Origin of the sequence: Lysinibacillus sp. NPDC093692, assembly GCF_050280125.1 — a bacterium.
GTDB lineage: Bacteria > Bacillota > Bacilli > Bacillales_A > Planococcaceae > Lysinibacillus.
This window is the reverse complement of sequence record NZ_JBNNUW010000020.1, coordinates 1-95,449: the sequence shown is the minus strand read 5'-3', so window position 1 is coordinate 95,449 and position 95,449 is coordinate 1. Positions and strand designations below refer to the sequence as shown.

The 95,449-nt window shown below is 36.8% G+C and carries 89 protein-coding genes, 16 tRNA genes, 1 other RNA gene, 1 pseudogene and 3 riboswitches; of the genes and pseudogenes, 34 read left to right on the top strand and 73 right to left on the bottom strand.

Annotated elements, in window-relative coordinates:
* Positions 1-485: 485 nt before the first annotated feature.
* The 3 genes from ACQKN4_RS19190 to ACQKN4_RS19180 all read right to left on the bottom strand — a co-directional run bounded on the left by ACQKN4_RS19190 (position 486) and on the right by ACQKN4_RS19180 (position 2,500).
* Complete coding sequence (locus ACQKN4_RS19190; protein WP_240518348.1) at positions 486-764, bottom strand: hypothetical protein; 279 nt, start codon at positions 762-764, stop codon at positions 486-488.
* 227 nt (positions 765-991) lie between these two features.
* Positions 992-1,543: a superoxide dismutase family protein gene (locus ACQKN4_RS19185; protein WP_427484541.1), complete on the bottom strand. Its 552-nt coding sequence runs from the start codon at positions 1,541-1,543 to the stop codon at positions 992-994.
* 150 nt (positions 1,544-1,693) lie between these two features.
* On the bottom strand, positions 1,694-2,500 hold the full coding sequence (locus tag ACQKN4_RS19180) for a 3D domain-containing protein (RefSeq protein WP_427484540.1): 807 nt from the start codon (positions 2,498-2,500) through the stop codon (positions 1,694-1,696).
* Between the two features lie 475 nt (positions 2,501-2,975).
* On the opposite strand from ACQKN4_RS19180, the gene ACQKN4_RS19175 reads away from it, so the two are divergent.
* The 6 genes from ACQKN4_RS19175 (at position 2,976) to ACQKN4_RS19150 (ending at position 12,137) form a co-directional block, all read left to right on the top strand.
* Positions 2,976-4,103: a response regulator gene (locus ACQKN4_RS19175; protein ID WP_427484539.1), complete on the top strand. Its 1,128-nt coding sequence runs from the start codon at positions 2,976-2,978 to the stop codon at positions 4,101-4,103.
* Between the two features lie 374 nt (positions 4,104-4,477).
* Positions 4,478-7,519 carry an ATP-binding protein gene (locus tag ACQKN4_RS19170; protein WP_427484538.1) on the top strand — a complete coding sequence of 1,014 codons (3,042 nt, stop codon included), beginning with the start codon at positions 4,478-4,480 and terminating at the stop codon, positions 7,517-7,519.
* 241 nt (positions 7,520-7,760) lie between these two features.
* A complete protein-coding gene (locus ACQKN4_RS19165; protein WP_427484537.1) occupies positions 7,761-8,450 on the top strand; it encodes a response regulator in 690 nt (229 codons plus the stop codon).
* On the top strand, positions 8,447-9,427 hold the full coding sequence (locus ACQKN4_RS19160; RefSeq protein WP_427484536.1) for a sensor histidine kinase: 981 nt from the start codon (positions 8,447-8,449) through the stop codon (positions 9,425-9,427). Before ACQKN4_RS19165 ends, ACQKN4_RS19160 begins: the two co-directional genes overlap by 4 nt.
* A 114-nt stretch (positions 9,428-9,541) precedes the next feature.
* Positions 9,542-10,303, top strand: coding sequence for an ABC transporter ATP-binding protein (locus ACQKN4_RS19155; protein ID WP_079563058.1), 762 nt, complete (start codon positions 9,542-9,544; stop codon positions 10,301-10,303).
* Positions 10,293-12,137 carry an FtsX-like permease family protein gene (locus ACQKN4_RS19150; RefSeq protein WP_427484535.1) on the top strand — a complete coding sequence of 615 codons (1,845 nt, stop codon included), beginning with the start codon at positions 10,293-10,295 and terminating at the stop codon, positions 12,135-12,137. The genes ACQKN4_RS19155 and ACQKN4_RS19150 overlap by 11 nt, the downstream gene beginning before the upstream one ends.
* 435 nt (positions 12,138-12,572) lie before the next feature.
* Here the strand turns inward: ACQKN4_RS19150 and ACQKN4_RS19145 are convergent, their stop codons facing one another.
* Positions 12,573-13,013, bottom strand: a complete 441-nt coding sequence (locus ACQKN4_RS19145) for a hypothetical protein (protein WP_079563055.1) — start codon at positions 13,011-13,013, stop codon at positions 12,573-12,575.
* A 246-nt stretch (positions 13,014-13,259) separates the two neighbouring features.
* On the opposite strand from ACQKN4_RS19145, the gene ACQKN4_RS19140 reads away from it, so the two are divergent.
* Positions 13,260-13,898 (top strand): YfbR-like 5'-deoxynucleotidase, encoded by a 639-nt coding sequence (locus ACQKN4_RS19140; protein ID WP_427484534.1) that lies wholly within the window; start codon positions 13,260-13,262, stop codon positions 13,896-13,898.
* Positions 13,899-14,001: 103 nt separating this feature from the next.
* Positions 14,002-14,514: a zf-HC2 domain-containing protein gene (locus tag ACQKN4_RS19135; protein ID WP_079563053.1), complete on the top strand. Its 513-nt coding sequence runs from the start codon at positions 14,002-14,004 to the stop codon at positions 14,512-14,514.
* Between the two features lie 53 nt (positions 14,515-14,567).
* On the opposite strand, the gene ACQKN4_RS19130 is transcribed toward ACQKN4_RS19135, so the two are convergent.
* The 3 genes from ACQKN4_RS19130 to ACQKN4_RS19120 all read right to left on the bottom strand — a co-directional run bounded on the left by ACQKN4_RS19130 (position 14,568) and on the right by ACQKN4_RS19120 (position 16,660).
* Positions 14,568-15,566, bottom strand: a complete 999-nt coding sequence (locus ACQKN4_RS19130) for an anti sigma factor C-terminal domain-containing protein (protein ID WP_427484533.1) — start codon at positions 15,564-15,566, stop codon at positions 14,568-14,570.
* Complete coding sequence (locus ACQKN4_RS19125; protein ID WP_427484532.1) at positions 15,559-16,116, bottom strand: sigma-70 family RNA polymerase sigma factor; 558 nt, start codon at positions 16,114-16,116, stop codon at positions 15,559-15,561. Before ACQKN4_RS19125 ends, ACQKN4_RS19130 begins: the two co-directional genes overlap by 8 nt.
* 205 nt (positions 16,117-16,321) lie before the next feature.
* Positions 16,322-16,660, bottom strand: coding sequence for a zinc ribbon domain-containing protein YjdM (locus ACQKN4_RS19120; protein ID WP_079563050.1), 339 nt, complete (start codon positions 16,658-16,660; stop codon positions 16,322-16,324).
* Positions 16,661-16,907: 247 nt separating this feature from the next.
* Between ACQKN4_RS19120 and ssrS the strand changes: the two genes are divergently transcribed.
* From ssrS to ACQKN4_RS19105, 3 genes are all read left to right on the top strand, one after another.
* A non-coding RNA gene (gene ssrS, locus ACQKN4_RS19115) (6S RNA) lies at positions 16,908-17,100 on the top strand.
* Between the two features lie 200 nt (positions 17,101-17,300).
* Positions 17,301-17,837: a hypothetical protein gene (locus ACQKN4_RS19110; RefSeq protein ID WP_427484531.1), complete on the top strand. Its 537-nt coding sequence runs from the start codon at positions 17,301-17,303 to the stop codon at positions 17,835-17,837.
* 383 nt (positions 17,838-18,220) lie between these two features.
* Complete coding sequence (locus ACQKN4_RS19105) at positions 18,221-18,460, top strand: DUF3923 family protein (RefSeq protein ID WP_079563048.1); 240 nt, start codon at positions 18,221-18,223, stop codon at positions 18,458-18,460.
* Positions 18,461-18,660: 200 nt separating this feature from the next.
* On the opposite strand, the gene ACQKN4_RS19100 is transcribed toward ACQKN4_RS19105, so the two are convergent.
* Positions 18,661-19,842 (bottom strand): NupC/NupG family nucleoside CNT transporter, encoded by a 1,182-nt coding sequence (locus ACQKN4_RS19100; protein WP_079563047.1) that lies wholly within the window; start codon positions 19,840-19,842, stop codon positions 18,661-18,663.
* Between the two features lie 381 nt (positions 19,843-20,223).
* Positions 20,224-20,784 (bottom strand): hypothetical protein, encoded by a 561-nt coding sequence (locus ACQKN4_RS19095; RefSeq protein WP_427484530.1) that lies wholly within the window; start codon positions 20,782-20,784, stop codon positions 20,224-20,226.
* Between the two features lie 156 nt (positions 20,785-20,940).
* Here ACQKN4_RS19095 and ACQKN4_RS19090 point away from each other — a divergent pair, with 156 nt between their 5' ends.
* Complete coding sequence (locus ACQKN4_RS19090; protein WP_427484529.1) at positions 20,941-21,396, top strand: hypothetical protein; 456 nt, start codon at positions 20,941-20,943, stop codon at positions 21,394-21,396.
* Positions 21,397-21,603: 207 nt separating this feature from the next.
* On the opposite strand, the gene ACQKN4_RS19085 is transcribed toward ACQKN4_RS19090, so the two are convergent.
* The 5 genes from ACQKN4_RS19085 to ACQKN4_RS19065 form a co-directional block, all read right to left on the bottom strand.
* Positions 21,604-22,017 (bottom strand): VOC family protein, encoded by a 414-nt coding sequence (locus tag ACQKN4_RS19085; protein ID WP_427484528.1) that lies wholly within the window; start codon positions 22,015-22,017, stop codon positions 21,604-21,606.
* A 141-nt stretch (positions 22,018-22,158) separates the two neighbouring features.
* The gene (locus tag ACQKN4_RS19080) at positions 22,159-22,785 is read right to left on the bottom strand and encodes a kinase (RefSeq protein ID WP_427484527.1); all 627 of its coding nucleotides are present in this window, start codon (positions 22,783-22,785) and stop codon (positions 22,159-22,161) included.
* A 58-nt stretch (positions 22,786-22,843) separates the two neighbouring features.
* The gene (locus ACQKN4_RS19075) at positions 22,844-23,485 is read right to left on the bottom strand and encodes a 3-oxoacid CoA-transferase subunit B (protein WP_079563042.1); all 642 of its coding nucleotides are present in this window, start codon (positions 23,483-23,485) and stop codon (positions 22,844-22,846) included.
* Complete coding sequence (locus ACQKN4_RS19070) at positions 23,486-24,193, bottom strand: CoA transferase subunit A (protein ID WP_427484526.1); 708 nt, start codon at positions 24,191-24,193, stop codon at positions 23,486-23,488.
* A 107-nt stretch (positions 24,194-24,300) separates the two neighbouring features.
* Complete coding sequence (locus ACQKN4_RS19065; protein ID WP_079563040.1) at positions 24,301-25,179, bottom strand: LysR family transcriptional regulator; 879 nt, start codon at positions 25,177-25,179, stop codon at positions 24,301-24,303.
* A gap of 300 nt (positions 25,180-25,479) precedes the next feature.
* Here ACQKN4_RS19065 and ACQKN4_RS19060 point away from each other — a divergent pair, with 300 nt between their 5' ends.
* Entirely contained in the window at positions 25,480-26,793 is a 1,314-nt protein-coding gene (locus ACQKN4_RS19060) for a short-chain fatty acid transporter (RefSeq protein WP_427484525.1), read from the top strand.
* Positions 26,794-26,904: 111 nt separating this feature from the next.
* On the opposite strand, the gene ACQKN4_RS19055 is transcribed toward ACQKN4_RS19060, so the two are convergent.
* Entirely contained in the window at positions 26,905-27,516 is a 612-nt protein-coding gene (locus tag ACQKN4_RS19055) for a LysE family translocator (RefSeq protein WP_170939027.1), read from the bottom strand.
* A 206-nt stretch (positions 27,517-27,722) separates the two neighbouring features.
* On the opposite strand from ACQKN4_RS19055, the gene ACQKN4_RS19050 reads away from it, so the two are divergent.
* Both ACQKN4_RS19050 and ACQKN4_RS19045 read left to right on the top strand, forming a co-directional pair.
* Positions 27,723-28,148 (top strand): SRPBCC family protein, encoded by a 426-nt coding sequence (locus tag ACQKN4_RS19050; protein WP_427484524.1) that lies wholly within the window; start codon positions 27,723-27,725, stop codon positions 28,146-28,148.
* Positions 28,145-28,465 carry an ArsR/SmtB family transcription factor gene (locus ACQKN4_RS19045; protein WP_079563036.1) on the top strand — a complete coding sequence of 107 codons (321 nt, stop codon included), beginning with the start codon at positions 28,145-28,147 and terminating at the stop codon, positions 28,463-28,465. The genes ACQKN4_RS19050 and ACQKN4_RS19045 overlap by 4 nt, the downstream gene beginning before the upstream one ends.
* A gap of 40 nt (positions 28,466-28,505) precedes the next feature.
* Here ACQKN4_RS19045 and ACQKN4_RS19040 read toward each other — a convergent pair whose 3' ends face one another.
* Positions 28,506-29,285, bottom strand: coding sequence for a YqhG family protein (locus ACQKN4_RS19040; protein WP_427484523.1), 780 nt, complete (start codon positions 29,283-29,285; stop codon positions 28,506-28,508).
* Positions 29,286-29,302: 17 nt separating this feature from the next.
* Positions 29,303-30,817 (bottom strand): DEAD/DEAH box helicase, encoded by a 1,515-nt coding sequence (locus tag ACQKN4_RS19035; protein WP_427484522.1) that lies wholly within the window; start codon positions 30,815-30,817, stop codon positions 29,303-29,305.
* A gap of 619 nt (positions 30,818-31,436) precedes the next feature.
* Here ACQKN4_RS19035 and ACQKN4_RS19030 point away from each other — a divergent pair.
* The 5 genes from ACQKN4_RS19030 (at position 31,437) to ACQKN4_RS19010 (ending at position 35,722) form a co-directional block, all read left to right on the top strand.
* Positions 31,437-32,261: a methyl-accepting chemotaxis protein gene (locus ACQKN4_RS19030; protein WP_079563033.1), complete on the top strand. Its 825-nt coding sequence runs from the start codon at positions 31,437-31,439 to the stop codon at positions 32,259-32,261.
* A gap of 211 nt (positions 32,262-32,472) precedes the next feature.
* The gene (locus ACQKN4_RS19025) at positions 32,473-33,045 is read left to right on the top strand and encodes a dienelactone hydrolase family protein (protein ID WP_079563032.1); all 573 of its coding nucleotides are present in this window, start codon (positions 32,473-32,475) and stop codon (positions 33,043-33,045) included.
* Positions 33,046-33,064: 19 nt separating this feature from the next.
* Positions 33,065-34,021 carry a LytTR family transcriptional regulator DNA-binding domain-containing protein gene (locus ACQKN4_RS19020; protein ID WP_079563031.1) on the top strand — a complete coding sequence of 319 codons (957 nt, stop codon included), beginning with the start codon at positions 33,065-33,067 and terminating at the stop codon, positions 34,019-34,021.
* Between the two features lie 148 nt (positions 34,022-34,169).
* Positions 34,170-35,018, top strand: coding sequence for an ABC transporter ATP-binding protein (locus ACQKN4_RS19015; protein ID WP_427484521.1), 849 nt, complete (start codon positions 34,170-34,172; stop codon positions 35,016-35,018).
* On the top strand, positions 35,015-35,722 hold the full coding sequence (locus ACQKN4_RS19010; protein ID WP_079563029.1) for an ABC transporter permease: 708 nt from the start codon (positions 35,015-35,017) through the stop codon (positions 35,720-35,722). The genes ACQKN4_RS19015 and ACQKN4_RS19010 overlap by 4 nt, the downstream gene beginning before the upstream one ends.
* A gap of 36 nt (positions 35,723-35,758) precedes the next feature.
* On the opposite strand, the gene ACQKN4_RS19005 is transcribed toward ACQKN4_RS19010, so the two are convergent.
* On the bottom strand, positions 35,759-36,349 hold the full coding sequence (locus tag ACQKN4_RS19005; RefSeq protein WP_079563028.1) for a GNAT family N-acetyltransferase: 591 nt from the start codon (positions 36,347-36,349) through the stop codon (positions 35,759-35,761).
* Between the two features lie 93 nt (positions 36,350-36,442).
* Between ACQKN4_RS19005 and ACQKN4_RS19000 the strand changes: the two genes are divergently transcribed.
* On the top strand, positions 36,443-37,819 hold the full coding sequence (locus ACQKN4_RS19000; protein WP_079563027.1) for a PLP-dependent aminotransferase family protein: 1,377 nt from the start codon (positions 36,443-36,445) through the stop codon (positions 37,817-37,819).
* 49 nt (positions 37,820-37,868) lie between these two features.
* A complete protein-coding gene (locus ACQKN4_RS18995) occupies positions 37,869-38,678 on the top strand; it encodes an EcsC family protein (protein ID WP_427484520.1) in 810 nt (269 codons plus the stop codon).
* An 80-nt stretch (positions 38,679-38,758) separates the two neighbouring features.
* On the opposite strand, the gene ACQKN4_RS18990 is transcribed toward ACQKN4_RS18995, so the two are convergent.
* Positions 38,759-39,727: a quinone oxidoreductase family protein gene (locus tag ACQKN4_RS18990; protein ID WP_427484519.1), complete on the bottom strand. Its 969-nt coding sequence runs from the start codon at positions 39,725-39,727 to the stop codon at positions 38,759-38,761.
* A 145-nt stretch (positions 39,728-39,872) separates the two neighbouring features.
* Between ACQKN4_RS18990 and ACQKN4_RS18985 the strand changes: the two genes are divergently transcribed.
* Both ACQKN4_RS18985 and ACQKN4_RS18980 read left to right on the top strand, forming a co-directional pair.
* Entirely contained in the window at positions 39,873-40,409 is a 537-nt protein-coding gene (locus tag ACQKN4_RS18985; RefSeq protein WP_427484518.1) for a hypothetical protein, read from the top strand.
* Positions 40,410-40,860: 451 nt separating this feature from the next.
* Positions 40,861-41,134, top strand: a pseudogene (locus tag ACQKN4_RS18980) (MFS transporter); the annotation flags it as partial.
* Positions 41,135-41,280: 146 nt separating this feature from the next.
* On the opposite strand, the gene ACQKN4_RS18975 reads toward ACQKN4_RS18980, so the two are convergent.
* The 3 genes from ACQKN4_RS18975 to ACQKN4_RS18965 form a co-directional block, all read right to left on the bottom strand.
* Positions 41,281-42,465 (bottom strand): NAD(P)/FAD-dependent oxidoreductase, encoded by a 1,185-nt coding sequence (locus ACQKN4_RS18975; RefSeq protein ID WP_079563023.1) that lies wholly within the window; start codon positions 42,463-42,465, stop codon positions 41,281-41,283.
* 50 nt (positions 42,466-42,515) lie between these two features.
* Complete coding sequence (locus tag ACQKN4_RS18970) at positions 42,516-42,944, bottom strand: DUF1641 domain-containing protein (RefSeq protein ID WP_079563022.1); 429 nt, start codon at positions 42,942-42,944, stop codon at positions 42,516-42,518.
* Between the two features lie 461 nt (positions 42,945-43,405).
* Complete coding sequence (locus ACQKN4_RS18965; RefSeq protein ID WP_079563021.1) at positions 43,406-44,023, bottom strand: TetR/AcrR family transcriptional regulator; 618 nt, start codon at positions 44,021-44,023, stop codon at positions 43,406-43,408.
* Between the two features lie 124 nt (positions 44,024-44,147).
* Here ACQKN4_RS18965 and ACQKN4_RS18960 point away from each other — a divergent pair, with 124 nt between their 5' ends.
* Entirely contained in the window at positions 44,148-46,334 is a 2,187-nt protein-coding gene (locus tag ACQKN4_RS18960) for an MMPL family transporter (protein WP_427484517.1), read from the top strand.
* A gap of 200 nt (positions 46,335-46,534) precedes the next feature.
* Here ACQKN4_RS18960 and ACQKN4_RS18955 read toward each other — a convergent pair whose 3' ends face one another.
* Positions 46,535-48,049: a DHA2 family efflux MFS transporter permease subunit gene (locus ACQKN4_RS18955; protein ID WP_079563019.1), complete on the bottom strand. Its 1,515-nt coding sequence runs from the start codon at positions 48,047-48,049 to the stop codon at positions 46,535-46,537.
* Positions 48,050-48,206: 157 nt separating this feature from the next.
* Between ACQKN4_RS18955 and ACQKN4_RS18950 the strand changes: the two genes are divergently transcribed.
* A complete protein-coding gene (locus ACQKN4_RS18950; RefSeq protein WP_079563018.1) occupies positions 48,207-49,112 on the top strand; it encodes a TetR/AcrR family transcriptional regulator in 906 nt (301 codons plus the stop codon).
* A 206-nt stretch (positions 49,113-49,318) separates the two neighbouring features.
* Here ACQKN4_RS18950 and cydS read toward each other — a convergent pair whose 3' ends face one another.
* From cydS to ACQKN4_RS18890, 12 genes are all read right to left on the bottom strand, one after another.
* Complete coding sequence (gene cydS / locus ACQKN4_RS18945) at positions 49,319-49,417, bottom strand: cytochrome bd oxidase small subunit CydS (protein WP_386829881.1); 99 nt, start codon at positions 49,415-49,417, stop codon at positions 49,319-49,321.
* Positions 49,418-49,428: 11 nt separating this feature from the next.
* Positions 49,429-50,457 carry a cytochrome d ubiquinol oxidase subunit II gene (locus ACQKN4_RS18940; protein ID WP_079563017.1) on the bottom strand — a complete coding sequence of 343 codons (1,029 nt, stop codon included), beginning with the start codon at positions 50,455-50,457 and terminating at the stop codon, positions 49,429-49,431.
* Positions 50,454-51,797, bottom strand: coding sequence for a cytochrome ubiquinol oxidase subunit I (locus ACQKN4_RS18935; RefSeq protein WP_079563016.1), 1,344 nt, complete (start codon positions 51,795-51,797; stop codon positions 50,454-50,456). Before ACQKN4_RS18935 ends, ACQKN4_RS18940 begins: the two co-directional genes overlap by 4 nt.
* Before the next feature lie 129 nt (positions 51,798-51,926).
* Positions 51,927-52,703, bottom strand: a complete 777-nt coding sequence (locus ACQKN4_RS18930; protein WP_079563015.1) for a sulfite exporter TauE/SafE family protein — start codon at positions 52,701-52,703, stop codon at positions 51,927-51,929.
* A gap of 372 nt (positions 52,704-53,075) precedes the next feature.
* Positions 53,076-53,708 (bottom strand): response regulator, encoded by a 633-nt coding sequence (locus ACQKN4_RS18925; RefSeq protein WP_079563014.1) that lies wholly within the window; start codon positions 53,706-53,708, stop codon positions 53,076-53,078.
* Positions 53,705-54,736 carry a PAS domain-containing sensor histidine kinase gene (locus tag ACQKN4_RS18920; RefSeq protein ID WP_427484516.1) on the bottom strand — a complete coding sequence of 344 codons (1,032 nt, stop codon included), beginning with the start codon at positions 54,734-54,736 and terminating at the stop codon, positions 53,705-53,707. Before ACQKN4_RS18920 ends, ACQKN4_RS18925 begins: the two co-directional genes overlap by 4 nt.
* Before the next feature lie 73 nt (positions 54,737-54,809).
* Complete coding sequence (locus ACQKN4_RS18915) at positions 54,810-55,139, bottom strand: rhodanese (protein WP_427484515.1); 330 nt, start codon at positions 55,137-55,139, stop codon at positions 54,810-54,812.
* Positions 55,140-55,290: 151 nt separating this feature from the next.
* Positions 55,291-56,697 (bottom strand): MBL fold metallo-hydrolase, encoded by a 1,407-nt coding sequence (locus ACQKN4_RS18910; protein ID WP_427484514.1) that lies wholly within the window; start codon positions 56,695-56,697, stop codon positions 55,291-55,293.
* A gap of 19 nt (positions 56,698-56,716) precedes the next feature.
* Entirely contained in the window at positions 56,717-57,280 is a 564-nt protein-coding gene (locus tag ACQKN4_RS18905) for a hypothetical protein (RefSeq protein WP_079563011.1), read from the bottom strand.
* 25 nt (positions 57,281-57,305) lie between these two features.
* Positions 57,306-58,499 (bottom strand): NAD(P)/FAD-dependent oxidoreductase, encoded by a 1,194-nt coding sequence (locus ACQKN4_RS18900; protein WP_079563010.1) that lies wholly within the window; start codon positions 58,497-58,499, stop codon positions 57,306-57,308.
* Positions 58,500-58,708: 209 nt separating this feature from the next.
* Complete coding sequence (locus ACQKN4_RS18895; RefSeq protein WP_079563009.1) at positions 58,709-60,352, bottom strand: sensor histidine kinase; 1,644 nt, start codon at positions 60,350-60,352, stop codon at positions 58,709-58,711.
* Positions 60,349-61,050 carry a response regulator transcription factor gene (locus ACQKN4_RS18890; RefSeq protein ID WP_079563008.1) on the bottom strand — a complete coding sequence of 234 codons (702 nt, stop codon included), beginning with the start codon at positions 61,048-61,050 and terminating at the stop codon, positions 60,349-60,351. Before ACQKN4_RS18890 ends, ACQKN4_RS18895 begins: the two co-directional genes overlap by 4 nt.
* Positions 61,051-61,153: 103 nt before the next feature.
* Here ACQKN4_RS18890 and ACQKN4_RS18885 point away from each other — a divergent pair, with 103 nt between their 5' ends.
* Positions 61,154-62,326, top strand: coding sequence for a DUF418 domain-containing protein (locus tag ACQKN4_RS18885; RefSeq protein ID WP_079563007.1), 1,173 nt, complete (start codon positions 61,154-61,156; stop codon positions 62,324-62,326).
* A gap of 220 nt (positions 62,327-62,546) precedes the next feature.
* On the opposite strand, the gene ACQKN4_RS18880 is transcribed toward ACQKN4_RS18885, so the two are convergent.
* The 4 genes from ACQKN4_RS18880 to ACQKN4_RS18865 all read right to left on the bottom strand — a co-directional run bounded on the left by ACQKN4_RS18880 (position 62,547) and on the right by ACQKN4_RS18865 (position 65,691).
* On the bottom strand, positions 62,547-63,194 hold the full coding sequence (locus tag ACQKN4_RS18880; protein WP_427484513.1) for an amino acid ABC transporter permease: 648 nt from the start codon (positions 63,192-63,194) through the stop codon (positions 62,547-62,549).
* 15 nt (positions 63,195-63,209) lie between these two features.
* Positions 63,210-63,863 (bottom strand): amino acid ABC transporter permease, encoded by a 654-nt coding sequence (locus ACQKN4_RS18875; RefSeq protein WP_427484543.1) that lies wholly within the window; start codon positions 63,861-63,863, stop codon positions 63,210-63,212.
* Between the two features lie 236 nt (positions 63,864-64,099).
* Complete coding sequence (locus ACQKN4_RS18870; RefSeq protein ID WP_427484512.1) at positions 64,100-64,927, bottom strand: transporter substrate-binding domain-containing protein; 828 nt, start codon at positions 64,925-64,927, stop codon at positions 64,100-64,102.
* A gap of 35 nt (positions 64,928-64,962) precedes the next feature.
* Positions 64,963-65,691: an amino acid ABC transporter ATP-binding protein gene (locus ACQKN4_RS18865; protein ID WP_079563004.1), complete on the bottom strand. Its 729-nt coding sequence runs from the start codon at positions 65,689-65,691 to the stop codon at positions 64,963-64,965.
* A 559-nt stretch (positions 65,692-66,250) separates the two neighbouring features.
* Between ACQKN4_RS18865 and ACQKN4_RS18860 the strand changes: the two genes are divergently transcribed.
* Together ACQKN4_RS18860 and ACQKN4_RS18855 are read left to right on the top strand one after the other, a co-directional pair.
* Entirely contained in the window at positions 66,251-66,805 is a 555-nt protein-coding gene (locus tag ACQKN4_RS18860) for an SLOG family protein (RefSeq protein ID WP_427484511.1), read from the top strand.
* A gap of 322 nt (positions 66,806-67,127) precedes the next feature.
* Positions 67,128-67,442: a hypothetical protein gene (locus ACQKN4_RS18855; protein WP_079563002.1), complete on the top strand. Its 315-nt coding sequence runs from the start codon at positions 67,128-67,130 to the stop codon at positions 67,440-67,442.
* A 184-nt stretch (positions 67,443-67,626) separates the two neighbouring features.
* Here ACQKN4_RS18855 and ACQKN4_RS18850 read toward each other — a convergent pair whose 3' ends face one another.
* Positions 67,627-68,955 carry an L-cystine transporter gene (locus tag ACQKN4_RS18850; protein ID WP_276207771.1) on the bottom strand — a complete coding sequence of 443 codons (1,329 nt, stop codon included), beginning with the start codon at positions 68,953-68,955 and terminating at the stop codon, positions 67,627-67,629.
* Between the two features lie 489 nt (positions 68,956-69,444).
* Here ACQKN4_RS18850 and ACQKN4_RS18845 point away from each other — a divergent pair, with 489 nt between their 5' ends.
* The gene (locus ACQKN4_RS18845) at positions 69,445-70,605 is read left to right on the top strand and encodes a PucR family transcriptional regulator (RefSeq protein ID WP_427484510.1); all 1,161 of its coding nucleotides are present in this window, start codon (positions 69,445-69,447) and stop codon (positions 70,603-70,605) included.
* Between the two features lie 102 nt (positions 70,606-70,707).
* The gene (locus tag ACQKN4_RS18840) at positions 70,708-71,589 is read left to right on the top strand and encodes a DMT family transporter (protein ID WP_427484542.1); all 882 of its coding nucleotides are present in this window, start codon (positions 70,708-70,710) and stop codon (positions 71,587-71,589) included.
* 43 nt (positions 71,590-71,632) lie between these two features.
* Here the strand turns inward: ACQKN4_RS18840 and ACQKN4_RS18835 are convergent, their stop codons facing one another.
* The 3 genes from ACQKN4_RS18835 to ACQKN4_RS18825 form a co-directional block, all read right to left on the bottom strand.
* The gene (locus tag ACQKN4_RS18835; RefSeq protein ID WP_079562998.1) at positions 71,633-72,202 is read right to left on the bottom strand and encodes a YitT family protein; all 570 of its coding nucleotides are present in this window, start codon (positions 72,200-72,202) and stop codon (positions 71,633-71,635) included.
* A gap of 488 nt (positions 72,203-72,690) precedes the next feature.
* Complete coding sequence (locus tag ACQKN4_RS18830) at positions 72,691-73,212, bottom strand: DUF2179 domain-containing protein (RefSeq protein ID WP_079562997.1); 522 nt, start codon at positions 73,210-73,212, stop codon at positions 72,691-72,693.
* Between the two features lie 310 nt (positions 73,213-73,522).
* Positions 73,523-73,681, bottom strand: a complete 159-nt coding sequence (locus tag ACQKN4_RS18825) for a hypothetical protein (protein WP_170939023.1) — start codon at positions 73,679-73,681, stop codon at positions 73,523-73,525.
* A 325-nt stretch (positions 73,682-74,006) separates the two neighbouring features.
* Here ACQKN4_RS18825 and ACQKN4_RS18820 point away from each other — a divergent pair, with 325 nt between their 5' ends.
* On the top strand, positions 74,007-74,390 hold the full coding sequence (locus ACQKN4_RS18820; protein ID WP_427484509.1) for a hypothetical protein: 384 nt from the start codon (positions 74,007-74,009) through the stop codon (positions 74,388-74,390).
* Positions 74,391-74,503: 113 nt separating this feature from the next.
* On the opposite strand, the gene ACQKN4_RS18815 is transcribed toward ACQKN4_RS18820, so the two are convergent.
* From ACQKN4_RS18815 to ACQKN4_RS18785, 7 genes are all read right to left on the bottom strand, one after another.
* A complete protein-coding gene (locus ACQKN4_RS18815) occupies positions 74,504-75,802 on the bottom strand; it encodes a nucleobase:cation symporter-2 family protein (RefSeq protein ID WP_079562995.1) in 1,299 nt (432 codons plus the stop codon).
* The gene (locus tag ACQKN4_RS18810; RefSeq protein WP_079562994.1) at positions 75,802-76,386 is read right to left on the bottom strand and encodes a xanthine phosphoribosyltransferase; all 585 of its coding nucleotides are present in this window, start codon (positions 76,384-76,386) and stop codon (positions 75,802-75,804) included. The genes ACQKN4_RS18815 and ACQKN4_RS18810 overlap by 1 nt, the downstream gene beginning before the upstream one ends.
* Before the next feature lie 236 nt (positions 76,387-76,622).
* A riboswitch (purine riboswitch) is annotated at positions 76,623-76,724 on the bottom strand.
* A 173-nt stretch (positions 76,725-76,897) separates the two neighbouring features.
* A complete protein-coding gene (locus ACQKN4_RS18805; RefSeq protein WP_427484508.1) occupies positions 76,898-78,721 on the bottom strand; it encodes an APC family permease in 1,824 nt (607 codons plus the stop codon).
* Between the two features lie 180 nt (positions 78,722-78,901).
* Positions 78,902-79,051: riboswitch (cyclic di-AMP (ydaO/yuaA leader) on the bottom strand.
* Between the two features lie 190 nt (positions 79,052-79,241).
* A complete protein-coding gene (locus tag ACQKN4_RS18800; RefSeq protein ID WP_427484507.1) occupies positions 79,242-79,769 on the bottom strand; it encodes a PepSY domain-containing protein in 528 nt (175 codons plus the stop codon).
* Between the two features lie 244 nt (positions 79,770-80,013).
* Positions 80,014-80,685, bottom strand: a complete 672-nt coding sequence (locus ACQKN4_RS18795; protein WP_427484506.1) for a PepSY domain-containing protein — start codon at positions 80,683-80,685, stop codon at positions 80,014-80,016.
* On the bottom strand, positions 80,682-81,977 hold the full coding sequence (locus ACQKN4_RS18790; protein ID WP_079562991.1) for a sensor histidine kinase: 1,296 nt from the start codon (positions 81,975-81,977) through the stop codon (positions 80,682-80,684). The genes ACQKN4_RS18795 and ACQKN4_RS18790 overlap by 4 nt, the downstream gene beginning before the upstream one ends.
* A complete protein-coding gene (locus ACQKN4_RS18785; protein WP_079562990.1) occupies positions 81,967-82,662 on the bottom strand; it encodes a response regulator transcription factor in 696 nt (231 codons plus the stop codon). The genes ACQKN4_RS18790 and ACQKN4_RS18785 overlap by 11 nt, the downstream gene beginning before the upstream one ends.
* A gap of 345 nt (positions 82,663-83,007) precedes the next feature.
* Between ACQKN4_RS18785 and ACQKN4_RS18780 the strand changes: the two genes are divergently transcribed.
* Positions 83,008-84,273 (top strand): Nramp family divalent metal transporter, encoded by a 1,266-nt coding sequence (locus ACQKN4_RS18780; protein ID WP_427484505.1) that lies wholly within the window; start codon positions 83,008-83,010, stop codon positions 84,271-84,273.
* 397 nt (positions 84,274-84,670) lie between these two features.
* Here the strand turns inward: ACQKN4_RS18780 and ACQKN4_RS18775 are convergent, their stop codons facing one another.
* From ACQKN4_RS18775 to ACQKN4_RS18750, 6 genes are all read right to left on the bottom strand, one after another.
* Complete coding sequence (locus ACQKN4_RS18775) at positions 84,671-85,375, bottom strand: ABC transporter permease (protein WP_427484504.1); 705 nt, start codon at positions 85,373-85,375, stop codon at positions 84,671-84,673.
* Positions 85,353-86,276: an ABC transporter ATP-binding protein gene (locus tag ACQKN4_RS18770; RefSeq protein WP_079562987.1), complete on the bottom strand. Its 924-nt coding sequence runs from the start codon at positions 86,274-86,276 to the stop codon at positions 85,353-85,355. Before ACQKN4_RS18770 ends, ACQKN4_RS18775 begins: the two co-directional genes overlap by 23 nt.
* A 137-nt stretch (positions 86,277-86,413) precedes the next feature.
* Entirely contained in the window at positions 86,414-87,349 is a 936-nt protein-coding gene (locus tag ACQKN4_RS18765) for a sensor histidine kinase (RefSeq protein WP_079562986.1), read from the bottom strand.
* Positions 87,350-87,354: 5 nt separating this feature from the next.
* A complete protein-coding gene (locus ACQKN4_RS18760; protein ID WP_079562985.1) occupies positions 87,355-88,047 on the bottom strand; it encodes a response regulator transcription factor in 693 nt (230 codons plus the stop codon).
* Positions 88,048-88,107: 60 nt separating this feature from the next.
* Positions 88,108-89,034: a serine hydrolase domain-containing protein gene (locus ACQKN4_RS18755; protein ID WP_079562984.1), complete on the bottom strand. Its 927-nt coding sequence runs from the start codon at positions 89,032-89,034 to the stop codon at positions 88,108-88,110.
* Positions 89,035-89,401: 367 nt separating this feature from the next.
* The gene (locus tag ACQKN4_RS18750; protein WP_079562983.1) at positions 89,402-90,862 is read right to left on the bottom strand and encodes an amino acid permease; all 1,461 of its coding nucleotides are present in this window, start codon (positions 90,860-90,862) and stop codon (positions 89,402-89,404) included.
* 83 nt (positions 90,863-90,945) lie between these two features.
* A riboswitch (Lysine riboswitch) is annotated at positions 90,946-91,122 on the bottom strand.
* A 172-nt stretch (positions 91,123-91,294) separates the two neighbouring features.
* On the opposite strand from ACQKN4_RS18750, the gene ACQKN4_RS18745 reads away from it, so the two are divergent.
* Positions 91,295-92,503, top strand: coding sequence for a CynX/NimT family MFS transporter (locus ACQKN4_RS18745; RefSeq protein ID WP_427484503.1), 1,209 nt, complete (start codon positions 91,295-91,297; stop codon positions 92,501-92,503).
* A gap of 78 nt (positions 92,504-92,581) precedes the next feature.
* Here ACQKN4_RS18745 and ACQKN4_RS18740 read toward each other — a convergent pair whose 3' ends face one another.
* The 17 genes from ACQKN4_RS18740 to ACQKN4_RS18660 form a co-directional block, all read right to left on the bottom strand.
* Positions 92,582-93,628, bottom strand: a complete 1,047-nt coding sequence (locus tag ACQKN4_RS18740) for a nitric oxide synthase oxygenase (RefSeq protein ID WP_427484502.1) — start codon at positions 93,626-93,628, stop codon at positions 92,582-92,584.
* A 398-nt stretch (positions 93,629-94,026) separates the two neighbouring features.
* Positions 94,027-94,098 (bottom strand) — tRNA-Glu (locus tag ACQKN4_RS18735).
* A 1-nt stretch (position 94,099) separates the two neighbouring features.
* Positions 94,100-94,176, bottom strand: a tRNA-Asn gene (locus ACQKN4_RS18730).
* Positions 94,177-94,180: 4 nt separating this feature from the next.
* Positions 94,181-94,257 (bottom strand) — tRNA-Ile (locus tag ACQKN4_RS18725).
* 7 nt (positions 94,258-94,264) lie between these two features.
* Positions 94,265-94,338 (bottom strand) — tRNA-Gly (locus tag ACQKN4_RS18720).
* A 3-nt stretch (positions 94,339-94,341) separates the two neighbouring features.
* Positions 94,342-94,417 (bottom strand) — tRNA-Phe (locus ACQKN4_RS18715).
* Positions 94,418-94,427: 10 nt separating this feature from the next.
* Positions 94,428-94,520: transfer RNA gene (locus ACQKN4_RS18710), tRNA-Ser, on the bottom strand.
* 12 nt (positions 94,521-94,532) lie between these two features.
* Positions 94,533-94,608, bottom strand: a tRNA-Ala gene (locus ACQKN4_RS18705).
* 13 nt (positions 94,609-94,621) lie between these two features.
* Positions 94,622-94,698: transfer RNA gene (locus tag ACQKN4_RS18700), tRNA-Pro, on the bottom strand.
* Positions 94,699-94,716: 18 nt separating this feature from the next.
* Positions 94,717-94,793: transfer RNA gene (locus ACQKN4_RS18695), tRNA-Arg, on the bottom strand.
* Between the two features lie 15 nt (positions 94,794-94,808).
* Positions 94,809-94,881, bottom strand: a tRNA-Lys gene (locus ACQKN4_RS18690).
* A gap of 15 nt (positions 94,882-94,896) precedes the next feature.
* Positions 94,897-94,971, bottom strand: a tRNA-Gln gene (locus ACQKN4_RS18685).
* A 10-nt stretch (positions 94,972-94,981) separates the two neighbouring features.
* Positions 94,982-95,057 (bottom strand) — tRNA-His (locus ACQKN4_RS18680).
* A gap of 47 nt (positions 95,058-95,104) precedes the next feature.
* A tRNA-Trp gene (locus ACQKN4_RS18675) sits at positions 95,105-95,178 on the bottom strand.
* Between the two features lie 5 nt (positions 95,179-95,183).
* Positions 95,184-95,267 (bottom strand) — tRNA-Tyr (locus ACQKN4_RS18670).
* 9 nt (positions 95,268-95,276) lie between these two features.
* Positions 95,277-95,349 (bottom strand) — tRNA-Thr (locus ACQKN4_RS18665).
* 12 nt (positions 95,350-95,361) lie between these two features.
* Positions 95,362-95,437: transfer RNA gene (locus ACQKN4_RS18660), tRNA-Asp, on the bottom strand.
* Positions 95,438-95,449 lie beyond the last annotated feature (12 nt).

Below are 95,449 nucleotides of genomic sequence, written 5' to 3'. Positions count from 1 at the left end.
GAACTAAAAGAATGATCATTAAAAGCAGACTTACTTTTTTCATTCAGAAATCTCCTTTCACTATAATTAAAAAATAACAAAGGGTAGCTACCTGAATAACGTTTGTTATCTCCCTATAGTTGTTAACACTAGCAATCATACCCAAAAGATACAAATCAACTTTTGCTAGCTTTTGAACATATTTTGATAATGACTTTCCTTGAAATTTCTCGCTAAGTTATGTAAGTGCTTCTATTCCACTCATTTTTTAACTGCCAAAGGAAAAAAACTTACTCGTTCCCGTAGCTTACTATGAGCGGTCACTTTCTTTTATCGCAATATATAAACTTGCAAGGAATGCTCATAATTCAAAAAAACATTTACTTTTTAGTTTTAAATTTTTGGTTTATTAGAAAAAACATACTAAAATTAGCATGTTTTAGAAATGCTTATAAAATGATAAATTCTTATTTTTTCATTCAGGCCGAAGCCCGTCCCTTTTTTACTTAAGCTGTAACACTCGTTTTACCATTTTGATTGTCATCACCGTTACCTTTATGCTGTGTTACATACTGAATAACAAACATCGCAATAAAGATGGCTAAACCTGCCCAATCTGAAAACTTTTCTGAATAGATAAGAAGTAAACCAGCTGCAATCGCAATAATGCGTTCAAACCAAAGCATTTTGCGATACCAGTATCCGATTACTCCCGCACCTATAGCTACCATTCCTGTAGCTGTGAATACTCCCCATATAATTTGAGGTATAGTTGTCTCTATCATTAACAACACAGGTGAGATTGGAAGGGGTACCCCTCCCACCTAAACAAATTCAATTCTTCGCATAAAATTTATCTAAGATCACTTGACTGGAGGTAAGAAAGTGCCCAGCCGGAACAAAAATCAACCTCACGTTATGGTGATGAACTAAAAGTTTCATCGATTTTTACCCTTAAAACAAAAAACTGTATCTAAAGTGATTTTCTTTAGATACAGTCGATTTATTGTCCTTATTGAATAATGCCACAAGCAATTCTAGCACCAGAATTACCTGAAGGATCTGTTTTATAATCATCCTCTGATTCATGAATGATTAATGTCGTTCCCCCATCTCGTAACAATGAGTTAGCAGCATTTTTTTCTAATGTTAGCCCTTCAGCCAAAAAGTTTAAATCCACTTTACCATCTTCTCCAACTTCTAAATTTGGAAGATCTCCTAAATGATATCCCTTAGGGTTATCCTTCCCATGCTCTTTACTCGTTGGATTAAAATGAGGACCTGCTGATTCAAATGTTGGTGGCTCACACTTCCCAACGGAATGAATATGAATGCCATGTGTTCCTGCTGGCAATCCTGATAGTGCGAGTGTCATCTTAACCCCATTATCCTCTTCCTCAAAATATGCATTGCCATAACTTTCATTATTTTTACCAATTACTTTCGCGGTTGCAGTTAGTCCTGAATTTGCGTTAACTGCCACTTTTTGCTCCTTCTTTTCAAAGAAACTACAACCACCGACAAATACTAATAAAGAAATTATTATTAAGCTCATTTTTTTCATAAAAATCCCTCCTCTTTTTGATGGTTTCCAACAATCCTTCCACTTATGCAAGTTCAATGGGAATTTTGCAAATCATTGATTAAGGAGTAGTAAACTTTAAACAATATAAAAAGGGTATCTTCAGTTCAAGGAGACACCCTCTCAAATACATTAATTTAAAATTTTTACAATTACATTTTTGACGCCCCACTGACGAGCTTGTCCCTCGGTAGGAATAAATACATCAATTTTATTACCTTTTATCGCTCCACCAGTATCTGCTGCAATTGCTTCACCATAACCTTCAACCCAAACCCTTGTCCCAAGAGGAATTACTCGTGGATCTACAGCAATTACCTTTAAGTTTGGATTCGATCTTATATCTGTTCCATTCGCTGTAATTCCCGAACATCCTTCGCAATACGCGGTATAGGCTGTTGCTCGCATTGTGAACGTTTTTCCCGTAGTTGTCGGAGCACTCACAGATTTTGTACTAGCTGTTGCAACTTTATTACTTGAAGCTGTCGCTTGCTTTTTACTTGATGTCGTTGCTACCGTTTTAGGTTTGCTTTCGGACGTTTTAGGTTTTGCTGCCGAAGCATTGATAGCCAATGATTCACCTACATAAATTAGATCAGCAGATGCAAGGTTATTCCATTCCTGTAATTCTTCCACTGACACATCATTTTCACGTGCAATTGTAAATAAAGTATCTCCGGCCTCAACAAAGTGTTGGTCTTTCGGCGAATTATCATTTTTCTTTTCGGCTATATTTAAATTTTGCTCTGGATAAAACCATCTTGCTTCTGAGTCGATCATTGGCTCATAATCTTCTAAAGTTAAATTGTAAATTTTCGAGATTCCCCAAAATGCATCGAATGGCATAAATGTGAGTTTGTCCTTTGCAGATGATGGACTGGCAAATAAACTTAATCCCAAGGTTAATGTTACCGCTAAAGCTAAAGCTTGTTTTTTCATATTTTTGTAACCTCCACATTTTATTATTTCGCAGTCTTCTGCTAGCACACTAGATTTAGGCTCTTAATGCTAGAGAATACAAGCAATCATTCAGGACAACAGACCTGATATTACGAATTATTGCTAAAAATGCGGAAAAATATACAAGTGCAAATATATTTTTGGTAAATAAACAATTTTATGGAGGAAATATTAGAACTCTATTTGCAATCTTTATATGTTGGAAAATAAGTATTTTCATCCGATAATAAGGAGGAATGGAGGGTAAAAATTAATTCAATAATGTCTTCTCAGATGATGGAGCTACAACATACTTTACAAATGGGTGTTATGCAAAATGTGGTCAATCTAATACTGCAGCAGCAAGAGACCATACATCCGTAAAAAGGGTCAGTCATTGATATTTTAATTTAACCTACTTCACTGAGGTATAATTGATATCAGGTTAATAAACATTAGAAAGTTGGTGGCCTTTTTGATTCGAGCGATAGTAATGGATGATGAGCCATTAGCGCTTATAAACATGGAGAAAAAGTTAAAGGAATTTAATTCAATAGAGGTCGTTAGATCTTTTACGACTGTAAAAGATCTGCTTGCAATAGGGCCAAGCTTGGATTTCCAAGTGGCATTTTTAGATATTGAAATGCCTGGCATGAACGGTTTAGAGATTGCACAGCTTTTAAAAGAATGGAACAAAAATATTTATATCGTATTTGTCACTGCGTATCGAGACTATGCAGTACAAGCATTTGAAATTCACTCCCTTGACTATTTATTAAAGCCTATTTCAAAAGCTCGTCTAGAGACGACTATTAATAGAATCCAAGAACTCCTTCACCTAGAAAATAAACCGAATCCTATAGAAGTACGAAATAAACCCGCACTTACGATCCAATGCTTTGGAGGATTCGTTGTTTTACATAATGACAAAGCAGTCCATTGGAGAACGCTTAAAACAAAAGAATTATTTGCCTTTCTTCTTTCCAATCTTAATAGTCATGTTCCTCGCGATACAATCATCGAAGCTTTATGGGCAGACACGGAATGTAAAAAGGCACGAGTACAGTTACATACAACAGTTTCCTATCTACGCACCACGCTTTCAGCATTAGGTTATTCAGAAGTCATACAGTATGCAAACGGCTGCTATGTTTTGCAATTAGAGGATTTTCAATGTGATGCCCATAACTTGGATCATATTTTAAATGATAAAACGGAGACTGGTAAGATTGATGTAGGGAGAGCTGAGGCGCTCGTACAAAATTACCAAGGCGAATTTATGTCCTCATTAGATTATCCCTGGATTACTGGTAAAGCAAGTTTTATGAACAACAAATTTACTCTTTTACTTCATGATTTATTAGAGCACTATACATCAATTGATGATGCGGAAAAACGAGAGCATATATTACTTTTAACAGTAGAACATACCCCCTATTCCGATAAAACCATCCAACAGCTAATGAGGCACTATATAGAAGTTGATCATCGAGCAGGTGCAGTAAAGGTTTACAACACCTTTAAAAGTATCTTGATGTCGGATCTCGGTATTTTACCAAAGCAAGAAACAACTGAGCTGTTTAACGCTATATCTGTTGAATAATTCTAGGCATCGAGAAGATACCCTCGATGCCTAATCTTATTGGCGAACAGGTATTATCAATATGACTCTGCATGAATGTGTCCAGAGGCTTTAACTTGAATTTACCTACACTATATTATCTCTCCCCTTGAAATCATTCGTCACACCCCTTAATGAAAACTAATTCACCCAAAAATATAATTGACACATACAATAGGCAGGAGCTAAGATTTCACGCTATTCTCGTGTGAAAGTGAGTAGCCCGAAGCGAAAATCAACTCTTTCTGATTAGTCTGAAAGTATCTTTTTTATAAATTTTTTATTCCCATTTTCTAAATTTCATGGCATGGTGAATATAGGCCTTTTAATACATAAAGTAAATTTCGGAGGTTCTTATGTCACTGTTAAAAAAAGCGACAATACGACATTCGCTTTTCATCATTTTAATTTTTATAGTTCTTACTACACTTCGTATACTATGGCTTGCCTATTTTTTCCCTTCCAGTGAACAAACGATTGCCAAAGAAGGTGTATTTGATCTACGGGATCAGCAGTTATCCGATGAAGAAGTTCTTAACTTAGATGGAGAATGGCTCTACTATCCCAGATTATTAATAGATCCGTTAAACACTGCTCATAACAAATCTCTCCAATCGTTTGAACAAGCTACCCGGGTGATTCCCACGCGAGATTCTGAGGCAACTGCAGAACGATACGGTTCATACCGTTTAAAAATCTTACTCAATGACACTGCCCCCAAAGATAATCGTTATGCCGTTGAGATTCCTTCCGTGTCAACTGCTTCAGCATTATATCTTAATGGGAAGTTGGTTGAACAGTCTGGAAAAGTAGCTACCGATTCACAAAGTCATCAAGGCCAAGCTACTCCTTATACGCTTTACTTTACAAATGAGCAGCCTGAAATTGACTTAATTTTACACGTGTCTAATTTCGATACATCAGAAAGTCTTACCATTAATAAAAGAATTTTATTTGGCTCTGCTGTAGCTATGGAAAATCGCCAAATTATAAATGATTTATCCCTTGCTACAATCTCAATAACACTACTATTATTCGCACTTTTTAGCAGCCTTGTGTTTTTATTTATTTATCCAAGACCAATTGTTTTACTGTTCACAATAGGTTTTCTTTTACTTTTAGCAGATGAGTTAATTTCATACGATCAATCTATGCTCGATTGGTTACATCTCAATTATGTATGGTCATTCAAACTATCTACTATCATTTATCTCGGGGCTTCTTTTTTCTTTGTTCAATTTATGCGTGTTTTACTAGTCAAATATCATCATGCTAAATGCTTTCAGTGGCTCTTCGCTTTCTACGCCCTTTCAGCATTTTTCACTATCGTCTTACCAGTTAATTGGTTATACTCAATAAATTCTTTTTACTTTATACTGTATGTCATTTCATTTTTATCTGTAGTAGTACTCGCTTTAAGAGAGTATCTTGAAAATCAAAAACAGAGTACTGCATTTATAGCATTGACGGCTCTCGGAACATTAAACGGCATCATATGGGCATATATCAAATCCAACTATTTTTATGATATACCAATGTATCCATTCGATTATTTGTTTATCATGCTTGGTTTTTCAGGTTATTGGTTTAAACGTTTTTTTGAAAATAAAGAGCAGATTAATCAATTGATTGCTAAATTACAAAAAGACGATGCTTTGAAGGATGAATTTTTATCCAGTAGCTCACAAAAACTATGGGATCCTATGAATAAAATGATTACGTTAGGGCAATCCATTTACGATAATCCAAACAATAAGCTTATGGATGATGATAAACAAAACCTAAAACATCTTATTGATATCGGGAGAAGCATGTCATTTTCATTAAATGACATATTAGACTTTACTCGTTTAAAAGAAGGTAACTTGCATCTCCATAAACAGAACGTCAGCATTCAAGGTACAGTTTATGGCGTTTTTGATTTGTTACGTTTTATAACAATCGGTAAACAGATTCAAATGAGTTCAACAATTCCTAGGGCATTCCCTAATGTGGTGGCCGATGAAAATCGATTGATTCAAATTCTTTTTAATCTCCTACACAATGCTATTAAATATACGAGTGCAGGATCTATAAAAATCAGCGCCCAAATCGAAAATAATATGGCTGTTATCCATATTCGTGATACCGGGTTAGGAATGGATGATGATATCCAAAGTCGTCTATTTTCCCCCTACGAACAAGGAAATGATAATAATGATGGAATCGGCCTTGGATTATTAATTTCAAAGAGGCTGATCGAATTACATGGAGGAACTTTACAAATACACTCTATTCCTAACAAAGGATCGGATGTCTTTTTCACCTTACCATTAGCAGATGAAAACGTTAATGAGGAGCAATCCTATATCGAGGAAGAGGACACGCATCTTCTTGTTGAAGAAAAAAATTCATCATCTATAACGGAAAAGCAATTCAACATTTTAATGATTGACGATGATCCTATTAACTTAACAATTATGCGTAGCTTATTTGCAACTTCGGAATATGCTGTTACTACAGTTACTAGCAGTGAGCAGGCATTAGAATTGCTACAGCAAGAAGATTGGGATCTAGTCATTATTGATGCGATGTTACCTTATATATCAGGCTATGCATTAACTGAAATTATTCGAGAGCATTACTCATTGCTTGAATTACCTGTCTTAATATTAACGGCTCGAAATTGTTCCGAGGATGTTTATACTTGTTTCGCCCATGGTGCAAATGACTATGTGACAAAGCCCATTAATTCTTTAGAGTTAAAGGTAAGGAGTAGAGCCCTAATCGATTTAAAATATAGTATCAATCAACGACTACATTTAGAAACAGCTTGGCTTCAGGCCCAAATACAACCTCATTTTTTATTTAATACATTAAACTCAATTGCATCACTTAGTACGATCGATACAGACCGAATGATTGACTTAATGCATCATTTTGGTGAATATCTACATGCCAGCTTCGATGTGCGGAATTTACAGCGAGTAGTATCACTTAAGGATGAGTTAGAGCTAGTACGGTCATATCTCTATATTAGTCAGCAGCGTTTTGGAGACTTACTAAATATCGAATGGGATATTGATGACAATATAAATATTGAAATCCCGCCTATCTCCTTACAAACTTTAGTGGAAAATGCAGTTGTTCATGGTGTATTAAAACAGGAAGAAGGCGGTACAGTTTGTATTCGTATAAAGAATTGTCCGAATCATGTTGCAGTAAGTGTTATAGATAATGGGGTTGGGATTGATTCAAATCTATTAGATGAACTACAATCCGGTAGCTATTCGCCAAGTTCTGGTGTTGGGCTACGTAATACAGATTTACGACTTAAAAGGATTTACGGACAGAGGTTACAAATTAATAGCACGTTAAATGAAGGAACAACTATCACCTTCCACATTCCAAAAAAATAAATAAAAGAGGTCATCACATTCCCAATTGGGTTTGTGGTGGCTCTTTTTTATAATTTCAAGTTACAATTACTTTACTCAATAGAGAATATTAATGGATTATTTAAAATCAGGGTACATTAAAAATATATAAATAAGAAGAAGGCTACTCAGCGTAACGTGGGGTTGATTTCCATGACATACGTTTTAAACAAATGTTATTCCCAACTTTCGGTGATGAGCAAAAAAAGGAAAGGTCGATACTATGTACAAAATTTACATAATAGAGGACGATATCAATATTTCAAAAACCATTGAGGAGCATTTATCAAAATATCAATTTGAATGCTATACCGTTCAACAATTTAATCAAATAGTAGAAGAATTCCAAGCAATTCAACCCCATCTCGTTGTTATGGACATTAACTTACCAACCTATGATGGGTACTTTTGGTCGCGCAAAATCCGCCAGTTATCCAACTGCCCTATTATTATTGTATCTGCTCGTGTTAATGATATCGATCAAGTATATGGTATTGAAAATGGTGCGGATGATTTTATTACGAAGCCCTTCTCACTAGATGTGCTTATGGCAAAGGTGAATGGTCTTATTCGTCGTACATATGGAGAATATGCTTCCTCTGATTCTAATTCGATTTCCATCGCAAATACAACATTAAATGCTAATACAGTTCGTCTTTACACCGAAAAGCATGAGAGCCTACTAACATTAAAAGAGATGCAGCTTAGCACATTACTATTTGAAGCTTATCCTAATGTTGTTCCTCGTCAAAAATTGTTAAGTGCTATTTGGGATGATGAATCCTTCGTTGAGGAAAACACTTTATCAGTTAATATTGGCCGATTACGCAAAAAATTCGAGGCAATCCAATCTAGACTAGAAATTAAAACAATTCGCGGACTTGGCTATCAATTAGTGGAGGCAGAAGAATGAAGCTCTTCTTTCGAGATCATGTAAGTGTAATTATTCTTTATTGTGTAAGCTTTCTATTATTACCTTGGATTATTCATTCCCTGGATGATTTAGCTTCGCACTATCTTTACTTCATATTTCTCGTGAGCTTCCTATTTATCGTTTGGTTGATTGGACGTTATTTTCGAAGAAGAAAGCTCTATACTCATTTACAGAAGAGCACATTAACAGGCGATGACCTCTATCTGCATGAACCACAGGCTACAATGGAGCAAGCCTATAGCCAAAAACTACGACAAATGCAATATCTATACTTAACACAGCAGCAATATCTAGAGGAGCAAGGGAAAGAAAAACAGCTTGTACTTTCACATTTTGCCCATCAAATGAAAACACCATTGTCGGTTATTCAGCTGATGATCCAATCTAATGCAACTAACCAATCAGAGTACTTACAAACAATTAATCAGGAATGTGATAAGCTGACGTTTACCTTGAATCAGCTACTAACTTATGAACGCACGTCCAATCTAGTGGCTGATTTAAAAATAGAAGCACTTTCATTAAAGGAGCTTACGAAGGAAGTTGTTAATGATTTAAAGGATTATTTCATCGCCAAAGAAATTTTTCCAAAAGTGACGATTGATGAACATACAATTATTTATTCAGATCGTAAATGGTTAAAGATTGTGCTTTATCAAATCATCAATAATGCCATTAAATATGCTGAGTCTGAGAGCTCTATTCAAATCATTTACGACGAAGCTACTTTACGCATTCAAAACTGTGGAGAAACAATTCCGGAGAGTGAAATTTCACGTGTCTTTGATTTATTTTATACAGGCATGAGAGGTAGAATGAGCGGTGAAGCAACAGGTATAGGCTTGTATTTAGTGAAAAAAATTTTAACTATATTAGAGCACCCTTTTACTTTACAATCCCATGAGGAAGTCACGACCTTTTCCATAGATTTTTCAAATAGCGTAAAAAAAACATGATTATACGCCCAATATGACAACATTGTCATATTGACGTCATTTAGCCAAATAGGTAAAATGCCGCTCCTTCTTTATACTTAAGCTATTCAATCGAAGTAAGGGAGTTGTTCAAAAATGGGAAGCTCGATTCTACAAGTGACCAATTTGCAGAAAGAATATATCGGGGAAATCACATACAAGGCGTTGAATGGCATAGATTTTCAGCTTGGTGAGAATGAATTCGTAGCCGTTATGGGGCCTTCAGGAAGTGGAAAAACTACATTTTTAAATAGCGTGTCAACAATCGATCGTCCTACCGCTGGTGAAATTCTTATCAATAATAGAAATCCTTATTCTTTAGATGATGAAGAACTTGCAAAGTTCCGTCGTTCAGAATTAGGCTTTGTCTTTCAAGATTTTAATCTTGTCCACACATTAACGGTGAAAGAAAATATTTTATTACCGTTAACATTAGATAGCTTACCTGCCGATAAAATGCAGCAACGACTTCAACATGTATCTCAATTTCTTGGAATTGAAGAGCTTCTGCCAAAGCGAATTTATGAAATTTCTGGCGGGCAAAAACAACGTGTAGCTATTGCTCGTGCGGTTATTCATAAGCCAAGTTTATTGTTGGCAGATGAGCCTACAGGGAATCTCGATTCAAAAGCAGTAAACGATGTCATGCACTTATTTAGTTCGATTCATACTGAACTGAAAACTTCTATTTTAATGGTGACACATGATCCTTATGTAGCAAGCTTCGCCAGTCGAATTATATTTATTAAAGATGGTAAATTATATAACGAAATTCATCGTGGTCATAATCGCAAACAATTTTACCAGGAAATCATGGACACACTTGCTTTTTTAGGTGGTGGACAGCATGAGCTTTAATCATATCGTTGTTCAAAACATTTTACGTGATAAATGGACCTATGTTTCGTATTTCCTCAGTAGTATGTTCTCTATCATTATTTTCTTTCTATTTGCAGTCATCGCTTTTCATCCAAGTCTTAATAGTGTAGATTCAAACTCATCACTTGGTATTTCATTAATGTTGGCGAGTATACTCGTTTATTTATTTTCATTTCTTTTCATTGCGTACTCAATAATGGCCTTTTTAAAGAAAAAAACAAAAACACTAGGTATTTTTATGATTACTGGTGCATCGATGAAACAAATTCGTACGTTAGTCTTTCGTGAAAATATACTAATCGGTATCATGGCGATTATTACAGCCATTATTCTTGGTCTTGTCATTGCCCCTCTCTTCTTAATGGGTGCCAAGGTTGTTTTAAAGGCAGAAACTTTCGGTATGTATATGCCTATTAAAGCGATTGGTTTAACTATTGGTTTATTCCTTGTATTATTCGTCGTGATTTCAAAAATAATGACAAGATTTATTAATAAAGAAGCGTCCATTCAATTATTAAAAAGTGATGCTGTTATTGAAAAATCGATAAAACCACATTATCTTTTATTAGTCATTAGTCTTATTATTACTGCCACTCTAGCTTATTTATCAAAAATCAATCCTGACATTGTAGATAGCCTCGGCATTCTATACTACACGGTGTTTTTTGTGAGTATTCTTTCTACAATTTATCTAATCATCTCACAAGGAATGCTCTTCTTGCTAAAGGCTTTTGAGAGATCCTCAGCTTATATGAAACGAACGAATATGCTACTGGCTTCCAATCTTAATGCGAAAATGAAATCGCACGCAAATATGCTCTTTTTAATCACTCTCTTATTAAGCGGTGTCTTTTTAAGTACAAGTATTTTGTTTAGCTCTTACTATAATGTTGAAAAGGATAGTGAGGCAAATTATCCATACAGCTTTCAGTATATTGCCCCTCCTAAGGCTGACCCAAGTAAGGTAGAAGCTGATATTGAAAATCTTGAAAAACAATTATCCGCAGTGGATTCACAAAAATATTTTATTGAATTTAAATCAAATGAAGAACTTCGTATAGGCTACATGTCAATTTCTGATTATAACTTGTTACACAACGAAAAGGTTAGCATAGGTGCAAATGAAGTTATAGCAGTTGCTGGTAATCGTAAAGCATTACCAATTACTGATGTAAATGATGACAAATATCTAAAGCATTTTAAGCTTGTATCTGTAAATGAAAAAAATCTATTAACAACAGGTTTCCAACAAACGTATTTCATTGTACCTGATGATGTTTATAACAGTATCGAATATCCTGTCTACAAAGCCTACTTATTTGAGCTTATCAATTGGACGGCACATACAGAGCTGGCGAAAAAGATTATTGAGGATTTCCCACATATACATGAGGAACGTTATGTAACTTCAAAAATCGACCTGTACGACACGGAGATGTTTACAAAAAGTGTTATGTTTTTTATCGGCTCTATGTTGAGTTTGATTTTCTTAAGTGCGGCAATGAGTATACTCTACTTTTATTTACAAACGACACTTCTTCAAGAAAAAGAAAAGTATGAAGGTATACGGAAACTTGGGCTATCTAAAAAAGAGTTATTCACAGTTGTTTCTAAAGAGCTAGCCATCCTTATATTTGTACCATTCGCGATAGCTATTACGATGTTATTTGCTACATTATTTGCCATGCGAACAATGGTTTCCACAGCATTTTTACAAGTCTCTATGATGAGCTCTTTATGCTTCTTTGCATTGTTCTTCATTAGTTATTTATTCATTCGCAAAAGCTATTTCAAACGCTTGCTTAGCGATTAATGAAAAAAATTCGCACTCCTCTCAGGGTGCGAATTTTTCATATTGTTGAAAACCTATTTGGGTCAATGAAATAAAGGATGGATCTTCTGCAAAACGAGGGGTTGATTTCCGTTTCGACTGAGCGCTTTCCTGGGGGCGTCCGATGAGCCGCTTCACTCGCGTTGCTCGCTCCAGGGTCTCGGGCCAACACGAGGTTGGTCACGAAGGCGTTATCACAGGATGTGATGTTCTTAGCCTTCGTTCCTCTATTGCTAATCCCCAAGGAGTCGCTCAGTCTCCACTCCAGTCAACCACATCACATAGCATGTATCCTTTGGTATATCACTCTAATTATAGGGATAAACGAAACTTCAGCCAATAGATCTTTTTTGTGCGAAAGCGCAGTGAAACGTAGCGGCAGCAACATTAAAAAAACTTAGGTGCATTTTTTATCCTTTACCAAAGCACAGGTTTTGCTACCATTAGCCATAACATGATTAGCAATAACAAAATGTACATCCATGCTTTGCGATGTAGCAGTGCAGCAAATTTTTGCTGGTCATAGGCAGGTGTGTTGAATGTCTGTAATGTTGGTTTGAACGCTCTTGCTAAAAAAACAATAGAGGCAAACATCACGAGGAATGTAAGAACAATCCACGAGGTACTCCAATGATAGCCGGCATGCCACATTAATAAAATACCGGATGCAACAAGAACATGCCCCGAATGCTTGACGATCGTAATTGCTCCTTTAAACGCCTCAATGTAAGGTGACATTTCAACATGAGACGCTGTACGCATTTTCTTAACAATTGTTAGAACAACGAACAAAGGCCCAATCGAAAGAACAGCGCTTAAAATATGTATGTAAAGAAGAATTGTATAAATTGAAATCATGTTGCGTACTCCCCTTTTCACGGAATCGAAAAGGATTTCCTTGTGCTAGCACAAAGCCGATTCCGGACGCAATTATGCCGACGCATAATTGATTCATTTCTCCCTCATTATAGCATTCAACACAAGCGAGCTTTATCGCCAATTGTGAATCCTTTGTAAACGCAAATTGAATCATTGTAAAATTGTTTGAAATTTGCACAAAGAGGGTATGGATTATAGTAACATGCACATATAGAACAAAAAGGAGTGATTTTTATAGGTATTCATCAATTTTTTACAAGTCTAAACGATTTAGAGCGTATTATTCGATGCCCTGGACGCTTCAAATTTGAAGAGCACAATGTGGCTGCCCACTCTTGGAAGGTGTCACAGTATGCGATGTTTTTTGCTACACTCGAGGAAATGAATGAAGCTACAATTAATTGGAAATCATTATATGAAAAAACCATCAATCACGACTTTGCTGAAGTATTTATCGGTGATATTAAAACTCCAGTAAAGCATGCGAGCCCAGAGCTTAAAAAAATGCTTGCACATGTGGAAGAAAAAATGATGGAGAAATTTATTATTGATGAGATCCCACAAGAGTTTCAGGCTATCTTCTTCGAGCGTATGAAAGAAGGTAAGGATAAAACTATCGAAGGTCGCCTACTTGAGTTTGCTGATAAGCTTGACCAATTTTATGAAGCCTTTGCTGAGTTAAAGCGCGGAAACACAGATAAAGAATTTGTGCATATGTATCAATCTGCCCTTTCCAAGATTTTAACTATTCCTCTTGAAGCGTCGGTTCACTATTTCCGTACCGAGATTCTGAAGGATGCTGTGAAAGAAAAAACACATATTGATATTCAAGCTTTGACAAATGAAGTATTAACATCAAATTAAATAGGTGCATGTACAAGTTTTCCGAACGAATGAACTCGCGGAAGGCTTTTTTTATTTCCTCCAAAAAGTCGTATAATGGAAAGGAGCGATTGGAGGGAAGCTTTTGTCACAGGAATGTTCAATTGTAGAGGATTTATTACCTTTGTATAAGAAACAAGCGCTCCAAGCAACTACTATCCAATTTGTCGAGCACCATTTAGCTAATTGTGAGCATTGTCGGCAACTCGCTACTTCAAAGCAAGGACTAGGCTATCCTTTACTAATGAAAAGAACGGTAACATTTTTCCATCTTGTTTTTATCGTACTATCCTTTATGTTTGCCATTAACTCTTCCTTACTTGGCAATCAAACAAGCTTTGTTGTATCGTACGCGATTTTCGGCTGTCTTACTTATTTCTTTTACAAAAATATTTGGATTGTTTTTGCCATCAGCTCTGTACCTGTTTTTGTATGGGCTATTATTGACAATATCAATAACCCACTCTATGTCACCTACTACTCATTCGCAGAAATCGGTACACTGTTGATTGGAGCTAGCTACATAGCACTTTTACATACTATTTTTGCACTAATCGGCGCTGCTTTTGCTATTTTATTTCGTAAGTTTAAAAGATAATGTTCCACCTTGCAGAAAGAAGTTGTCTCAAGTATTTGAGACAACTTCTTTCATCACCAATTATACCCATTCATAAGTTCAACATCCCCTAGCATTGCATTAGAAATACCTTCTAGATCTCGAAGCATCAATAACCTCTTTGCCGGTCCTGTTACAACAGCACCATAAGCTTGAAATCCATTCTTTTTAATATAATCATAGCGTTCCTGCAAATGGTGTAAACCTAGAAATCCTTCGTAATAGCTTTCCTTTTCAGCTAAAAGCTTTTCCATATTTTTCAGCATCCAACGCTGGCTATCTCTCAAACTTGTAAAGTCCTGTGCTTCAGATATATGTGAATAATCATCACTAACTGTTAAGCCACCTGATAGCCCGATTCTATCATTAATTGTAATTGTGCCACTAATGCGGTCAGAAGAGGTTGGTTCAAAGGATTTAAACTCGCCTGTATATAATGGCATCCAAACGATTCGGACATCGTACGGAGCAAGCATTTTTTCCAAATCTTTAGGCTCTTTAAATGTTGAAGTCGAAAATGCCATTTCCGCTACAGCTCCCTCAGGTAACTTTTCTAACGCCTTCCATACATTATTGTTAAGATGAGATGAGGTTGCTTTTCCCGTCACAGGATCTTCTGGTAAATTAAAATTAAATTGTTGTGAAGTATTTATCGACGTTAAGTTCATACTCATAGATGAATTAGAATTTAATATTGATTTTTCAACACGCATTTCACCAACTACTACTTTTTCCTTTCCTACCTGTTTCTCAAGAGGATAACTCATTTTTTGTGTTAGAAATGGTGTTATTTCTGCAGGCAAACCCTTAGAGTATTGACCTTTAATATTTGGATGTTGCCATTCAAGTACTATTAAAGAGTTATAAGCATGCTTAAGATCAGGACGCGTTTTTTCAAAAACGATGGACACCCCTGCTATATAGAGAGCATAAATAACGAAGCATATTAGCAATATACGTAGCACTCGAAATGTTAACGTAAAACGATATTTTCTTAGAATCTTTTTTTCATTCCCCTGCGACCATTCAGTCATGTTGAAAACCTCCATTCTTTTTTACTATTTCTTCTAACCTTTTGCGAGCACGATGCAAAAGTATTTTCACCTGCCCCTCAGAAAGCTCTAGTGCCTCCTGCAATTCTAAGTAGGTGAATTGTTCATATTCACGTAAATATAAAATCGTTCGGTAATTTTCAGGCAAAAATTTCAGCAGCGCCTGTACATCTTGTGCCACTTCTTGCGTTAAAAAATCCTCTTCTGGTAACCCATATGGACTTAGCATTTCATCTTTCCAAAATAAGTGTGCGAACGGAATTGTCCTTCGTCTCTTTTGCTTGCGCCATTCATCTAGGTACGTGTTCCGTGCTACTTTGAATAACCATGCTCTCACATCCTCTTCTTTATAAAACGACAAAGATACCGTGGCTCGCACAAATGTTTCTTGAACTAAATCTTCCGCTATATGTACTGATCCAGACATCTTCAGCAGAAAATAATATAACGATTTCGCGTATTTTTCATAAAGTTGCTCTAGCTCGTTTTTCCGCTGTCTGTCCATGCCATCTCCCTCATTTCGTTTTTTCACAAGTAAAACGCATATCTTTTCTAAATGTTACAGTAATTACTAATTTTTGTTAAAATAAATTTTACCTTGGCGTAATTGCGTCCGGGCCTTATTTTTATTCAGTAGGCGTCTAGACATCCGCTGAATAAAATAAAAAAGAGCCGATTTAGAATGGCCTTCCAACATCAAGTTGGAGCGATTCATTTCACGACTCTTTTTACAGTAATTATGCTTTTTTAACGAACTCTGACTTTAATTTCATTGCACCAAAGCCATCGATTTTACAATCAATATTGTGATCGCCTTCAACGAGACGAATGCTCTTCACCTTTGTCCCGATTTTTAATGTTGAAGAACTACCTTTAACTTTTAAATCCTTTATAACTGTAACAGAATCGCCGTCCGCAAGTAGATTGCCATTAGCATCCTTTACGATTAGCGTATCTGCTTCCTGCTCCGTTCCATCAGTGCTCCACTCATGTGCACATTCTGGACATACAAAGTTTGTTCCATCCTCATATGTGTATTCAGAATTACATTTCGGACAATTTGGATAAGCTGCCATTTCTGCTTCCTCCCTATACTTTTTTTCTAGGTAAACCCTATATATGCCCCTTTATCTTACATACTCGGCCCTGCTAAGTAAAGGCTGTTCGTATTTTTCGTTCGTATTTGTGAATAAAGTATGAATCGGTTCCATGTTTTTGGAGATATTTCATTTTGAAAACATTTGAATTGGGACACTCGCCCATTGACTTTTTTGTACAAACCATCTTACTTGCAAGTTCTTTTAACATGCCTTATTATATCCTTAAAGGCTGCATTGTTCGTACAATATTAAGTTTTAACCTTTAAGCTGTAAAAGGGAGTTTTATTATTGGAGTTGGAATGACGGGCCTCACACCATGGTGCATGAGGATAAGCAGGAAAGCTTCTGCGAACACCCACTTTGAGGAGTGGTGGTTTAAAACTTTCTATAATAACTACGGCATACGCGGCTTTTTAATTTAATCATATAGCCACATGGCTTTGAAGTATCTCTCATAGTGAAAACTATGGGAGATTTTTTTATGGGGAATTTGTTGGAAGCATTATAGATTGAGGTTCAGATGTTTAAAAGAGTATGTATTATTTTGGATTACAAAATGGGCCAAATGAAATAGTATAATTAAGCGTATTTTAACTTATTTCGTAGAGGTGCTAGTTTGTTTAAAAAGAAAATATTAATCGGACATTCAGAAGATACTGTCCTGGCAATTATCGAACACATAGAAAAAAGTAACATTCCGTTTGAAATAGGATTCAAAGATATTTTAAAGCGATCGTCTAAAGAATACGAAGCTTTTTATACGGTCAACGTTCAAAAACAATATGCGAAGCAAATAGAAGCCATCGTTGCGCAGTATGTGTCCCAAGAAGATTTGAAGCATTTGTATAAAGTGGAGAAAAAGAAAAGTAGAAAATTAGAGAGGAAGGAAAAGGCTCTTTATTTGTTTGCAGCCTTTATATACTTTATAGCGGTGGCGGCCATCGAAATGGGTAAGAGCGTAGGATTGGACATCGTTCCATCTATCGGTTGCGCTGTGTTATTGATGGGCGGTACGTTTATGACGATAAAGTTTTACAAAGCGATGAAAAAAGAATCGGGTGATTTGAGAAAGATCAATAAGAAGTTGATGTTTTTCGGTATTGGTATAATAATTTATGCCGTTTCTTCTTTTATATCTGTACTTCGATTTTAATTTACTTACATCAAAGAATACATAGACCATACACGGCTTTTTTTATTTAATCATACAGCCACAAGGCTTTTGAACAAATCATCCTTCATAATTAATTGGAGGGTGATTTTTTTATCAACATGACTGATATTGGTTATTTGTTTTTGTTCATTTAATTAATTAATCATCTTTGTGAATTATAAGGAAATTAATCTTAAGGCTGAGAGATTGCACCACCTAAAGTTTATTTCCTATAAAAAGTAAAAATGTTACAATTACACTATTGAAGGAAAAATATTAGTCGGAGCATTTTATCAACAAAAGTCCTTTTATTAATCAGCGTATTGATTTTAGAATGATTATTGGTCTTCGTTCGACTTTAGAATAGAAAGGAGATATTTATTTTGGGTACGAAAATATGGTGGGCCCTAAATATTGTATGGTTATTCATTTTTGCTGCTGGGGCATTATTTGTTGGATTAAGAACAGTTGATTCTGCAGGGGTAGTTCAAACTCCTGAACTTAAAATGATAGCTTTCATTATTTTGGGTATTGTATTTTTATTTGTTGTACTATTTCAATTAATACTACTCATTTTTATTCACTTTGTTCGAAAAGGTTCCACTACTACTTTAACAAAATGACTATCTTAACGACGGTGGTCTTTGTAGTTTTCTAAGTCACTTTAAAGTGGCTTTTTTATATGGCAGAAGTTAAAACACCTCACGTTGTTGGACCGATTTAGCCATCCATGATTGCAATAACCACGCACTTTAATCATAAAAAAACTGCCCCCCAATAGATGTGTGATGTGTCTATCCATTGGAGTGCAGTTCAACTTTTATTAAATTATGAAACCTACAATTGTAGCCGTTAAAATACTAACGAGCGTTGCTCCATACAACAACTTTAAACCAAAACGAGCAACTATATCCCCTTGTCTTACATTCAAACCTTTTACCGCTCCAGCAATAATACCGATAGATGCAAAGTTTGCAAAGGATACAAGGAAGACCGAAATAATACCTACTGTATGTGCACTCATAGACTTCGTTGCTTCTCCAAGGCTTTTCATCGCAACAAATTCATTCGTTACTAATTTAGTTGCCATAATTCCTCCGGCAGTAATAGCCTCTGCCCAAGGTACACCCATTAGGAAAGCAATTGGTGCAAAGATATAACCTAAAATATCTTGGAAAGATATACCTAAAATCATATCAAATAGTGAATTGATTAAATCCATTAATGCTACGAAACCGATCAGCATAGCTCCTACAATGATAGCTACTTTAAAGCCATCCATGATATATTCTCCAAGCATTTGGAAGAAAGTTTGCTTTTGCTCATCTTCAATTTTTAAAATATCTTCGTTTTCTTCTACTGTATACGGATTAATGATTGCAACAATAATAAATCCGCCAAACAAGTTCAACACAATCGCTGTTACAACATATTTTGGTTCAATCATTGTCATATATGCGCCAACAACCGACATAGAAACAGTCGACATTGCAGATGCGCATAATGTATACATTCGCTGTGGACTAATTTTATCTAATTGTTTTTTTACAGTAATGAATACTTCAGATTGACCTACCATTGCAGACGCAACAGCATTATATGATTCCAATTTCCCCATGCCATTTACTTTACTTAAAAGTAAACCTATCCATTTCATAATGAAAGGAAGAATTTTAAAATGCTGTAAGATCCCTATCAATGCAGATATAAATACAATTGGTAATAACACATTTATGAAGAAGGAATACTCCCCTTCATTCGCTAAACCACCAAAAACAAAAGTTATGCCCGTACTTGCGTAAGACAATAAATGATCAAATACATTTGTAAATCCTTTGATTAGAACATAACCAAACTTTGTATTTAGCAGTAATGCTGCAAATAAAAATTGGATAATCAACATAATAATTATGTTTTTATATTTTATTTCTTTTTTGTTTTTACTCATTAACAGAGCTAAACCAAAAACAAGTAGCAATCCACAAATGGATATTAAGTATCTCATGAGTTCCTCCATAAATTATATTAATAATTTTTGCGCGTTCGATATCCGAAACTACAAATCCTTCTTTCACTCATTATGTTCCATTATTGAAACTTGAATAACAGCTTTATATTTTAAAACTGAAAATATGTAGACAGTCAGACGTCAGACAAATCACTTCACTATACATTGTTTTCACTAGCAATTCAATAGTTAAAAGAAAAAAACTCCGCTAAAAGTGTATACGCTTACAAGATTATCGTATAAAAAAAGACCATCATAAATGACGGTCTCCGTTTACTACAAGTTTTTGTAAGCTGTATTCAAATTATACTGATTTAAATGAACTTATAAGGATAAATTGCCCCCCATAAATCCTTTTACATAAAAATGTGTTTCGTTTTATTTTATAAAATTCAATGCTTGTCGGGTAGATTCAATAAGTAATACATCCCCTTTATGCTCTCTTAACTTTAATGCTCCTTCAAAGCATTTTTCTGCCTCTGCAATTTTCCCTAATTCTAATAAACACTTTCCTCTATGTTGCATGGCAAAGTCCACATATAACAAATTATTGTCTGCCTCACATTTATCTAAAACACCGTTGAAGATTTCTAATGCTTCTATTGGATTACCGTTATATTTAATTGCCTCCCCTAGGCGTATTAATGACACGATTTCTCGATTGCTATCTTTCTGATCGCAGGCAATTCTAATGCATTCCGATAAAATAATAATGGCTTTTTGCGGTTCTCCATAAATTCTATATAAGTTCCCCAGTGTTCCCATTAGAAAGTATTTCTCATCTTCACTCTTTGTATTTGTAAGTAAATTTTCAGCAATGTCTATCATTTCTTTTAATTTAATCGGATTAGATGTTTTTTCACGAAGATACTCATTGTTATCAAAATAAATTATTTCACTTATTGTCAAAAGACAGTTTTTAAACTCTGAAAAGTTCATTTTTGAATACCTCCTATTGTTATTTCTGGTCTTTATCGAGAACCGCACTTAAAACGAGGATGTAACTCCATGTTAATCTTGAAAAAAGCTATCTTCTTTTTGTATAATTCTCCTCCATTTTGCGCATATATGGTAGTAACAAGGGAGGTTATTACATTGAAAAAGTTATTTTATTTATTTTTACTAGCCACACTTTTATTATCAGCTTGCGGGAAAAATACTGCTCCAAAGGAAGTTGCTGTCGATAAAAATACTTCAGTTGAAGATATAGTGGGAGCTATCGTTAAAAATAAATTCACTGTGGAAGAAAAGAATGGTACCGTATCAATCTCTATTCAGGATACTGATGTGAAAAAAGGTATGAAAAATCAAATGTTAAAGGATTCCACTAAAATATTTGCAGAGCTGTCTAAGCTACCTAGTGTTAAAACTCCAGCTATTAGTTGGTCTGCTCCGTTAACAGAACCAAATGGGGACAAATCTATGAATGAACTATTAAATATTTACTTTAGTGAGGAAGATTTTAAAAAGGTTAATTGGGCAAATTATACCCAGCTAGATATTGAATCTACTGCTACTCATTATCATCAAGAGGCTACTTTAGGACATTAGAGCATTTCAATGACAAGATACCCCCTCGCGTATACACGAAGGGGTATCTTTTTAATTGCTTAAAACAAATGTTTTTGTAATAATTTTCCTATAGAATACCTTTTCTCCCCTTCCCTATTAAAGGTCGCATTTTAATACCACACAGGGTATAAAAGATAGAACCTCCCGCTATGCTTTCGGTACTTAAAACATTCTGCTGAAAAGAATTTAAATCCCCTCTGTGTTCATTAATACTAGACGCCAGCCTTCGGGATCTTCAATTGTGACGCCTTTTTCAGCCCAATATGTATTTTCTGGCTCCACCTCAGGATAGCCCATTTGCAATAAGCGTTCGGCAATACGCTGTATAGTTGAACGCTTTGGAATATATAGTACGAGCAAATTATCCTTTGTTGGTGCTGGGCAAGGACTTCCTTCAATATGCTCTATAAATTCTAAATGATAGCTGGCATTCGGAAGACCAATCATGATACCAGTGTAGCCTCGATGCCCTGAAAAAGAGCCTATTTTTTCTAACCCCACGCCTTCGCAATAAAATTCTTCAATTTCCTTTATTTTATCAGTCGGTCTTGCTACACGTACCTGTGCCACCTGAAAATCATCTGACCATTGTTGTCTCATAGTTAATTCCCTCCTTTACCATCATTGTATAACGGAAAAATAGAGCTAGAGAACAGCCAATAGTCTGAAAAATCAAAAGAATCGTTCATACTCGTCCGAAATACCCGCGAAATCCATGTAAATACCCGTGAAGCGACATTTCTACTTTAAAAAATCACAAATTTTATCTGCAGCTGCTAACGGATTTTCTTTTTCTAAATAATACTCCTCAGCTGGCCAATATCTTCTTTGATACTTATTTAGCCGTTCTTGAAAATCTCCAATATAGGAATCCCTTTGTAATACTCTTTCCTTTCGAACTGTTCGAGGGATATCTAGAAATAAACGATAATCATAAAAGTTATTCCATTCATGCCTCAAAAGGAATACTCCCTCGATCACAAGAATACTATTCGTTCCTAATTTTATTCTTCTATTGTTAACGGTATCTGCTGATTGATTATAAAATGGGAGTCGGAATTGGAACTTGTTTTTATGTAAGGGTAACAACATATTATTTTTAATCAATTCAACATCCCATTGTAAATAATAGTATTCATACCATTCTGCGTGGCCAGTATTATAACGTTTACTGCTTTCTACGATATGATTATCTATATGGATTAATTCTACAGCACAAATCGATTGTAGCTCCTTCGCTAGTTTGTTAGCTACAGTGGACTTGCCTGCACCACCTAATCCATCAATCGCTACAATGAATGGTCTATCTTTAACAGAGCTCTTGCTAAATTGCTTTATAATATCGTACTTTAATTCATGTATATTCATTTGTTGCTACTCCTAATAAAAATAACCAGCTCTATCAAAAGAACTGGTTTCATTTAATTTATACTGTTAAAGCAACACTAAAAGAAGCAGCGGTCTTCTCTTTTACTTCCTCTACCGTGACACCCTCTGCTAATTCTATAAGCTGCATCCCTTCATCTGTAAAATCGAAAACAGCCAAATCTGTAATTAATCTATGCACAACGCCCTTTCCGGTTAAAGGTAGCTCGCATTGCTTTTTTATTTTTGACTCACCGTTTTTATTGACATGCTCCATCACGACGACTACTCTTTTCGCCCCGACTACAAGGTCCATGGCACCTCCCATACCTTTCACCATTTTCCCTGGAATCATCCAGTTCGCAAGGTCCCCCGTTTCAGATACTTCCATGCCACCTAAAATAGCCAGATCGATATGGCCTCCACGAATCATGGCAAATGATTCGGCACTGTCGAAGAAAGAGGCACCTGGAACTGCAGTGACCGTTTCTTTACCTGCATTAATTAAATCAGGATCGACCACGTCTTCTGCCGGGTATGGACCAATGCCAAGAAGCCCGTTTTCTGATTGTAAAAGGACGTCATAGTCAGACGGGATTGCATTGGCCACTAGCGTTGGAATACCAATACCTAAATTGACGTTCATGCCATTTTGTATTTCTTTTACTGCTCTATTCACTATTCTTTGTCTTGTATCAGCCATTTACGCATCCCCCTTTTTTATCATCAAACGCTCAATACGCTTCTCATAATTACCACCTAGTAAAACCCGCTGCACGAACACACCAGGTGTATGAATATGATCTGGATCTAGCTCTCCAACTTCAACAATTTCCTCTACTTCTGCAATCGTAATTTTTCCTGCCATTGCAGCTAGTGGATTGAAGTTACGTGATGTTTTTCTAAAAACTAAATTGCCTAGCTTGTCCGCCTTCCATGCTTTGACTAGTGCAAAGTCGGCGACAATACCTTTTTCTAAAATATATTCCTTGCCATCAAAAACCTTTACTTCTTTCCCCTCAGCGATGGGTGTTCCGACTCCAGTAGCTGTGTAAAAACCCGGAATCCCAGCTCCACCAGCTCGCATGCGCTCCGCTAACGTACCTTGTGGTGTCAATTCTACCTCAAGCTCCCCGCTTAAAAATTGCTGCTCAAAAATTTTATTTTCACCTACATAGGATGCAATCATTTTTTTGATTTGTTTATTTGCTAATAAAAGACCTAAACCCCAATCATCCACACCGCAGTTATTGCTTATGACCGTTAAGTCCTTTGTTCCCCTTTGAACTAGCGATGCAATAGATTTTTCAGGGATTCCACATAGCCCGAAACCCCCTACTGCTAACGTATCTCCATCTTTAATGTCGGCGACGGCCTCCTCAAACGAATTCCACACTTTCCCCTTCCCCATATCGAAACCCCCTAAAATTTCTCGTTTATTAAGAAAAATTCTACCTTACTACCGTTTTATAAGTAAAGGAATAAATTAGAATACTATTTATTCTAAAAGTGCATAAATCAATTTTCAGAACGTATTGTATGGAGTAGTTGCTTTAATGCAAAGGATTGATAAGTATTTTTCTTCGTAATAACGCCTAAACGCCATGGCATGTCAAAATTAAGTAACGGTATAATTTTGACATTCCTGTTCGTCTGCTTTGCGGCAATTGAATATGGTAAAAGAGTCACCCCTAGGTTCGAGGATACTAGCTCCACTATCAAATCCCATTGCGAGCTTTTATAGCCGACTACTGGTGTAAATCCTACGCTTTTACATGATTTAATAACATAATCATGTAATGTGAATTCCTCTGTAAAGATAATGAATGTTTCATTTTTTAAATCTTGTAATCGAATATGTTCTTGCTGAGCTAGTGGATGGGACTCATTGATAAAGACAAAAAATTGATCTTCCACAAATGATTGGACAGAAAATTTCCTTTCATCAGTAGGTATAACGACAATTCCCATATCAACATCGCCATTTTCTACTAACGTTCCGATCATTTTAGCTCCCCGTTCCACAAGCTCTAAATGCACCTTAGGATATTGCTTATGAAACTTTCGAGCAATTTCAGGGAAAAATAGTGTGCCAATTAGTGGCGGAATTCCTAATTTAATCGTACCTGTTTTGATGTTCGATAAATCATCCAATAATATATGTAAATCGTGTACAGAACGTATTATTTTTTGTCCTTGTTTATAAACAATACTACCAGCGTCTGTTAATTCTATATTACGTGTAGATCGGTTTAACAACTCTACATGAAGAGCATTCTCCAACTTTTTAATGCTTTTGCTTAATGAAGGCTGTGACATAAAGCATTCATTAGCTGCCTTTGAAAAACTCCCATGTTCAACAACGGTCATAAAAGCTTTTAAATCCCGCAACTCCATATAGATACCCCTCCATTTATTCTAATTTGTTATAAAAAATATTCCAAAACTCTCTATTTAGTAATAGATTCTCCTCATTTTCTACTTATCCTTCTTCTTAAAAACACGTGGACCAAACATAATAGCCATAAGGCTTAGTTATGATTTTAATCACAGTTATATTCCGCAATAGTAATCATCCGTTTATTTCTACATTACGTTCATTTTATTGTGCTTGATTACCGATTTATCTTTCTTTATTCATTTCCCTATGTACAATTAGCCATAAGGGATGGCAGAAAAGGAAAGGGGATTTCAAACATGAAAACGTTAACAAGAATTTCAAATGCTATCATGGAAAAATATTTACCTGATCCATACATTTTTGTCACTATACTCACAGTATTAACGTTATTATTAGGGGTTGCATTAACAGATGCTTCTCCACTCGATATGGTGACATATTGGGGAGGTAGTTTTTGGAGTTTACTAGAATTTACAATGCAAATGGTGATTGTCTTAGCTGCAGGCCATATTTTAGCGAATAGTCCCGTTTTTAAAAAAGGATTAGCAGCCATTGCAAGTAAAATAAAAACACCCGGTATGGCCATTATTATTGTTACATTTGTATCGCTAATCGCTTGCTGGATTAACTGGGGTTTCGGACTTGTCATTGGTGCCCTATTTGCAAAGGAAATTGCTCGGCATGTTAAAAAAGTTGATTATCGTTTATTAATTGCTAGTGCCTATTCAGGCTTTGTTATTTGGCACGGTGGATTAGCTGGCTCAATTCCGTTATCCATAGCTACTGAAGGTCATAAGTTTGCGGATATTATGGGGATCATCCCAACAAACATTACATTATTTTCAACGTATAACTTATTTATAGTTATTGTGATCGTTTTCACTTTACCTTTCTTTAATCGTTGGATGATGCCAAAAGAAGAAGACTCGGTTGAGGTTGACCCTACTTTATTAGTAGAGGAAAAAACAGCGTTGCCTAAACCTGTAAATAACTTTGCTAGCCGCTCTGAAAGAAGTTATATTTTAACGATTTTAATTGCTATTATTGGACTCGTATTTTTAGTACATCATTTTATGACGAAAGGCTTTGTTCTTGATTTAAATGTGATCAATACGATTTTTATTGTGTTAGGGATCATTTTCCACGGGACACCACAGCGTTTCCTTGCTGCTGCACAAGATGCTATTAAAACAACAACAGGCATCGTTTTTCAATTTCCGTTTTATGCAGGGATTATGGGTATGATGACCGCTTCTGGTTTAGCTGCTGTATTCTCAGAATGGTTCGTCAATATTTCTAATGAACATACCTTCTATTTGTTTACATTTTACTCTGCAGGACTTGTTAACTTCTTTATACCATCAGGCGGTGGGCAATGGGCGGTACAAGCTCCTATTATGCTAGACGCTGCAACCACTTTAGGTGCCGACTATGCTAAAACTGCCATGGCAATCGCGTGGGGTGACGCTTGGACGAATATGATTCAGCCGTTCTGGGCACTACCAGCCCTTGCAATTGCTGGCTTAAAGGCTAGAGATATAATGGGCTTCTGTTTATTCATTTTAATCTTCACCGGCATTATTATTAGCATTGGCTTCTTGTTCTTCTAGCTGGATATAAAGTACTTCACGGGATATTTATCCGTGAAGTTTTTATTTTTAGAAAGTGATCCCTACTACTAAAATAAATTTTCCCCAAAAATTTAGCCGCAAAAAAAGCCCTTAATGGGCTTTTTCTAATGCCAATTTAATGCCAAAGCCAATTAACACTGCACCTGTCAATCCTTCGATTACAGCTTTCGTCCTTGGCTTTTTCATAAATGCGCTAATTTTATCCAATAAGTAAACATAAAACACAAACCAAAATCCTGTTAACGCCGTATAAATAAGTCCCATCATAAGAAACGGTATAAATGTACCGCTCTTGCCATCTACAAACTGAGGTAAAAATGTGAGAAAAAATACAGCCACCTTCGGGTTTGTTACGTTCGTTAAAAAGCCTTGCTTAAAGCATGATTGCTGCGAATATTTATGATCAATTTGGGCCTCATCTTGCACAACAGGAGGCTGCGTACGTATTGTTCGTAATGCCCATAAAGTTTTAATACCTAAGTAACATAAATAGACCGCTCCGACGTATTTTAAAATGGCAAATACATATGCTGACTTTACAATAATCGCGGAAAGTCCAATAACTGCTGCAAATGTATGAATCAATAATCCACAGCACGAACCAAGTAAAGTCTGTAAGCCCCCTTTTCTACTTACGGTAAGTGTATTTTTTGTTGCAATCGCCGTATCCGGACCAGGCAAAATAATTAATAAAATACACATTAATAAAAAGACAGATATGTTCACCACTTTAATACCCTCCCTTTTAATCAGAAAATTATAAAAATAATTTTAACATATGTACAACTACACCAAAAGACGTGATGTGAAAATTTATCCAAAGTAATTATAATTGACATGCAACCATAAGGTGTTATATATTCATAACACCTTATGGTTACATTTTTTTATAAAGGAGTTCATTTTAAATGACTGAAAAACTAGAGAACATTGTTAAAACAGTTACACTCAATGCACCGATTGAAAAAGTGTGGGAAACAGTAACAGACGCTGAAAAGATTGCTTCTTGGCTTATGCCAAACAATTTTAAGCCCGTTGAAGGGCATGAATTTACAATACAATCACCGTTTGGCCCTTCACCATGTCGAGTAGAACAAGTAGATGCTCCACATTTTGTTCGTTTTGCATGGGATACAGATGGATGGTTTGTCACTTTTGAACTGAAAGAAATTGGTGAGCAAACAGAGTTTACATTAACTCATGGTGGCTGGAAAGAAGCTTCACATATCATTCCTAAAACTAACATGCCTGCTGAAGCTATTCGTACAACTATGGATGGCGGCTGGACAATGCTTATCGGCAAAAAATTAAAAGAAGTTGTAGAATCACAATGACACCGCTTGCTGTAAAGCATGATGTTTTTCAAGCAATCGCTGATCCAACAAGACGTCATGTCCTACAGCTACTTGCCTCAAGTGATAAACCGATCTCACTTATTTCTGAAAATTTTTCTATTAGCCGAACTGCTGTCGTGAAGCATTTAAAAATTTTAGAACAAGCTGAGCTAGTCTCTGCCCAAAAAAAGGGACGAGAAAAAATATACACATTACATGCCGAAAAACTAAAAGAGATTGAAGACTGGCTACAGTACTTTGATTTGTTTTGGGATAATAAGTTGGCGCAACTACAAAGTATTTTTGAAGAAGATTAAATGACAAGGAGCTGTCCCTTCTAATAGGACAGCTCCTTGTTTAATAAAGATAAAATATTCCACCACTAATAATTTCTATTTTAATTTTTGTATCGTATTGTTCCTCTAATGCCTTCTTTTCAACATCATAACATTCGGGTTTGTCATCTTCCTCTTCATAAAAATAATCGAGTACCCGCTGATCACGTTGCCATCGTTTTTTAGCTTCAGTAGCCCATGAATGATCATCTTGTTCAATTATTTTTTCAATAGTAGCATTTAATCTTTCAAGTGCTCTAAGGGGCTTTATAATAAATTGAACATGAAAAGCATTATCTGCTGGAACAGTGTCAAAATCGGATGTACATATCGTTTCTTGAAAATCCTCTTTTATGACCCCAGTTAGCAAGTTTATACCCAATGAATAAAGCATTTCTTTCGTTTGGTCGCAGCAATATGACACTTTAAAATTAACACCTAACCATGGCGTAAGGATAACTTGCCCTATTGCGGTATCCACCTTCTCAAAAAGCTGAACATAAGCTCCTAGCTCCCTTGTTGCTTGAAAAAGCTGGTTCATTCTCGGAGAACCGAAATGAATAGCTTCGCCATAAAGGCTCCCAGCTGATGCCGTTTGATCTGTAATGAAAGTTACTTGGGCTGGATTTGCCTCAGTATTTGTTGCTTCTACGTATTGCCAATAAAAAGGGCGATTCATTATTCTTTTATCAATATCAACTGTTAATTGTACCGTGAGATAATGCTGATCTTCCCTTAAAATAGGGCAATCATTTTCATTAAAAAATTCTCGTAAATAACTATGAACTTGCTGTGGATACATAGTCCTTCTCCCTTACACTATACAGATTCTTTAAAGTTAGATAGAATCGCATCTAAGTCGCCGACTACCTTTTCGAAAACATCAATTTTCGTATGAAGTAATGCTAATATATTCTCTTCAATTGTATTGGCTATAGCGAGATTATAAATATGAACATCATGCTCTTGCCCTAAACGATGCACACGACCAATCCGTTGCTCTAGCTTCATAGGGTTCCAGGGCAAATCATAGTTAATGACATGATGACAAAATTGAAGGTTAATCCCCTCACCGCCTGCCTCTGTTGCGATTAGAACCTGCGCCCTTTCCTTAAAAAGATGCTTCATATAATCACGTTTGCTTTTATTATATTTACCGTTGAACAGGACACTCGTAATACCGTTAGAATGTAAATACCATTGTAAATAAATTTGAGTAGCTCTATACTCTGTAAAAATAATCACTTTATCCTTGGCCTGTTCGACTATTTCTAGTGTCTTTTTCGCCTTTGAATTCACTTCTAATGCCATTAATTTTGCTAGTATATCTTCAATTTCTTGTGATTGTGCATTGTCTTCAAGCATTTTAGATAACGTCAAGGCTGTTGCCTCTTTACTACTACACATTTCCTTCTGCAATGTAATCATTGAAAAAGAGCCTGTATTTTGAAGCGTTCCGAGCAGATTATAAACTTCCTCTTCTTCCTTCGTAAATCGAATAGGGACAATTTGAACACGGCGATTTGTCCACTCAATGCCCGTGTCCTCCCTCCTATTCCTCACCATCACCTGATTCACTAATTCCTTTAAATAATCATTATGCTCTAAATCATGCTTGCTTGCCGAAAATGCAGATTGAAATGTATCATAATTGCCAAGATGACCAGGCTTAAGTAAAGAAATAAGATAAAATAATTCAAAAACATCGTTTTGAATCGGTGTTGCCGTTAATAATAAACAAAACTTTTTCTTTAAGCCTTGTACAAATTCATAAATTTGGGTTTTATGATTTTTTAGTTTATGTGCCTCATCGATAATAATCATGTCGTAATTCTGCTCATAAATGCGCTCTTTGTGAGGACTCTTCTTCGCTGTATCCATACTCATAATAAGGACATCATAGCGCTCAATCGACACATTTTTTTTATAAGCTATTGCTGGAATGTGGAATTTAATATTTAATTCTTCAATCCACTGATTAATAAGAGATGCTGGAGCTAATATTAACGCTCTTTTAACGAGTCCTCGAATCAGATATTCTTTTAAAATTAAACCTGCTTCAATTGTTTTACCAAGACCTACCTCATCAGCTAGAATCGCCTTTCCATTCATACGTTCAATGACTGTTTCTGCCGCTTCCAACTGGTGTGTAAGTGGCTTTAAATTCGGTAAATACTTTGTCGCCTGTAAACCTGTGAAATCAGTAATTAACTTCATTTTCACAATGTCATAATTCATCTTGTACAATGTCCAGCTATCCCACTTTTCAAGATGATTTAGTTTATTGATAAAGCCTTCTTCCCATTCGGACGACCTTTCTATTTTCATGATCATCACCTCATGCTATTATTTCTAGTTTAGGTTGTCCAAAAAAGAGAAAGCTATGTTAAGCTTTGCGAAAGAAAATATAAATATTTAATGAAGTTTTTTGCATTAGGTACTTATTTATTTAAAAAAATGAAGGACGCTCTTTTGCAAATCGAGAGATTGATTTCCGTTCCGGCTGCTGCTTTCCTGGGGGCGTCCGCTGAGCCGCTTCTCCAAGAGCATGTATCCTCTAGCATGTCACTCTAATTTATAGTAATAAAATCATACATCAGCATCATGATTTATTTCCTTCATACAGAAATCCCGCTCATTTTAAACGCCACAACATTTGCAAAGTTTTTACTTTATTATTTCCATCAGGTGCTGCTTAATTCATTTGCGAATGGTTAGATGATTTACTTGACTCTTTTAATAACCTGCAATATTGTTTTTTTAAATCCAATCCCTTTCAAGCAAATTAATTATAAAACCTTAATTTCGTACAATTTAAAAGGATTATGGTATTAAGATAGTCTTTTTATCCTTTTCTTTTTTTCATACAATTAAAGAAGCATTACTTTCCAGAAATTACGTTTTTGCAAAAAACGAGATTATTACAAAGCTTACATATACTGAGGAGGTTACTATGAATATTATTGAAGCATTATCAGCGTCATTACCTTACATTCATTTAGCTATGAAAGGCGAGTCCATGATTGGATTAGTAGATAAAGAGAGTGAGAGTATTATTGCTTATTTACCTGGGAAACGGATAGATTCTGGTTATAAAATTGGACAAAAAATTCTCCCAGGTGATGCAATTTTACATCTCCCACTTAAAGGCAAAAGTACTGATGAACCTGTACCAAAAGAATTTTATGGAGTGGAATTTAATGCATTTTCTTTTCCTGTTCGCGAAAATGGGCAAATCGTAGGCGCGCTAGCCTTTGGAATACCTATTGACGATTCTCTACAAATGGAGAAATATATTGTTACTATGAATGACATTATCCAAAACCTGCAGGATAAATTACATACAATTGCCTCTCATTCGGAGGAGCTAGCCGCAACTAGTGAGGAAATTAATAAACAGACCCAATTCGCTTTAGAGGACGCAGAAAAAACAAATGGTATTACCGATTTAATAAAAAATATTTCTCGTCAAACAAATCTCCTCGGATTAAATGCATCGATTGAGGCGGCACGAGCAGGCCAACATGGTGCTGGATTTAATATAGTAGCACAAGAAGTTCGCAAGCTTTCTACCGAAACATCTACTGCTACCGATAACATCGAATCCTCTCTTCGAAGCATCAATCATAATCTTGAGAGTTTAAAGCAAAATATGACTCAAATAAATGGCGCCACAAACGAACAGGCACAACTTGTTCAGGACTTTAGTGAAATTATTGACGAGCTTAGTACGCTTAGTACCGAAATGAAGGGTTTTATGTCTAAAGCTTTAAAATAAAGACTTATATCAATAGAAAAATCCGCCTCGCTTTCTGTGGTCAAATCAATAGCCACAAAAGTCTGCGTGGATTTTTTACTTTTTATGTAAGGAAAATTCATCAATTGTTAAATAGTTATTTCAAAATAACAAATTATAGACTAAAATTTTCTAAAATATACTATATGATTACTTTTTGATACACTATTGGAAAAAACAAAATGAGGTCAAAATGAAAAGGAAAGTATTTATATTACATGAGATTTATGGAGTCAACAATTTTATAAAAATGCAAGCTGAGTCATATAGTAACGCCAACACTATTGTTGAGTGCATTACTTTATATTCAGACAATAGAATATTCCCATATGAACAAGAACAGCAGGCTTATGATTATTTCATAAATGAAATTGGCTTTGATGCTCCCCTCGAACAACTAACCGAAAAAGTATTGGAGGCTAGCTCACATTATGACGAAGTGCTGTTAATCGGATTTAGCGTGGGTGCAACATTAGCTTGGAGATTATCAACATTGCCATTACAAGGAATCGTTTGCGTTTATGGTTCACGCATTCGACAATACCTGGATGTGATCCCCTCTTGTCCGACACTCGTCATTTTACCCAGTGATGAGAAAAGTTTTAATGTCCATGTATTAAAAGAAACACTCGATACATTACCACTTGTTCATACGAGTCAATATCTAGGTCAGCATGGTTTTATGGACTGCAATAATTCAAACTATTGTTATAAAAGTTATCTACAGGCACAAAACGAAATCTCGCAATTTTTCGAAATTAAATGAAGTAAGGGTGGACTTAGTAATGAATCAAAATGAAAGCATGATTATTGATCCTTATATAGAAGGAGGAAATGTAATTTATCCAAACTTCCACCTATCTATGCAGCCTGGCATTATTATTGGCATCTATACGGATGTGTCAAAAATACATACTTTAATCCAGTGGTTTGCGAAGCAAAGCAATACGTATACACATTTTCGTGAAAATGCCCTGTATGAGCGACTGACGGTTCGAGAATACATCAACTTTTGCTTAAAGCTTTTCAATGCTTCTTCTGAAAAGATGGAGGATGTATTAGCATTGTTCGCTTTACCGGAGCAAAAAAGCATGAAAATTAGCAAGCTTTCAAATAGCGAAAAGCAACGCTTAAAATTACTGAATACATATCTTAATCAGGCACCGATACAAGTTTTAGAAGAACCTCTCCAAAATCTGGATGAATTTTCCAAACAAAAAGCCATTCAGTTATTGGGTGTCCTTCAAAAGCAAAATAAAACAGTCATTTTACTATCTAACAATTTCGAGAATTTAATCGTTTCGAGTACAGAAATACATAGACTAGATGCAATGGGCTTACATGCATTAGATGTGAAAGAAGATGAGACAGAACTAGCTTCTCCCTCTCTTGAAAGTGCACCGATTCGACTTGATAAAATCCCTACAAAGAAGAACGATAAGATCATTTTATTTAATCCCCCTGAAATCGATTATATCGAAAGCGTTGAGGGTGTTGTTTCACTGTATGTTACAGGTGAAGCCTATCCATGTACATTGTCGCTAAATGAGCTTGAACAAAAATTGACACCGTTCGGCTTCTTTAGAAGTCATCGCTCTTATATCGTTAACTTACAAAAGGTACGGGAAATCATTACGTGGACTCGCAATAGCTACAGCTTAGCCCTGAATAGCACTGAAAAGACCGTAGTACCTTTGTCGAAAAATAAGCTTGCAGATTTAAAGGAAATACTCGGAATTTAGTAGATTTCCCAGGAAATAAACGACTCCTGTCAGCTGAAATATTTCTCCGCTAATGGTCATTTCACCGCCTTTCACCTGTAATTTAATGTTGTTATCTTCATTGTCCCTTATAGTTGAGACATCAACAACAACACAGGGAGGTTTTCAAATGAACGCAGTGATTGATGTTCAGCATTTAAAAAAAACATTTAATAAGGAAACAGCATTACAGGATGTTTCCTTTACCATTCAAAAAGGAGAAATATTCGGCTTTCTTGGACCTAGTGGTTCTGGAAAAACGACTACAATAAAAATATTAACAGCACAAACTGAAAAAACTGATGGCGACGTTTTATTGTTTGGCCGCCCAGCAAATGAGATGAAACAAAGTAACAATCGTAAACGCTTTGGTATTTTAACAGATAATAGCGGACTATATACACGACTTTCAATCGAGGAGAATTTATTACTATTCAGTAATTTATATCAATTACCTAAATCAGCCGTCAAAGAGGCTTTGGATTTTGTTAACCTATACGGTGATCGTAAAAAGAAAATTAGTCAGCTTTCTAAAGGAATGATGCAACGTGTTACGCTAGCACGTGCCATCATGCATAAACCAGAACTACTATTTTTAGATGAACCAACTTCTGCACTCGATCCCGTTAATACACAGCATATTTATAACGGCTTGCGTAAACTAAACGAGATGGGTACTACAATATTTTTAACAACACACGATATGAGTGAAGCAGAAATACTTTGTGATCGTGTCGCCTTCTTACATAAAGGTAAAATTAGAGCAATTGGTTCGCCAAAAAATTTGAAAAAAGAGTTTGGTGATGAGTCTATTACAGTTGAACTAAAAAATGGCGCTAGCGAAGTCATTCAAAATGGAAATCAGGATGCAGAAAAACTGTTTCATTGGATGCAATCGAACGAAGTTTCTCGCATTTATACAAACGAGCCGACACTAGGTAATATTTTTATGCAAATAACAGGGAGTGATTTAGTATGAACCTTTCAATGACACGTATTCAAGCTATTTTAATGAAGGATTATAAGGAATTTTCACGTAACTATGCGGTATCCATTATGGTATTTATGCCACTTTTTTTTGCATTTTTATATAGTAAAACGGGCTCAGCTACTATCGCAACCTATTTCCTTTCAATTAATATTGCATTTTCTATGGTGACTTCCTATGTACAATGCTGTCTAATTGCTGAAGAGAAAGAAAAAAATACGCTTCGCAGTTTAATGCTTTCCCCTGCTTCACTTGGCGATATTTTAATTGGTAAAAGCTTGTTTGTCTTTATCATTACGGTAGTAATCGTAGCATTGACTATTTTCATCGTTGGCTATAACCCGGCTAATCTTTTCATCTTAGCTATCGCTTTAATAGTTTCGACTGTGTTCTATATTGCAATGGGAACATTATGTGGATTATTCGCCAAAACGATTATGGAAGGATCTCTTATTGTACTACCTGTTATCCTAATTTTCTCATTTGGTCCTCTTGTACTAGCTCTATCTTCTGCTAGTCCGATATTCAAGATTGCTGAATGGTTACCAAGTTCCCAATTGGTAGTATTAGGAGAAGCTCTAGAAGGCACATACACAACAATGGACGTCATTATTCCAATAGCTACTATCATCGCATGGTCAATAGTAACTTGGATTGTAGTAGGATATATTTATAAAAAAAGAATGGTCGACTAATGACCATTCTTTTTAAGTATAATAATTTCTTTATCCCTATTTCTCGGTAGCGTCAATTAGCAACTGCTGCAAATGCTTTTTCACTCGTGGCCATTCTTGTAGAGTAATACTGTACATCACAGTATTACGAGTTGTACCATCCTTACGCACCATATGATTACGTAAGACCCCCTCCTTTATTGCTCCTAGACGCTCAATTGCCCTTTGTGAACGCACATTTTCATGATCAGTTTTAATTTGCACACGCTGTATATTTAATACCTCAAAGCAGTATTGTAGTAATAAATATTTGCAATTCGTATTAATAGCTGTACGCCAAAAAGCAGGTGAAATCCATGTAGTTCCTATTTCAAGCCGTTTATGCGTTTCATCAATATCCATAAATCGAGTCGAACCGATGATGTGTCCAGATTTTTTATCCACAATTACGAATGGGAACTCGTTTTTTTCTCGTTTTGTTAGTAATGCCTTATCCACAAAGTTATTCACATCGTCTATTTTTTCTATAGTTGTGGACATATGTGACCAGATCTCTGGATAACTTGCAGCCTCTAATAACCCTTGCATATCATCATGTTCTAAAGGCTTAAGCAATACAACCTCATTTTCTAATGCTATAAAATTCATTTTCTTCACTCCTTTTCAATATTTAACGATAATTTTGATATGATAGATAGAACCAATTTTCAAAAAATACACCATACCAGGAGGTGCAACATTTTGGATTTATCGATTTCATTTACTGGAGATTCACCGAAGTACGTGCAAATTTACGAAGAAATAAAACAAGCAATTTTAAGCAAAAAACTGATGGCCGATGAGCAATTGCCTTCTAAACGGACTCTTGCAATAACGCTTGACGTTAGTGTCCATACAATTAAAGAAGCTTATGAGCAATTACTAGCTGAAGGCTATATCTATAGTAAGGAACGCTCTGGCTATTTTATAGCGCCCTTTGAATTTGAATGGGAACAGCAGCAAAAACATCACATATCCACAGCTAAAGCATCTACTACATATACTATAAAATTTGATTTTAATAACGGACATGTGGATAAGGAGGCTTTTCCATTCTCCAGCTGGCATAAGCTGTTGAAAAAGCACTTCAATGTGGATAATTTAACGACAAGTCCTTGGCAAGGAGAAGCTATATTGCGGACGGAAATCGCTCGTTATGTTGAACGATCAAGAGGGGTTACTTGTGAGGCATCACAGGTGTTTATTTATAGTGGTACACAAAATCAGCTTCAAGCTCTATGTCACTTTTTTGGCCCAAAAGCACAAGTTGGCTTAGAGGATCCTGGCTTTAAAAGAGTGCATGCAACATTACAACAATGTGGACTAACAACTCATGCAATTCCTGTTGATAACTCAGGGGTTACTATACCGAAAAAATCAATCCACATGTTATACACAACACCCGCACACCAGTTTCCACTAGGCATGGTTATGCCTGTTGAACGGCGTGCGGCACTTCTGCAATGGGCTACTACTGAAAAAGCATATATTATTGAAGATGACTATGATTCAGAATTTCGTTATAAGGGGCTCCCTATCCCCTCTTTAGCAAAAATGGATCAGCTTCAACGCGTAATTTATTTCGGAACCTTTTCCAAAACGCTTATCCCATCGCTGCGCATAAGTTACATGATTTTGCCTAAATCGTTAGTCGAAGCTTTTACTCATTTTAATCAAGAACAAAAATCCGTTGTCTCCAAAATAGATCAGCTTGTGTTAGCCGATTTTATTGCTCAAGGTTTATTCGATAAGCATTTAGCCAAAATGCGCACTATTTATCGTAAAAAGCAACAGACATTACTAGCAGCTATTAACGCCCATTTTTCGAATGAATTCGAAGTAATTGGTGAAAAATCAGGACTACACATCGTTATGAAGTTACCAAAAAGACTTTCTGAACAGGAGGCGATTAAACTTGCGCAGGAGGAAGGTATCCAAGTCTACCCATGTTCAACCTCCTATCAGCACAACTCTGAACATGCTATGGTCATTATAGGCTACGGTGGGCTTTCCCTTGAGCAAATCCAAGAAAGTATCGCGTTACTTGCAACAGTTTGGCAATCATTCGAAACCTTTTAAAATTCTTCTCGTATTTATACTAAATGCACATATAAGGGGAATAGACAAAATGGAGAATCTCGAGCATTTAGAAAAGCATTTGCAAGAAATTCAAGCGTGGGAGAAAGATCAAAAGGACTTGTGGTTTTGGGAGAAATTAGGTCGCATTCCGTTTAAACTCTTAGATAAGATGACACCTGCCTTTCTTCAAAAGAAGATAGCATTACTAGTTGATGAATTAGGGAGCTATATTCAATCAGGTGGGCAATACTTAATTAATGAACAGGCTATGCTGCAGAACATACGTAACAATTCTTCTTTTCATGATATTTGTGCTATATCTGATATAGGACAAATTCCTTTGGAGGATATGATTGCTCTAAGTGACAAGCTTCAAAATGAACGCGTAAAATTAGCAACAGTACAAGGTGCTTCTACCGGCTTTGGTGGTATCTTTACACTAGCTATAGACATTCCTTTTATTTTAGGAATGGCTTTAAAAACATTGCAAGAGATTGCAATCATTCACGGCTATAACCCAAACGATAAAATGGAACGAATTTTCATCGTTAAATGTCTCCAATTCTCCTCAGCTGATATTGTCGGCAAAGAAGCTATATTGAAAGAGCTTTCTTCTATGCATACGACGAATCATGCAGCGGAGGATATGATTTCACAACTGCAAGGCTGGCAGGAAGTATTTTTTACGTATCGCGATCAATTCGGCTGGAAAAAGCTGTTTCAAATGATTCCGGTAGCTGGGATGATTTTCGGTGCCTATGCAAATAAAGGAATGATTCAAGATGTTGCTGAAGCAGGAATTATGCTCTATCGCAAACGGCGTATATATGAAAAAATCAATGAACTAGACAAGCAATAACACTAACTATGCCCATATAAAAAGATGACTTTACAATATCAGAGTCATCTTTTTTATATCTACATTTGGATTTAATTACTTTATATTTTAATTAATATTTTCCCTTGATGCTGGCGACTTTCCATCAAATCATGGGCTTTCTGCATGTCCTCTAATTTAAAGATCCTCGCAACAGGTACTTGGAAGCTCTCTTCCCTCAGCAATGCAAACATCTCCTCGGTAACTTGTTGTAGCATTTTTGGCTTGGAAGCTCGAGTCGTTCCTAGGCTAAAACCTTTCACATTGCGGCAGCTATTATGTAAATCAGATGTTTTTATATTACCTGCTTTACCACCACTATTTCCAAATTGCACGAGCGTACCATACGGAGCTAAACAGTGAAAGCTCTCTTCTGTAATATTTCCAGCGATGGAGTCAAAAATGATGTTTACACCTTGACCATCCGTATATTCATTGACTTGCGCACTAAAATTATCGTATGTCAGTACATGATGGGCACCTAGCTCATAGGCAATTGTCGCTTTTTTCATATCACTGACTGTGCCAATAATATTTTTAGCACCTAGCTTTTTCGCCATTTGAATAAGCATTGTCCCTGCACCACCAGATGCAGCATGAATTAGTACGCTATCGTTTGTACGAATTGGAGCGATTTGATGTGTTAAGAGATAGGATAAAAACAAAACCGTTGGCACAGCAGCTGCCTTCTCCAAAGAGACATCATTTGGAACTTTGAAGACAAGCTGTTCTTTCGCTACTACATACTCTGCATATGCTCCATCTTTTGGGAATGCAATAACGACATCCCCAACTTTAAATGCACTATTTTCACCAAAAACCTCTTCAACTACACCAGCTACATCTAAACCGAGTATCATTGGGAAATTTGCTTTTGCTTTATTGCCTGTTCTATTTTTAATATCGGCAAAATTCACACTCGTATATGTCGTACGTATTAATACTTCCCCTGCTGAAATAGACGGCTTTGGACATTCTACGTACTTTAAAACATCAGAAGTACCAAACTCATTAATAATCACAGCCTTCATAAATTTCTCCCCCCTTGTTATAGTTAGATTATAAAATAAAAAAGAAATAAATGGGGGTATTTCCATTAAAATCAAACCAAGAAAAGAACAATACAACGATATTCCATACCATCACTTTGATAACAAAAGTGACAGGGTGTGCTTTATGTTCTCTGGCACTGGCTATACGTATGAAAAACCACTTCTTTATTATTCAACTGAGCTGATGCTAGAACTTGGCTATGATGTAGTACAAGTATGCTATACGTTTGATTCGCAACAATTTGAACAGGAGCCAGAAGCTATTTCAGCAATGGTTTATAATGCCGCAAACCCTATTGTGGAATATATTTTAAGTACAAAATCTTATACCGAAGCTGTATACATAGGAAAATCACTCGGGACATTACCGATCACAGATTTTTATATGCAGCGAATGTCATCTGTTCCTTCTCGTTATGTGCTTTTGACACCCCTACTGACTCTTGATCATGTGATGAAAAATTTGCTTGGAAAGCAGGCATTTCTAGCAATCGGTACTGCTGATCCTCATTATTCTAAAGAAAGATTAGGACTACTTTCTTCATTTGAGCTCACTATTGTAGAAAATGCTGACCATTCTCTTGAAATAAAAAATCATACAGTAGAGTCAGTGATTCTTTGCCAATCACTTTTAACGGAGCTTACAGCCTATCTTCAATAAGAATATCGGAACCTTTTCGTGAAATATCGGAATTATTTCTGAATTTATCGGAATGTTTTAGAAGTTTATCGGAACAATTCAGGTATTTATCGGAATATATTAAAATTCGTAGAAACACCTTACCGAATTATGGATAACGAGTAAATAAGGCTGTTCTTCCCAGAGAGCTCGGATTGCTGAAATCGGGTAAGAGTGAATTATTGAAACAAGCCTAGGTGTAGCGCATTGGATTTCTATTTGAATGATGGTGCGACGGGAACTCCCGTTACAGAGAAACAGTATAAGCATACGTATTTATGCCGTACTGAAAAGGCTATTATGGTGACATAATAGTGAACTAAGGTGGCACCACGTGAGTATAAATTTCACAATCTCGCCCCAAAGACAAATCGTCTTGGGGGTGGGATTTTTTTGTTTTAGTTACTTGTCATAACTACAAGGAGGAATTTATATGGGCGTAAATAAATTAATAGAAATGTGGCGTTATCCGGCTATATTATTGTCTAGTATTGGTGTTTCCAGCGTCGGAAGCTGGATAGCTTTAAATCTAATTGTTTTACCTTACAGGATCCGCTATCGCTGTGTCTGGCTTATATATCGTTAGGGCTTTATCCACACTTTTCGCCAGTTTCTGGTCAGGCAGTTTGATAGATCGTTTAAATAAAAAATACCTCATGATTGTTCTCAACCTTTTCGAATCTTTACTAATTGTCACACTACCTTTTCCGTCGCTTCGGCTGTTTCTTCCGTCCCCCGACTCTTCCATCAAAATTTATCGCTGAAACACCCGGTGTTCACTTCATCTTAAGTCATATGTAGACACAAAAAGGGCATGAACTCAATATTACTATTGATTCATGCCCTTGAAATATTAATACGCTAAGCCGAATAGCGCTTTAATGTGTGTAAGATAGCGAATGTTAGACGCTTCTTTCATAAGTGTTGCAGGAAGACCTTTAAGTTGTGTGTTGCTAGCACCGATTGTCGCAACAGCGTCTTTACGGCCTAAGCTTGCAAGTGTACCAGAGTTAATTGCAGAGAAAGACTTCATCTCTTGGTTTTTGTATTGTGCAAATAAGTTGTATCCAGCGCACTCACCCATTTGCCATGCAACTTGTGCAGTTGGTGCATATAGTGGACGTCCGCCATCACCTGGTAATGCTACAGATGCATCACCGATTACGAATACATCATCATGAGATGTAGATTGTAAGAATTCGTTAATCGTAGCTTTACCGCGGTCTGCTTCAAGACCAGACTCGCCTACGATTGGAAGTGGAGCTACCCCGCCTGTCCAAATAAGCGTATTGGCAACGATTGGTTCGCGATCTTTAAGAGAGATGACGTTACCATCAACACCCGTTACAGGAGTGCTAGTAATGAATTCAACGCCACGTTTTGCTAAACTTTCAGTAGCGCGTTGGATAAGTACATCCGGAAGTACTGGTAAGATTTTCGGACCAGCTTCAACAAGTTTAATTTTAAGGTCAGCAAAGTTAACACCGTGTTTTGCTGCGATCTTCGGGAAGTTGTCCACGATTTCACCAACAAGCTCTACACCTGTTAAACCGCCACCACCGATAACGATTGTTGCATCTGCTTCGTCTTTTGTTTGTGCATATGCTTTAATACGGTCTTCGATATGTTTGTTAATTTTGTTTGCTTCGTTCACTGATTTAAGTACCATTGAGTTTTCTTCTAATCCTGGGATACCGAAGAATCCAGTTTGGCTACCTAAAGATACTACTAAAGTATCGTAATTTAAAGTATACCCAGTATCTAGGTCAACTTTTTTACTGTCTACGTTGAATTTTGTAACTTTAGCGATTTGTAAATCGATATCTAAACCTTTAAAGATTTTTTTAAGTGGTAAAGCAACAGCACCTTCAGCAATAGTACCACCAGCTAAACGGTGAAGTTCAGTGATGATTTGGTGTGTTGGGAATTGGTTTACTACAGTAATTTTAGCTTCATCAGCTGATAGATACTTACGTGCTGTTAATGCAGTTAAAACGCCAGCGTAACCAGCACCTAAGATGACGATTTCTTTTGACATGATTAATTAATCCTCCGTCCGTACGTTTTGAATATATCTCGAGTCGAGTCTTATTTAGCTTTACGTTCAGCGCTTACTTGTAAGAAAGCATTAACAAAACGGAAAACACCTTGAACTTGTGGGTCTTTTAACATTTTCATAAGACCGAATAAACCAATTACTTCTTGGCTTTCAGACGCACGGTCTTTCGCTTCAATTGCAGTAGCTGCAAGATTTTTAGCTGAGCCTACTACTGGGCCTGCCATTTCTGTTACCGCACCAACAGTATCATTTTTCAATACTTCGTCAGTTGCAACAGCTTGAGCAAACTCATATGACTTTGTTAATAGCGTCATCATTTCAGTTAACTTTGGTAATTGTTCAACTAAAGTTGTAAGTGATTCCTGAACCTCAGGCTTTAATAATTGATCTAGCACATCCAATTGTTCTTGACTCACAGTTAATTGTTCAGACTGTGTTTGGTTATTCGTTTCTGACATTTTGAACTCTCCTTTGCCATCACTATCACTATTTTAATTTTTATTGCTTCCATGTAAAAAAGACCATTAAGGCACTTCTTAACAGTCGTTACAGCGCTTATATCTTACAAATCACCAGTCTCAAGAACTGGATAGCAATTCGTATAATTTGTTATTACAATGTTAACTTTATTTTGCAAAAAGCGCATCATAATTCCATCCTATCTTGTCTTGGTGACGTTACAACCTCCATTATAAGGTTGTTTGTATATTATTTCAATGAGCTAAATCACAATTTCGACAATCTTTTCAAAATTCATTGATTTGTAACTATATATTTGTAATTAAGTTTGCTTTGTATCCCAAATACAACATTTTTAATCTCAAATTTATTAAAATACCTCTGATCTAAGTTTCCCCCTAAATCGATGGCGTAATACTGATTTTATTTTCAGCATTAATATTACATAAAATGAAAGAAATCATTTTTCAACAGATTTCCAGAAAAAGTCTATAATTTCTCTCGCGGCCATAGCTTCTGATTGAAATACCCTTTTCCCTTCCCCATCTTTAACGTATCCTACTGACATTAAAGCCATAAACGAATGAGCAAAAAAAGTAGCATTTCCCTTCCGGATCGTACCTAGTTCCATCTCTAACTGCATCGCCTGCTCTATCGTTTTATACATATTATTTTCTGATGCTTGCACTTCTTTTAACTGAGATTCCGATAAATTAATTGTCGCTTCTCTCATAAAATTTTTCATATCAATATCTACAGTGGCCGATAAATGAATTTCAACAAGCTTCTCCAACCGATTTTTAAATGATATTGACTCCTCTAAGATCTGTATAATAGACAGTTGGATTTGATCCATCATTACCAGCAACGCTGATGTATATAAATCCCCTTTAGTCGGGTAATAGTAATAGATAGTAGCCTTTGTAACGTTACAAGCTTTTGCTACATCAGCCATCGAAATATTTTTATAGCCTTCTTTGATAAAAAGCCTTATTGCCGTTTCAAGAACAATATCTTTTTTTGGTTTCGCATTCTCATCATGGCGAGGTCTTCCGAGAACACGCGGTGACTGCTTCAACAAGTTCGCCCCCTTATAAAGTATTCATTTTAGACATAGTATAGCATATAATCTTTTTATAATTGATTAATTAACCTTCCGGTATATATAATTAAAACTACTTACATGAAACGGAGGTCTTTAAATGAAAAAGCACCCACTAGAGCAATGGGGCTCAATGGTAACAAGTAAAAAAGGGCGCTTTTTAGCCCTCGCCTTTTGGATTTCACTTGTTGTTGTACTGTCATTTGCCTGGCCACAGATTAATAGTATTAAGAGTGAATCTGGTAAAAATTTACCCGAAAGTGAAATGTCTCAGCAGGCAGCAACTATTATTGCAGAACAATTTCCAAATGATGCAGGTACACCATTATTACTCGTCTGGCATCGAGATAGCGGGCTAACTACTGATGATTTTGTTGCTATCCAAAAAGTTTACGGAGAGCTTAAAGCGAAACCTTTAGCAAATCAAACTGTTATTCCACCATATGATAAAATGCCACCTCAAGCCTTTTTAGCGTCTGCATCTGACAATGGCACAACAATTGTAACTCCTATTTTCTTTGAAAAAGGCGTGGCTACGGATGCGTTGCGAGAGAGTTTAAAGATATTAACAAAAACAATGGATAAGAATAATATCCAAATAGATAAAGACTTAGTTAGTGACAATCTTCATGTGCGTTATTCTGGACCGGCTGGTATCGCTACGGATGCTGTCGGTTTATTCTCCCAAGCTGATGTTAAATTACTAATTGCGACAGTGCTCCTTGTTTTAGTTTTACTAATTATTATTTATCGTTCACCGTTATTAGCCATTATTCCATTAATGGTTGTTGCTCTTGCCTACGTCGTTATAAGTCCAACGCTCGGTTTTTTCGCCGATCATGGATGGATCGATAAGGACTCGCAGGCTGTCTCTATTATGACTGTATTACTCTTTGGAGCAGGTACAGACTATTGTTTATTTTTAATATCAAAGTATCGAGAGATATTATTTCATATTGAAGATAAGACTACTGCCATGAAGCTTACTATTAAGGAGTCTGGCGGTGCGATTATGATGAGTGCATTAACGGTTGTTATCGGTTTAGCTACTCTTAGCCTTGCCCATTATGGTGCATTCCAACGTTTTGCAATTCCGTTTAGCTTTGGTGTACTGGTGATGGGTGTTGCTGCGTTAGTTGTACTTCCAGCAATTCTTGTTATCATAGGTCGCGTTGCCTTCTTCCCATTCATTCCACGAACAGAGGATATGGCTTATAAAAAAGGAAAAAAACAGCACAAACCAACACATAAAATAAGTCGCACAATCGGGCGCACTGTAACGCATAAACCATGGGTGGTCATTGTTGTCACTTTACTGTTCCTTGGTGGGTTAGCAGCATTCGTACCACGTATTCAGTATACTTTCGATCTATTATCGTCATTTCCTGAGAATATGCCATCCCGCGAAGGCTTTAATTTAATAGAAGAAAATTTTTCACCTGGTGAATTAGCTCCAGTTCAGCTCGTCATTGATACTGAGGGTATAGATATCCACTTGCAGCAGCAATTAGCTGAAATCTCTTATATTGATAGTGTTGCAGATAGCCGAATTGGAGAGAAAAATAATGCTATCCAATTGTACGAGATTTCTTTAAATGCGAATCCTTATGCTAAGGAATCGTTAGCTCATATTCCAGAGCTTAAAGCAGCGGTTATAAAAATGCTTGAGGATGAAGGTATAAAAAGTGCAGATAAACATATTTGGATTGGCGGCGAAACAGCTAGTCAATATGATACACAGCAATTAACTGTACGCGATGAAACTGTTATTATGCCAACAATGATTGCTTTAATTGCTTTATTATTATTCATTTATCTACGTTCCGTAACAGCTACTGTTTACTTACTAGCAACAGTTATTATTTCTTATTTCGGGGCACTTGGTGCAGGTTGGCTAATTTTACATTATGTAATGGGGGCAGATGCCATTTCAGGAGCAATTCCACTCTATGCATTTGTATTTTTAGTGGCTCTCGGGGAAGATTATAATATCTTTATGATTTCGGAAATTTGGAAAAAACGCAGAACAGTAGATCATTTAACAGCTATTGAGGAAGGTGTCGTAAGAACAGGAAGCGTTATTACATCTGCTGGTCTAATTTTAGCTGGAACATTCGCTGTCCTTGCTACCTTACCTATTCAAGTACTTGTTCAGTTCGGTGTCGTTACGGCAATTGGCGTGTTGCTTGATACATTCATTGTACGTCCATTGCTGGTACCTGCTATTACTACTGTTCTCGGTAAATATGCGTTTTGGCCAGGAGCATTATTTAAAAAGAATGATTAAAATTATTGCACGGACATTAGCGTAAAAGGTTAGGATGATTTTAAAATATTCATCCATCCTTTAGCTTTTGCTAATATCCGTGCTATTTTGAGTGCCCATACAACGATACGTATTGCTATAATGCATCAAAAAACTCCCCTTCGATAAACAGAAATATATTTTTCATCCGTTTACCTATAGGGGAGCATATCAACTTATTATTATTTAGTTGGTTTTTTCAAATCCATTGAAGCCGCTGTGCTTTCAACATTAACGCGTTTTAAGAAGAACGCAAGTACAAGTGCAAGAACGGTAATACAAGCAGCAATGAAGAATGAGTGTGTAATACCATCTAATAAAGCATTTTGCATAATGTGATCCTGCATTTGCTGCATTTGTTCTGGCGACGGTGCAACACCTGATTGCGCTGCATTCGCTTTTGCTTCTGCAATTAATTCTTCAGCTTTTGCTTTTGTACGACTATTCATGAACGTTACCATCACGGCACTACCAATTGCCCCCGCTACTTGCTGTACAGTGTTGTTAATTGCTGTACCGTGTGGGTTCATCATTTGTGGTAACTGGTTTAAACCGTTTGTCATAATCGGCATCATAACCATTGACAAACCAAACATACGAATTGTGTACAATGACACAATAAATGTATAGCTTGAATCTATTTCTAACTTTGTTAAACCGAATGACGCAATCGTTGTAATCGTTAAACCGATAATCGCTAGTACACGCGGTCCAAATTTATCGAATAGTTTCCCTGTAATCGGCGACATAATGCCCATTACAAGTGCCCCAGGAAGCATCATTAAGCCCGCCTCGAATGGTTCAATCCCACGAATTGATTGTACGTAAGCAGGTGTTAAAATCATCCCAGAGAACATAGCCATTGAGACGATAACCGAGATAGCTGATCCCAACGCAAACATTGGATATTTATAAATACGTAATTCTAGCAAAGGCTGATCCATACGTAATTGTTTAAATATGAAGATGATTAAAGCAAGTAAACCAGCTGAAATTGTGCCATATACCCAAGGACTTGACCAGCCTTTATCCCCTGCCGTACTGAAACCATATAGAATACCACCGAATGCAATTGTTGATAATAGCACTGATGGGACATCTAAATGAACTTCACGTGTATCCATCACGTTTTCTAATTTCCAAATACCAAATAATAAACTAATTACAGCAAATGGAATAATCATTTGGAATAGCATACGCCAATCGTGATGCTCAACAATATATCCTGATAATGTAGGTCCGATTGCTGGTGCAGAAATCATCACTAGACCGAAAATACCCATTGCTGCTCCACGTTTTTCTTTTGGAAAACTAATGAGCATTACATTCATTAGAAGTGGTGACATACTTGCAGCGCCTGCTGCTTGCACCATACGACCTGCTAAAAGTGTACCGAAGTTAGGTGCAAATCCAGCCATAGCCGTACCAATTGTAAAGACTGACATCGCTACAATAAATAAATGTCTATTTTTAAAGCGCGTTACAAAGAATGCTGAAGCAGGTACTAAAATACCACTTACAAGCATATAGCCTGTTGCGAGCCATTGTACGGATGAATACGTTATACCAAAATCTTTCATGATTGTTGGTAATGCAACATTTAACAATGTGTTGTTTAGAAAAGCAACAAAAGCACCCACAAATAAAATACTAATCATACCATAGGGGGGCTTTTTCAATGTTTGCTCACTATTCATTTATATCCCTCAATTCTTTCTTGTTTTTTTCGATAAAACTTATTTTATACTCGCAGTCTATTTTTTTCAACAATTAAGTCTATAAAATTTAAAAACATTGATATATAAGCATTTTCAATATAGAATAAGAGTATAATATTTTAAAAAAGGTGAGGTTATGAACAAAAGAAAAAGACAAATTATCACTGCCGCCCGCGCTCTTTTTATCGAAAAGGGATTCGTGGATGCATCGATGAACGACATCATTAGTGCAGCAAAAATTTCAAAGGGCACATTTTATAATCATTTTTCTTCTAAAAATGAATGTTTAATCGCCATATTAGACGAAGGGCGCGAAGAAGCAAGTAATCGCCGCCACGAACTTCTTTACGGTAAAGATCCTACAGATTTAGAAGTATTAACACAGCAAGTTGCAGTACTCATGTATGTCAATCGAGAACATAATTTAATTCAAATTTTTGAATCGATTTTCCACTCTAAGGATATCGAATTAAAAAAAATAATTTTAAACTATTATTTACAAGAGTTGGAGTGGCTCGCCAACCGACTTGTACAAGTTTTCGGAGAAGAAATTAGTCCCATCAGCTATGAATGCGCCGTACAGACACTTGGTATGATTAACCTTACATTACGCGCAGTCTTAATCGCTGACTATAAATATATAAATCGAGAAGCCATTGTACGTGTAGCATTACGCAATATTAGCGTAATTATACCCGTTATGCTTGAATCAAAAGAAATCATCATTAGTACTGAAATGATCAATACGATTCAAAACGTCGCGAATTTTAAAACAGTTAATAAGGAAACGGTCATCGAGCAATTAACAGGCTTTAAAAAAGGATTAGCTAAGAACGAAACAGTAGAAGGGTTAGAATACGTGGAATTCTTATTAGAGGAATTACAGCGCGAGAAACCAAAGCTCTTTATTATCGAATCACTTCTTACACCTTTCCGAAAAGCATTCGTTGGAACCGTACACGCCGAAGAGGCACGTGACATCGCTAATAGCTTGTGGCGCTATGTAAAAATTGAGCGACCATCTGAGCGGTGCTTAAAATAACCACATAAACAAAAGGAGCTATATAGAAAGTCAAACATTCACGACTTTCCATCTAGCTCCTTTTTTCAGGCTTTTATCCTATTAAATTAATTTATTATGCGCATTTGATAAACCTATAAGTTAATCTTCGTTACGACTGGGCGACTCCTTGGGGATTAGCAACAGAGGAACGGAAATCAACTCACATATATTGATGAATACATTTATCACTTAATTTGACGATCTTTCGGTCCTATCCAAAAGCCAACCGCAATACTAATAGCTACTACAAGAAAAGGTGCATACAAAATAATAAATTGATTCATTATAATTCCCCCTATGCATGGTGATCATGTTTACCGCAAGCATAATCACGATCAAACACAAACCATTTCATTACTAAATATAGTGAAGGGATGAGTAGAACTAATCCTCCAACAAACGCTATCACTAATGCAATCGCCATTGTTTCATTTGTAAAGCTATCATAGACCGACAAATACGGATACAGTAAATACGGATAATGTGAAATACCATAGCCGAAAAATGCAAATCCAAACTGGGCAACCATTAAAAAGACGGCTATGCCATAGTTTTTCTTTTTAAATAAAAGAATTAGCGTTAAAAGAAATAGCACCCCTGAAATGGCGAAAAGCCACCTCAAATTTAACATATTTTCATAATGCTCAGGCACGTGTCCCTTTAACTCCACCATAATCCCTATTACACTTATCACGAGCGGCAAAGACCAACCGAGAGCATATTTTCTCATTAAATTCGAGGCATGTTCATCTCGTGCTCTTTTCCCATACCATGTTAAGAAAACAGCCGAAATATACAAAACTGCCACTATACTTAATAGCACAATAGACCAAGTTAACGGATTCGTGAAAAGTTTAGCAATTTGTAAACGTGGTTCTTCATTTACAATTTTCACGAACCCTCCCTCAGATATCGTTAACACAATAGATAGTGATGCAGGTATAAATAAACCAGTAATTCCGTACATCATTGTATAACCAATATGTCCACCTTTTTCGCTGTAGGATTCAAATGCATAATAACTCCCTCTAATTGCTATTAATATTAATGAGATACTGACCGGCACTAGCAAAATCGTGCCGTAATAATAAGCTGTTTGAGGGAAGAAACCTACCATTCCAACAAAGAAAAATACAAGGAAGACATTTGTAATTTCCCACACCGGAGATAAATAACGCTTAATAACATTGGCTAGTATTTGATCTTTACCAATCAAGACACTATACGCATTAAAGAAGCCCGCTCCAAAGTCTATGGACGCGACAATGACATAGCCGAATAGAAATAACCATAGTACTGAAATCCCTAATATTTCTAAGCTCATTGCCCTGCACACCCTTCCACTTGCTTATGTTCTTCAATTTCACGTTCAATCGGATTGTTACGGAACATACGGATAAGTACAACGATACTTCCTACCGCTAATACAATGTACAGACCCGCAAATAGTATTAGCATCGTATCGACTTGGCCACTCGTTGTAGCACCTTCCGCCGTTTTCATATAACCACGCAGTATCCAAGGCTGACGCCCTACTTCCGCAAACCACCAGCCTGCCTCAACAGCAATAAGCGATAGCGGACCACCTGCCACTACTATTCTCTTAAAACTTTTTGAAGAAATGAACCTCCATCCTAGCCACTTACCTAGCACATAAATAGCTGCAACGACAATTAGTAAAGTTCCGATCACTACCATCACATCAAACAAATAATGGATATAAAGTGGCGGCTGTTCGTCCTCAGGAAATTGATCTAAACCTTTTACTTCTGCAAAAGGATTATTATGCGCCAATACACTCAATGCATACGGTACTTTGATGGCATATTTCACCTCTTCCCCATCTAATACTCCAAATAGCACAAGCGAAGCATCCTCTTTTGTTTCAAAATGCCATTCAGCAGCAGCTAATTTTTCTGGTTGATATTCAGCTAAATACTTCCCAGAAAAATCACCTACAATTAGTGCTGCTAGCGAAAATACTAGTCCAAGTTTCAATAAAAGATGTAATGCTTTTTTATGATACACATGCTTCGACCCTCGCAGCATACGATAAGCTGCAATAGAAGCTAATAAAAATGCGGACGTCATATAAGACGTTACTAATACATGCGCTACCTTCGTTGGCATTGCAGGATTTAGCATCGCTAGAACTGGTTGAATGTTTACCAGTTCTCCATCTACAAGATCAAAGCCCTGCGGCGCATTCATAAAGGCATTCACAATCGTAATAAAAACAGCCGACATAGAAGCACCAATCGCTACCGGGACCAATAATAATAAATGTCGCTTTGGATTTTTAAATCGATCCCATGTATATAAATAAAGCCCTAAGAAAATCGCTTCAACAAAGAACGCAAATGTTTCCATAAACAATGGTAATGCGATCACCTGGCCAGCCAACTCCATAAAGTTTGGCCATAGTAGTGATAGCTGTAATCCTATCGCAGTACCAGTGACAACACCTATTGCCACAGTAATCACAAACCCTCTCGCCCATCTTCTTGCGAGCAATAAATAGTGCTCGTCATTATTTTTTAATCCAACCCATTGAGCAATCATGATCATTAAAGGTATACCAACGCCAATTGTTGCGTAAATGATATGGAATGACAATGTTAACTCTGTTAAGGCCCGACTCCACATTACAGCTGAATCATTCATTTTATTTCATCTCCTAGGTACCAAAAATTCTTCCAATGATTGAAAGAAACATTATCCCCGCTACTAAAAAACTTATAATTATTAGCTTTTTTTCATGTGATTTATAGGCAACCACTTTTTGTTTTTTCATCATAATAGATCAGCCCAAATTTTAATCGCTGTCGCTAAGATGAGTACGGCTAAAATACTTTGCAAAATTTTCGTATTCATTTTTTTACCTACTTTTGCCCCAAGAGGAGCCGCCAGTAAACTTGCCACTATCATAATACCTGCGGAATAGTACTCGACTTGTCCTGTCATTAGCTTACCGATTGTTCCACCGATTGAAGAGATAAACGTAATGGCTAAACTAGTAGCAATCGTCATGCGCGTTGGTATCCCAAGAACTACAAGCATAATCGGGACAAGCAAGAAGCCACCTGCAGCACCAACGATCCCTGAACCAATCCCAACAATAAATGCTAAAATTGCGGCTAACGGCTTGTTGAAAGTTACTTCACCCATCGGCTTATCATCAATTTGTTTCTTAGGAATAAACATCATCACGGCTGCAATCAAGGCTAATATCCCGTATACGACATTCACACCATTTTCAGATAAAAACTGTGATCCGTAGCTCCCAACAAAGCTACCAGCTAAAATGGCTCCTCCCATATAAAGAATAAGGGGCTTATTAAGATAGCCACCCTTTCGATATGCCCAAACGCCTGCAATCGAAGCAAAAAACACTTGTACCGCACTAATACCTGAAACTTCATGTGCTGAAAACGCCGCTAAGCCAAAAAGTGGTGGTATATATAGTAGCATTGGGTATTTAATGATTGATCCGCCTATTCCCAACATACCGGACACAAAAGATCCAACGAATCCAATCAGGAAAATCACAATTATAAATGTTATATCCACTGTGCTTGCATCTCCTTTTATTTATGTGCCTTCAGTATAGTCCCACTGTAATTCCAGACATATAGGGGTTTTCCACTATTAGCTTTACTCACTGTGACAATATTGAAAATTATTTCTATAAAATAAAAAAAGATCACTCATCATTCGAGTGATCCCAGCTTGCTGACAAAAATAAATATAACAATAAACAAAGATTAATTTTTACTCCGAGTTGGCGACTCCCGCGGACTTGGCTTCAATCTCATCCCGCAGGAGTCGCCACTTCAACAGCTCCAAGAAAGCGCTAGTCGGAAGTAAATCAACCCCTCATTTTGCCGTAGAGCCATATATTTCAATTCTCATATTGCACCAGATCCTAACCGCAATACGCTGTTACATATAGTTATTTGCAAGTCCATACTGAATAAGCTCAGCTTTATTACTTAAATCGAGTTTTTGCATAATATTTGATTTATGATTTTCAACCGTTTTACTACTAATATATAGTTGCCCAGCAATTTGGACATTCGTATATCCTAGAACTGTTAACCTCATTATTTCCTGCTCACGCACAGTTAAAATGCATTGTTCTTCATGCCCTTTATGTTCAAACAATTTATTTAGCTGCTCCTGCGGAATACCAACGTTATAATATATACGGCCACTATATACAGTGCGAATAGCCTCATAGAGAACTCCACCTTGACTATTTTTCAAAATATAGCCATGAGCTTCAACAGCAATCGCTTTTTGAATATAAGCAACTTCATTGTGCATGGTTAACATAATAATTTTCACGTTAGGCATTTGCTTATGAATCTCTTGAGTAGCCGTAAACCCATCTAACCCATTCGGAATGGATACGTCCATTAAAATGACATCCGGGTTTAATGATATTGCCTGAGTGATTGCTTCCGCTCCATCACCTGCTTCACCTACAACCTGTACATCTTTATAATTTTCCAATAAAAGAACAATCCCTTTACGGATCAGCACATGATCATCTACTACTAAAACACGAATCATCTAAAGTCATCCTTCCAATTAGGTACTTGAATGCTAATTTGAGTACCTTTATTGTGAGCCGAATTAATATTAAAAGATCCCCCTAATAGTGTAATTCGCTCCTCCATATGCTTTAAACCGAGCCCTTCTTTTTTCACGTACTGTAGATCAAACCCTACGCCATTATCTTCTATATAGAGTGATAAATTTGTAGCTTTCTTTTGGAGGCGAATGACGACTTTAGAGGCCTTTGCATATTTAATAACATTGTGTAAAGCCTCCTGCACGACGCGATAAATATTGATTTCTACGGATGGATTACACCGTTCTTCAAAATCTGTTTCTAACGATATAGCAATATCAGGATGTACCTTTTGCACTGAATCGACAAGGGTGCTTAATGTAGGTGTAATCCCTAACTGATCTATACTATGGGGGCGAAGCTGATAGGAGTACAATTTAATATCATTCATTACTTGCTCTAGCTCATTGCGTACTTCTTCGATATACGTATTTAGTTTTTCATTGTCTTTGACATAAGATTCAACCGCCTGCAGTGCAACAGATATTGTATATAATGATTGGCCAACGCCATCATGTAATTCTTGCGCAAGCCTTTTATGTTCTTCCTCTTTTGCCTCAATCAACTTTTTAATAATCAACTTTGAAATCCGAGCCTCTTCTTCCTTTAACTGAAGGGTCTGATCGCGCAACACAAGAAGAAACGCTTGCTCGTTATTGTCTGTATACATCAGTGCAGTGCTCATTTCAACATCTATCTTACTACCATGATACGTCGGCATTTTCGATAAAAAATAAGGAACCTCATTATGCTCTATTAAATAACATGTATGTTCTTTTGGAGATTTTTGACGATTTTCACAAAATGAACAAAAGGGCACTCGATCTCCTAATTCCCATCCCGATAACCTCTTCGCCGAGGGATTCATCATTAAAATTTCACGGTTTTGATTCATTATGATGATGCCATCTTGAATATATTGAAATATTTGCTGTAAATATTTATTTTTCAGCTGTTCTTTCTCCAATCTAAACACACTCCTAGCTAAAAAGGCATAAAGCCTCCCTTTAAGTTTACTTGTTACTTCAGCATAATTGGCCCTATACTTTTTCTTCTATCACGCTATAACTCTTCACTTCATGCCCCGCTTTACGAATAATACGAACACTCATATTTTTTTCTAGCTGTGTTGATGGAAGGGGTCTTTTAGGTAGTTCATGCATGTGACGTACTAAATAGGCAATTGGTAAATTTAATGCATTTGGTGTAGGTGATTTGTAAGAATCATTATAATCACGTACATCTACTATCGCCATTCCTACTTTCAACTCTTGCGGTAAACACTCCTGTATTTGACGTACTGGGATATGCCGTTTATAAATAATTCTACCAATAATAAGAAGGAATATACTCAAACTTACAATAATCATTTTTTAACCCCTTTTACCGAGAAAAAAGGTTGTCTAAATCCGTTTAGCATTCCATTGACGAATCTCATAACGCCTTACTAAACCTTATAAACAAAGAAAAATAGCAGACTAGGATTACTAGTATGCTATTTTTCTTTTAGAACAACCTCGTTTATTTAGTCACTACCTCTTGTTGCCAAGCCATATAGCCACCTGTTAAATTTACAATGTCGTGAATGCCGTTTGCTTTTAGCACACTTACAGCAATTGCAGAACGAGCACCACCTTGGCATTGAACAACAATTTTTTTATTAGTTTGCAATTCATCTAAACGTCTAGCTAGTGTACCAACCATAATATGTTGAGCATTTTCAATATGCCCTGCATCATATTCTGTTTGATTGCGCACATCAAGCACATGAACTTTTTCACTTTCAATGAACGGCTTTGCTTCTAAAGGAGTTATATTTTCATAACTATCTAGAGAAGTAGCCTCTTCCAAAACTTTCGTCACATCCCCATAACCAACAACATTGTCGATACCGATAGAACGCAATGCTATTAAAATATCATCTAGTTGAGAAGGATTCATTAACAGATACAATGGTTTTGAATAATCTACTAGCCAACCAGCCCAATTGGTCAATGAATTATTGTAAGGGATGTTTAGCGTACCTGCGATAAACCCTTGTGAGAAATCTTCCGCCGGTCTAGTATCAATCACTTGCTCCCCATCTGCAAGAAGTCGAGTAATCTCTTCATAGTTTGACACTACCTTTACTGGTGGTAAGTTCTTAAGAAGTTCTATCCCTACTTTATTGACACGCTTCATAACAGCAAAATAATAAGGAGGTTCCGGCTGACCATCTAGTAATGCGTCAACAAATTTTTGTTCATCATCAAACTGCATAGCCCAGTTGAATTGCTTCTCATACCCAACTGTTGAAGATGGCACAGCGCCCAACGCTTTACCACAAGCACTACCCGCTCCATGAGCTGGCCATATTTGCATGTACTCTGGTAAAGCCTTAAAACGTTCTAATGATTTAAACATCGCTTTAGCACCAGATAGTGATGTACCCTGAATACCAGCAGCCTTTTCTAACAAATCAGGGCGTCCGATATCACCTACAAAGACAAAGTCACCTGTAAAAATCCCCATTGGCTTATCTGCTACACCGCCACGATCCGTTAATAAGAAGGAGATACTTTCTGGCGTATGTCCTGGTGTATGCATAACTTTAAAAATAAGATTACCTATAGTAAATTCATCACCATCTTTTAATAATTGATGAGGAATTCCTTCAAGATTTTGATACTTCCAATCAGCATCCCCTTCGTCGGAAATATACATCGTTGTTCCAGCACGGTCTGCTAACTCACGAGACCCAGCTACAAAATCGGCATGAATATGCGTTTCTAACGCGCCAACAATTTGCATCTTTTCTTTTTCTGCTAAAGTAAGATAGGGCTCAATATTACGCATCGGGTCAACAATGACCATTTCACCTTTCGCCTGACATCCCACAACATAAGAAGCGTGCGCTAATTTCTCATCGTAAAAATATCGTAATAACATGTGTAAAACTCCCCTTTACTCAGTTTTTTTCTTTTAAAATATCTAGTGCAGATTGAACATAATTAAGTGTTTTTTGAACAGAAGGATCTTTCGTCCATTTAATAATCGAAAAAACATTGATATGTTGAGGCTTCTCTTCTGCTCTTTGCTGTACCATTTTGAAGAACTCCATACTCGTCTTGCCTTTTTCGACGTATGAATCGGTATAGCTCTTTAAGTTATTCATTGTGTATTCTATTGTTTGGTTATCCTGAAGTATCGCTGTACCAAAATCAATGATGTTTTCTAACTGATGAATGATTTGAACAAGCTTTGGCAACTTCTCCATCAGCTGAACAATAGCTGTTATCGTTTCTGAGCCTACATTATAAGTAGAGACAAATTGCTCGTATCTATCTATCGTCTTGTCATCAGTTAGTACCGCTTTTCCAAAATCCACAACATTTTCTGCTGATTCTATCGTTTGTTCTACATTCGGTAATTTCTCCAACAAGCGCTGTAAAGAGTCTCGAACTTCTGGCTTCTCAAGCGTTTCGATTATTTGATATAATTCCTTGCTCATACTTACCGTTGCATTAGCCATGCTTGTCGCCTCCCTTCATTCTTAATTACATAGTGCCTTTCAACATCCCATCCCAGTACATAACAGGTAGTAAATCCTTTTTCATGAAATACATACTAGATCTTTCCACTGCCTGGTTGAAGGGCATAGATTCAACAGGTTCTTTATTGTAATCAAACTCCGCCAATATCAGTTTGTTGTAGCCTGTTACAATTGGGCAAGAAGAGTAGCCATCATACGTTTGCTTCATTGGCTGTTGCCTCATTAAAGCAATAAGATTTTGTGCAACGACAGGAGCTTGCTTGCGTATAGCTGCACCCGTTTTGGATGTTGGCAGATTAGCGTTATCACCTATTCCAAACACATTGCTATACTTTTTATGTTGCAAAGTAAACTTGTCGACATCTACCCACCCACATTCGTCTGCTAATGCACTCGTCCGTATAAATTCAGGTGAACACATATAAGGTGTCACGTGAATCATGTCGTATTTAATTTCTTCTAATGTGCCTGTATCTAAATTTTCAAAAATAGCTATTTTTTCTTCAGCCTTAATTTCAATTAAATTACGACGGAATCGAGCACCAATATTTTTCCGTTCTATTACCTTTTCAAGCGCTTCACGATATTTCAAAACATCGAAAATCGCTGGATTGGCCGAGCCAAAAATAACGTTAATATTGTCACGAACATTGACTCTATTAAAATGGTCTTCTGCTAAGTGCATAATTTTTTGTGGAGCACCGCCACATTTTACTGGTGAGTTTGGATGTGTAAATAACGCTGTTCCTTCTTTAAAATTACGGATCGTTTCCCACGTATAATCCACATGCTTAAAAGAATAATTACTACATACACTTTTAGTCCCCAATGCCTCTTTCAGCCCTTTAATAGCACCCCAGTTAATTTCTATCCCACCAGCAACTACTAAAAAATTATACGTGTATGTTGTACCGTCTAGTGTCATTACCTGGTTTTGACTGGGGTCAAAACTACTAACAGCCTCTTTTAACCAAACAGCTCCCTCAGGGATAACAGAAAGCATCTCACGTTCAGAGTCCCACTTATTTGCCGCACCACCTCCCACCAATGTCCATAGTGGTTGATAATAATGTTTTTCCGCAGGATCTATGATGGCAATCTCCCCTTGAAGTGAATGAGATTGACGAAGTAAGCGTGCCGCTACTGAAATACCAGCAGTTCCTCCTCCAACGATGACTACTTTAAAAGAAGTCTTCATATGTGTATCCTCCTTATCATGCTGTCTTTCGTATACAACTTTTACACCTTAATAATAGTTTTAAGAAGGAGCCGTTCATATAGGGGTAATCCCCTAAAAAATTACACTCCAATGTTCATATCACAAAAAGGGCAGTACAAGGTGAATGTTTCATCACTTGTACTGCCCTAAATAACAGTGTTTCACTTTACTTCTTCAATCAAAAACCACTACTTACATGTAAATTTCAATACAAAAACTGTACCTTCCGCTCCTGATTGGACACTAATGGTACCCCCATGTAAATCAATTAGCTGCTTAGTAATAGCCAACCCTAGACCTGTACCCGTTGTATCGTCTGTAGTATTTGTCCCTCGATAATATCGCTCAAAGAGGTTATCAAGCTCCTCTTGGGGAATTCCCGGACCTTGGTCGGCAATTGTCAGCATAATTTCCTTCCCTATATTTTGCGCTTCTACGTTCACCTTTGTACCGTCAGGCGTATACTTTTTAGCATTGGTTATAAGATTATCCAAAATACGCTTTAATAAAAGCTCGTCCGCTTCTAGCACGACATCACCATAAACCTTTACAGACACTTGCTCATCTGCAAATTGAGGTAACCAGACAGCGAGTGGTATCAGCACTTTTTCAAGCTGGATCGCTCTATTTTTTAATTGGTACGTATATGTTAAGTCTCGTATAAGGGCATCCATGTACGTTGCCTTTTCCTGCATCGTAGTTGCAAAGACGCGCATCTCTTCCTTCGTCCACTCATAGTCCTCAGAAGCAAGCATTGTTGAATAACCATAAATAGAACTTAACGGTGTCTTTAAATCATGCGATAAGCCTGTTATCCATTCCTCACGTAATTGCTCCGCATGTTTAATCTGTCTTTCATTTGAGGAGAGGCGCTTTGATAAATTATTAATCGATTCATCCACTGGCTCAAATAATTTAAATTTCCTTTTTAACTTCCCTGTCTTCAGATGATGGATACTTTTATCTATTACTTTACTGTAGTCGAATTGAGCTAGTAGCTCGATTCGAGATATTACATAAACAAGCGGGCGAACAAATTGACGGGAAATGCTAACCGATAAAAAAATAATTCCTATTAGCAATATAATATGTCCGCCAAAGAAAATGGAGATAAATAAAAGCATCGCTTTATTAAAAGGCTCGTCAAACGGCTTATACGCTGGGTTGGGCATACGTACAACTAGCGTCGATCCATCCTCTAAAAAAGCATTTCGCTTAAGCTCTTTGTATTCAAAAATATCGTAGTTTTCTTCGAGCAATTGAGGCTTATGAAGTTTTTTATAGCGCTCACCAATAACTTCTACACGATCCCACTGCTTATTATAGATTTCAACTGATACCTTCTTATCCTGTAAACGCTGGAGCAGTTCAGAAGGAATCTCTCCTTTATCCTTCCACTCCTGAACTACTTCCTCAAAAAAAGGTTGGACAGGTAAAGCTGGGAGGAATAATAAATGGTATTTTGGAATCTCCCACGTGTGCATTCCCGGCCGTTTAAGAGCCATTATTTCGTTATCTGACATTCCACATAGTTCACAAGTTTCTCCCGTGTAATCAACAATGTCCATCGATCGATTGAACAAATATAATTGCCCTAAGTTCTCCTCGGCTCGCTTCACTAAATAATCAGCAATCTTAATGGAATCCCCTTTTTCTACGACAGCATCATCTTTAATTTCAGAGGAAGACATTATATGAATATCGTCACCGACATGACTATTGATAAAGATTGCGAAAAACACCAAACTTATAATAAACCCTGTAATAATTAGTAAATAAAAAAAGATAAAATAAGACACAAAACGAAGGGTTAATCTTCTAGCTGGCTTCATGAATGAACATCTCCAACAAGCTTATAACCAATCCCCCTCACAGTAATAATGCAAGTTGGTTTACCAGGTTTCTTCTCTATTTTTTCACGGAGTTTTCGAATATGTACCATCACGGTATTATCATCAAACAAACAGTCACCCCATACACGCTCGTAAATTTGCTCCTTCGATAATACTTGCCCCGCATTTTCACATAAGTATTTCAATAGATGAAATAACCTACCGCTAATAATTTCCTTTGTACCATTTACAGTTACCTCTGCTGCATCGACATCGAATGTAAACCGACTACATGAAAATATATGACTTTCTGGCACATCTTTTTTCTTTATATATCTTGTCAGTTGCACCTTAACCCTCGCAACAAGCTCTAGCGGGTTAAATGGCTTCGTAATATAATCGTCTGCGCCATTCATAAAACCACGAAGCTTATCTGCATCACTACCTTTTGCAGTTAAAAAGAATATAGGTGCTTCACTTTGCTCTCGAATCATATTCGCCATATCCAGTCCACTACCATCTGGAAGCATAATGTCTAATAGATAAAAATCAAACACTTGCGTTTCCATTTTCTTTTTTGCTTCTTGAACAGTGTCGCAGAGTGTAATGTTTAAAAAACCTTCTTTTCTTAAAATAATTTCAATCATTTCTGCAATTGCCCGTTCATCCTCTAATACTAAAATTGACACGTCTTGCATGCTATCACCTTCTTTTAAGAATACTTTAAGGTAGCCATCATTTCCCCATAAGCTTTACCAACTACACTATGTATAAGATAACCAATTAAGGAGATAAAACGCAATGACAACTAAACGTGTTACCTTCATAGATACAATGCGTGGGTTTAGCTTATTCGGCATCTTAATGGCAAATTTGTTGATTTTCCAATTTGGCATGTATGGCAAAGATGAACTAAAAGATCTTTCCGCCCTCGATAATGGAGCCCTGTATTTTGTAAAAATCTTTATAGAAGGTTCATTTATGCCGATCTTCACCATTTTATTTGGCTTCTCTCTTATTAAACTTATAGAGTCTATTCGTAGAAAAAAAGATAAGAGTCGATGGTCCATTTTACGCCGCGCAACTGGGTTAATAGCCTTAGGTTTACTACATTCAACCCTTTTATGGGAAGGAGATATTTTGTTCTCCTACGGCTTTATGATATTGTTTTTAATTCCATTTATTAATCGCAAACCAAAAACTTTATTTATTTGGGCTGGCATCTTCTTATTACTTATTACTAGCTTACCATTTGGTTCCACAGAAGAAACTAAAAAAGAACAGAAAGAAATAGCAACCTATGTAGAGAAAGCCGACCATGTATACGCTAATGGAAGTTACTTAGACATTTATGACTTCCGTGCAAATACTCCACTTCCAGGTATGGATGATGCAGGCTTAGTCATTTTCTTATTAGTTTTTATCGCACCAATGGTTACCGCTTCATTGACCCTTTTCGGCATGGGACTCGCTAAAAAGCAAGCTTTTGTGAATATGGACGATGAAAAGAAATGGTATAAGCTTGGCGCACTGCTTGTTCCAATAGGGCTAGCTTGTAAAAGTTTAAGTTTTATAGAAAGCAATTTTTCTGGAATGTTGTTAACAGGTGGATCTGAAATATTAGCAGTTGGCTATGTCTGCCTTGCAGCTTTACTATACAAAACTCGCACTGTACAACGTCTCGCTCCCGCTTTTGAAAGTGTCGGTAAATTATCTTTAACCAATTATCTAATGCAAACCATTATTTGTACAACAGTATTTTATGGATATGGTCTAGGCTTATACGGCAAGTTAGGCGTATTTGGCGGTATTTTATTTGGAATCGTCGTGTATAGCTTGCAATGTGTTTTCAGCCTTGCCTATTTCAAGAAATTTAAACGCGGACCATTCGAAACCGTACTACGTATATGGACGAATTGGTCTTGGAACGGACAGATAAAGACAAAACAGAAAGGAAGTACTTTACATGAATAGCGACTATAAAGAGGACTTTACTGATACATGGTGGTTTTTAGGAATCTGTACTGCTGTTGCTGTAGTTTTAACACTGTTTGCGTTTTAATAGAATGAAATATTTATAAATAAAAATCTCACCCCTAAACTTTGATGGATGTATCAAAGCTTAGGGGTGTTTTATAAGCGTTCTAAATTTCAGCATCAGACTTTTATGATTCACATGGTTATTTTACCGAATTTATATATTTAATTCTAAGCGTCGCGCAACTAAAGAAAGTGCAAAATTCGCAATAAAATAAATAACAGCGACTAAAAGGAAAATCGGAATAATATAATTAATATTTTGCGCATTAATCACCTGAGCATTATGCATCATCTCTGGTAGTGCAATAACAACCGCTAGTGATGTATCTTTTAATAGCGAAATAAATTGACTTACAATCGGTGGTACCATACTTCGTACACCCTGCGGCAAAATAATATGCCATAATGTCTGCGTATAAGATAATCCAGACGAACGCCCAGCCTCCATCTGTCCTTTATGTACAGAGTTTAAGCCACTGCGAATAATTTCCGCTAGCATCGCCGACTCAAAAATCGTTAGAGCCAAAATAGCAGACCAGGTAATACTTAACTTCATGCCTACTTCCGGCAAAGCGAAGTATACAAAGAAAATAATTAATAATAGCGGTAAATTTCTTATGATCTCAACAAAGAAAGCAGAAATTTGCGCCAATACAGGTATCTTAGCATAACGAACAATACCTAAAACTGCCCCGAGAAGAAAGCTAAGAACAATAGATATACCCGCAACTTTAAGCGTTATCCAAAAACCTTTCAACAAGAAAACAATATGATCAGGGCTATATGCTCCAATAAAATCCATCCATCTAACCCCCCACTAATTGCTCTTCGCTAAGCTTTTTTCTAAACGATTGACACCATAGCTTAACGGTAGCGTAATAATTAAATAAAAAAGTGCTATAAAAATATATACATCAAAAGTTACGAAAGTTCTTGAAGAAATTAAATCCCCTTGATACATTAGCTCACCTGCCGCAACAATGGTTAATACCGATGAGTTTTTCACCAAATTCAAAAATTGGTTACCTAATGGTGGAATAACAATTTTTATAGCTTGCGGTAAAATGATATAACGCATCGTTTGGACATATGTTAAACCCGAAGATCGTGCCGCCTCAGTTTGCCCTTTATGGACAGACAAAACACCAGCCCGAATAGCCTCTGCGATAAAAGCAGCTGTATAAATTGTCAACGCAATTGTACCTGCTTGGAATCCACTAAAACGAACACCTAGAACAGGTAATCCCACAAAGATAAAGAATAAAATAATTAACAGCGGGATATTACGGAAAAATTCTACGTACATTGTCCCTATCCAATTCAAAGGTTTAATAGGTGCAATTCGAAATACAGCAATTAATGTCCCTAAAATAAAACTACCGATTAAGGCCAACAAACTTACAATCAAAGTATTTTTAAAACCCTCAAGAAACATCCCGATATTTTCAGTAAGAATAGTAAAATCCAACATTCCATTTTCACTCCAATCCAATACGCTCTGTGTTACATTTTCATTTCGGATGGCGTATCCCAAAAATGCATAACCTTCACCAGAAGCTTTAACTTTATTCAACGGGCGTGTGAACACCCGCTGAATAAAACTAAATAACCAAATTAAAACAAGCAGTCATACACCTATTGAATATCACATTCATAAGGTTATTCATATGACTGCTCGCTTCATTTAATCAAATATTTTATAATAGATTACTTTTTAATCCATTTGTCATGGATTTCATCATATTTACCATTTGACTTTAACTCTGCAAGCGCGTCGTTAACAGCTTTTACAAAATCATCGTTACCTTTTTTCATTGCAATTCCATAAGGCTCTTCTGTGAATTTACCACCAACTAATTCGAAGCTATTATCTTCTGAAGCCATACCATATAAAATGGAGTCATCCGTTGTTAATACATCACCTTGGCCAGCCTTTAATGCTGTAAATGCCTCTGCATAGTTTTCAAACTCTAAAACCTGAGCTTTTGGTGCTTTTTCGCGGATGTTAATTGCTGATGTAGAGCCTTTAACAGCAATTACTTTTGTGCTTGAATCTATATCATCAATACTTTTAATCTTGCTACCCTTTTTCACCAATAGAGATTGACCTGCCTCAAAATAAACATCTGTGAAATCAACTTCTTTACGGCGTTCTTCCGAAATCGTCATTGTTGCAATAATTGCATCAATATCACCGTTATTTAACATTGGTATACGTGTTTTAGATGTTACTTCTTTAAATTCAACTTTTGTCTCATCACCAAGAATGATTTTTGTAATCTCTTTAGCAATATCTACATCAAATCCTTCAATCTCACCAGTACTTGGATTTTTCAAACCAAATAACTTTGTATCGTTTTTAACACCCCATACAATTTTGTCATTCGCTTTAATAGCTTCTAATGCAGATGTCGATTTACCACCTTTAGAATCTTTATCTTTAGTTCCTTTATCATCTCCACCACAAGCTGCTAGGACAAGTACAGAAAGAGCAGCAAATAGCATAAACATTAAAAATTTTCTGTTTTTAAACATTGAAAAAATCCCCCTATTCTTTTCTCTAAAAATTATTAATGATTAAAAATCCTGCTTAAGAATAATTTAGCGCGTTCCTCTTTTGGTTCACTAAAGAATTCAGCTGGATTAGCATCCTCCAAAATTTGGCCCTTATCGATAAAAATCACTCGATCAGCCACTTCGCGAGCAAAACCCATTTCATGTGTCACAACTACCATCGTCATTCCTTCTCGTGCTAGCGCTTTCATAACATCCAATACTTCTCCAATCATTTCTGGATCAAGCGCAGATGTCGGTTCATCAAACAACATAATGCCAGGGCTCATAGCCAAACCACGTGCAATTGCAACACGTTGCTGCTGTCCCCCCGATAATTGTGATGGGAATGCATTCGCTTTATCCGGTATACCTACTTTTTCCAAATAGTATAGCGCTGTTTTCTTCGCTTCTTCTTCCGATTTTCCTAAAACTTTCATAGGAGCTAGCATAATATTTTGTAAAACCGTTTTATGCGGATATAAGTAAAAATGTTGGAATACCATACCAATATTTTTGCGCAAATCATTAATATCTGTTTTTTTACTGTTGATCTCCACTTCATTTACCTCTAATAATCCATCAGAAATAGTTTCTAAACGGTTGATACAACGAAGCAGAGTACTTTTTCCGGAACCAGAGGGGCCAATAATAACAACAACTTCCCCCTTTTCAATTGTTAAATTAATATCTTTTAAGACATGGAAATCTCCATAATGCTTATTAACGTTCTGAAATCGAATCACTCTATCAAACCCCTTACTAAAATGCATATTTTACTTATAGTTACTGTTATAAATCAAAATGAAAATTAACAGAAATTCAACTCTATTTAACTATAACCTTAATTATTGACAAAAGGCAACAATATTTTCAGAAAAATGAATTATTTAAAAATAAAACTACTTTTCAGTCATAAAGCAGAATAAAATATTTTTATCGAGATAATTATTTCTATCCAGAAATAATTATCTCGATAAAAATATACAGAACAACCGTTTCGTAGAACAGATCACAATCTGTTATATAACATTTATAATTTAATTGCATAGTTATAATTATAATGTATATACTTTTTTTAACAACAAAGGGATTTTATTTAGTTTTATTGAAAAATAGATTTATAATTTCACTTATTTTAAAAGGGCAGACACTAAATTATTCCTAGAAAATCGCAATATTAGTTCCCCATTTTGTTATTGTACTAATAGAACATCCTTGTCGATAATATCTCTCACGCCGCCTTTCTACCCACTCTTATTGTATAATTATTTTTAATAAAGCTTAGCTTAGGAGGTTTTCGTATTGATACAGCGAATCGTTATGACTGGCTACAGACCACATGAATTAGGTATTTTTAATGACAAGCACCCTGGCATTGCCATCATAAAAAAAGCACTCGAAAACCGTCTTCGTCTATTGATAGACGAAGGTTTAGAATGGGTCATTATTAGTGGTCAGCAAGGTGTTGAAACATGGGGTGTTGAGGTTGTTCTTACGTTAAAAAAGGAATTTCCACATTTAAAATATGCTATTATCACTCCTTTTTTAGAGCAGGAGAAAAATTGGCAGGACCATAAAAAAGAAAAATATCAAGCATTAGTAGCGCAAGCAGACTTTGTGACGAGTGTTACGAAAAAGCCATACGAGGCGCCATGGCAATTTATCGAAAAAGATAAATTCATTATCCAAAATACAGATGGTCTGCTGCTAATTTACGACGAAGAAAACGAAGGCTCCCCGAAGTATATGAAACGTCTAGCAGAAAAATATATGGAAACACACGATTATTCCCTTTTAATGATTACCGCTTATGATTTACAAGTAGTAGCAGAAGAAATACAGCAACAAAATTGGTAGAAAAGATATTGCTATAATTTTCTGATAATTATATACTAAGACTATATCAGTCATAGACTCACGTATCACCTCATTAGCGTGAGGTTGATTTCCGTTCCGACTAGGCGCTTTGTAGCTGACGCTTCGCTTTCGCACAGTGCAAAGTTTCCTGGGGGCGTCCAGTCTCCACTCCATTCAACTTATAAAAATAGTATTCCTTTTAACAAATATCATCCCAAACTTTAGGTGATGAGCATTTAGAGAAGCAAGTCTTTGCTAAAAAGATTTTACCTCTTTTTTTATTACCCTTCAGTGCTAATTTCTAAAAAGGAGCTGCTAATATTTGAGTAAAAAAATCGAAATGGTTCTTGAGTCGTCGCCGGTGAACGTTTCTCATGATACGTACCGCAGAGAATGCAAATATACACGTGGGATTCATATTGAAGCACAAGAATTTAAAGCAATTTTGGATGCAATGTGCCCCAATTCTCGCTTGTATTTTGATTTCCATAATCCAGGCAAAGAGATTAAAAAGGGAACATATTTAAATGGACACTCTGGGTTAGCACGTAATATTTATAATTACTATAAAACAAATCACAACATTGAACTGACCGAGCTTATTAACGGTAAAGATTTTTATGTAAAAATCATATAAAGAGATGAATAGATTCCCTATCATTAAAGTGGGCTGTTACTTATATAACACCCCTCTTTTTTTTGGATATAAAAAGAGCTACTCTCAATTGAAAGTAGCTCTTTATCCTTCATTCAGCAAAATGTCTTATGTAGCGAAAGCAAAGCGTCAGCTACAAATTTTTTTCTGTAATGAAATTGGCTTTTTATAAATCCGACACTTGAGCACCTAGTTCTTTATCATTGTACATTTCAGTGTCCAATTCTTTTGTAATACGTGCAGTTGTGACACCTGCAGTCATTGAACCACTTACATTAAGAGCTGTACGGCCCATGTCGATTAATGGCTCAACAGAAATTAATATACCCGCAAGTGCAATTGGTAAATCAAGTGCTGATAATACAAGAATGGCTGCGAATGTCGCACCCCCACCGACACCAGCTACACCAAATGAGCTGACTGCTACTACTGCAATTACAGTAATGATAAACATTGGATCAAGTGGATTAATCCCAACCGTCGGTGCAATCATAATCGCTAGCATTGCAGGATAAACACCAGCACAGCCATTTTGGCCAATAGATAAACCAAATGAGCCTGAGAAGTTCGCAATACCTTCTGGTACGCCAAGACGGCCTGTTTGTGTTTTAATGTTCATCGGCAATGCACCTGCACTTGAACGTGAAGTGAAGGCAAACAATAATGTTTCTGCAGATTTTTTTAAATACGTAAATGGATTTAAACCACTTAAAGTAAGAATTAATAAGTGTACTAATAACACGATAAATAACGCTACATACGACGCAATAACAAACTTACCTAGATTGTAGATTGCTCCGAAATCAGATGTTGCAACTGTACGCGCCATAATTGCTAAAATACCATATGGTGTTAAACGTAAGACAATTGTTACAACGCCCATTACTAGTGCATAGATTGCATCTAAGCCTTTTTTAATAGTCGCTGCTGTGTCTTCATCTTTACGTGCTACACGTAAGTAAGCAAAACCTAAAAACGCTGAAAAAATAACAACAGCGATTGTTGATGTAGAACGGGCACCTGTTAGATCTAAGAATGGGTTTGCTGGGAATAGCTCAATAATTTGTGTTGGTAAATCCGGTGCAGTTAATCCAGAAGTTTTCTCCTCTAAATATGCCCCACGCTCTGCCTCTGCAGCACCTTGCATAATATGAGAAGCATCTAAATCAAACACTGTTGCCGAAAAAATACCGACAGCAGCTGAAACAGCAGTTGTACCGATTAAAATGACTAAAATAAGAGCTGCCATTTTCCCGAAGTTTTTACCAACCTTCATTTTCGTAAAGGCTATTAAGATGGAAATAAAAATTAATGGCATTGCAACCATTTGTAGCAATTTAACGTAGCCAGTACCAATAATATTGTACCAACTTGTTGTTTTTGCTAAAACATCAGAATCAATACCATATATTAAATGTAATCCAAGACCAAGTACAATACCTAAGCCTAGCGCAGTAAATACACGATTTGAAAACTTAACGTGCTTTTTATTCATATAAAATAAAATTCCAACGAACACGAGTAACACGGCAACGTTAAGAATAATTTGTAATGTAGACAATGGACAGCCTCCTAAGAAGTTTAATTATAATGTAAATCGAATTATATACCTATAATCCCTATAATTCAAGTATGTTTTATTTAGATTGATAACTTCCTATAATAATTCGGATTATTCCTTTTGATTATTCCCTAAAAACCGAATTTAATAAAAAATGCATTACAGTTTTAAAGAAGTAAATGACGCCTCAGAAATTACAATAGTATATGTACAGTAAAAGTAGCCTATCTAGGTCGCGAATAAATCAAGGTATGAAAAAATGACTGTGGGCAAGCTCAAATCTTTACGAGCTTGCCCACGCCTGTCCCAATTCGTTTAATGAACGATGTAGTTTATTCAGCGATACTAATAGTATTTTACTGACAAGTGCTTCTATAATAAGTAATAGATACTCAATCACACGAAAGGTTGCTTGATATTGTAATGAACGTAGAAAATTTTTTACAACTGCCTATTACAAAACAATTTACAGTCGTTGCCGGTCGTAACGGTTTACATAAACCCGTTCAAAATGTCGAAATTCTAGACTTTGAATTTTCACCCGATATTCAGACGGTGAGAGAAGCGGTTTTCACACCGAATAGTGTTGTGTTAAGCAGTTTATTATTCGCAAAGCACAAGCCAGAGTATTTAATGCATGCCGTGAAAAGCCTTATTGAGCTAGGGGCAAGTGCTTTAGCTTATAAACCCGTCATCTTTGAGGATTTACCAGAGGAAGTGTTAGTCTATGCAGACGAACAAAATTTTCCGATCTTGCGATTTGGCGGAGATGAATTTTTTGAAAAGATTATTTTAGAAACGATGGCCTATGCAAAAACAAAGGACTATTCATTCTTTTTAGAAACGATTGTGCGACGTCTAATGGAGGAAAACGTAACAGATGAACAAATAAAGTCTATTTTACAGCAAATCAATAAGCCCTTCGACAAGTATGTATTTGTTGCTAACATTCAATCGCAAGATCATGAAAATAGCCAATGGATGCACTCTCTTTTTCAATTAGAGCCTCTATTGAAATTTGGGTTGATTTGTACCTATAAAAAGAGTCTCTTTATTGTAATGACCCATTCATCACAGCAATTTCAATTTGAAAAACTTCTCAATGAATGGTTAACGATGTACACCATCTCGACGAATTCATTGACCTTTGGCTATAGTCGTTGTCACATAACACAATCAGAATTCCCTATTGCTGTTCGTGAAGCCTTTTATGCACGTATTATGGCTGAAATTGAATCGGCTTCTATATGTCATTATGAGAACCTCGCTTCCGATTGGTTATTAATTGAATTACATCGTAAGGATGCTACATTTGCTATGGACTATGTAAATAGCTATCTTGGTCCCCTACTTGAGAAAAAGATTGATCCGGATTTAATGAAAACAGCAATCACCTATGTCGTAAAACAAGGAAATATTAAAGAAGTAGCCGTTGCGCATTTCTGCCATCCAAACACAATCCGTTATCGTATGTCTAAAATACGTCAGCTAGTAGCACCTTTAGAAAATGATTATGTTTTTTATGAGCGTATAGCTGCAGCCGTTAAATTGTACTTATTACATAGCAAAGCGAATGTCGAATGACAGCTTTGGAATAAGTACAAAAAAACGCCTGAATTTTTAGAATTAAAATCAAACTATTTTCTTCCATCTCATGCTATTCTATTGAAGTTAGGAGGGAGAATGATGAAACAATACATAGCTGACGGTATGCTATTAGTCACTGCAATCGTTTGGGGTAGCGGATTTGTAATAACGGCTATTGCATTGGAATATTTAACAGCCTATCAAGTAATGGCAGGTAGATTTTTATTAGCCTCAATTATACTGACAGTCTTATTTGGATTTAGATTAAAAAAAGCTTCTAAATCTGTTATCTGGAAAGGTATTTTGTTAGGGACCATTTTGTATATTGCCTTCGCCCTTCAAACAGTAGGGCTCCAATATACAACACCCTCTAAAAATGCATTTTTAACTGCTGTCAATGTCATTATTGTTCCATTAATTGCGTTTGCGGTTTACAAGCGTCGTATAGATGGCTATGAAATTATCGGTTCGATAATAGCTATTGTCGGTATCGGTTTTCTATCTCTACAAGGCTCACTAACAATGAATATCGGAGATGCGCTTTCCTTAGCTTGCGCTGTCGCCTTTGCCTTTGATATTTTTTGTACAAACCTATTTGTCCAAAAAGAAGATGCCATTACTCTTACGATCATTCAATTTCTCACAGCATCATTTTTAGGTGTTTTGGTCGTTGTCGGTCAAGGTGATATCCCAACCAGTCTTGAAAAAGAAGCCATTTATTCGATTATTTATTTAGCCATTTTTTCAACGACTCTTGCCTATCTTTTTCAAAATGTTGCGAATCAATATACGTCTGCTACAAAGGCAGCTATTATCCTATCTACAGAATCCTTCTTCGGCATGGTGCTATCCGTTATATTCTTACATGAGGTATTAACAAGCCGTATGGTTATAGGGGCTGTCATGATTTTACTCGCCATATTAATAGCAGAAGTGAAGCCTGCTCATCCGAAAAAGCGAATGATGAAGAGCTCACGATAACGAATTTCAAAATAGTTTCAGTGCTGCTGAAGCTATTTTTTTATTAAACACGACTAGTCATGATACTTGTAGTAATCCCTACTACTAAAATTGTAATAATGGAAAGCCATAATGTACTAGTAGATAAAAGCAATCCCCCTACGACAATGACCATGGAATCGATTATAAAAATAAGGATTCCGACGTTAATTCCAGTCTTTTCACTTAAAAATTGTGCAATCAAATCTGTACCACCAGTGCTTGTCTGAAATCTGAGCATCAAACCAACACCAAAACCCATAAGTACCCCTCCAAAAATAGCACTATAGAGGGCATCTACTTGAATAAAATTCCGAACAGATTTTAACAAATCAATACTAAGAGAAGATGCGAATAACCCATGTATACTATTGTAAAAATACGCTCTATATTTATACCAAGAAATAATAAAAATCGGGATGCTAATAATGATGATCATTAAACCTATTTTAAGGTTATATAAATAATGTAAAATAAGCGCTATCCCTACGACACCCCCATCTAAAATTTGATAGGGCGTTAAGAATAGATTAATCCCTAATGATATCGCGACACTTCCTATAAGAATGACTAAGCCTTTCGTAAAAAAATACATACAACACCCCTTCGAGACTTGCATGTTTTTATAGTATGAAAAAATTGATTTGAACATGTTATTGTTCACGTCTGTCGGTGTAATCATATTAATATTTTTTATCGAGCTCGGTCGCTAAATTTCTCTATAAATTGGTTCATCACCATAAGTTGTGAGATGACTTTGTTAAAACGTCTACTATGTAAATAAGTTGACCTTCGTGACCAACATCGTGTTGGCCCGACGCCCCCAGGAAGCTTTGCTCTGTGCGAAAGCGTAGCGACAACAACAACAAATGTTTTCTGTAGCGAAAGCGAAGTGGCAGCTACAAATGTTTTCTGTGCGAAAGCGAAGCGGCATCTACAAATGTTTTCTGTGCGAAAGCGAAGCGGCAGCAACAAAGCCCCCAGCCGGAACGGAAATCAACCACACGTTTTGGTGATGATCCTATACATTGTATAAATACCTAAAAATGCCCTTCTGCATATGATCAGAGGGCTAGGAAAAGACTATTTGTTTTTTGCCTTCATTCGTTTCAGTAAAAATCCACCTTTAAATGATTTAGGCTCGTAAGAAATAATAAAAGCATTCGGTTCATAATGCTCCACAATTTGAAACAATTCTGTCTCACGATTTCTCTTTGTTAATATTTCATATTTATAGCGATTACTATCTCTACCCTCCCCAATATAAATCGTCACAGCAAAGCCTTCATTACGGAGAAAATTCACGAGCTCCTCGTTCTTATTTTGCGTATTGATTGTCGCATAGACATAGCCAATCGCCAGTTTCCGCTCAATTTTAGCGCCTAAAAAAATACCTAAACCAAAACCAGCAGCATAAACAACCATCGCTAAAATACTTTGGTCTCCATTAAAGACAAGAGAAAGGCCGAATACATACACTAACATTTCCAGCATACCGAATATGGCCGCAAGGAACGTAATGTTCTTCACTAAAAATATTGTACGTAACGTTAAAAAAGGTACATAAACTAATTGAAGTATTACAATCAAAAATATACTTTGCATTTTGTAAGAGACCTTTCAAAAGTAGTTTTATATCTATAAATGTATGTCGATATATCGAATTACATTCTAGTGAAATGTTTCTATTTTATAGATTCCCTACTAATTAAAAATTAAACATCTAGTCTCATAAAAAAATGCCACCTACTATAGAAGTAGATGACATTTTGTTTTTTTATTGAAATCCTTTATGCTTCCCATTGCATCAGGACTTCTTTATGCTTTGCCCAATCATCTTGAACAAAATGTTGCGGATAATCGCAGTGACGAACCAACAGGACAACTCCGAAAAAGAAGTGCCCCATTTAAATGGCTAGCAATCCGAATTCATCGGTACTTTCTTCTTTATTAGTTCATCTATGTAATACTCTTTTAACCAAACTTCCAATTTCATTTTTTCCTCTGAAGACATATGTGACTCCATGGTTACTTGTAGTTCTTCAATAACTTCTTTAGCAGTTTTTAAATTCATTTATAACCATCCTTTCCATATGGTTCATAATATTCCACTCCCATCTGTATTTCAACAACCAATTTTTACCACTGTTTTTTTGCCCCTGTACTTACTATAAGACACGACTATCTCCTTTCACCTTCTAAACCGCCATAATGGGTAATTATATTTCAAAATCTTCAGACGAATATAACAAATAGCTATGTTTACTTTCAAATTCAAAATGCAGTTTATTTTCTTTACTCAAAAGTAGCGGTTCAAAAGATAGATGATTGACAAATTACATCCATAGTGTAAAATTACACTTATATAAGTGATTGAGATTAAGGGGGAGATGCTTGAAATGTTATTATTCTTATTAAAATGTATATTACCTTTCTTCTTAGTGACATTGTTATATATAACTAATATTATTTTTTTAGCAAAGAAAACGATAGGTCATGTTAAATTGTGGAGAACTTCAATTGTAGTGGTCAATATTATTGCGTTATGTTTAAGTATATTAATCGTTTTACCATCAATTGCAGTAATTACCGCGATGTCTTTAGGCACAGGTTCGACCTTGAATATAACAGAGGATGATTTTAATTTAGAGGCTGCTACGCTTATTCTGTTGACCATTACTAGTTTTATATATCTCTTCGTTACGAATATTGTATTAACTGTTTTAACAGCTAGAAAGCAATTCCATCAAAGGAACTTGCACCAGAAAGAAGTCTTGCTATAGAAACAGCCTTTTTCCACATAAAAAAATGCCACCTCCTTAAATCTACATCAATAGATAAAAGGAGGCGGCAACATTTATTTCATCAAAATATATAAGGAATTTAGATGAATGTATTAAATTTCTCCATGCATCGGGTCTTCCTTATGCTTTGGCCCAATCATGTTGAATAAAATATTAAGAATAATCGCTGTGACAGAACCACAGACGATACCATTAGATGTTAGAAGAGATACACTTTCTGGTAGTGCATCAAAAATCCCAGGAACAACTGATACACCGACACCAAGACTAACTGCAATTGCAGCAATCATGGCGTTTTCCGCTGATTCATTCATAACAGGTACTAGCATGCCCATACCTTGCGTAATAACCATACCGAACATCGCTAGCATTGCCGCACCAAGTACTGGTGTTGGAATAATTGTTGTTAATGCTGCGATTTTTGGTAAGAAACCAAGTGCTACTAGCAAACCACCTGTGATGTAAATGACTTTACGATCTTTGACGCCTGACATACGCGTAAGTCCAACGTTTTGTGAGAATGTTGTATATGGGAAAGCGTTGAAAATACCGCCGATCACAGATGCAAAACCTTCAGAACGATACCCACGTGCTAAATCTTTTGAATCTAATTTTTTCTTACAAATATCACTTAGTGCAAAGTAGACCCCTGTTGATTCTACTAAAGAAACCATTCCTACAAGCGTCATTGTTATAATCGCAGATGCATTAAATGTTGGCATCCCGAAGTAAAATGGCTGAACCATGTGTAATACGGCAGCATCTGAAACTGGGCTAAAATCAACCTTCCCCATAAATACGCCTAGGATTGTCCCCACAACTAATCCAACTAAAATGGAAATTGCACGAATGAAGCCTGTAGAAAAACGATAAACGACTAAAATAATGACCAATGTAATAAACGCTAAAGCTACATTCGAACCCGATGCAAAGTCTTCTGCGCCTTGTCCACCTGCCATATTATTTAATGCTACTGGTAATAAAGAAATACCGATAATCGACACGACCGAGCCTGTAACAACTGGCGGGAAGAACTTTACTAACTTACCAAAAAAGCCTGCAATAATCATAATGATTACACCTGATGCAATAATAGATCCATAAATATCAGTAATACCTTGTTCAGGATTAGTACCAATTGCAATAATCGGACTAACCGCTGTAAATGTACAGCCTAGTACTACCGGCAAACCAATACCGATAAATTTACCTGAATACACTTGTAAAAGCGTTGCGACCCCACACATCATAATGTCAATCGCCACTAAATACGTCATTTGTTTTGAATCAAAGCCAATTGCCCCACCGATAATCAGTGGCACTAAAATGGCACCTGCATACATCGCAAGTAAATGTTGAATAGCTAGCGTCGTCGATTTAACGGTTTTCATTACGCATTAGCCTCCGGAGCGAATGTTACTTTGCCATCCTCAAGAGAATCTACAATGGCTAATGATTCCACGCGGACACCTTGCTGGCGTAATAATTTCCCACCGTCTTGGAAGCCTTTTTCAATAACAATGCCTACGCCCACAACATTTGCACCAGCTTGTGCGGCGATATCAAGCAAACCTTTAACAGCTTCGCCATTCGCTAAGAAATCGTCAACAATTAGAATGTTATCATCTTCATTTAAGAAACTACGTGATACTGAAATATCATTTGTTTCATTTTTTGTGAAAGAATGTACTTTTGAATTATAAAGATTATCTGATAGTGTTAATGATTTACGTTTACGTGCAAACACTACAGGAGCACCGATTTCAAGCCCTAGCATTACAGATGGTGCGATACCTGAAGATTCGATCGTTAATATTTTTGTAATCACTTGATCAGAGAATCGAGTGGCAAACTCATGACCAATTTCTTTCATAAGCATTGGGTCAATTTGGTGGTTTAAAAACGAGTCTACTTTTAATACAGATGAAGATAGAACTTTACCTTCTTGCACAATTTTGTCGTGTAATAACTTCATTTCCTTTATATCCTTCTTTCTTATAGTAATAAATTTTTACGAGCAAATAACCGAAAGCACCGTGCTAATGCAGCGTCAGTAACACGATGCCGTTGTCACAAAGGCGTTATTATAGAAGAAATACTCATTCCAAATAACAAAAAACGCTGAATACTTTGATTCCAGTCATCTACGAGTGGAGCAAAGCATTCAGCGTAAAAACGTCGAAACGAATAGAAAACATCTTATATAAAGTCTTCTAAAGCATTGCTACCCATAGTCGATTTTTTTACGGAAAATCGGTAGAGACTTGCGAGCCATATTCTCGCTATTATATGAGTGAAATATTATTCAATTATACCTTGGCATTTTTTCCAAAAATGGCACTTTATTCGGTATGTGCTTGTATCTTACACTGAATAAAGTCTGTTTTTCGGAATTTACTATTATTTTACTAACTTTCGATTGCAAACGTTCGTGTTTTACAATCAACGTAATGATTATATCAGACAATTTTCGAGCTTGCTAGTCATTATTTTGATAAATGGAAGGGCACAGTCATAATAACGATATTTTTGTGAAATAACAGCGACGTGCGAATTAATAGACTCGACTGATTGTGTAACATATGGTGCCATCCTTTTTTTGGTAAAAACTGTGGGATGATCACTGTTACTTGATGGCCTGTTTTCGTACATTGATGTTCAACTTTATCAATAAATTTCATTAACGGCTGTGTAATACTTCGATATGGTGAATAGTATGTGACAAGCCGTACATTTGGCTGCCAAGCTTTCCACTTCTCTTCAAACGCTTTTGCATCCGCTTGATCGAAGGCTACATAAAAGGCAATAACTTTATCAACATTTAATGACTGCACGTAATGCAATGTGTTTTCGACTACTTTCGTAATACCAGCGACAGGTACAATGAAGACATTCCCCTCTACATTCGGTAATTCCTCATGATCTAATCTTAGTTGTTCACCAACTGTTTGGTAATGCTGCTTAATCCGGTGAAACGTCCAAATAATAATTGGTAAAAAGATAAACACTGGCCATACTTGAGGTAATTTTGTCACAAAAAACATCATCGCTACAACGAAGGAAATGACCGCTCCAATCGTATTGATTGAAAATTTAGCCACCCAACCTTTTGGCTTTTCACGCCACCATTTTCGCATCATTCCAGCCTGCGCTAAAGTAAACGGAATAAATACACCAACTGCATAAAGTGGAATCAAATGTTCTGTTGTTCCATCAAATAAAATGATTAAAACAATGGCCGCTAAACCAAGCATTATGATGCCATTTGAATAACCAAGTCGATCTCCGCGAATCTGGAATATTCTTGGAATAAAACCGTCCTTCGATAAATTGACAGCTAATAATGGAAACGCTGAATAACCCGTATTCGCAGCAAGTACTAATATCATTGCCGTTGTTCCTTGCACTATATAATAAAAAATATGACGACCTACACTTGCCTCAGCGATTTGCGAAACAACCGTTTCTTTCGCGTTGGGAGCAACTCCATAAAAATAAGCTAAGCTCACTATACCTATAAATAAAACTGCTAAAATACCACCCATAGCTAATAATGTTTTAGACGCATTTTTCGGCGCTGGGTCTCTAAAATTAGGAATAGCATTTGAGATTGCTTCAACGCCAGTCAAAGCTGAACTTCCGGATGCAAATGCCTTTAATAGTATAAATAGACTGATACCTGCAACTGGTGTACCGACCTTTGGATGCAACTCTGCTGGAACTTGCCCTGTCATTACGTTAAAAATCCCTACTCCGATTAACACCAGCATCACTACTACAAACAAATAAACGGGATACGCTAAAATGGATGCAGATTCTGTGACACCACGTAGGTTTAAAAGCGTTAAACAGATAACAAAAAACACAGCGATTATCACATTATAGGGATGCAAACTTGGAAAAGCCGAAGTAATGGCATCCGTTCCAGCCGATACACTTACCGCAACTGTTAAAATATAATCGACAAGTAATGACCCACCAGCGACTAGACCAGCATTAACACCTAAATTTTCCCGAGAAACTACATAAGCTCCCCCACCATGTGGATACGCGAAAATAACTTGACGATACGAGAAAATAAGTGCAGTCAGTAACACAACTACCCCAGCAGCAATCGGTAGAGAGTACCAAAAGGCAACAGTACTTACTGCCATAAGTACGATTAAAATTTGCTCAGGTCCATACGCAACTGATGACAACGCATCGGACGATAGTATGGCAAGTGCTTTTGTTTTACTAAGCTTTTGTTCCCCTAACGCTTCAGATTTCAATGGTTTACCGATAATATAACGCTTTAATGAGGATTTCATATTCTGCACCTTCTAGTTTCATAGAATGTGTTTCTCATTTCTAAATCGATTACACTTTAGCATAATCGGTTTTGTGCCGTTCACTGGGGCCTTGTTTCATTTTTAGAATGAAGACAAAAAAAGCCTACAAGTCATCACTAAATAAGACTTGTAGACGCTCATTCGTCTGCCAAGCTCCACTTTTCTGCTCTTAACGCTTACGAGGTTAGCTGTCGGATTCGGACCTGAGTAGCCCTACCCTTCAAAATGAAGAGATTCACCCCAAGGATTACTTATGTAATCCGTAAAAATTGGTTCCCCCGCGTCTAATTGCTTCAGCGATTTAGAAATTTGAAACTTTTATAATGATGTCATATTACGCCTGTAATTAAAAAAAGTAAAGAAGAAAATATTTCATTGTCAGGTGGTAAAAACATAGACATATCGATAGTTTGATTACCTACATTGTGCCGCTCCTAATACCAATAAAATAAAAGCTATCTTAAAAGTATTTCTATACTTTTAAGATAGCTTTAGCATATTAGTCTTCTTTATCTTGTTCGAAGCTTACAATTTCTCCTGTAGATGCATCAACATTAACTTCGTATTCATACTGACCATTTTTAATTTCAATTTCATAAATACCATCATCAAGCTTAGTTTTAGTCACTGTGCCATTTGCTTTCGTTAATGCTTTTTCAATAGCCTGCTCTTTTGTGATTTTAGTTGTTAGAGTAGCAGCGGTCACATGAACATCCAGATCATCGTCATCTCGACGTTCCTTCTTTTGCTTTAACAGCTTCCCTGTATAGGCATCAAATTTCAAGTCGTATTCTTCTGTATCTGTATGAACTTCTACCTCATAGACAGAACGATAACGATTCTGGTCTAGCTCAATATCAGCTACCGTTCCATTGACAACCGCTAGCGCCTTTTTCTCAATTTCCTGCATCGTTACGATCTTCTTCTCTTGAGCATTACCTGTTAATAATGTTGTTGAGCCAATAACAGCGCCAACACCAAGTGCACCGACTAACGCTGGGATTAAAATCACTTTTTTCATGTTCATATGTCCATCTCTCCTTTGTTTTATCTCGCACACAACTGGCAGTAAGATCCAGTAAGTGTCCGATTTGTTCAGAGCAACAGATGTTGGTTACACAAGTTGCACCATGGTGTAATAGCTTGTGTTACCCCTTATCCTTCGAAGATGAAGAAAGCCCTCTGAACGAAGTTTCGCTTTAACTATTTTTAGCTTATCAAGCAAAGATGAAAGGACGATAAGAGAAACATTAGAATTTCATGAGAAGGCTTTAATGATCTTCATCCCAAGTAACGGACATAACTTTTCCTGAAACTGCATGTATTTGAAAAACAGCTTCGTCATCTTTCGTTTCAATTTCGACTAAATAGTAGCCACCATCCGCTGTTTCCTCATAATCAACTGAATCCACTTCTCCATTTAGCTGTTGGAGGGCAATCTTTATTGCTTGCTGTTCAGAAATAATTTTTTCCACTTCAGGTCGTTCAATTGGTTGAACATTTTTTTCAGATAACACCTCACCTGTAAAAGCATCGAGGGCCAACTCTTTTTGCCTATCCTCTTTTTCAACCCTGACAGTGTAAACATGATCTGTTAACTTAACACTTTCTACACGCCCATATTCTTTTTTAACAAATTGACGTATTTGCGATTCTGTTAACAATAATTTACTTTCTGCCTCCATCAGTTTTAACGCTTTAATTTGTTGAGTAGTAGGATCTAGTATCGCTGTGTAAGTGGCTCTATCTCGCGTAAATATCATTTCATAGTCATTTCCTTGCTTTTTAGCCTTTGTTACATGACCGTTGTAGATTGTTTCAATATGGTCTATGGCCTCTGCTTTACTTAAAGGCTCAGCATAAAAAAAGCGATTTTGAGCATACCATAGTGTTACACTACAAAGAATGATGATGGCAACAATTATCAATAGCCATTTTTTCATTGTTGCCCCTCCTTTGGTACTCCTAATGTAAAGCTTGAGCCCTCACCAAGCGTACTTTTAACATCGATCGTAATGTCCAATTGCCCTGCAAGCTCATGGGCAATAGCCAACCCTAAGCCCGACCCTCCAGTTTTACGATTACGGTCCTCATTCACACGATAAAAACGTTCAAATAAATGGGGAATATGCTCTTTTGGAATCCCCGCTCCAAAATCTTGAATCGTAATAAGAACATGATTGGTAGTTTCTTTAGCATGTAGGAGGACTTCATCCTCACTATATTTACGGGCATTATCAAGTAAAATGAACAGCAATTGCCTCAACATTTTTTCGTCACTATAAATAGTATTTGGCATTTTATCCTCTACAATGAATGAGCGATGATAGGCCTGTTGCATTTGTAAAGCAATCTTCTTTAAAAAGGGTTCAAGCTCTATCTGCATGCAATGTACTTCAAAATGCTCGTTATTTTTGGCTAGCTCAAGTAATTGCAACACCATTTCATGCATGCGCGCTGATTCATTCACAATAGCTTGTAGTGATTCCTGTGCTACCTCTTTATTTTCAAAGCCTCTACGTACTAGCAATTTTGCATAGCTTTCAATTACAGTAATGGGCGTTTTTAATTCATGGGAAGCATTCGATACAAATTGCTGTTGCTTTTGATAATGCTGCTCAAGCTTCTCCATCATCATGTTAAAAGTACGATGAATGTTTGTTAACTCGTCCCCACCCTGATCGGGTATTTCAATTTTTTCATACTTACCCGTCGTAGCACTTTTAAGCATCGTTTCATTTAAACGATCGAGTGGCAATAAAATAAGGCGACCGAGCGCTAAACTCGCTAAAAATATAGGTATTGTCGCAACGATTGATACGACCACCAATATCGCTTTTAGCAAACCTAATGTGCTCGCCACCTCTTCCATTGACTGTTGTAATTTTATTTGGACAACGGTTCCGTCCATCCAAATAGCCGGCATCGTAAAGGTAATGTACGGAACATCAGGCATCTCTAGCGTAGCCTGAACTTTCATTTTTAAGTTCTGTCCATCATCAATATAGACTGCGCCATCTGTTGGCATATAAGCTCTTAAAACTTGCTGTAAGTCGGTTTGCTCGTTTATCTGACTTAATGTCGAGCTTAGTTCATTTGCTCGTGCTTGGAGCTGTTTATATTCGGTATTATAAGCAAACTTCTCATACAAAAAGTAAATACCACTATTTGTAGCTACTAATAAAACGAGCATTAATAATGTTGTTAGCAGATGAATTTTTGTTTTAAGTCTCATGTTTGTGCTCCTTTAGCACATACCCTACACCACGCACCGTTTGGATAATTGGTGTATCGTTAGCAGCTTCAAGCTTTTGTCGTACATAGCGAATATAAACATCCACAACATTCGTATCACCGTAATAGTCATAACCCCATACAGCCTCTAAAATTTGCTCCCTAGCCAATACTTGCTTTGGATGCTTTAGTAAATATAAAAGCAAATCATATTCACGGGGTGTCAATTGAAGTTCTTTTCCATAATAAATTACCTCGCGTGTCTGTTCATTCATGGACAATTGCCCGAATGTTGGCTGGGCGTGTTGTAGATTTCCTTTTTGAGAGAATCTTAAAGCAGTCCGAATGCGAGCAAGTAATTCTTCAATATCAAACGGCTTCGTTATATAATCATTTGCTCCAAGATCCAGACCCTTTACCTTATCTTCCACTTCACTCTTTGCAGTTAGCATAATTACAGGCGTCTGCGATTCTGTTGCACGAATCCGTTTTAGTACATCGATCCCGCTCATCTCGGGTAGCATCACATCCAATAAGATTAAATCCCATTGCTGCTCTCGATATTTAAGCAAACCATCTGTCCCTGTATGTGCCATATCAGCTTTATAGCCCTCAAATTGAAGCTCTAACTGTAGAACTCTTGCGATATTCTCTTCATCCTCTATTATTAAAATTCGATTGGTCATGTCGAATCAGTCCTCATCATTTTCTTTTCATCGTAAACGATACTAAGGGTGGAAGTCTAATTAGAAAATGATGAGAAGAACAATAAATTAAGCTCGACCACTAACGCAATCTCAGTACAGCAGTCTTCCATATTTTAATATCCACATCTTATGATCTTATCGAGTGACACATTTATCTAATACTACATATTTAATTTGTGCATACTTTAACTACATTACTGAGCAAAAAATAATAATGGGCAAAAATCTTCACATTTTTTTCCTAAAGCTATAGAATAGTAATATATCGTTTTCCTCTAGGAAACTTTATTTCATTAATGATACTTTTTGAAATGAGGGAACAACATGGTTTACAAACGAATGACAAAATCGTCTGCTGAGGCAGTTTTAGATGGAGATATAACAGGTTGGCGACGAATCTTACCGTTTCTTGGTCCAGCCTTCATCGCAGCGGTTGCCTATATTGATCCTGGCAACTTCGCAACAAATATTACAGCAGGTTCACAATATGGCTATTTATTGCTTTGGGTAATCGCTTTTTCTAATTTAATGGCCGTGTTAATTCAATCCTTGTCGGCAAAGCTTGGTATTGCTACAGGTAAAAATTTACCCGAAGTATCACGTGAACATTTTTCTAAAAAAACATCTATCTTTTTATGGATCCAGGCTGAATTGGTCATTATTGCAACCGACCTTGCAGAATTTATTGGTGCCGCATTGGGGCTGTACTTGTTATTCAATATTCCAATGCTGCCTGCAGCGCTTATTACAGCAGTTGGCTCATTTGCTATTTTAGAATTGCAGCGCAGAGGCTTTAGAGCATTTGAAGCAGGCATTTCTGGCATGGTGCTTATCGTCGTATTAGCATTTGCATTCCAAACATTTTTAGCACAGCCAAATTGGGGCGAAGCAACAATGGGCATGTTCACGCCGCGCTTTGAAGGAGTCGATTCCATTTTACTCGCAACGGGTATTTTAGGGGCAACTGTCATGCCACACGCTATTTACTTACATTCTTCGTTAACCCAAAATCGCATCGTTGGCCGAAATGATAAAGAGAAGAAACGGATTTTCCGTTTTGAGTTTATTGATATTATCATCGCGATGATTATTGCCGGTGCCATCAATATGAGTATGCTTATTATTGCTGCGGCAGTATTCCATACACAAGGCGTAGTAGTTGAAGATTTAGATATTGCTTATAGTGGATTAAAAGAGGCGCTTGGTCCGATGGCGGCAGTGTCCTTTGGTCTTGGCCTTCTCATTGCAGGGCTTGCTAGTTCTTCAGTTGGTACACTCGCAGGTGACGTTGTGATGCAGGGCTTTATTAGAAAAAAAATACCGCTCTATTTACGCCGCGCTGTTACAATGTTACCGCCTCTAGTCATCATTGCATCCGGTGTGAATGCGACTTATGCGCTTGTCCTAAGTCAGGTTATTCTATCCTTTGGTATCGCATTTGCTCTTGTACCGCTTGTACTCTTTACGAGTAAGCGTGACATTATGGGAAGCCTAGTCAACCATCGTATTACTACTATATTAGGATGGATCGTCGTGGTGATTGTAGTTACTTTAAATGTTTATTTATTATGGCAAACAATATTTGCTTAAAAAATGCCAGACACAAAGACCTTAATTTGGTTTTGTGTCTGGCATTTCTACATGTAAGAGGATTACACCATAACGTGTGGCTGATTCCCGTTCCGATTGGGAGCTTTGTTGCTGCCGCTTCGCTTTCGCACAGTTAAAACATTTGTTGCTGCCGCTTCGCTTTCGCACAGTTAAAACATTTGTTGCTGCCGCTTCGCTTTCGCACAGAGCAAAGCTTCCTTGAGGCGTCTAGGCAACAGGATGCTGGTCACGAAGGCGTTATCACAGGAGTGGTGATTTTAGCCTTCGTTCCCCTATTGCTGATCCCCAAGGAGTCGCCCATTCGTAACGAAGAGCAACTATATATGCATACGTTTTAACAATTGTCACTCCTACTACAATGCGCTATTCCTTATCCTTATATATCTATCTTCTCAATGTTCCGAAATGATAAGTAGGCCACGCTTATACCGATAATAGCTAAAATGATAGGTATAAAAATAATATCATATAAGGTGAAGTTACCCGAATTTGATGATACGACCGATACAATTAATATAGATGATAAAATCGTTGCCGGAATAGAGTATTTTCTCATGCCGAAATACAACGGTATTAAAGCGATGCATGATGCTGAAACTGCATTCATGATCACAGCGGGAATTCGTTGTATGATGATAGATACCGATAACGTATCTGGGAGCAATTGAAAACTCTCACTAACAGCACAAAAAATTGCTGTGACAAATATAGTCGATAAAACAATTGCACTAAAGGTAAAAAGAACAACTATGGCTAGCTTTGAAGCAATTAGTTTTTTTCTATTGATCGGGTACATAAAGGCTACAGTGATCGTTCTATATTTAAATTCTCCAATAATAAACTTGGCGATTAACACACTAGCAAAAATAATAAATACTGCTCTTACAATTGAATCTATCATGCCTAATGCCGTCTGATAAGTTCTAAAATCCACATCTCCTTCTACTTTAGTAATAAATATAAGCATAAATATAACAGCTAGTATTATAAAATTTGCGAAGACAGCTCGTTTTATATAGGAACCAATATGATATTTTTTCATTTCTAACCGCATTAAATTAAACACTAGTGGCACCTCCATTGATTAACTTCAAGAAATAATCCTCTAATGAGCTTGTTTTTTTGCTAATGCCCTCAATTTCAATATCATGCTCAATCAATGTTTTAGATAGCACCTTTTGCGAAGCTGTCAATTCATAAATTCGAATACAATTGTCATCCACCAGTTTGAAATTAGTAATATTTAATTTACTTTCTAAAATAAAGGCAGCCTTTTTCCCATCATTAATAATCAATTCAATATAATTTGACTGACTACGATTGACAGCGTCCATAGATACTTCCTTCATTAATCTCCCATCCTTAATAACTCCAACTGTATCTGCCAACTGTTCAATTTCACCCAAAATGTGGCTAGAAATCATAATAGTAATGCCATACTCTTTACAAAGCATCTTGAATAACTCTCGAAGCTCTTTAATGCCGACTGGATCTAGCCCATTAATCGGTTCATCTAAAATAAGTAGTTCCGGCTTCGTAATAATTGCACGAGCAATACCCAAGCGTTGTTTCATTCCAAGGGAAAAGTCTTTTACACGTTTATTTTCCGTGTTTGTTAGTTTTACTAAATCTAGAACATGCGCAATTTCTTTCTTGTCATAATAGCCCATATATTCGCAATGTAATTCTAAAGTTTCCTTTGCCGTTAAATCTTCATAAAAAATTGGGTATTCAATAATCGTCCCCATCCTTTTCAGCACTTCGTATGAGCGGTCATTTAATTTCTCACCAAAGATTTCAATATCTCCACTCGTTGGCTTCGTAAGGTTTGTTAGCATTTTCATGACTGTCGTTTTACCGGCACCATTAGGACCTAAAAAACCGTAGATCTCTCCTTTTTTCACATGCATAGTAACAGCAGAAACGACTTCTTTCCCCTCAAACACTTTCGTGAGCTGGTTTGTCTTCACAATATATGTCATGTAAATCTCTCCCTTACATTTAACTATCCTTATTATAAAAAATGAAACTCTCTAATTTATTAATGGATTCTTACAAATTTCTTAAGCGCAGAAGAAAAGCTTGTAAAGCATTTTAAATGCTCTACAAGCACGGCTGTTCAATACATCATTCGTTTTAGTGAAATCGTAAAAATGGTCTTCTCATATGGAATACTGGAAAGCTGGATGGAGCCATCCATTAATTCTACAAGACGTTTTGTAATCGTTAAGCCAAGTCCACTCCCTTGGAAGGATTTATTTCTAGAATCCTCAAGCGTATACATTCTTTCAAAAACATTATCAATATGATATTCGTCAATCCCTTTACCACGATCCCATACATCAATACAAATATTCGTATCATCAGTTCTTACTGTGAGTCCAATGATGTTTCCTGCCGCCCCATAGGCAATCGCATTTGACAATAAATTATTCAAAACTCTATCTAATGCTTCCTCATTACCAAGTGCATATACAGATATCTCAGGTATTGTTATATCAATCTCTAATCCCAATGACATGACCATATCGTAAAATGATAAAATGTTTTTCCGGCAAATTTCACTTACGTTAATTTTCGTCATTGGGTAATCTGTATCTCCAGCCTCCAATTTTGCCAAATCAAAAAATGTATGGATTATTTTTAATACGTCCAATGTTTTCGAATGAACGCCTGTGAGCAAGCGCTGCCGCTCCTCGTCACTAAGGGATGGCTGTAGCTGCAGCATTTCCGTATAACCGAGCACAACTGTTAAAGGTGTTTTAAGATCATGTGAAATATTGGCCAACATTTTTTTCATGGAACCTTCCATTTTTCGATGTGTTACTTGCACTTTTTGTTTGTGGTCTAACAATGCATTCATCGCGATTAGTAGCTGCTGTAATTCTTGATTAGCTGTCGATACTAAAATCTTTTCGTTCGATTGTTCATCAATGATTGTTTGCAGCTTTTGATGCATGTATTGAATCTCAGCATCTTGTTGTTTCTTTGCCTTCATCTGAAAAATAATAATTCCTACGAGTGAAACAATAATTAGCAATAGACATATAATCATGATGTTTACCCTTCAAATTTGTAGCCGATCCCCCAAAGCGTTTTAATATACTTAGGGTTGGACGGATCGTCTTCAATTTTTTCTCGTAATCTTCTTATATGTACATTAATAATATTTTCATCTCCATAGTAAGAATCATTCCAAATCAATTGATAAATTTGCTGCTTCGTATAAACTCGATTACGATTTGTCACAAATAACGTTAAAATAGCAAATTCCTTTGACGTGAGCTTTACATTTTGTCCATTCTTCTCAACCGAAAAATTAACAAGATCTATCGATAAGTTGTCTATCTCTACTATATCTGCCTTATCCTCTACTTGACTGGAGTATTTTGTAGCTCTTCTAATTGCGGCTTTGACACGTGCAGAAAATTCTAGCATCGAAAACGGCTTAGCGATATAATCATCTGCCCCTAATCCTAATCCTAATGCTTTATCAACATCACTATCCTTCGCTGACATGATGATAATTGGAAGTGATGCTTGCTCTCGTATAATCTTTAAAACTTCTAATCCATTAAGCTTCGGTATCATAATATCCAAGATTACTAAATCAAAGGGATTGTTTAAACAATTTTGTAATGCTTCTTCTCCATTTACTGCAGAGGTGACAAGGAATCCCTCCATCGTTAAATAGCTTTCTACCATTTCACGAATGGCTTCATCATCTTCTACTAGTAAAATGTGCTTTTGCATTTCCATGCACCTCTATTCTAAAATGTAAAATTTCATTTTAACGGCTCCTCATCATAACGATTATCTTAAGATGTGATCCTTTATTAATTGAAGCGGTAATAAACTAGTTTCATACAAATCACCTGTGATAGTAATAACTAGTTCTTCCTTTGGCCAAATAAAAATATATTGCCCCCCAAAGCCTAATGCAAAGAAATATTGATTATCTTCCGAAAAAGCTTTAGTTTCATTCTGTTTATTTACCCACCAATGCATCCCGTAATAACCGATTTTTTCATAAGTCATCAAATTCGGCTTTATCGAATGGTTAATCCAATCCTCTGAAACTATCCTTTTCTCGTTATATACGCCTTTCTTTAAAACTAAGAGCCCTACTTTCATCATATCTTCTGCCTTTAATAAAAGACCATCTGCCCCTTTACTAATTTTCTTCTTATCCTCGTACCACTGATATTCTTGAATACCTAATGGTTGAAATAAATAACGATTGGCAAATTCTTTTGTTTTCATATTCGTAACTTGCTGCAATATAGCAGATAGTATATGGGAGCAACCCGAGTTATAATTCATATGCGCACCCACTGGATGTACCATTGGACGATTCACTATAAATTTTACTATATCAGAATGAAATACCATAGGAGCAAAACAATTCCATTCTCCGAATTCCGGGAAATCTAACCCTTCCGTCATTGTTAAAAGGTGATATATTGTCATATCCAACTTACGTTTGTCATCTTGCCGTTCGAATAGTTCAGGAAAAAAAGAATGGATAGGTATATGAACAGATTCCAAATATTTATGATCTATTGCAATGCCAAATAAAATTGAAAGAATACTCTTTGTACAAGAATTAATTTTATGAAGTTTCTGTTGTTGTTTGTTGTTTTTATAGTATCGAAATATCGTTTTACCGTGACTATTAATCAAAAAAGTATTAATCTTTTCTTTTTTTAATCTGTTTTGTAAAAATGGATAGTCTATCATCTTCCCCCTCCTTTGATTATTTGTCCTCACCTATTAAGATTTACGTGCAGTTATTTCTATTGAATGAAGATAGATGGTATACGTTTCAATAAATTCCATAACCAAAATTTAGTGGTTATTCATTTCTAAAACAGTTTACCATATTAAGGTTGGGTACCAAAAATGGATGGACGGTCTGAAAAACTATAAAAACGTATCAGTGTTCACTATTATGGGGATGCAGTTTTTGAGGCTTAAAGGATTTTACTTTTCACTGACAGTTTTTTCTCTGACAAGATTATATGTTTGAGCTTGCAAATTCATTTTTCAACTAAAAAAACTGCCCTGCAAGCCATTTTCTACGGCTCACAGGACAGTTTATTATTTATTAATCTACTTTTAAATCACATTGCTCAAGCGGAAGCATTTTTGTTTTATGCTTAATTTTATAGCCAAGCCATAACAGTAAGAACAGTGGAATACCGATATACGAGACAAGGACTCCGTACCAATCTACTGAACCACCCATAAAGGCATTGTAGTTTTGTCCAATAACAACAATCATACAAACCGTAAAGGCAAATAGCGGACCGAATGGGAATAATTTTGCTTTATACGGCAACAATTTCGGATCTAATCCCTGTACATCGAACGCTCGACGGAAACGGTAATGGCTAAATGCAATTCCTAGCCAAGCAATGAAGCCAGACATCCCAGAGGCATTTAGAAGCCACATGTAGACCACACCATCACCAAAGAATGAAGCTAAAAATGCTAGGGAGCCGACAGCTAAAGTCGCCAGTAATGCGTAAATCGGAATTCCTCGACGGCTTAGTTTAGCGAAAAATTTAGGTGCATGTCCATCTACCGCTAATTGCCAAAGCATACGAGAAGATGCGTACAGCCCTGAATTCCCTGCTGACAGCATTGCCGTTAGAATGATAGCATTCATCAATGATGCAGCAAAGGCAATTCCTAAACGATCGAACACCAGTGTAAATGGTGAAACAGCGATATCTTCAGATAGCAAACGTGCATCTGTAAACGGAATCAACAGACCAATTGCACCGATCGCTAAAATATAGAATAAAAGAATTCGCCAGAAAACGGACTTAACAGCTTTCGGAATATTTTTACCAGGATCATCTGTTTCACCTGCTGTTATTCCAAGTAATTCTGTTCCTTGGAACGAGAATCCCGCAGCTAAGAAAATACCAAATGTAGCAAGGAAACCACCGTGGAATGGTCCATCACTAATAAAGAAATTCGTAAAGCCTACCGGAGCGTTTCCTCCTAAAATACCAAATATCATTAAGAAACTGATGATAATAAAAATGATTACAGTTACAACCTTTATCATGGCAAACCAATATTCACTTTCACCATAGCTTTTTACCGATAATAGATTGAACGATAATACAACAGCAATAAATAAAACAGTCCAAAGTGCTGATGAGCTATCTGGGAACCAATATTTCATAATCAATGATACAGCAGAAATTTCTGCCGCAATTGTAATTGCCCAGTTGTACCAATAGTTCCAACCAAGTGCAAAGCCTAGAGCTGGATCCACAAATTTTGTAGCATACGTACTAAATGAGCCCGATGATGGCATATAGGCTGCCATTTCACCTAAGCTCGTCATTAAAAAGTAAACCATGATACCGATTAATGCATAAGCAAGAAGTGCACCGCCAGGACCTGCTTGTGCAATGGCACCACCACTAGCTAAAAACAATCCTGTACCGATTGTACCGCCTAATGAAATCATTGTAATGTGACGGCTTTTTAATTCTTTTTTCAACTTTGGCGCTTTATGGCCGAGCTGATTGACTTTAATTTCACTCACAATTTAACTTCCTTCCTTTTAAGAGGCGAAAAAAATGCCATCACATGAACGGCAGTGATGGCTAAGTAAATCCTCTGTTCTTTCAAAATGATAGCTCAACACGTTGTCCAAACGTGACAGTTCTGTTCCTTTCGGAGACAGCCCCAGCATGAGGTTTTCAAGTCCCCTCACACTTCGGCAGTATTTCCTTTCAACTAATATCTTAAATGCTTGTCATTTCCATTAGCATACTCTTAAATACCGCGACCTCTACCTCAATATAAACATGAGGCATATTATTAAATTTATGATGAATATTATTCTAACATATGACATATGGCATTTCAATAACTCAAGTAACATTCTATATTTTGTGAATTTTCAACTATTTTTATTATTGTGATAAAGTGGTATAGTGGTTCAATCATAATTGTTCTAACAGGGGGGATTTATTTGACTACTCATGAACATACCGATACTTATCCTAGCAGGAAAATTAACTGGAAAGGTACAACATTATTACTAGTGATCGGCGTAATTTGTATTGCCTCGACATTACGGATGCCGCTAACAGTTGTTGGACCTATTATTTCCTTTATCCGAGAAGACCTCGGCATATCCTATGCATTAGCGGGCTTTCTAACAACAATCCCATTGCTAGCATTTGCAATTATCTCACCTTTCGTACCAATTGTCGCACGTAAAATCGGGCTAGAACTAACATTATTTTTATCGACTATTCTTTTGGCATTAGGGATTGTACTGCGCTCCCTCGGTACAACTAGTTTTCTCGTATTTGGCACTGCGCTAATTGGTATAGCCATTTCATTCGGTAACGTACTTATTCCAGGATTACTTAAATTGAAGTTTCCTTATCACGTAGGTTTACTTATGGCCTTTTTCACAATGTCGATGAATTTGACAGCTGGGCTCGGCGCTGGCATTAGCTATCCTGTTGCCCATTCATCAATTGGCTGGCAAGGTGCACTGGCAGTCGCACTTGTTCTCGTGGTGTTAACCATTTTAATTTGGATTCCACAGTTGAAATTTAATAAGCCGGAGCCTAATGTTAAAACTACGAAAGAACGTACACCTTTATGGAAATCACCTGTAACTTGGGCAGTAGCGGGAGCTATGGGATTTCAGTCGTTATTATTCTATACAACCGCTGCTTGGATTCCTGAAATATATATAGCACAAGGATTAGCTGCAGATCGTGCAGGATGGATGTTTTCCATCATGCAATTTTCACAAGTACCAATGGCCTTAGCTGTGCCTATTATCGCTAGTAAAATGACATCTCAGCGACCTCTCGTATTCATGTTTACGGCATTTTACTTAATTGGTTTTATCGGACTAGTAATGGAATGGACAAACCTCGCTATACTTTGGATGGTACTACTAGGCTTAGCCGGAGGAGCTTCATTCTCATTAGCGATGATGTTCTTTACATTACGTACCCGTACCGCTTTTGAGGCAGCTGATTTATCAGGTTTTGCACAATCATTGGGGTATTTATTAGCTGCAATCGGTCCAATCTTATTCGGTTATTTACATGATATATTCGGTGGCTGGGATATTACTGGTTGGTTATTTGTTGTCGTAGCATTCATACTCTTCTTATGTTCATTTAGAGCTTCTAAAAATGAATATGTAAATTAAAAAAGGTAGCGCATGATCTTATTTCAGCGGGTGTTTGGACACCCGCTGAAATAAGTTAACGTGAGCTGCCTTTCTCTATTAATAAGGTGGTTTCTGATAAAAATAGTTCGGTGTATTGTAAACATTAACATAAGGCTTGTGATAAATATGAGTTGTAGCTGGCGAAAGAGGTGGAATCAACCATGTCCAATTGCCTGTAACCTCACGATTTGCTGCTGCTTCTGCTTCCTCAAACAATTTAAATTGTTGTGCAGCTGTATGATGATCTACAATGCTCACCCCATCTTCTTTAAAAGAATGTAGAACGGCCATATTCAGCTCAACTAATGCTCGGTCACGCCATAGAGATGCCTGTTTAGCTGTATCAAGGTTAAAAATTTCTGCTATAGCGGGTAGCATATTATAGCGCTCATGATCTGCTAAATTACGTGCCCCGATTTCTGTACCCATATACCAACCATTGAATGGAGCTGTCTCAAAGTCGATACCTGCCATTTGGAAGCGCATGCTCGAAATAATCGGCACTGCATACCATTTCAATCCTAGCTTTTCTACTTGAGAAGATTCTGGATGGCGAATCGGTACCTCTAGCACATATTCGTCAGGGATTATAAACACTTGTGGCTCTCTATCATCCACCTGTACGACAAGCGGTAGCACATCAAATGCTGTTCTCTCACCTTGCCAGCCAAGTGATTCACATACTTTCGTAAACGCAACGGAATGCGGATCACCAACGATTCCATATTCCGTTTCATAGCCTGCATAGCGGATTAGCTGATGATTCCATATACGAACTCGTCCTGGTGCAAAAATCGTTATTGTCGGACGAATTTTCCCATCATTTGTTGCGTATTGAATATGTTTAAGCAAAGCGTTGAAGATATCCTCTTCATGTGAAAGATCACGGGCATCAACAACATGTAGCGATTGCCAAAACAATCGACCAATACACTTATTACTATTACGCCACGCCACTCGTGCACCAAAGATTAGTTCTTCCGTTGTCGGTATATATTCTCCAGCTGTTTTAATATATTGTAATTTATTTTCTAGCCATATTTTTGACTCGTTTTGCTCTACTTGATAAAGTTCTAAAAATCGTTGTACTTCATGTAAATTCATATCGAACTCCTCCATCTACCCTCATATTAGAGGAATGGAACTATTATCACCACGAAAAAATCTGCAAAAAAACATACATATTTTATATATGAAATACTTTGTTCAATATTTCTTATCATTTTTGGGATTAGGGAAGAGATAGACATCTTCGCTTCAAGTGCTATTATGAGAATTTCGGGGGGATTATACCTTTTTGTATGTAGAAATTGGTTATACAAGAGATATCTTCAGTTGCAAAACCGATTTTGTTTATCATGATTAAGCCCTTCGCAATACTTAGGAATAGACGTTATTACACGGCCATTAGAAATAAAACTTCCTTAACACAAAGGGTGATCCTTTTTAGCTTTTAATTGGCATAAAAAAAAGCATGTTACACGAATGTGCAACATGCTTGATGACCCCTACGGGATTCGAACCCGTGTTACCGCCGTGAAAGGGCGGTGTCTTAACCACTTGACCAAGGGGCCGTGGCTCCGAAGGCAGGACTCGAACCTGCGACAACCTGATTAACAGTCAGGTGCTACTACCAACTGAGCTACTTCGGAATAATGGTGGGCCTAAATGGACTCGAACCATCGACCTCACGCTTATCAGGCGTGCGCTCTAACCAGCTGAGCTATAGGCCCATTATTTTGGAGCGGGTGATGAGAATCGAACTCACGACATCAGCTTGGAAGGCTGAGGTTTTACCATTAAACTACACCCGCAGATGGTGGGTCAGGACGGAATCGAACCGCCGACACTTAGAGCTTCAATCTAATGCTCTACCAACTGAGCTACTGACCCGGAAAAAATATGGAGGAGGTAGAGGGATTCGAACCCCCGCGCGGTGTTACCCGCCTGTCGGTTTTCAAGACCGATCCCTTCAGCCAGACTTGGGTATACCTCCGTAATATATAAATGGTGGAGCCTAGCGGGATCGAACCGCTGACCTCCTGCGTGCAAGGCAGGCGCTCTCCCAGCTGAGCTAAGGCCCCATGTTAGGAAAGATGGTCGGAATGACAGGATTCGAACCTACGACCCCTTGGTCCCAAACCAAGTGCTCTACCAAGCTGAGCTACATTCCGATACTATTAGGCTTTATTTGGCGCGCCCGACAGGAGTCGAACCCATAACCTTCTGATCCGTAGTCAGACGCTCTATCCAATTGAGCTACGGGCGCATTTATAAAAACTGATGAGCCATGAAGGACTCGAACCTTCGACCCTCTGATTAAAAGTCAGATGCTCTACCAACTGAGCTAATGGCTCCTATTAAAAAATGAATGGCTGGGGTACTAGGATTCGAACCTAGGCATGACGGAATCAAAATCCGTTGCCTTACCGCTTGGCTATACCCCAATTATTAAAATGGGGCGACTGATGGGAATCGAACCCACGAATGCCGGAACCACAATCCGGTGCGTTAACCACTTCGCCACAATCGCCACTATATATAATCACAGCAGTGTTTGATAACGAGTACCTAGAAACCTGGCAGGGGCAGTAGGAATCGAACCCACACCAAAGGTTTTGGAGACCTCTATTCTACCGTTGAACTATGCCCCTAAAAATGGTGGAGGGGGACGGATTCGAACCGCCGAACCCTAAGGAGCGGATTTACAGTCCGCCGCGTTTAGCCACTTCGCTACCCCTCCAAGGGATGATGCCGGCGATAGGAGTCGAACCCACGACCTACTGATTACAAGTCAGTTGCTCTACCAACTGAGCTACACCGGCAAAAAAAAAAAATGGCGGTCCCGACCGGGATCGAACCGGCGATCTCCTGCGTGACAGGCAGGCATGTTAACCGCTACACCACGGGACCATTTTGGTTGCG

Excerpts from the sequence above, each read along its gene's own strand:
- ACQKN4_RS18815 (WP_079562995.1), bottom strand. The coding sequence starts at position 75,802 with ATGAAAACCGTTAAATCGACGACGCTAGCTATTCAACATTTACTTGCG.
- ACQKN4_RS19070 (WP_427484526.1), bottom strand. The coding sequence starts at position 24,193 with ATGGGGAAGGGGAAAGTGTGGAATTCGTTTGAGGAGGCCGTCGCCGAC.
- ACQKN4_RS18870 (WP_427484512.1), bottom strand. The coding sequence starts at position 64,927 with ATGTTTAAAAACAGAAAATTTTTAATGTTTATGCTATTTGCTGCTCTT.
- ACQKN4_RS18800 (WP_427484507.1), bottom strand. The coding sequence starts at position 79,769 with ATGAACATGAAAAAAGTGATTTTAATCCCAGCGTTAGTCGGTGCACTT.
- ACQKN4_RS18850 (WP_276207771.1), bottom strand. The coding sequence starts at position 68,955 with ATGAATAAAAAGCACGTTAAGTTTTCAAATCGTGTATTTACTGCGCTA.
- ACQKN4_RS18940 (WP_079563017.1), bottom strand. The coding sequence starts at position 50,457 with ATGAGCTTAGAAATATTAGGGATTTCAGTACTATGGTTATTTCTATTC.
- ACQKN4_RS18900 (WP_079563010.1), bottom strand. The coding sequence starts at position 58,499 with ATGAAGACTTCTTTTAAAGTAGTCATCGTTGGAGGAGGAACTGCTGGT.
- ACQKN4_RS19170 (WP_427484538.1), top strand. The coding sequence starts at position 4,478 with ATGTCACTGTTAAAAAAAGCGACAATACGACATTCGCTTTTCATCATT.
- ACQKN4_RS19145 (WP_079563055.1), bottom strand. The coding sequence starts at position 13,013 with ATGATTTCAATTTATACAATTCTTCTTTACATACATATTTTAAGCGCT.
- ACQKN4_RS18755 (WP_079562984.1), bottom strand. The coding sequence starts at position 89,034 with ATGATAGACTATCCATTTTTACAAAACAGATTAAAAAAAGAAAAGATT.
- ACQKN4_RS18780 (WP_427484505.1), top strand. The coding sequence starts at position 83,008 with ATGGTTTACAAACGAATGACAAAATCGTCTGCTGAGGCAGTTTTAGAT.
- ACQKN4_RS19185 (WP_427484541.1), bottom strand. The coding sequence starts at position 1,543 with ATGAAAAAAATGAGCTTAATAATAATTTCTTTATTAGTATTTGTCGGT.
- ACQKN4_RS19190 (WP_240518348.1), bottom strand. The coding sequence starts at position 764 with ATGATAGAGACAACTATACCTCAAATTATATGGGGAGTATTCACAGCT.
- ACQKN4_RS18990 (WP_427484519.1), bottom strand. The coding sequence starts at position 39,727 with ATGAAGGCTGTGATTATTAATGAGTTTGGTACTTCTGATGTTTTAAAG.
- ACQKN4_RS18975 (WP_079563023.1), bottom strand. The coding sequence starts at position 42,465 with ATGTCAAAAGAAATCGTCATCTTAGGTGCTGGTTACGCTGGCGTTTTA.
- ACQKN4_RS19035 (WP_427484522.1), bottom strand. The coding sequence starts at position 30,817 with ATGATCATGAAAATAGAAAGGTCGTCCGAATGGGAAGAAGGCTTTATC.
- ACQKN4_RS19100 (WP_079563047.1), bottom strand. The coding sequence starts at position 19,842 with ATGAGATACTTAATATCCATTTGTGGATTGCTACTTGTTTTTGGTTTA.
- ACQKN4_RS19060 (WP_427484525.1), top strand. The coding sequence starts at position 25,480 with ATGAAAACGTTAACAAGAATTTCAAATGCTATCATGGAAAAATATTTA.
- ACQKN4_RS18770 (WP_079562987.1), bottom strand. The coding sequence starts at position 86,276 with ATGACATATATTGTGAAGACAAACCAGCTCACGAAAGTGTTTGAGGGG.
- ACQKN4_RS19025 (WP_079563032.1), top strand. The coding sequence starts at position 32,473 with ATGAAAAGGAAAGTATTTATATTACATGAGATTTATGGAGTCAACAAT.
- ACQKN4_RS18895 (WP_079563009.1), bottom strand. The coding sequence starts at position 60,352 with ATGAAGCCAGCTAGAAGATTAACCCTTCGTTTTGTGTCTTATTTTATC.
- ACQKN4_RS19050 (WP_427484524.1), top strand. The coding sequence starts at position 27,723 with ATGACTGAAAAACTAGAGAACATTGTTAAAACAGTTACACTCAATGCA.
- ACQKN4_RS18875 (WP_427484543.1), bottom strand. The coding sequence starts at position 63,863 with ATGTTGGATTTTACTATTCTTACTGAAAATATCGGGATGTTTCTTGAG.
- ACQKN4_RS19075 (WP_079563042.1), bottom strand. The coding sequence starts at position 23,485 with ATGGCTGATACAAGACAAAGAATAGTGAATAGAGCAGTAAAAGAAATA.
- ACQKN4_RS18790 (WP_079562991.1), bottom strand. The coding sequence starts at position 81,977 with ATGAGACTTAAAACAAAAATTCATCTGCTAACAACATTATTAATGCTC.
- ACQKN4_RS18925 (WP_079563014.1), bottom strand. The coding sequence starts at position 53,708 with ATGATTCGTGTTTTAGTAGTAGATGATCATGTGCTGATCCGTAAAGGG.
- ACQKN4_RS18950 (WP_079563018.1), top strand. The coding sequence starts at position 48,207 with ATGAACAAAAGAAAAAGACAAATTATCACTGCCGCCCGCGCTCTTTTT.
- ACQKN4_RS18795 (WP_427484506.1), bottom strand. The coding sequence starts at position 80,685 with ATGAAAAAATGGCTATTGATAATTGTTGCCATCATCATTCTTTGTAGT.
- ACQKN4_RS19005 (WP_079563028.1), bottom strand. The coding sequence starts at position 36,349 with ATGAATTTTATAGCATTAGAAAATGAGGTTGTATTGCTTAAGCCTTTA.
- ACQKN4_RS19130 (WP_427484533.1), bottom strand. The coding sequence starts at position 15,566 with ATGACTGAATGGTCGCAGGGGAATGAAAAAAAGATTCTAAGAAAATAT.
- ACQKN4_RS18825 (WP_170939023.1), bottom strand. The coding sequence starts at position 73,681 with ATGAATTTAAAAACTGCTAAAGAAGTTATTGAAGAACTACAAGTAACC.
- ACQKN4_RS19040 (WP_427484523.1), bottom strand. The coding sequence starts at position 29,285 with ATGTATCCACAGCAAGTTCATAGTTATTTACGAGAATTTTTTAATGAA.
- ACQKN4_RS19120 (WP_079563050.1), bottom strand. The coding sequence starts at position 16,660 with ATGGCAGCTTATCCAAATTGTCCGAAATGTAATTCTGAATACACATAT.
- ACQKN4_RS18820 (WP_427484509.1), top strand. The coding sequence starts at position 74,007 with ATGTTATTATTCTTATTAAAATGTATATTACCTTTCTTCTTAGTGACA.
- ACQKN4_RS18775 (WP_427484504.1), bottom strand. The coding sequence starts at position 85,375 with ATGGAGGTGCCACTAGTGTTTAATTTAATGCGGTTAGAAATGAAAAAA.
- ACQKN4_RS19010 (WP_079563029.1), top strand. The coding sequence starts at position 35,015 with ATGAACCTTTCAATGACACGTATTCAAGCTATTTTAATGAAGGATTAT.
- ACQKN4_RS19180 (WP_427484540.1), bottom strand. The coding sequence starts at position 2,500 with ATGAAAAAACAAGCTTTAGCTTTAGCGGTAACATTAACCTTGGGATTA.
- ACQKN4_RS18830 (WP_079562997.1), bottom strand. The coding sequence starts at position 73,212 with ATGCAAAGTATATTTTTGATTGTAATACTTCAATTAGTTTATGTACCT.
- ACQKN4_RS18805 (WP_427484508.1), bottom strand. The coding sequence starts at position 78,721 with ATGAAATCCTCATTAAAGCGTTATATTATCGGTAAACCATTGAAATCT.
- ACQKN4_RS18885 (WP_079563007.1), top strand. The coding sequence starts at position 61,154 with ATGACAACTAAACGTGTTACCTTCATAGATACAATGCGTGGGTTTAGC.
- ACQKN4_RS18810 (WP_079562994.1), bottom strand. The coding sequence starts at position 76,386 with ATGAAGTTATTACACGACAAAATTGTGCAAGAAGGTAAAGTTCTATCT.
- ACQKN4_RS19020 (WP_079563031.1), top strand. The coding sequence starts at position 33,065 with ATGAATCAAAATGAAAGCATGATTATTGATCCTTATATAGAAGGAGGA.
- ACQKN4_RS18970 (WP_079563022.1), bottom strand. The coding sequence starts at position 42,944 with ATGTCAGAAACGAATAACCAAACACAGTCTGAACAATTAACTGTGAGT.
- ACQKN4_RS18995 (WP_427484520.1), top strand. The coding sequence starts at position 37,869 with ATGGAGAATCTCGAGCATTTAGAAAAGCATTTGCAAGAAATTCAAGCG.
- ACQKN4_RS18785 (WP_079562990.1), bottom strand. The coding sequence starts at position 82,662 with ATGACCAATCGAATTTTAATAATAGAGGATGAAGAGAATATCGCAAGA.
- ACQKN4_RS19160 (WP_427484536.1), top strand. The coding sequence starts at position 8,447 with ATGAAGCTCTTCTTTCGAGATCATGTAAGTGTAATTATTCTTTATTGT.
- ACQKN4_RS18760 (WP_079562985.1), bottom strand. The coding sequence starts at position 88,047 with ATGCAAAAGCACATTTTACTAGTAGAAGATGATGAAGCCATTCGTGAA.
- ACQKN4_RS19155 (WP_079563058.1), top strand. The coding sequence starts at position 9,542 with ATGGGAAGCTCGATTCTACAAGTGACCAATTTGCAGAAAGAATATATC.
- ACQKN4_RS19085 (WP_427484528.1), bottom strand. The coding sequence starts at position 22,017 with ATGAGACAACAATGGTCAGATGATTTTCAGGTGGCACAGGTACGTGTA.
- ACQKN4_RS19165 (WP_427484537.1), top strand. The coding sequence starts at position 7,761 with ATGTACAAAATTTACATAATAGAGGACGATATCAATATTTCAAAAACC.
- ACQKN4_RS18890 (WP_079563008.1), bottom strand. The coding sequence starts at position 61,050 with ATGCAAGACGTGTCAATTTTAGTATTAGAGGATGAACGGGCAATTGCA.
- ACQKN4_RS19055 (WP_170939027.1), bottom strand. The coding sequence starts at position 27,516 with ATGTGTATTTTATTAATTATTTTGCCTGGTCCGGATACGGCGATTGCA.
- ACQKN4_RS18915 (WP_427484515.1), bottom strand. The coding sequence starts at position 55,139 with ATGATTATTGTAAGTTTGAGTATATTCCTTCTTATTATTGGTAGAATT.
- cydS (WP_386829881.1), bottom strand. The coding sequence starts at position 49,417 with ATGAATCAATTTATTATTTTGTATGCACCTTTTCTTGTAGTAGCTATT.
- ACQKN4_RS19015 (WP_427484521.1), top strand. The coding sequence starts at position 34,170 with ATGAACGCAGTGATTGATGTTCAGCATTTAAAAAAAACATTTAATAAG.
- ACQKN4_RS19030 (WP_079563033.1), top strand. The coding sequence starts at position 31,437 with ATGAATATTATTGAAGCATTATCAGCGTCATTACCTTACATTCATTTA.
- ACQKN4_RS18960 (WP_427484517.1), top strand. The coding sequence starts at position 44,148 with ATGAAAAAGCACCCACTAGAGCAATGGGGCTCAATGGTAACAAGTAAA.
- ACQKN4_RS19045 (WP_079563036.1), top strand. The coding sequence starts at position 28,145 with ATGACACCGCTTGCTGTAAAGCATGATGTTTTTCAAGCAATCGCTGAT.
- ACQKN4_RS19095 (WP_427484530.1), bottom strand. The coding sequence starts at position 20,784 with ATGAACTTTTCAGAGTTTAAAAACTGTCTTTTGACAATAAGTGAAATA.
- ACQKN4_RS18880 (WP_427484513.1), bottom strand. The coding sequence starts at position 63,194 with ATGGATTTTATTGGAGCATATAGCCCTGATCATATTGTTTTCTTGTTG.
- ACQKN4_RS18845 (WP_427484510.1), top strand. The coding sequence starts at position 69,445 with ATGAACGTAGAAAATTTTTTACAACTGCCTATTACAAAACAATTTACA.
- ACQKN4_RS19080 (WP_427484527.1), bottom strand. The coding sequence starts at position 22,785 with ATGAATATACATGAATTAAAGTACGATATTATAAAGCAATTTAGCAAG.
- ACQKN4_RS18840 (WP_427484542.1), top strand. The coding sequence starts at position 70,708 with ATGAAACAATACATAGCTGACGGTATGCTATTAGTCACTGCAATCGTT.
- ACQKN4_RS18835 (WP_079562998.1), bottom strand. The coding sequence starts at position 72,202 with ATGTATTTTTTTACGAAAGGCTTAGTCATTCTTATAGGAAGTGTCGCG.
- ACQKN4_RS19150 (WP_427484535.1), top strand. The coding sequence starts at position 10,293 with ATGAGCTTTAATCATATCGTTGTTCAAAACATTTTACGTGATAAATGG.
- ACQKN4_RS18955 (WP_079563019.1), bottom strand. The coding sequence starts at position 48,049 with ATGAATAGTGAGCAAACATTGAAAAAGCCCCCCTATGGTATGATTAGT.
- ACQKN4_RS18910 (WP_427484514.1), bottom strand. The coding sequence starts at position 56,697 with ATGTTATTACGATATTTTTACGATGAGAAATTAGCGCACGCTTCTTAT.
- ACQKN4_RS18740 (WP_427484502.1), bottom strand. The coding sequence starts at position 93,628 with ATGAATTTACATGAAGTACAACGATTTTTAGAACTTTATCAAGTAGAG.
- ACQKN4_RS18985 (WP_427484518.1), top strand. The coding sequence starts at position 39,873 with ATGTTCTCTGGCACTGGCTATACGTATGAAAAACCACTTCTTTATTAT.
- ACQKN4_RS18905 (WP_079563011.1), bottom strand. The coding sequence starts at position 57,280 with ATGGCTAATGCAACGGTAAGTATGAGCAAGGAATTATATCAAATAATC.
- ACQKN4_RS18765 (WP_079562986.1), bottom strand. The coding sequence starts at position 87,349 with ATGATTATATGTCTATTGCTAATTATTGTTTCACTCGTAGGAATTATT.
- ACQKN4_RS19065 (WP_079563040.1), bottom strand. The coding sequence starts at position 25,179 with ATGGAGTTGCGGGATTTAAAAGCTTTTATGACCGTTGTTGAACATGGG.
- ACQKN4_RS18935 (WP_079563016.1), bottom strand. The coding sequence starts at position 51,797 with ATGAATGATTCAGCTGTAATGTGGAGTCGGGCCTTAACAGAGTTAACA.